The sequence below is a fragment of the Agrobacterium sp. ST15.16.055 genome (assembly GCF_027956555.1).
GTDB classification, from domain to species: Bacteria; Pseudomonadota; Alphaproteobacteria; order Rhizobiales; family Rhizobiaceae; genus Agrobacterium; species Agrobacterium salinitolerans.
On sequence record NZ_JAQKGN010000001.1, the window covers coordinates 1 to 112,809 of the forward strand.

115 protein-coding genes and 2 tRNA genes (1 of these 117 only partly in view) are annotated in these 112,809 nt (G+C 57.0%); 42 read left to right on the forward strand and 75 right to left on the reverse strand.

Annotated features, from left to right (window positions below; genetic code table 11):
- The first annotated feature begins 74 nt into the window (after positions 1-74).
- On the forward strand, positions 75-1,265 hold the full coding sequence (locus PL599_RS00005; RefSeq protein ID WP_269835442.1) for an IS481 family transposase: 1,191 nt from the start codon (positions 75-77) through the stop codon (positions 1,263-1,265).
- Positions 1,266-1,308: 43 nt separating this feature from the next.
- Here the strand turns inward: PL599_RS00005 and PL599_RS00010 are convergent.
- Positions 1,309-1,383: transfer RNA gene (locus tag PL599_RS00010), tRNA-Gly, on the reverse strand.
- Between the two features lie 253 nt (positions 1,384-1,636).
- Between PL599_RS00010 and PL599_RS00015 the strand changes: the two genes are divergently transcribed.
- The 6 genes from PL599_RS00015 (at position 1,637) to pbpC (ending at position 11,760) form a co-directional block, all read left to right on the forward strand.
- Positions 1,637-2,146, forward strand: coding sequence for a prolyl-tRNA synthetase associated domain-containing protein (locus PL599_RS00015; RefSeq protein ID WP_077985246.1), 510 nt, complete (start codon positions 1,637-1,639; stop codon positions 2,144-2,146).
- Positions 2,147-2,200: 54 nt separating this feature from the next.
- The gene (gene trxA, locus PL599_RS00020; protein WP_269823425.1) at positions 2,201-3,169 is read left to right on the forward strand and encodes a thioredoxin; all 969 of its coding nucleotides are present in this window, start codon (positions 2,201-2,203) and stop codon (positions 3,167-3,169) included.
- Between the two features lie 70 nt (positions 3,170-3,239).
- A complete protein-coding gene (locus PL599_RS00025; protein ID WP_162520637.1) occupies positions 3,240-3,911 on the forward strand; it encodes an LON peptidase substrate-binding domain-containing protein in 672 nt (223 codons plus the stop codon).
- Between the two features lie 10 nt (positions 3,912-3,921).
- Positions 3,922-4,110 (forward strand): Trm112 family protein, encoded by a 189-nt coding sequence (locus tag PL599_RS00030; protein ID WP_003497541.1) that lies wholly within the window; start codon positions 3,922-3,924, stop codon positions 4,108-4,110.
- A 118-nt stretch (positions 4,111-4,228) separates the two neighbouring features.
- On the forward strand, positions 4,229-9,685 hold the full coding sequence (locus tag PL599_RS00035; RefSeq protein ID WP_269823426.1) for an alpha-2-macroglobulin family protein: 5,457 nt from the start codon (positions 4,229-4,231) through the stop codon (positions 9,683-9,685).
- Positions 9,682-11,760: a penicillin-binding protein 1C gene (pbpC, locus tag PL599_RS00040; RefSeq protein ID WP_271358728.1), complete on the forward strand. Its 2,079-nt coding sequence runs from the start codon at positions 9,682-9,684 to the stop codon at positions 11,758-11,760. The genes PL599_RS00035 and pbpC overlap by 4 nt, the downstream gene beginning before the upstream one ends.
- Positions 11,761-11,945: 185 nt before the next feature.
- Here the strand turns inward: pbpC and PL599_RS00045 are convergent, their stop codons facing one another.
- Positions 11,946-12,788: a DUF2971 domain-containing protein gene (locus PL599_RS00045; RefSeq protein WP_271358729.1), complete on the reverse strand. Its 843-nt coding sequence runs from the start codon at positions 12,786-12,788 to the stop codon at positions 11,946-11,948.
- Between the two features lie 181 nt (positions 12,789-12,969).
- Between PL599_RS00045 and PL599_RS00050 the strand changes: the two genes are divergently transcribed.
- Both PL599_RS00050 and PL599_RS00055 read left to right on the forward strand, forming a co-directional pair.
- Positions 12,970-13,338: a hypothetical protein gene (locus tag PL599_RS00050; protein WP_271358730.1), complete on the forward strand. Its 369-nt coding sequence runs from the start codon at positions 12,970-12,972 to the stop codon at positions 13,336-13,338.
- A gap of 40 nt (positions 13,339-13,378) precedes the next feature.
- Positions 13,379-13,843, forward strand: a complete 465-nt coding sequence (locus PL599_RS00055; protein ID WP_271358731.1) for a lysozyme — start codon at positions 13,379-13,381, stop codon at positions 13,841-13,843.
- Here PL599_RS00055 and PL599_RS00060 read toward each other — a convergent pair.
- The 20 genes from PL599_RS00060 to PL599_RS00155 all read right to left on the reverse strand — a co-directional run bounded on the left by PL599_RS00060 (position 13,840) and on the right by PL599_RS00155 (position 31,865).
- Positions 13,840-14,289, reverse strand: coding sequence for a hypothetical protein (locus PL599_RS00060; protein ID WP_271358732.1), 450 nt, complete (start codon positions 14,287-14,289; stop codon positions 13,840-13,842). The two genes, PL599_RS00055 and PL599_RS00060, sit on opposite strands and share 4 nt — an antisense overlap.
- A 96-nt stretch (positions 14,290-14,385) precedes the next feature.
- Positions 14,386-15,435, reverse strand: coding sequence for a hypothetical protein (locus PL599_RS00065; protein WP_271358733.1), 1,050 nt, complete (start codon positions 15,433-15,435; stop codon positions 14,386-14,388).
- Complete coding sequence (locus tag PL599_RS00070) at positions 15,435-16,217, reverse strand: hypothetical protein (protein WP_271358734.1); 783 nt, start codon at positions 16,215-16,217, stop codon at positions 15,435-15,437. Before PL599_RS00070 ends, PL599_RS00065 begins: the two co-directional genes overlap by 1 nt.
- Positions 16,218-16,256: 39 nt before the next feature.
- The gene (locus tag PL599_RS00075) at positions 16,257-18,380 is read right to left on the reverse strand and encodes a hypothetical protein (protein WP_271358735.1); all 2,124 of its coding nucleotides are present in this window, start codon (positions 18,378-18,380) and stop codon (positions 16,257-16,259) included.
- A gap of 3 nt (positions 18,381-18,383) precedes the next feature.
- Positions 18,384-19,241, reverse strand: coding sequence for a hypothetical protein (locus tag PL599_RS00080; protein ID WP_271358736.1), 858 nt, complete (start codon positions 19,239-19,241; stop codon positions 18,384-18,386).
- On the reverse strand, positions 19,241-20,587 hold the full coding sequence (locus tag PL599_RS00085) for a hypothetical protein (RefSeq protein ID WP_271358737.1): 1,347 nt from the start codon (positions 20,585-20,587) through the stop codon (positions 19,241-19,243). The genes PL599_RS00080 and PL599_RS00085 overlap by 1 nt, the downstream gene beginning before the upstream one ends.
- A gap of 2 nt (positions 20,588-20,589) precedes the next feature.
- The gene (locus PL599_RS00090) at positions 20,590-21,984 is read right to left on the reverse strand and encodes a hypothetical protein (RefSeq protein ID WP_271358738.1); all 1,395 of its coding nucleotides are present in this window, start codon (positions 21,982-21,984) and stop codon (positions 20,590-20,592) included.
- A gap of 4 nt (positions 21,985-21,988) precedes the next feature.
- The gene (locus PL599_RS00095; RefSeq protein WP_271358739.1) at positions 21,989-22,378 is read right to left on the reverse strand and encodes a hypothetical protein; all 390 of its coding nucleotides are present in this window, start codon (positions 22,376-22,378) and stop codon (positions 21,989-21,991) included.
- Positions 22,375-22,671, reverse strand: a complete 297-nt coding sequence (locus PL599_RS00100; RefSeq protein ID WP_271358740.1) for a hypothetical protein — start codon at positions 22,669-22,671, stop codon at positions 22,375-22,377. Before PL599_RS00100 ends, PL599_RS00095 begins: the two co-directional genes overlap by 4 nt.
- 8 nt (positions 22,672-22,679) lie before the next feature.
- Complete coding sequence (locus tag PL599_RS00105; protein ID WP_271358741.1) at positions 22,680-24,194, reverse strand: hypothetical protein; 1,515 nt, start codon at positions 24,192-24,194, stop codon at positions 22,680-22,682.
- Positions 24,185-24,748, reverse strand: coding sequence for a phage adaptor protein (locus tag PL599_RS00110; RefSeq protein WP_271358742.1), 564 nt, complete (start codon positions 24,746-24,748; stop codon positions 24,185-24,187). Before PL599_RS00110 ends, PL599_RS00105 begins: the two co-directional genes overlap by 10 nt.
- 1 nt (position 24,749) lies before the next feature.
- The gene (locus PL599_RS00115; RefSeq protein ID WP_271358743.1) at positions 24,750-25,085 is read right to left on the reverse strand and encodes a hypothetical protein; all 336 of its coding nucleotides are present in this window, start codon (positions 25,083-25,085) and stop codon (positions 24,750-24,752) included.
- Between the two features lie 136 nt (positions 25,086-25,221).
- On the reverse strand, positions 25,222-26,148 hold the full coding sequence (locus PL599_RS00120; protein ID WP_271358744.1) for a DUF5309 domain-containing protein: 927 nt from the start codon (positions 26,146-26,148) through the stop codon (positions 25,222-25,224).
- A gap of 17 nt (positions 26,149-26,165) precedes the next feature.
- Complete coding sequence (locus PL599_RS00125) at positions 26,166-27,083, reverse strand: hypothetical protein (protein WP_271358745.1); 918 nt, start codon at positions 27,081-27,083, stop codon at positions 26,166-26,168.
- A 38-nt stretch (positions 27,084-27,121) separates the two neighbouring features.
- A complete protein-coding gene (locus PL599_RS00130; RefSeq protein ID WP_108082237.1) occupies positions 27,122-27,367 on the reverse strand; it encodes a hypothetical protein in 246 nt (81 codons plus the stop codon).
- Positions 27,354-29,396, reverse strand: a complete 2,043-nt coding sequence (locus PL599_RS00135) for a portal protein (protein ID WP_271358746.1) — start codon at positions 29,394-29,396, stop codon at positions 27,354-27,356. Before PL599_RS00135 ends, PL599_RS00130 begins: the two co-directional genes overlap by 14 nt.
- Before the next feature lie 31 nt (positions 29,397-29,427).
- Positions 29,428-30,849, reverse strand: a complete 1,422-nt coding sequence (locus tag PL599_RS00140) for a hypothetical protein (RefSeq protein WP_271358747.1) — start codon at positions 30,847-30,849, stop codon at positions 29,428-29,430.
- 24 nt (positions 30,850-30,873) lie between these two features.
- Complete coding sequence (locus PL599_RS00145) at positions 30,874-31,257, reverse strand: hypothetical protein (RefSeq protein ID WP_271358748.1); 384 nt, start codon at positions 31,255-31,257, stop codon at positions 30,874-30,876.
- Positions 31,250-31,684, reverse strand: a complete 435-nt coding sequence (locus PL599_RS00150; protein ID WP_271358749.1) for a hypothetical protein — start codon at positions 31,682-31,684, stop codon at positions 31,250-31,252. The genes PL599_RS00145 and PL599_RS00150 overlap by 8 nt, the downstream gene beginning before the upstream one ends.
- Positions 31,629-31,865: a hypothetical protein gene (locus tag PL599_RS00155; protein ID WP_271358750.1), complete on the reverse strand. Its 237-nt coding sequence runs from the start codon at positions 31,863-31,865 to the stop codon at positions 31,629-31,631. The genes PL599_RS00150 and PL599_RS00155 overlap by 56 nt, the downstream gene beginning before the upstream one ends.
- Before the next feature lie 62 nt (positions 31,866-31,927).
- Between PL599_RS00155 and PL599_RS00160 the strand changes: the two genes are divergently transcribed.
- Positions 31,928-32,281: a hypothetical protein gene (locus PL599_RS00160; RefSeq protein ID WP_271358751.1), complete on the forward strand. Its 354-nt coding sequence runs from the start codon at positions 31,928-31,930 to the stop codon at positions 32,279-32,281.
- Here PL599_RS00160 and PL599_RS00165 read toward each other — a convergent pair whose 3' ends face one another.
- Positions 32,282-32,641 carry a hypothetical protein gene (locus PL599_RS00165; protein WP_271358752.1) on the reverse strand — a complete coding sequence of 120 codons (360 nt, stop codon included), beginning with the start codon at positions 32,639-32,641 and terminating at the stop codon, positions 32,282-32,284.
- Positions 32,642-32,730: 89 nt separating this feature from the next.
- Between PL599_RS00165 and PL599_RS00170 the strand changes: the two genes are divergently transcribed.
- A complete protein-coding gene (locus PL599_RS00170; protein WP_271358753.1) occupies positions 32,731-33,471 on the forward strand; it encodes a hypothetical protein in 741 nt (246 codons plus the stop codon).
- Between the two features lie 89 nt (positions 33,472-33,560).
- Here the strand turns inward: PL599_RS00170 and PL599_RS00175 are convergent, their stop codons facing one another.
- Positions 33,561-34,997, reverse strand: a complete 1,437-nt coding sequence (locus PL599_RS00175; RefSeq protein WP_271358754.1) for a hypothetical protein — start codon at positions 34,995-34,997, stop codon at positions 33,561-33,563.
- Positions 34,998-36,257: 1,260 nt separating this feature from the next.
- On the opposite strand from PL599_RS00175, the gene PL599_RS00180 reads away from it, so the two are divergent.
- Positions 36,258-36,890: a recombinase family protein gene (locus PL599_RS00180; protein ID WP_271358755.1), complete on the forward strand. Its 633-nt coding sequence runs from the start codon at positions 36,258-36,260 to the stop codon at positions 36,888-36,890.
- A 184-nt stretch (positions 36,891-37,074) separates the two neighbouring features.
- On the opposite strand, the gene PL599_RS00185 is transcribed toward PL599_RS00180, so the two are convergent.
- The 14 genes from PL599_RS00185 to PL599_RS00250 form a co-directional block, all read right to left on the reverse strand.
- A complete protein-coding gene (locus tag PL599_RS00185; RefSeq protein WP_271358756.1) occupies positions 37,075-37,878 on the reverse strand; it encodes a hypothetical protein in 804 nt (267 codons plus the stop codon).
- 14 nt (positions 37,879-37,892) lie between these two features.
- Complete coding sequence (locus PL599_RS00190) at positions 37,893-38,615, reverse strand: hypothetical protein (RefSeq protein WP_271358757.1); 723 nt, start codon at positions 38,613-38,615, stop codon at positions 37,893-37,895.
- Positions 38,612-39,628: an SIR2 family protein gene (locus tag PL599_RS00195; protein ID WP_271358758.1), complete on the reverse strand. Its 1,017-nt coding sequence runs from the start codon at positions 39,626-39,628 to the stop codon at positions 38,612-38,614. Before PL599_RS00195 ends, PL599_RS00190 begins: the two co-directional genes overlap by 4 nt.
- Before the next feature lie 161 nt (positions 39,629-39,789).
- The gene (locus PL599_RS00200) at positions 39,790-40,890 is read right to left on the reverse strand and encodes an AbiJ-NTD4 domain-containing protein (protein ID WP_271358759.1); all 1,101 of its coding nucleotides are present in this window, start codon (positions 40,888-40,890) and stop codon (positions 39,790-39,792) included.
- A gap of 45 nt (positions 40,891-40,935) precedes the next feature.
- Positions 40,936-41,058 carry a hypothetical protein gene (locus PL599_RS00205; protein ID WP_271358760.1) on the reverse strand — a complete coding sequence of 41 codons (123 nt, stop codon included), beginning with the start codon at positions 41,056-41,058 and terminating at the stop codon, positions 40,936-40,938.
- A gap of 260 nt (positions 41,059-41,318) precedes the next feature.
- Positions 41,319-41,465, reverse strand: coding sequence for a hypothetical protein (locus tag PL599_RS00210; RefSeq protein WP_271358761.1), 147 nt, complete (start codon positions 41,463-41,465; stop codon positions 41,319-41,321).
- Positions 41,443-41,907 (reverse strand): hypothetical protein, encoded by a 465-nt coding sequence (locus tag PL599_RS00215; RefSeq protein WP_271358762.1) that lies wholly within the window; start codon positions 41,905-41,907, stop codon positions 41,443-41,445. Before PL599_RS00215 ends, PL599_RS00210 begins: the two co-directional genes overlap by 23 nt.
- Positions 41,908-42,026: 119 nt before the next feature.
- The gene (locus tag PL599_RS00220) at positions 42,027-42,263 is read right to left on the reverse strand and encodes a hypothetical protein (protein ID WP_271358763.1); all 237 of its coding nucleotides are present in this window, start codon (positions 42,261-42,263) and stop codon (positions 42,027-42,029) included.
- Positions 42,260-42,856, reverse strand: coding sequence for a hypothetical protein (locus tag PL599_RS00225; RefSeq protein WP_271358764.1), 597 nt, complete (start codon positions 42,854-42,856; stop codon positions 42,260-42,262). The genes PL599_RS00220 and PL599_RS00225 overlap by 4 nt, the downstream gene beginning before the upstream one ends.
- An 11-nt stretch (positions 42,857-42,867) precedes the next feature.
- Positions 42,868-43,047 carry a hypothetical protein gene (locus PL599_RS00230; protein WP_271358765.1) on the reverse strand — a complete coding sequence of 60 codons (180 nt, stop codon included), beginning with the start codon at positions 43,045-43,047 and terminating at the stop codon, positions 42,868-42,870.
- 11 nt (positions 43,048-43,058) lie between these two features.
- Entirely contained in the window at positions 43,059-43,232 is a 174-nt protein-coding gene (locus PL599_RS00235; protein WP_158273768.1) for a hypothetical protein, read from the reverse strand.
- 74 nt (positions 43,233-43,306) lie between these two features.
- Positions 43,307-44,641: a DUF6538 domain-containing protein gene (locus PL599_RS00240; RefSeq protein ID WP_271358766.1), complete on the reverse strand. Its 1,335-nt coding sequence runs from the start codon at positions 44,639-44,641 to the stop codon at positions 43,307-43,309.
- Between the two features lie 385 nt (positions 44,642-45,026).
- A tRNA-OTHER gene (locus PL599_RS00245) sits at positions 45,027-45,123 on the reverse strand.
- Positions 45,124-45,435: 312 nt separating this feature from the next.
- Positions 45,436-46,599: a M20 aminoacylase family protein gene (locus PL599_RS00250; RefSeq protein ID WP_077985243.1), complete on the reverse strand. Its 1,164-nt coding sequence runs from the start codon at positions 46,597-46,599 to the stop codon at positions 45,436-45,438.
- 164 nt (positions 46,600-46,763) lie between these two features.
- Between PL599_RS00250 and PL599_RS00255 the strand changes: the two genes are divergently transcribed.
- Together PL599_RS00255 and PL599_RS00260 are read left to right on the forward strand one after the other, a co-directional pair.
- Positions 46,764-47,879 (forward strand): D-alanyl-D-alanine carboxypeptidase family protein, encoded by a 1,116-nt coding sequence (locus PL599_RS00255; protein ID WP_162520353.1) that lies wholly within the window; start codon positions 46,764-46,766, stop codon positions 47,877-47,879.
- Positions 47,880-48,071: 192 nt separating this feature from the next.
- Positions 48,072-49,211: a CobW family GTP-binding protein gene (locus tag PL599_RS00260; RefSeq protein WP_137411430.1), complete on the forward strand. Its 1,140-nt coding sequence runs from the start codon at positions 48,072-48,074 to the stop codon at positions 49,209-49,211.
- Between the two features lie 241 nt (positions 49,212-49,452).
- Here PL599_RS00260 and PL599_RS00265 read toward each other — a convergent pair whose 3' ends face one another.
- The 5 genes from PL599_RS00265 to PL599_RS00285 all read right to left on the reverse strand — a co-directional run bounded on the left by PL599_RS00265 (position 49,453) and on the right by PL599_RS00285 (position 53,340).
- The gene (locus tag PL599_RS00265) at positions 49,453-49,689 is read right to left on the reverse strand and encodes a sulfurtransferase TusA family protein (RefSeq protein WP_077985240.1); all 237 of its coding nucleotides are present in this window, start codon (positions 49,687-49,689) and stop codon (positions 49,453-49,455) included.
- The gene (locus tag PL599_RS00270; protein ID WP_269823428.1) at positions 49,686-50,966 is read right to left on the reverse strand and encodes a L,D-transpeptidase family protein; all 1,281 of its coding nucleotides are present in this window, start codon (positions 50,964-50,966) and stop codon (positions 49,686-49,688) included. The genes PL599_RS00265 and PL599_RS00270 overlap by 4 nt, the downstream gene beginning before the upstream one ends.
- Before the next feature lie 191 nt (positions 50,967-51,157).
- Positions 51,158-52,111, reverse strand: coding sequence for an acetyl-CoA carboxylase carboxyltransferase subunit alpha (locus PL599_RS00275; RefSeq protein ID WP_077985239.1), 954 nt, complete (start codon positions 52,109-52,111; stop codon positions 51,158-51,160).
- A gap of 63 nt (positions 52,112-52,174) precedes the next feature.
- Positions 52,175-53,170 carry a site-specific tyrosine recombinase XerD gene (xerD, locus tag PL599_RS00280; protein WP_269823429.1) on the reverse strand — a complete coding sequence of 332 codons (996 nt, stop codon included), beginning with the start codon at positions 53,168-53,170 and terminating at the stop codon, positions 52,175-52,177.
- On the reverse strand, positions 53,167-53,340 hold the full coding sequence (locus PL599_RS00285; RefSeq protein ID WP_035239639.1) for a hypothetical protein: 174 nt from the start codon (positions 53,338-53,340) through the stop codon (positions 53,167-53,169). The genes xerD and PL599_RS00285 overlap by 4 nt, the downstream gene beginning before the upstream one ends.
- 189 nt (positions 53,341-53,529) lie before the next feature.
- On the opposite strand from PL599_RS00285, the gene PL599_RS00290 reads away from it, so the two are divergent.
- On the forward strand, positions 53,530-54,111 hold the full coding sequence (locus tag PL599_RS00290; protein WP_080795106.1) for a shikimate kinase: 582 nt from the start codon (positions 53,530-53,532) through the stop codon (positions 54,109-54,111).
- A 4-nt stretch (positions 54,112-54,115) separates the two neighbouring features.
- Positions 54,116-55,249 carry a 3-dehydroquinate synthase gene (gene aroB, locus PL599_RS00295; protein WP_142912092.1) on the forward strand — a complete coding sequence of 378 codons (1,134 nt, stop codon included), beginning with the start codon at positions 54,116-54,118 and terminating at the stop codon, positions 55,247-55,249.
- Positions 55,250-55,468: 219 nt separating this feature from the next.
- Here the strand turns inward: aroB and PL599_RS00300 are convergent, their stop codons facing one another.
- Positions 55,469-55,750 carry a BolA family protein gene (locus tag PL599_RS00300; protein WP_077985233.1) on the reverse strand — a complete coding sequence of 94 codons (282 nt, stop codon included), beginning with the start codon at positions 55,748-55,750 and terminating at the stop codon, positions 55,469-55,471.
- A 115-nt stretch (positions 55,751-55,865) separates the two neighbouring features.
- Here PL599_RS00300 and PL599_RS00305 point away from each other — a divergent pair, with 115 nt between their 5' ends.
- The 4 genes from PL599_RS00305 to PL599_RS00320 all read left to right on the forward strand — a co-directional run bounded on the left by PL599_RS00305 (position 55,866) and on the right by PL599_RS00320 (position 60,585).
- Entirely contained in the window at positions 55,866-56,501 is a 636-nt protein-coding gene (locus PL599_RS00305) for a J domain-containing protein (RefSeq protein ID WP_077985232.1), read from the forward strand.
- Between the two features lie 68 nt (positions 56,502-56,569).
- Positions 56,570-57,559 (forward strand): cobaltochelatase subunit CobS, encoded by a 990-nt coding sequence (cobS, locus tag PL599_RS00310; RefSeq protein ID WP_003523293.1) that lies wholly within the window; start codon positions 56,570-56,572, stop codon positions 57,557-57,559.
- Positions 57,560-57,665: 106 nt separating this feature from the next.
- Complete coding sequence (gene cobT / locus PL599_RS00315; protein WP_077985340.1) at positions 57,666-59,570, forward strand: cobaltochelatase subunit CobT; 1,905 nt, start codon at positions 57,666-57,668, stop codon at positions 59,568-59,570.
- 37 nt (positions 59,571-59,607) lie between these two features.
- Complete coding sequence (locus tag PL599_RS00320) at positions 59,608-60,585, forward strand: esterase-like activity of phytase family protein (RefSeq protein WP_271358768.1); 978 nt, start codon at positions 59,608-59,610, stop codon at positions 60,583-60,585.
- 2 nt (positions 60,586-60,587) lie between these two features.
- Here the strand turns inward: PL599_RS00320 and PL599_RS00325 are convergent, their stop codons facing one another.
- The 3 genes from PL599_RS00325 to rpmB all read right to left on the reverse strand — a co-directional run bounded on the left by PL599_RS00325 (position 60,588) and on the right by rpmB (position 62,113).
- Entirely contained in the window at positions 60,588-60,923 is a 336-nt protein-coding gene (locus tag PL599_RS00325; protein ID WP_077985339.1) for a pentapeptide repeat-containing protein, read from the reverse strand.
- A 90-nt stretch (positions 60,924-61,013) separates the two neighbouring features.
- Positions 61,014-61,658 carry a queuosine precursor transporter gene (locus PL599_RS00330; protein WP_077985230.1) on the reverse strand — a complete coding sequence of 215 codons (645 nt, stop codon included), beginning with the start codon at positions 61,656-61,658 and terminating at the stop codon, positions 61,014-61,016.
- A 164-nt stretch (positions 61,659-61,822) separates the two neighbouring features.
- A complete protein-coding gene (rpmB, locus tag PL599_RS00335) occupies positions 61,823-62,113 on the reverse strand; it encodes a 50S ribosomal protein L28 (protein WP_003509888.1) in 291 nt (96 codons plus the stop codon).
- A 252-nt stretch (positions 62,114-62,365) separates the two neighbouring features.
- On the opposite strand from rpmB, the gene PL599_RS00340 reads away from it, so the two are divergent.
- Positions 62,366-63,139 carry a DUF3108 domain-containing protein gene (locus PL599_RS00340; RefSeq protein ID WP_077985228.1) on the forward strand — a complete coding sequence of 258 codons (774 nt, stop codon included), beginning with the start codon at positions 62,366-62,368 and terminating at the stop codon, positions 63,137-63,139.
- A gap of 109 nt (positions 63,140-63,248) precedes the next feature.
- Here PL599_RS00340 and PL599_RS00345 read toward each other — a convergent pair whose 3' ends face one another.
- Complete coding sequence (locus tag PL599_RS00345; RefSeq protein ID WP_269823431.1) at positions 63,249-63,689, reverse strand: cupin domain-containing protein; 441 nt, start codon at positions 63,687-63,689, stop codon at positions 63,249-63,251.
- Positions 63,689-64,459 (reverse strand): hydroxyacylglutathione hydrolase, encoded by a 771-nt coding sequence (gloB, locus tag PL599_RS00350; protein ID WP_269823432.1) that lies wholly within the window; start codon positions 64,457-64,459, stop codon positions 63,689-63,691. Before gloB ends, PL599_RS00345 begins: the two co-directional genes overlap by 1 nt.
- A gap of 106 nt (positions 64,460-64,565) precedes the next feature.
- Between gloB and PL599_RS00355 the strand changes: the two genes are divergently transcribed.
- From PL599_RS00355 to PL599_RS00365, 3 genes are all read left to right on the forward strand, one after another.
- A complete protein-coding gene (locus PL599_RS00355; protein WP_269823433.1) occupies positions 64,566-65,327 on the forward strand; it encodes a class I SAM-dependent methyltransferase in 762 nt (253 codons plus the stop codon).
- An 84-nt stretch (positions 65,328-65,411) separates the two neighbouring features.
- Positions 65,412-66,518, forward strand: coding sequence for a histidinol-phosphate transaminase (gene hisC, locus PL599_RS00360; RefSeq protein ID WP_269823434.1), 1,107 nt, complete (start codon positions 65,412-65,414; stop codon positions 66,516-66,518).
- Entirely contained in the window at positions 66,518-67,447 is a 930-nt protein-coding gene (locus PL599_RS00365) for a prephenate/arogenate dehydrogenase family protein (protein ID WP_269823435.1), read from the forward strand. The genes hisC and PL599_RS00365 overlap by 1 nt, the downstream gene beginning before the upstream one ends.
- Positions 67,448-67,516: 69 nt before the next feature.
- Here the strand turns inward: PL599_RS00365 and PL599_RS00370 are convergent, their stop codons facing one another.
- Positions 67,517-68,518, reverse strand: coding sequence for a DUF2125 domain-containing protein (locus PL599_RS00370; RefSeq protein WP_269823436.1), 1,002 nt, complete (start codon positions 68,516-68,518; stop codon positions 67,517-67,519).
- Between the two features lie 49 nt (positions 68,519-68,567).
- On the opposite strand from PL599_RS00370, the gene PL599_RS00375 reads away from it, so the two are divergent.
- On the forward strand, positions 68,568-69,119 hold the full coding sequence (locus tag PL599_RS00375; protein WP_269823437.1) for a gamma-glutamylcyclotransferase: 552 nt from the start codon (positions 68,568-68,570) through the stop codon (positions 69,117-69,119).
- Here PL599_RS00375 and PL599_RS00380 read toward each other — a convergent pair.
- From PL599_RS00380 to ftsE, 4 genes are all read right to left on the reverse strand, one after another.
- On the reverse strand, positions 69,092-69,889 hold the full coding sequence (locus tag PL599_RS00380) for a lysophospholipid acyltransferase family protein (RefSeq protein WP_077985222.1): 798 nt from the start codon (positions 69,887-69,889) through the stop codon (positions 69,092-69,094). The two genes, PL599_RS00375 and PL599_RS00380, sit on opposite strands and share 28 nt — an antisense overlap.
- Before the next feature lie 115 nt (positions 69,890-70,004).
- On the reverse strand, positions 70,005-70,721 hold the full coding sequence (locus PL599_RS00385; protein WP_269823577.1) for a YdcF family protein: 717 nt from the start codon (positions 70,719-70,721) through the stop codon (positions 70,005-70,007).
- Between the two features lie 129 nt (positions 70,722-70,850).
- A complete protein-coding gene (locus tag PL599_RS00390; protein ID WP_269823438.1) occupies positions 70,851-71,858 on the reverse strand; it encodes a cell division protein FtsX in 1,008 nt (335 codons plus the stop codon).
- Complete coding sequence (gene ftsE / locus PL599_RS00395) at positions 71,851-72,510, reverse strand: cell division ATP-binding protein FtsE (protein WP_077985219.1); 660 nt, start codon at positions 72,508-72,510, stop codon at positions 71,851-71,853. Before ftsE ends, PL599_RS00390 begins: the two co-directional genes overlap by 8 nt.
- A 201-nt stretch (positions 72,511-72,711) precedes the next feature.
- Here ftsE and PL599_RS00400 point away from each other — a divergent pair, with 201 nt between their 5' ends.
- The 3 genes from PL599_RS00400 to PL599_RS00410 all read left to right on the forward strand — a co-directional run bounded on the left by PL599_RS00400 (position 72,712) and on the right by PL599_RS00410 (position 74,495).
- Positions 72,712-73,383: a DUF3426 domain-containing protein gene (locus PL599_RS00400; RefSeq protein WP_077985218.1), complete on the forward strand. Its 672-nt coding sequence runs from the start codon at positions 72,712-72,714 to the stop codon at positions 73,381-73,383.
- Between the two features lie 68 nt (positions 73,384-73,451).
- A complete protein-coding gene (gene hpt / locus PL599_RS00405) occupies positions 73,452-73,994 on the forward strand; it encodes a hypoxanthine phosphoribosyltransferase (protein WP_077985217.1) in 543 nt (180 codons plus the stop codon).
- A 141-nt stretch (positions 73,995-74,135) separates the two neighbouring features.
- A complete protein-coding gene (locus tag PL599_RS00410) occupies positions 74,136-74,495 on the forward strand; it encodes a response regulator (protein WP_077985216.1) in 360 nt (119 codons plus the stop codon).
- Between the two features lie 269 nt (positions 74,496-74,764).
- On the opposite strand, the gene PL599_RS00415 is transcribed toward PL599_RS00410, so the two are convergent.
- The 4 genes from PL599_RS00415 to argH form a co-directional block, all read right to left on the reverse strand.
- Positions 74,765-77,455 (reverse strand): TIGR02302 family protein, encoded by a 2,691-nt coding sequence (locus PL599_RS00415; RefSeq protein ID WP_269823439.1) that lies wholly within the window; start codon positions 77,453-77,455, stop codon positions 74,765-74,767.
- Positions 77,456-77,633: 178 nt separating this feature from the next.
- Entirely contained in the window at positions 77,634-78,902 is a 1,269-nt protein-coding gene (gene lysA / locus PL599_RS00420) for a diaminopimelate decarboxylase (protein ID WP_269823440.1), read from the reverse strand.
- A gap of 13 nt (positions 78,903-78,915) precedes the next feature.
- Positions 78,916-79,119, reverse strand: coding sequence for an LPS translocon maturation chaperone LptM (gene lptM / locus PL599_RS00425; protein ID WP_003509930.1), 204 nt, complete (start codon positions 79,117-79,119; stop codon positions 78,916-78,918).
- 94 nt (positions 79,120-79,213) lie between these two features.
- The gene (argH, locus tag PL599_RS00430; protein WP_142912078.1) at positions 79,214-80,614 is read right to left on the reverse strand and encodes an argininosuccinate lyase; all 1,401 of its coding nucleotides are present in this window, start codon (positions 80,612-80,614) and stop codon (positions 79,214-79,216) included.
- Between the two features lie 22 nt (positions 80,615-80,636).
- On the opposite strand from argH, the gene tlpA reads away from it, so the two are divergent.
- Together tlpA and PL599_RS00440 are read left to right on the forward strand one after the other, a co-directional pair.
- Positions 80,637-81,305 carry a thiol:disulfide interchange protein TlpA gene (gene tlpA / locus PL599_RS00435; protein WP_269823441.1) on the forward strand — a complete coding sequence of 223 codons (669 nt, stop codon included), beginning with the start codon at positions 80,637-80,639 and terminating at the stop codon, positions 81,303-81,305.
- A gap of 136 nt (positions 81,306-81,441) precedes the next feature.
- Positions 81,442-82,689 (forward strand): MgtC/SapB family protein, encoded by a 1,248-nt coding sequence (locus tag PL599_RS00440; protein WP_269823442.1) that lies wholly within the window; start codon positions 81,442-81,444, stop codon positions 82,687-82,689.
- Between the two features lie 37 nt (positions 82,690-82,726).
- Here the strand turns inward: PL599_RS00440 and PL599_RS00445 are convergent, their stop codons facing one another.
- The 7 genes from PL599_RS00445 to PL599_RS00475 all read right to left on the reverse strand — a co-directional run bounded on the left by PL599_RS00445 (position 82,727) and on the right by PL599_RS00475 (position 88,042).
- Positions 82,727-83,608, reverse strand: a complete 882-nt coding sequence (locus tag PL599_RS00445; RefSeq protein WP_077985335.1) for a 3-hydroxybutyryl-CoA dehydrogenase — start codon at positions 83,606-83,608, stop codon at positions 82,727-82,729.
- 114 nt (positions 83,609-83,722) lie between these two features.
- Positions 83,723-84,652 carry an electron transfer flavoprotein subunit alpha/FixB family protein gene (locus PL599_RS00450; RefSeq protein ID WP_269823443.1) on the reverse strand — a complete coding sequence of 310 codons (930 nt, stop codon included), beginning with the start codon at positions 84,650-84,652 and terminating at the stop codon, positions 83,723-83,725.
- A gap of 25 nt (positions 84,653-84,677) precedes the next feature.
- Entirely contained in the window at positions 84,678-85,424 is a 747-nt protein-coding gene (locus PL599_RS00455; protein ID WP_020012152.1) for an electron transfer flavoprotein subunit beta/FixA family protein, read from the reverse strand.
- Positions 85,425-85,608: 184 nt separating this feature from the next.
- Positions 85,609-86,382: a rhomboid family intramembrane serine protease gene (locus tag PL599_RS00460; protein WP_191216731.1), complete on the reverse strand. Its 774-nt coding sequence runs from the start codon at positions 86,380-86,382 to the stop codon at positions 85,609-85,611.
- A gap of 32 nt (positions 86,383-86,414) precedes the next feature.
- A complete protein-coding gene (locus PL599_RS00465) occupies positions 86,415-86,993 on the reverse strand; it encodes a cob(I)yrinic acid a,c-diamide adenosyltransferase (protein WP_191216730.1) in 579 nt (192 codons plus the stop codon).
- 1 nt (position 86,994) lies between these two features.
- The gene (locus PL599_RS00470) at positions 86,995-87,192 is read right to left on the reverse strand and encodes a twin transmembrane helix small protein (RefSeq protein WP_003520830.1); all 198 of its coding nucleotides are present in this window, start codon (positions 87,190-87,192) and stop codon (positions 86,995-86,997) included.
- 16 nt (positions 87,193-87,208) lie between these two features.
- Complete coding sequence (locus PL599_RS00475) at positions 87,209-88,042, reverse strand: SDR family oxidoreductase (RefSeq protein ID WP_137411450.1); 834 nt, start codon at positions 88,040-88,042, stop codon at positions 87,209-87,211.
- A gap of 176 nt (positions 88,043-88,218) precedes the next feature.
- Between PL599_RS00475 and PL599_RS00480 the strand changes: the two genes are divergently transcribed.
- Positions 88,219-89,136: a YihY/virulence factor BrkB family protein gene (locus PL599_RS00480; RefSeq protein ID WP_077985332.1), complete on the forward strand. Its 918-nt coding sequence runs from the start codon at positions 88,219-88,221 to the stop codon at positions 89,134-89,136.
- Here the strand turns inward: PL599_RS00480 and gluQRS are convergent.
- Complete coding sequence (gene gluQRS, locus PL599_RS00485) at positions 89,104-90,003, reverse strand: tRNA glutamyl-Q(34) synthetase GluQRS (protein ID WP_269823444.1); 900 nt, start codon at positions 90,001-90,003, stop codon at positions 89,104-89,106. The two genes, PL599_RS00480 and gluQRS, sit on opposite strands and share 33 nt — an antisense overlap.
- Before the next feature lie 39 nt (positions 90,004-90,042).
- Between gluQRS and PL599_RS00490 the strand changes: the two genes are divergently transcribed.
- A complete protein-coding gene (locus PL599_RS00490) occupies positions 90,043-90,699 on the forward strand; it encodes a DNA-3-methyladenine glycosylase family protein (RefSeq protein WP_269823445.1) in 657 nt (218 codons plus the stop codon).
- Positions 90,700-90,705: 6 nt separating this feature from the next.
- Here PL599_RS00490 and PL599_RS00495 read toward each other — a convergent pair whose 3' ends face one another.
- Positions 90,706-92,124 carry a helix-turn-helix domain-containing protein gene (locus tag PL599_RS00495; RefSeq protein ID WP_142912071.1) on the reverse strand — a complete coding sequence of 473 codons (1,419 nt, stop codon included), beginning with the start codon at positions 92,122-92,124 and terminating at the stop codon, positions 90,706-90,708.
- Positions 92,125-92,242: 118 nt separating this feature from the next.
- Here PL599_RS00495 and PL599_RS00500 point away from each other — a divergent pair, with 118 nt between their 5' ends.
- The 7 genes from PL599_RS00500 to PL599_RS00530 all read left to right on the forward strand — a co-directional run bounded on the left by PL599_RS00500 (position 92,243) and on the right by PL599_RS00530 (position 101,727).
- Positions 92,243-93,775 (forward strand): acyl-CoA carboxylase subunit beta, encoded by a 1,533-nt coding sequence (locus PL599_RS00500; protein ID WP_077985204.1) that lies wholly within the window; start codon positions 92,243-92,245, stop codon positions 93,773-93,775.
- Between the two features lie 102 nt (positions 93,776-93,877).
- Complete coding sequence (gene yghU / locus PL599_RS00505) at positions 93,878-94,774, forward strand: glutathione-dependent disulfide-bond oxidoreductase (RefSeq protein ID WP_077985203.1); 897 nt, start codon at positions 93,878-93,880, stop codon at positions 94,772-94,774.
- A gap of 103 nt (positions 94,775-94,877) precedes the next feature.
- The gene (locus tag PL599_RS00510; RefSeq protein WP_077985202.1) at positions 94,878-95,255 is read left to right on the forward strand and encodes a hypothetical protein; all 378 of its coding nucleotides are present in this window, start codon (positions 94,878-94,880) and stop codon (positions 95,253-95,255) included.
- 45 nt (positions 95,256-95,300) lie between these two features.
- On the forward strand, positions 95,301-97,304 hold the full coding sequence (locus PL599_RS00515; protein WP_269823447.1) for an acetyl-CoA carboxylase biotin carboxylase subunit: 2,004 nt from the start codon (positions 95,301-95,303) through the stop codon (positions 97,302-97,304).
- Positions 97,305-97,437: 133 nt separating this feature from the next.
- Positions 97,438-99,579 (forward strand): methylmalonyl-CoA mutase, encoded by a 2,142-nt coding sequence (scpA, locus tag PL599_RS00520; protein WP_137411456.1) that lies wholly within the window; start codon positions 97,438-97,440, stop codon positions 99,577-99,579.
- 13 nt (positions 99,580-99,592) lie between these two features.
- Positions 99,593-100,009 carry a methylmalonyl-CoA epimerase gene (gene mce, locus PL599_RS00525; RefSeq protein ID WP_077985199.1) on the forward strand — a complete coding sequence of 139 codons (417 nt, stop codon included), beginning with the start codon at positions 99,593-99,595 and terminating at the stop codon, positions 100,007-100,009.
- Positions 100,010-100,182: 173 nt separating this feature from the next.
- Positions 100,183-101,727 (forward strand): glycerol-3-phosphate dehydrogenase, encoded by a 1,545-nt coding sequence (locus tag PL599_RS00530; RefSeq protein WP_269823448.1) that lies wholly within the window; start codon positions 100,183-100,185, stop codon positions 101,725-101,727.
- 19 nt (positions 101,728-101,746) lie between these two features.
- Here PL599_RS00530 and PL599_RS00535 read toward each other — a convergent pair whose 3' ends face one another.
- Entirely contained in the window at positions 101,747-102,979 is a 1,233-nt protein-coding gene (locus tag PL599_RS00535; protein WP_269823449.1) for an ROK family transcriptional regulator, read from the reverse strand.
- 244 nt (positions 102,980-103,223) lie between these two features.
- Between PL599_RS00535 and xylF the strand changes: the two genes are divergently transcribed.
- The 3 genes from xylF to PL599_RS00550 all read left to right on the forward strand — a co-directional run bounded on the left by xylF (position 103,224) and on the right by PL599_RS00550 (position 106,560).
- Complete coding sequence (xylF, locus tag PL599_RS00540) at positions 103,224-104,264, forward strand: D-xylose ABC transporter substrate-binding protein (RefSeq protein ID WP_077985196.1); 1,041 nt, start codon at positions 103,224-103,226, stop codon at positions 104,262-104,264.
- A 181-nt stretch (positions 104,265-104,445) separates the two neighbouring features.
- Entirely contained in the window at positions 104,446-105,759 is a 1,314-nt protein-coding gene (locus tag PL599_RS00545) for a sugar ABC transporter permease (protein WP_077985331.1), read from the forward strand.
- 18 nt (positions 105,760-105,777) lie between these two features.
- Positions 105,778-106,560, forward strand: a complete 783-nt coding sequence (locus PL599_RS00550; RefSeq protein ID WP_077985195.1) for an ATP-binding cassette domain-containing protein — start codon at positions 105,778-105,780, stop codon at positions 106,558-106,560.
- 187 nt (positions 106,561-106,747) lie between these two features.
- On the opposite strand, the gene PL599_RS00555 is transcribed toward PL599_RS00550, so the two are convergent.
- The 7 genes from PL599_RS00555 to PL599_RS00585 form a co-directional block, all read right to left on the reverse strand.
- Positions 106,748-106,981, reverse strand: a complete 234-nt coding sequence (locus tag PL599_RS00555) for a hypothetical protein (RefSeq protein ID WP_162520348.1) — start codon at positions 106,979-106,981, stop codon at positions 106,748-106,750.
- A 94-nt stretch (positions 106,982-107,075) separates the two neighbouring features.
- The gene (locus PL599_RS00560) at positions 107,076-107,513 is read right to left on the reverse strand and encodes a helix-turn-helix domain-containing protein (RefSeq protein ID WP_077985193.1); all 438 of its coding nucleotides are present in this window, start codon (positions 107,511-107,513) and stop codon (positions 107,076-107,078) included.
- Between the two features lie 126 nt (positions 107,514-107,639).
- The gene (locus PL599_RS00565) at positions 107,640-108,785 is read right to left on the reverse strand and encodes a hypothetical protein (protein WP_269823450.1); all 1,146 of its coding nucleotides are present in this window, start codon (positions 108,783-108,785) and stop codon (positions 107,640-107,642) included.
- Positions 108,782-109,495: a TfuA-like protein gene (locus tag PL599_RS00570; protein WP_269823451.1), complete on the reverse strand. Its 714-nt coding sequence runs from the start codon at positions 109,493-109,495 to the stop codon at positions 108,782-108,784. Before PL599_RS00570 ends, PL599_RS00565 begins: the two co-directional genes overlap by 4 nt.
- Positions 109,492-110,691 carry a YcaO-like family protein gene (locus PL599_RS00575; protein ID WP_269823578.1) on the reverse strand — a complete coding sequence of 400 codons (1,200 nt, stop codon included), beginning with the start codon at positions 110,689-110,691 and terminating at the stop codon, positions 109,492-109,494. Before PL599_RS00575 ends, PL599_RS00570 begins: the two co-directional genes overlap by 4 nt.
- Positions 110,692-110,728: 37 nt before the next feature.
- A complete protein-coding gene (locus PL599_RS00580; RefSeq protein ID WP_077985190.1) occupies positions 110,729-111,157 on the reverse strand; it encodes a hypothetical protein in 429 nt (142 codons plus the stop codon).
- A gap of 8 nt (positions 111,158-111,165) precedes the next feature.
- Positions 111,166-112,809, reverse strand: the 3' portion of a protein-coding gene (locus tag PL599_RS00585; RefSeq protein WP_269823452.1) for a BTAD domain-containing putative transcriptional regulator. It continues 309 nt past the right edge of the window; 1,644 of the gene's 1,953 nt are visible here — the last part of the coding sequence; its start codon lies off the right edge, out of view — the gene reads right to left on this strand; its stop codon occupies positions 111,166-111,168.

The following is a 112,809-nucleotide window of genomic DNA, read 5'->3' on the forward strand; positions in this document are numbered from 1 at the left end:
TGTCCGACTTGAGAGATAGGTGACGTTTTGTACCGGAGACATGGGTAACACTTTTCGCTTTGCGGGAGGTGTTGATGCCGTGGAGAGAGACTTCGGTTATGGAAGAACGTCTACGCTTTGTCGCCCGTTTGCTGGAGGGCGAAGGAATGAGCGAGGTGTGCCGGGACTTCGGCATATCGCGCAAGACCGGCTACAAGATATTCAATCGCTACAAGGACGACGGGCTTGAAGCTCTGACGGACCGCTCCCGGCGTCCGGTGCGCTACGCCAACCAACTCCCCGATCCCGTCGAGGCAATGATCGTGCGCCTCAAAAAGGAGAAGCCTCATTGGGGTGCGCGCAAGATCCGCGAACTGCTGGTGAAAAAGCTCGCTGGCGACGTCCGTATTCCGGCGAGCAGCACCGTACATGCGGTGCTCGACCGCCATGGCCTTGTGCGCCAGGCCCGCAAGAGGAACCGGGCAAACAAGGCCATGGGCACCACGCTGTCGCAAGCCGTCAATGCCAACGATCTGTGGTGCGCCGACTTCAAGGGCGAGTTCAAACTTGGGGATGGCCGTTATTGTTACCCTTTGACCGTAACCGATCAGGCATCCCGCTATCTATTGGCTTGCGAAGCCTTCGAATCGACACGAGAGCAAGCCGTGATCGAAGCCTTCCGCCGCCTGTTTGCCGAACATGGCCTGCCTCAGGCGATACGCTCGGACAACGGGCTACCTTTTGCCTCACCAAACGGGCTGTACAATCTGTCGAAGCTGTCGGTTTTCTGGTTGAGGCTTGGGATAGCGATCGAGCGCATCAAACCGGGCCATCCACAGCAGAACGGCCGGCATGAGCGTATGCATCTGACATTGAAGAAGGAGGCAACTCGCCCACCCGAACGTAGCCTTCTCCAGCAACAGGTACGCTTTGATGCATTCGTCAGCGAATTCAATGGCGAGAGGCCGCATGAGGCGATCAGCATGAAAGTGCCTGCTGATCTCTATACCGCCTCTTTGCGCCCCTACCTTGGCCTGCCGGAGATCGATTATCCCTTCCATGATCGAGACATCATCGTCACCAATTGCGGACGCGCCTGCCTCTTTCGCAAGAAGATCAATATATCGACCGTACTGGCCGGACAGAAACTGGGATTAAAGGAGGTGGAAGACGGCATTTGGCTCGTCAGCTTCATGCATTACGATCTAGGATATATCGACCTGGAACAGAGAACGCTGCAAACAATCGACAATCCGTTCGGCACGAGATTGTCACCTATGTCTTAGGTACAAACTGTTACCTATGTCTCCGGTCTGGACAAGAGAAATTTGGAGCGGGCGAAGGGATTTGAACCCTCGACCCCAACCTTGGCAAGGTTGTGCTCTACCCCTGAGCTACACCCGCTCAAATCCACCGGTCCGGGGTAGTTCGCTGAACCGTGGGCCGCCAAGCGGCGACGGGCGCTATATCGCTCAATCGATTTTGGAATGCAACAGGGAAATGACAAAAACGCGAAAATTTCTTTGAGAAATGCGACAAGCGGCGGAAATGATTGAGAATTTTTCATCTCGTTGTTTTTTCCTGCGTTGCCAAGCGTCGGTTGCCCGCTTAATCAGGAAACAAGGATTGTGGAATCGGCAGAGACAGGCGGCAGGATATGGCGGAAAATTCCCGGAAGACGGCAACGGAGCTGTTCGAGTTTCTCGACGGACTCGGCATTTCCCACAGTACGAAGCAGCACGAACCGGTGTTTACCGTCGCCGAATCCCAGTCGCTGCGCGACCTCATTCCCGGCGGCCATACAAAGAACCTCTTTGTAAAGGACAAGAAGGATCAGTATTTCGTTCTGACCGTTGAGGAAAACGCGGTCGTCGATCTGAAAAGCGTTCACAAGACCATCGGTGCGGCAAGCCGTGTGTCCTTTGGCAGACCGGAAAAGATGCTTGAATATCTGGGCGTCGTGCCGGGCTCGGTGACAGTGTTCGGCGCCATCAACGACACGGACAGGCAGGTCACCTTCGTGCTCGACAGCGATCTTCTGGAAAACGAGTTGGTGAACGGCCATCCGCTTTCCAACGACCAGACGACAACGATCGCGTCCAAAGATCTCATTCGCTTTCTCGAGGCAACCGGACATGCGCCGCTTGTCTTGAAAGTCAGCGAGTGAGATACGATCTTTGCTTCAAATAAGCCAGATGACAGAAGTTTACGGGAGACCGGCATGAGCGGCGACAATAATCCTTACGGCGGTTCCTATAGCGGGCAGATGACTGCAAGCGCCCATCATAATGGCGAGCTGAACGGTGCGGCCTCTGGCCACATCAAGGACACCACGACGGCGGCTTTCTCCATGGACGTTCTAGAGGAATCGCGTCGCCAGCCGGTACTGGTGGATTTCTGGGCGCCCTGGTGTGGCCCGTGCAAGCAACTGACGCCGGTGCTCGAGAAGGTCATCAACGAGGCGAATGGCCGCGTGAAGCTGGTGAAGCTGAACATTGACGATCACCCGTCGATTCCCGGCCAGCTCGGTATCCAGTCCATTCCGGCAATCGTCGCCTTTGCCGACGGCCGGCCCGTGGACGGCTTCATGGGCGCCGTGCCGGAAAGCCAGATCAAGCAGTTCATCGAGAAGATCGCCGGGCCTGACGCGGGCGACCCCAAGGCCGAGATCGAGGCTGTTCTGACAGAGGCCAAGCAGCTTCTGGCGGATGGCGATTTTAATGGGGCTGCGCAGCTTTTCGGCGCCGTCATGCAAGCCGATCCGGAAAATCCGGCAGCGATTGCCGGTATTGCCGAATGCATGATCGCTGCCGGTCAATATGAGCGGGCAAGCGAACTGCTCTCTTCGCTGCCTGCGGAACTCAACGAAGATGCGGGCATTCAGCTCGTTTCGAAAAAGATCGCGCAATATGAGGAAGCCCGCAAGATCGGCGACCCGGTGGCGCTGGAGCGCGAGCTCGCGCTCGATCCTGATCGTCACGAGGCGCGGGTGAAGCTTGCCAAGGTGCTGAATGCTCAAGGCCGGCGCGACGAGGCCGCGGACCATCTGCTATACGTCATGCGCAAGGACCGGACCTTCGACGATGACGGCGCGCGCCGCCAGCTTCTGGAGTTTTTCGAGGCCTGGGGCTTCAAGGATCCGGCAACCGTTGCCGGCCGCAGGAAGCTTTCGGCGATACTGTTTTCGTAGTGCGGGCATATCCCAGCTGTGGCGGTCGATCCGCCGGCCGGGCAGCAGTGAACAGGGGGGCGTGATTCCCATGCATGTCGGAAATGCGAGATATGTGAAGAACGACGATCTGCCGGAAACCGTGCCGGTGTTTCCATTGCCGGGCGCGCTTCTTCTACCGGAAGGCCATCTTCCGCTCAATATTTTCGAGCCCCGATATCTCGCGATGATCGACTGGGCATTGTCCGGCCATCGCATCATCGGCATGGTGCAGCCCGCCCTGCATGTCATCGAGGCGGGGCTTGAGGGCGGTCCGCTGAGCGCGGTCGGATGCCTCGGTCGCATCACGTCCTTTTCTGAAACCGGTGATGGCCGTTATATCATCTCGCTCACCGGCGTGTGCCGTTTCCGTCTGTTGGAAGAGGTGGAGGCGGGCAAACCCTATCGCAGCTTCCGGCATGCGCCCTTCATCGCCGATCTTTCCGGCGAATACGATGAGGATGCGGTGGACCGTGAAAACCTGCTGCGGGTATTCCGCTCGTTTCTGGAGGCCAATCAGCTGGAAGCGGATTGGGAAAGCGTGGAAAGGGCGGGCAATCGCGTTCTCGTCAATTCGCTTTCCATGATGTCTCCCTTCGGACCGGCTGAAAAACAGGCACTGCTGGAAGCGCCTGACCTGAAGACACGGGCCGAAACATTGATCGCCATCACCGAGATCGTCCTCGCCCAGGGATCGGGCGAGGGCGGCAACGTGCTGCAATAGGATCGCCGCCATGGACGACAGGATGAGCAATGTCGATCCCAAGCTCCTGGAGCTTCTGGTCTGCCCTTTGACGAAAGGGCGCCTTTCCTATGACCGCGCCCGCAATGAGCTTATCTCCGAAAGCGCCAGGCTTGCTTATCCGATCCGTGACGGTGTGCCGATCATGCTGATTTCGGAAGCGCGAAAAATAGAAGACTGACCTTCCCGCTTACCCGCCTTCGCACATTGCGCGTCGCGAATTGACGAAGATGCGTTGACAACCATGCGTGGATTTGACCAGAGTCCCGCCCGACATGTCTGTTGCGGGGAGAAAACTGATGTCGTTGCGCGCGCTCGTCCGGATTTCGCTGGTTGCGGTTTCCACCGCCCTGTTTTTCCCGCCAGCCATGGCGGCGGAGCCCTCCCGCAAGGTCGTTACGACCCAAAACGGCGATTATTTCGGCTTCGATCTGAGGACGGAGCAGAATGTCTCGCTGGAGCAATGCGGCGACATTTGCGTCGGCGATACCGCCTGCAAGGCCTTCACCTACAATCCCAAGGTGAAATGGTGCTTCCTCAAATCGGATTTCAATCAGCTGAACGCCTTCCCTGGCGCAGTTGCCGGCAAGATTGTGGAAGTGGCCGCGGAGGCCGACATCGGCGCGCCGCAGCGCCTGTCCCTCGTGACCGACAGCCTGCAGCAGGAAGCGCGCCGGCTGAAATCCGGCCTTGCGGCGAATGAGGGCGAGGGCGAACAGGGCCTGGAAGCCCTTGTGCAGATCGCGCGGCAGCAGGCAGCAGCAGGCAATATTCCCGATGCCGTCACGACCTACAAACAGGCCCTTGCTATCACGCCTGACGATGGCGCGCTCTGGGCGGAATTGTCGGAAAAGGCGGCGCAGGTTACTGATAATTATTCCATTGCCGGGCAGGCGGCGTCTGCCGCCATCAATGCCTATCAGCTGAGCCGCACGGTCAGCGCCCGCACCGAGGCCCTGAACCGGCTGGCGAAGGCTTTTGAGCGAACCCAGAATTATCGCGCGGCGCTCAGTGCTTATAAGGAGAGCCTTGCACTTACCGACAATGCGCAGACAAAGGCGGCCTATGCCGATCTGCGCACGCGTCAGGGTTTCCGCGTCATCAACAATACCGTGGATACGGACAGTATCAGCCCGCGCGCCTGCGTGCAATTTTCCGAGCCGCTGGTGAAGAACGGTGTCGATTATTCCTCGTTCGTCACGCTGGACGGGGCCGCTCCCAAGGCCATCGAGGCGAAGGGAAGCGAGATTTGCGTGGAAGGCCTGACCCATGGTCAGCGTTACAAGATCGCGCTTCGCGCCGGCCTGCCGTCTTCAGTGGAAGAGCCACTGGAAAAGCAGGTCGATCTCGATATTTATGTGCGTGACCGCGCCGCCAGCGTTCGCTTTACCGGCGAGAATTTCGTGCTGCCGGGCACGGCCCGCCGCGGCATTCCAATCGTCTCTGTCAATGCCGACAAGGCGGACCTGAAGCTTTATCGTGTCGGCGACCGCAATATCACCTCGCTTCTTTCAAACTCGCAGTTTCTGACGCAAATGGACGGCTATAATGCCGACCGCATTGAAAACGAGATCGGCGAGCTTGTCTGGCAGGGGTCGATCGATATCCAGCCTGATCTCAACAAGGATGTGGTAACGAGCTTCCCGGTGGATGAGGCCTTGCCCGAGCGCAAGCCCGGAATCTATGTGCTGACCGCCGTGCCGCCGGGCGTAGCACCGGAAACCTGGGATTCGCGCGCCACGCAATGGTTCCTCGTATCCGATACCGGCATCACCACCTATGCCGGAACCGATGGTCTGAATGTTTTTGTTCGCGCCCTTGGCAGCGCAAAGCCGCTGGCAGATGTGGATTTGCAACTGCTCGCCAAGAATAACGAGGTGCTGGGCACGGCAAAGACCGACGCGGAGGGCCGCGCGGTATTCTCGGCCGGCCTGATGCGCGGTACCGCGGCACAGGCGCCTGCAATCCTGACGGCGCGCAACGGCGACAAGGATTACGTCTTCCTCGACATGACCCGCGCCGGCTTCGATCTTTCGGATCGTGGCGTGACGGGCCGTGCAGCCCCCGGCGCCATCGACGTGTTCAGCTGGACCGAGCGCGGCATTTACCGCGCCGGCGAGACCGTGCACGCCGCAGCGCTTGCCCGCGACGTCGACGGCAAGGCAATCGAGGATCTTCCGCTCACCTTCATCTTCTCGCGCCCTGATGGCGTCGAGGACCGACGTTTCGTCAGCGATGGTAAGGCACTGGGCGGCCATACGGTCGATCTGCCATTGCAGGCAAATGCGATGCGCGGCACCTGGACTTTGCGCATCCACACCGACCCGAAAACGGCTGCGATCAGCGAAAAGAGTTTCCTCGTCGATGATTTCGTGCCTGACCGGGCGGAATTCGACCTCTCCAGCAAGGCGAAACAGATCGATCCGAGCGCGGAAACGGCAATCGACGTCGATGGCCGTTATCTCTATGGCGCGCCCGCCGCCGGCCTGACGCTGGAAGGCGAGATCGCCATCAAGCCGACGCGCACCAGCGCCGATTTCGAAGGTTATTTCTTCGGTCTGGCCGATGAGGAGAGCGAAGAGGAAAACCGCACCGCGCTTGCCGATCTGCCTGATCTGGATGAAGAGGGCAAGGCGAGCTTTAACGTCGATCTGACCGATCTGCCTTCCAATACCCAGCTTCTTTCGGCCAACATCACCGTGCGCATGCAAGAGGCCGGGGGCCGTGCCGTCGAGCGCTCGCTGACGCTGCCTATCAAGGCGGATGCGCCTGTCATCGGCATCAAACCGCAATTTTCCGGCGATCTCGCTCAGAATTCCGTTGGTCGTTTCCACATCATTGGCGTCAGTGCCGACGGCGCCAGACAGGCGATGAATGGCCTGACCTGGAAACTCATCAAGGTCGAGCGGAACTATCAATGGTATCGTCAGGGTAACTCCTGGCGTTACGAGCCGGTGGAATATACCAAGCAGCAGGAAGCCGGTACGCTTTCGGTCGATGCCAATGGTGGCGAGATTTCCGTGCCTGTCACCTGGGGCCGCTACCGGCTGGAAGTGGAGGGCGCCGGCAATGGCGCGCCGGTTTCCAGCGTTGAATTCGATGCCGGTTTTTATGTCGAGGCAAGCTCGACGGAAACGCCGGATGCGCTGGAAATCGCGCTCGACAAACAGAGCTACAAGATCGGCGATACGGCTAAACTCAAGATTTCGTCGCGTTTTGCCGGCGAGTTGATGGTAACTTCTGGTTCAGAAAAGCTGATTTCCGTTCAGAATGCCGAGATCGGCGCGGATGGCGGCGAGATCGATATTCCGGTCACCGAGGAATGGGGCGCGGGCGCTTATGTCACAGCCACGCTGTTCCGCCCGGGCGATGCGCAGGAAAGCCGTATGCCGATGCGCGCCATCGGCATCAAATGGCTCGCCGTCGATCCGGCCGAGCGCAAACTTGCCGTCACGCTTGGCGCGCCGCAGAAAACGCTGCCGCGCCAGCCGCTTGAAATTCCGATCACGGTCGCCGGCGCTGACGTGGGCGAAAAGGCTTATGCCATCGTTGCGGCAGTCGATGTCGGCATATTGAACCTTACCCGCTACGAGCCGCCGAAGCCGGATGAATGGTACTTTGGCCAGCGTCGGCTGGGACTGGAAATCCGCGACCTTTACGGCCGCCTGATCGACGGTTCACTTGGCGCCACCGGCCGGCTGCGCACCGGCGGTGACGGCGGACAGGTTGCTCTTCAGGGCAGCCCGCCCACCGAAAAGCTGGTGGCTTTCTTTGCCGGTCCGGTCGAACTTGACGCTGACGGCAAGGCGACAGTCAGCTTCGATATTCCGCAGTTCAACGGCACGGCCCGCATCATGGCGGTGGCCTGGACGAAGACGGGTGTCGGCCATGCGGTTTCCGATGCCGTCATTCGCGATCCTGTCGTTGTCACGGCCAGCGCGCCGAAATTCCTCGCACCCGGCGATGTGTCGCAATTGCGGCTCGATATCGCCAATACGGATGGCGAGGCCGGTGATTACCGGCTGGATGTGACCAGTAATACGGCGCTGACGGTCGATCAGGGCGAGATGTCGCAAACTCTCGCGCTTCAGAAAGGCGGCAAGTCGTCGCTGACAGTGCCGCTGACGGGCGAACAGCCCGGCAATGGTGCGATCACCATCAAGGTCTCCAATGCATCGGGTGTCTCGCTGGAGCAGGTGCTGAATGTTCCGGTGCGCCCGGCCGTTCTGCCCGTTACGATGCGGCGCGAAATCAGGATCGCGCCCAATAGCAGCCTGACGATCAACGGCGATCTTCTGGCCGATAGCATGCTTCTCGGCTCTTCCGTCGCGGTTAACGTGACGCGCTCGCCCGCTTTCGATATTCCGGCGCTGGTGATGATGCTGGACAAATATCCCTACGGCTGCGCCGAACAGACGACGAGCCGCGCTTTGCCGCTGCTTTACGTTTCGGAACTGACGAAGGATAGCGGCATGGTCGAGGACCCGGATACCCGCAAGCGGGTGCAGGAGGCGATCTACCGCGTGCTGTCCTTCCAGTCGAGTTCTGGCAGCTTCGGCCTCTGGTCGCCGGGCTACGGCGATCTGTGGCTCGATGCCTATATTACCGACTTCCTGACCCGCGCCCGCGAGCAGAATTACGATGTGCCCGAAGCCGCCATGGTACAGGCGCTGAACAACCTGCAGAACGGTCTTTCCTATGACAGCAATGTCAAGGATCGCGGCAACGAGATCGCCTATTCGCTTTATGTCCTGGCGCGCAACCGCAAGGCGGCGATCAACGATCTCAGATATTACGCGGATACGGCGCTGGCCGATTTCGCCACACCGCTCGCCAAGGCGCAGGTTGCTGCCGCCCTTTCGCTTTATGGCGATCAGGCCCGTTCGAAGAGCGTGTTTGGTGCTTCGCTCGATATGGCAAGCCGTACCACCAATGTCAGCTTCGCCCGCGCCGATTATGGCTCGGCCCTGCGTGACGGGGCGGCGACGCTGGCGCTTGCGGCGGAAAGCCGTCCGGTTCCGGCCGTCGTGCCGCAGCTTGCCGGTGCCGTGGCCAAGGAATGGGAAAAGAAGCCTTATACCAGCACCCAGGAACAGGCATGGATGCTGCTGGCCGCCCGCGCGGTCAAAGGTGAGGACAAGGATATTCGCCTGGATGTGAACGGTGACTTGCAGACCGGCGGCTTCGGCAAGCGGATGAGCGGCGACGAGTTGCTGGCCGCCCCCTTGAAGATCGCCAATGCCTCGGCCGATCCGGTGACGGCTGTCGTCACCACGGTGGCACCACCGGCGCAGCCGCTTGCTGCCGGTGGTGAGGGCTTCACCATCACCCGCACCTATTATTCCATGGATGGCGAGGAGGTGAACCCGAGCGAGGTGACGCAGAACGAGCGTTACGTCGTGGTGCTGAATGTGGTACCGCAGAATAACTGGCAGTCGCGCATTCTGGTGACTGACCTGTTGCCTTCCGGTTTCGAAATCGACAATCCGAGCCTCGTCAATTCGGCAGCGCTTTCGAATTTCGACTGGTTGCCGGAAACGGAAGCGGCACATACCGAATTCCGCTACGACCGTTTCGTGGCGGCCTTCGACCGCTCGGCCGGCGACAGTTCGGAAATTGCGCTGGCCTATGTGGTCCGCGCCGTCACCCCGGGCACCTATGACCACCCGGCAGCTTCGGTTGAGGATATGTACCGGCCGCAATTTGCCGCCCGCACGGCAACCGGCCGCATGGAGGTGCGCTCGGCAAACCCATGAGGCGACGCAAGGCGATCATTGTCGGCATCATGACGGCCGCTCTGCTTATGGGCGGCGCGGCCTTCGGTCTCGATGCGCTGGACAAGGCCTATCCGCCGCCGCTGGACGCTGCGCAGCAACGCTCCTTCGAGGTTCTGGACCGCGACGGCAAGCTTTTGCGCGCCTTTGCGACACCCGATGGCCGCTGGCGACTGAAAACCACGGCGGCCGAAGTCGACCCACTGTTCCTACGCATGCTGGTGGCCTATGAAGACCAGCGTTTCTATGAGCATCACGGCGTCGATCCCTTCGCGCTTTTGCGCTCCGCCTGGCAATTGGTCAGCAACGGCCGGATCGTTTCCGGCGCATCGACGCTTTCCATGCAGGTGGCGCGGCTGATCGAGCCGCGCGCCGATCGGTCGTTTTCGGCGAAATTCCTGCAGGCCGCGCGCGCGCTCCAGATTGAGAGGCGACTCACCAAGGCGGAAATCCTCGATCTCTATCTGAATATCGCGCCCTATGGCGGCAATCTCGAAGGCGTTCGCGCCGCAAGCCTCGCCTGGTTCGGCAAGGAGCCTGGCCGGCTCGATACGGCGGAGGCGGCCCTATTGGTGGCGCTGCCGCAACTGCCGGAAAAGCGACGCCCGGATCGTTTTCCAGAGGCGGCGAAACAGGCGCGCGAGCGCGTATTGCAACGGCTTGCCGTCGAGCGCGTCGTGGGTGAGGGGGAGGCGGAACGTGCGGCTCTTGCGAATACGCCTTCCAGCCGGCGCGATCTTCCGGCCTATGCGCCGCATATGGCCGTCGCCGCGCGGGTGAAATTCCCAAATACTGCCGCGGTGCGCTCCACGCTGAAGCTGCCGATCCAGCGGGAGCTGGAGGGTGTCGCCCGCCATGCTGCGGAAAAGCTCGGCGACAGGGTCTCCGTCGCCATCGTCATGGCGGATGCGCAGAACGGCGATATTCTGGCGGAAGTGGGGTCGGCGGACTATCTCGATACGGCAAGACGCGGTTTCGTGGAGATGAGCCGGGCCATTCGCTCGCCGGGCTCCACCCTCAAGCCATTCATCTACGGCCTTGCCTTCGAAGACGGTCTTGTCGGACAGGAAACCATCATCGAAGACCGCCCGGCCGACTTTTCCGGCTACAGGCCGCGCAATTTCGACATGCATTATCAAGGCGATGTCAGCATCCGGCAGGCGCTGCAACTGTCGCTTAATGTTCCTGCCGTCAAGCTGCTCGATGCGGTCAGCCCCTCGGCGCTGATGGTGCGGTTCCGGCGGGTGGGCGTCAAACTCGCACTTCCCGCCAATGAAGCGCCCGGGCTTGCCATCGCCCTTGGCGGCGCGGGTATTTCGCTGGTCGATCTGGTGCAGCTTTATGCGGGGCTTGCCGGCGGCGGCGATCCCGTGCGGCTTGGAGACGGTGTCCGCTCCGCCCCGGAACGGCTGGAGAGCGACCGTTTATTCTCCGATGCGGCGATCTGGAACATCTCCGACATCCTGTCCGGCGTGCTGCCGCCGCTCGGCATGAAACAGCGCGGCATCGCCTACAAGACCGGCACCAGCTATGGCTATCGCGATGCCTGGTCGGTGGGTTATGACGGGCGGCATGTAGTTGGTGTCTGGGTCGGCCGGGCCGACAATGGCGCGGTGCCGGGCATTGCCGGTTATGCGACGGCCGCCCCGATCCTGTTCGAGGCCTTCGAGAAATCCGGCGTGGCGATCACGCCGATGCCGGCCGCACCTTCCGGTGTCGCGCGGGTGGCGGTCAATGACCTCCCCGCCAATCAGCGGCGTTTCACCACGACGGCCAGCGGCCTGCTTTCCGCTTCAAGACGTGAAAGCGCCCCGCGCATCGTTTACCCGCCCGAGGGCGCGCGTGTGGAGCTTTCCGGTCAGTCAGGCATCTCGCCGCTGGTGCTGAAGCTGCAGGGCGGGCGGGCACCTTTTCGCTGGCTCGCCAACGGTTTGCCTTTGCCGAATGCGTCCCATCGCCGCAACAGCGAATGGCGGCCCGAAGGTCAGGGATTTTCCACACTCACGGTGATCGACGCCGACGGACGTGCCTCGAACGTGCGGGTTTTCGTCGAGTAATTCGCAGGAAAATTTGGTGTCCACGAGAAACGCCAATCCTGTTTTGAGGTGTCGAATTACTCAATAAAATCAATTATTTCTGCCGGGATGTCAATCGCGGTAATGTAGCAGCCCGTCATTTTTCTTGTAGCATTTGCAACTGCTCTGGCAGGCTTCGTGATCGCTTACCGGGGCGATGGGATGTCCTAAATTACTCCACGATAAGAAGCGCTCGAACGGGAAACGTCTGTGGTCGTGAAACCGTATTTGCTCAAGAATGCCTTCGCCACGTCCAAGGGTGTTGGATTTCTTGGTCCTAGGACAATGCGATCTATCGACATTGAGGGCGTAGTGCTTGAGAAATGGATCGCGTAGTGCGGCACCAGCTTTTTGCCAGAAGTATGAAACTCGCACTCTGCGTAGTTCTGTGGAACTGCCCTCGTCAGCCGCGTTTCGTTCTCTTCTCGAAACGCTGGATTTTTCATCCGGTAGGATAAATCGATTAGTGCCAACATGAATGCGCCGACTACAGCGGCAGGGCTTGATATCACTGCACGGAACTGATCTTGGGCACCTTGCCAACCGGTTGAAGTAGCTACTGGTATTTTGGAAATTACATCGCGTATTGCTTCCTTTTCAGGAAAAAAACGAGTACGGAAAATTTCAAGCTGTTCGGCTTCGCTGTACGCTACCTGTTGTAGTTTTAAAGTATTAGCAGCCGCACAACTCGCTAGCGAATCGTCATTGAAACCTATCGCAAAACCAAAGCCATCGTCTGCATAGCCTCGCCATTGACTGAGCATATCATCATCAGGTGTTAGACAGAGACCTAGGACATCCCAAAAATCGAGCGAAGTTTTAAAAAGCTCTGATAGTCGCTCGATTTCGAAGCTTGTGTAGCCGTATTCGAGACAGACTTTTCGCAACAAACTGTCCGTCCAACGCCCTTCTTGGGTGTCATTCGATGATGAAAGTGATGACAGCCAAATACTTTTGGTGCGAATGATGCTCTCAAAAGTCGAAAGACTACAATAATGATACAAAGTCAAAGGCTTACCCCAAAAAATTCGTGACTTGGTTGGATGCAAGTAAAGCAAGGAATGCCTTGATTTCCTATGCCGAAGCTAGGTTCCCACAACTATTTCGAAGCTTTGTCGATAACCCGTTCCAAAAATCCAGAAATCCGTAATTTTCTAAATACTCCTGAATTCAAAAACAGGAGATTTACTAATGGATTTAAACAATTACTTTGATGGTCTTAACAGCAAGAAGCACGGTTTCAGCAAGTCTGAAGATTTTGAGAAATATTCCCTCTATCGTTGCTATATCAATATCCTTGCTCGTTGCCGTAATGAAAACCACCCGCGTTATGCCGATTATGGCGGTAGAGACATTCTTTGCCATTTCGAGAGCTTTGAAGCCTTCGCCCGTGAAGTTGGTCTTCGTCCATCTGCCGATTTTTCCATTGATCGTATCGACAACAATAAGGGCTATGAACCCGGCAATGTTCGTTGGGCGACAGATGCTGAACAGTCTCGCAATCGCCGTCCTTACAAGAAGCGGACGAAGCCAACCGTAAGAAAGCCTACCCTTCACTAAGCGGAAAAAGCCGGGGGTGTCGTGTTCGTCTACATAATGGATGAACAACAGAACATCCCCAAAAGCTCTTCAGATCATCAAGGCGTCTGAAGGCTGCAAACTCAAAGCCTATCTCTGCCCCGCAAACATTCCGACCATCGGATATGGACACACCAAGACAGTCACTTTGGCTGATGTGAAGCGCGGTAAGACAATCACCCAAACCGAAGCTGACAGGCTGCTCGCCCTTGATCTGGCTGAATTCGAGAAAGGCGTGGTAAGGCTGGTCAAAGTCCCATTGAGCGACGACCAGTTCGGCGCGCTTGTATCATTTGCCTTCAATCTCGGGCTTGGAGCATTTTCAGGCTCAACCCTTCTCAAGAAGATCAACGGTAAAGCGCCGATTGCAGAAATCGGGAAGTCTTGGCTTCAATGGGACAAGGCAAGGGTGAAAGGCGTTCTCACACCCTTGCGTGGGTTGACCATCCGAAGGCAGGCAGAATTCGACCTGTTCAGAGCGGGCTAAATCTTACCGTTCTTTTTGATCACTTCCGCAGCGTTGAACGCGCCCTTTGCTCCAGCTTCATTTGCGTGGAACATGACGACTGTTACGCCGATTTGTGCTGTCGGCGCGTACATCGGCGTGCTGAAGGTGTTTGCACTGTACGTGCCGTAAGCGGTGTTGCCGTAGACGTTCGCAGAAGCATTGCCATAGGTGTTTGTATTCATTCCGACGAAACGAGAACCCTGCGCGGTGGCGACCTGATCAAGCCTGAAGTGGGTGTATCCACGTTTCACTGTGGCTTCAGCCGCTTTTTTCATGGTGATGGCACCGGCTGCGCTCGTGAAAATCAAACCACTCGCATTGGTGTCCAGTCGCACCGCGTTAGGTGCAAGTGGCATTTCGCTGGTGGTGGCACAGCTTGAGAGCATCGCGCAAAGCACGACGCCAGCAATAAACATGTTCTTCATAGTTCCCCCGAGAAATAGACAACAGCATTTGTATGCATTTTCAAGGGGAAGGCAATTGAATCGAATATCCGACCACAACTTTAATTGGATTTTTAGTTAAGTGACGAGTCCGGCAACAGTGCCCTTGTTGTTCATTTGAACGATAGCGGTGCGATACGCGGTTCCGGGTGCACCACCGGCTTGACCGCCTGCACCACCGCCATTGTTACCGCCGCCGCCAGCTTGACCGTTTTCACCATAACCACCCCATCCAGCACCAGAGCCACCGTAGCCGCCCCATCCAGCGTTTGTGCCGGGTGCACCACCGCCGTTTCTGCCGGTTGCTCCACCATCGGAGCCTTGACCGCGACCACCTGTTCCGCCAGCACCACCATTTGTCCATCTACCTTCCCAACGCCGACGCGAAAGTTCGTATCTTGAGATGTTGAAAATTGGCGAGTCACGATAGTTGCCACGGTAATACCTCCAACCGTCATTGCCGTCGAACTCGGTGGCACCACCATTACCAACCCCGCCCTTGTCCGCACCGCCCCAAATCGCACCTGCGACATTTGACGTGTAGTTTGCTCGCCAGACGTAGTTAGCGCCGTCATATGCCGGACCCTCGAAGTATTCTTGTGTCCAGTACCCGCCGCCACCGTCACCTCCGCGACCACCGCCCCCGCCGCCAGCAAGGATTGAGCCAAAATTATCGACCAGCATCTTCTTAGACCAAGCGACACCGCTATCGGGATAGATGGCATGTCCACCACGCCCACCATTGTACCAACCGCCGCGCCCTTGGATCGAGCCATAATTTTCAAGCGTAAGTGTTCCGCCCCAAGTCGCAGTTGCTTGCCCACCATTCTGGGCAGCCAATGCCCACTCGGCAGTCGATCCAGTAACGACGACACCGGAACTGATAATCACTCTCTTACGTGCGCTGGACTGCCATTGGGCAGTCGTGAACAAGTTACCCAAGATTAGGTCAGTTCGGTTGCTTGTGATTGTGACGACAATTTCACTTGAGAATACGTGTTTTAAAATACCGGAACCCGGCAGCTTCGCGTACAACTCTGTGGAGGGTTGCCAAACGCCATTAATTTTCCTGTACGCATCCACGACTTTACGGGGAGCGCTTGCCACCTGAACGTAAGTTTCGCCCATTATTCGTACCTGAAATAGATGTCGCCTTCCGATCCAAAATTGGATGCAGGTACAGCGGTCCCATAATAGAAATTTTTGCTGGCGGAATTACCTAGAGCACACGGCTGAACTGCAGTATCCGCTTTTGCTCCTTGGGCAGTAGTTGCTTTGCCATCGAGAGCAGCTTGGGTTGCCGTGGAAATTGGAAGAGCAGAAGGCGCATATCCGGCGAGCGTAGTCGCGTTACCGTTGATGTTGATCGGCAACGTGTCACCGAAGTCAGTGTTGTCTGCCTGCATAAGAAGGCGATTACTGGCACTCATACCGAGCGAAATTTTCGCGCTTCCTTGATTGGGACCAGTGCCTTGCTGAACAGGGGTAAAGGCGACACTGAGCAGTTCAAATGCGTTACCGTTGTAGACGACCTCAACCATCCGACCGGTGACGATAGCCCCGGCAATTAATGGCGAACCGTCAACTCTCGATACGATAGCCCGTGCACCAAGGGAATTGATGTTCAGAGTTGTCGCACCGGTATTTGTCGCGTGTGCCCAAAATCGGTAGATGATACCTTTCGAATAGGCGGCTAGTGGAGCCTCAAACGTCAGAACGTAAGCGTTAACTGCGCCAGTCGAAGTGTAAACGGGATTGGTCTGATTATAGAAGCGCTTCAGCGAACCGCGAATTGATCGAATGATTGGCGCTAATTGGGAAGGACTGTATCCGCCTTGGACGCCGTTCGGAGAAGGCTGACTGTTGTCCGCGTCAAGCTCTTTCCAATCGGAAGAAATTAGGTCTGTCATGAGCTTTTCGCCCTCTTATTATTATTGATTTTATTTAGGTTATTGGTCGTCTTCGTAGCCAAGATCACGGAAGTAGTCGGCAATGGCAGTTGCCACCGCCTGATCAGAAGTACGTTTGCGGATTTCCACGAGCTTCTTCATGTGCCCCTGCATTCCGCCCTTTTGCATCTCTGCCTTGGGAATATCGGCAAGCCACGCGACTGTTTCCGGGTTCTTGAAAAGTGCCATGCGACTATTGGTGAAGAGCTTGTTTGCTCCTGCTTTTGCAGCACCTTTTGCCGCTCCAATGGCAAGTGCGGACATCGGTTCAACACCCGCCGCCATACCGAGCGCGGAAGTCAGCACGTTGTTCTTGTCCAACGGATTGATGTTGTCGAGCATCTGTTTGTGCGTCTGACTATTTGAATGGTTCGCACCCCGGGCATATTGCTTCATGTTGTTGGAGATACGTGCAAGCCTGTCCAAATCCTGTCGGTATTGCTGGTTCTTCGTTCCCTTGAAAATGGCATCTTTGGCTTCTGGAGACATTCTCGACCACTTGTTCAGGAACATGGTGGAATTGAATTGCTCAACGCCTTCAACGTCCGTCGATTTGCCAAGCTGCTCGATGCTGCTGGAAACAACATCAGCCCACGCGTCCTTGCCACCTTCAGATTTTTCAACAGTCCTTCGAATTTGCGCGATACGGTTTCCGCCCTTATTGGTGGTCTCGGTCGCAAATTGCCAAATCTTGTCTGTATCGGGAGCTTGAATAATCTTGTCGGCAACCCCGCCTTTTCCGAAACCTTTCGCCGGGTCCATGTGGCGGCGATACTGATTATTGGCTTTGCGCCATGCTTGCGCGGCATCTTCACCAGACGCGAGAGCCGTCTTTTCCATGTCGGCAGTCAATGCGCCATACAAGCCATTGAGATGGTTTGAAAGAACCTTGTCGTCTGTGTCTTTCGCCCGTTGACCAATGATCGTTCGAGTTTTCTGAAGCTGATCGAAAGTCATGCCGTTCTGTGCATCTTCCAGAATAGCCGTCGCATCATCAATCACGCTGTCAGTCTGAGAACCGATTGCACGCTTGTCGAAACTGCCCATAGCTTCACGATCCGCCTTCAGCTTCTTCAAAAAGGAAGACGTGTTGTCGATGACGGCGGGAGAGGTCACTTTCTCGCCAACGCGGTCATAGAGTTGATTGGAGCGTTGGAAGCCAGCCTGTTTTGCAGCCTTTGCCTGTTCCTTGAGAAGTTCCCCAAGTTCAGCCTGCGTTCTGGCAGTTCCTGTTCCCGATACAATCCGGTCGAATTCGCCGTCCATCGCCTGATGAGCATCATCAATGCGTTTCTGAATCTCGTCTCCGTTTCGAAGCGAAGAAAGAGCATGTTCAAATTTTGACGTGCGGGGATTACCGTTCACCATGCCGGGAAGTGGATTGTCAGCGCCAATGGCGTTTAGGTCTGCCAATCTCGCCTGAGCTTTGGCAACATCGTCAACTTCACCGACCAGCATCTTCTTGTAGGCGTTTTTACCTGCTTTCCAGCCAGCGCCAACCGCACGACCGGCACCTTCGCCAGCCGCACCGAGTGCAAATGTTTTTGCAGCATCGGCAGCTTGTTCAGAACCGGTTCGAGTGTCTTCGTTTCCGAACAACCAGTTCAAGCCGCGCTGGACACCTTCACGACCGGCAACAGAACCGCCACCAGCACCAGTTACCGCGCCACCAAAGGCACCAACGCCTGTTCCAATAACAGGAACGGCGGAACCAACTGCACCGCCGCCGAGACCGCCGAGAACACCACCAACAGCGCCGCCAACGGTTTCACCGATTTCCGGCGCGATAGACGCGAAGTCGCCAAGAGACGGAAACCAGCTTTCGCGATTGTAAAGACGCGTCCTGCCGTTCTCATCCGTAAAAATGAAGTTGTCGTCGCCATAAGGTTTTGCGTCGGGATATGTCTTCTGAAGCGCCTTCAGACGGTCTTCGGGCTTATCCAAAGCACCAACCGCCATACGGACATTCCAAGGTGCATCGCCCGCATCGTTAGAAAGGTCGCGAGGATCGGGACCAGCATATTCGAAAACGTTGGTGCCGCTGTCTTTCTCGATGATCTTGCGCTTCCAATCCGGAATGGCACCGCCATCGCGCTCAATAATTTTCTTCTTCCAATCGTCCATATGTTAAAGCGTGAAGCCTCCAAGCCCGGAGAGACCGCCCCGGCGTTTGCGCTGTTGTTCTGGCAACGAAGAAAGAACGGCTATTTCCACGGGACTGCCGCCCCCAATACGACCGCCTTGCGCCCTTGCTGTTGCCTGTATTTGGCTATTTAGCGCGGCGTCCTGTTCCGCGAGGGTCTTGGCGAAATCACCGATCTGGCTGAAACCTTTGGTCACTTTATCTGTTTCCATGCCGAGAATGGTGTCACCAACCTGAACGTCAGAACCAGTCAGCTTATTGTAAGCATCGATCAGAACACCATTCCGGCTTTTCGGCTCTTCCGTCTTTTGAGCGGAAGCGACAACTTGTGTGCCGGGGATTTGTTTTGGCACTGATGCAGGATCGGCAGCAGCAATCACTTCCGAGACAATATCGGGCTTGGTTTGGGACGGAGCGCCATTGTAGGCAGCTTTCAGCCATTCCGGCGCATTACCGGCTTTGCCGCCAGCACCCCAAACCCCGGGCGAACCCATGCCGATATGCATGGAACCTGCCTGCATATAGCCGGGACCGGCACCAAAGCCGGTAATGCCGTTTGCTTTGCCTTCACTGACAATCTGCTGAAAGATCGGGCGATCCTGATCGTTCGCCCAATCCAGCTTCTTGCCGTCTTTATAGAAAAAGACATCTGCTGCGCCGCCATGATCATGCCGGGTGGAACCAACGCGACTTCCGCCTTCCTCGATTCCTGGCTGTCCTCCTGAGAAGACTTCGGCTGTGACACCCATGTTTTCCAGATAGCCAAGCCGCTTCAGAAGTTCGTCAGAAAGCTCACGATTACGCGTGGCTCCCTGATTGGCATAACGGATGTAATTGACCATCAGCGCTTTCTCCGAACCATCTCGGGCGGATCATCACTGAAGCGATAGGCACTACCAGCCGGAACAGCTTCATAACCTGCTTCACTATCAACCACGATTGCCTCAACAGCAGACCGCTTTTCAGGAACGGCAATGCCGCCCTTGAGGAATGCGCGTTGCTTCTCGTTTTCGGGCGTATCAGGATAAATGGCATCGACCCGAGAACTGTAGGTGGCGATCTTGTCTTTCGCGACCTTTTCCTGAATTTCGAGTAGGCGCAAAATGGAGCCTTCATCAAGGCTGATATTGCCGCCTGCCGCTTTCTCTGCAAATGCGCGGTCGCTATCGGAGATGTTGGCAGAACCAACGATGTCCTTGATCATCGCGCCGACCATTGGAGCTACGGCACTCTGGAAAGTTTCAGTATTCTGAATTTCCTTCGTGTCAGCCACGCCGAGCAATGCGCCGACCTTCTGGAGATAAAGCCGCTTATCAGCCATGGCACCGGTAATTGCACCCGACCGAATTGCATTCTGCGCCTCGAAGTTTGATTTCAGACCAGCGACGGCAGAAGTTGCGCCTTTACGTTCGTCAATGAATTCTTCGAAGATTTTGCCGTCTTTGGGAGCCGTATTGACGTTGATGTTGGTGTCGTTCTTTTTCGTAAATTCGTATTTTCGGAAATCAGGATTTTCGACGCCAAACTGATAATCCTTCTGATCGGCAGTAATTTCCGCATTCTGCCCAACCGCCGAACCAAGGCTTTCCGCCTTTTTCGTATCGAAGATGCTCTTTCCATAACCATCCGCAAGCCGATAAGAACCATCTTCCCCAAGGACCATTCCATTGTCTGCGGCATGCTGCTGCAATTTCTGGATTTGCCCTTGCGTCTCCCGAGCGCCAGCATCATCACCATTGGCAAGCTGCATTTGATGAAGGGCGAAAAGCGCCTCAATCGAATAGCCGTTCTCGGAAGGCGAGCCGTATTTTTCAACGAAGGTCGCAGCCCGATTCTGTGCATCCTGCACGCTCTGGAGCTTCACCTGATTGGCTCGATTGGTAATGCCTTTCGTCTGGCGATCAGCAATGCCATCCATGTTCGCGTTGTATGCGCCCACGCCATTGCCGAGACCCTGCCCAACAATAGACAGAAGGTTTGTCGGTTTCTCAGAAGGACCACCAGCCGCCATCATTGCAGCGCCACCCAACAAAAGGCTTTGGGCAAGCGACTGACGCTTATCGGCGTCTTCCGGCAGGAACTGCGAAAGGAAGTTTTCCTTCTTAGCCTCTTCAGGGCTGAGAACGGCTTTTAGATCGTTCTCGCCGTTGGTTTTCTTTTTGAAAAGGAAATCAAATACACCAGCCATTGTTACGCTGCCTCCATGAGTTTGTTCACATCAACATGGAGCTTTCCGTCGATTTCGATTGCGGCGTCCGTCTTTCGATCAACTTCTTCCGCGATTGGTCCATACCAAAGCTGTTGATCAGGGTCGTTCTTGTAGGTGAATTCGTAGATTGCGAGGCGATCACCATTGGTCAGCGGCATGAAACCAACATGCTTATGCAGGACTTTTTCAGACGCTTGGCAAAGGGCAAACAAGCCAGCAAGCGACGACAAGCCGCCAAGGATTTGACCACCCGTATTCGAATAAACCGGCGTCTGCGAGGTCGTGCTGTTGTAGCCGCCGCCATTGAGCAGGTTGATGAAATTCGCTGCATTCATAATTGGCTGCTGTTGCTGCTGATCCCAAGAACCGATTTCAGCCGCCTTGAGAGCATCCAGACGAGAATCCTGACTTGCCCCGACATTCGCCAATTGTTGAGAAGGCAGGTACTGGTTCTGATACGTCTGACCAGCCATGTTGGCAGCATTGAGCTTTTGAGAAGCCAAACTGGAATCTGCCGCAACAGAAGCATTCGCCGCATTCAGCTTCTGATCGTTCAAGCCGAGCATGTTGGAAATGTTGTTCTGGTAGTTGTTGCTGAGCGTGTTCATACCGGAAAGCTGGTAGGAACGGTCATTCGCTTGCTGGTTTTGATTGTTGGCGATGTCCTGATTATAGAGCGAGCCATAGGCATTCGCTGCATTCATCTGGTTCGAGACATCCTGATTGTACTGGTTTCCGTACATGTCAGTCGCAACCTTCGCCATTTCATTGGCAGCAGCCGTTTCCGCATTATTACGCTGAGTGGCGTAAGCGCCGGAACCCATACGACCGATTGCAGCCGCCTGACTATCAATGCCGGGATTGGTGATGTTCTTCAGCTTATTGGCGATCTGGTCTTGCTGGTTCGAAACCATCTGAGAAAGATACGGATTGTTCCCGATATTAGCGCCCGAAGCAGTCTGTTGAAGGTACTGCATTGCAGGGTTGTTCGAAGTCTGACCGCTTGCAAACTGCCCATTGGCAATCCTGCTCGCCATGTCGTTCGTCGGATTGGGAGAAAAGCCAGTAGTATTCTGAAGCTGAGAATAAGTGTTCTGTGCCTGCTGATTGCCAGTGCTATTCATCACCGAATTAACGGCGTTCGTTGCATTGGTCAGCGTGGATGTATTGCCGTTTCGAGCGATATTTTCCGCCTGAGCCAGAGCGTCTTTCGTAGCCTGAGACTGATCAGCGATAAGCGAACCCTGATACGCTTGCGGTGCACCAGACTTATAGAGATTGTCAAGCGTCGAATACTGGTCAAGCAGATATCCTTTTGCGCCAGACCAAGGTTCAGTAGTCGAAGTGGTAGTGGTTGTCTTGGGAGTTGATGCCATTGGTTTAAAGCCTCTTTATGAATTCTTCTTCTTGTTTTTCGAAGCCATTTTTCAGGATTAGTTTATGCCATTCGGGACGGGGTGTTCCGACAAGTTTTGTGAATCCTTGATCTTTCAGGAACCGACAAAGCACGACTTGGCAATGCATTATTTCTTTCAGCGATTTGTTTTTTTCCCCGCCTAAAAGCAGAACGTTGGCAATCCATTCTCCCTCATATTTACACAGTTCCAAAACACATGCAGAGCGATCAACCGTGACAAGATGCCATTCGTTCTTGCGCAGCTTTTCGAGCATTTCAGCTTCATTAAATACTGCTGGTGTCCGCTCAAATGCAGATAAAAGCCAACCACGAACCCTAGTATATTCTTCTTCCGTGAAACCCATCTGCATCATACGTTGAACACCACATAATCAAATGTTCTAATGGTCGTTGCAGCGGCATGCGTGATCACAAAAGAGCCGTTATTGATCGCTGAAATGAACGTTGAATTCAAAGCAGTTGCAGCATCAATCGACCTTGCCTGAAGGAAGATTTTGCTTTGGCTATTAATCTTCGGGTTCGTAATCGTTGTTGATGTGGTTGAACTCGTCAGAGTCACAGAACCGGTATTATCAAACTGACTGGCAATTTGATTCAAAACACTCGTGATCTGTCGTGTATTCGTATGATCGTAAACTCTTTCCATTACGCTATTTAGCGTTTTCCCGCCGTCTGCCCGTCAATCTGAACAGCAAAGGCAGTCTTCCAATCACCAGAAATATTGATGCGGAAACGCTGGAATCGTGACTTTTCCCGGAAATAAGCAAACCCGGTTTCGTTGCTTGTATCCCGGAGATTCGACCATTCAACAGGATCAGAAAGAAGCTTTCGAGTGCCTACTTGAACCCGCGCCATTCCATTGCCTTCAAACAATGGTCTTGCTCTTGAAATAGAAGCAATGTCAGCACCAGTCTGATTGGGTAGGATTTTCGAAAGCTGATATTCAGGGGTCTCAATGGACAATTCGAGGGTCTGACCCGAGAACGAATAAACAGCGCCCTCATTGCTCATCGCCCAAAGCATGGACTTGCCGCCCGACCAAATAGGGTCATCAAAAGAAGCTGGAACATTATCCAGCGTTCCATAGGCGTCCAACTGATCAATCGTCCACGGCAGGGAAATGGCATTGAAAATCATGTCCGCTGTCGCATCAGCGGTAGTCCATTCGCCCGTGACGTAATTGAATATCAGCATCATGTCTGGATGACCGTTCGGGGAGTTAACCGAGCAGAATGACCAGTAAATCAGGGTTTCGCGGGGATCGGCAGCTACTGAGATAAGATGCAGTTTGTCGGGATCGGCATTTTGCAGAAACCACTTATCAATCCGACCGGCACCGATAGGTGTGAGACTACCGCCATTGAGCATGTAGAACCCATCATCAGACAGGAAGAAGTGCCGCCCTTCGACGGAAATCACGGATTCAGAAACAGAACAGCCTTTTCCAACAACACGGTCTGTGAAGCTGAAGACGTAAGGGGCACCAATGTACTGCATCTGAACAATGCCGCGTTGAAGCAATATCCAGCACTGATCATCGGTGACGATACCCATAATCGAACCAGAGCCATGAATGTCTTGGAAATCTGCCTGAGTGGAGGGATTGAAAGCCCAATCGGAAGGTGACTCGATTCCGCTCCAACGAACGCGGTAAGGAACAGCACCGTCCAGAGCGTCATAGGTATTCCCGAGAATGGTGAAACCTTTGGTCGTCGCAATATGCCTGCCTTTCACAAGGGTCGTCAGATTGGCGAACTGAATGTCCTGATTCATATCGATGAATTGGGGTTCATCGCTGAAGTTGGTGAAGATTTGCAGGCTCCCAAATTCCACCGACTTCCAACGTTCTTTGCCTGTAGTCGTGTAGCCGCCTGATCTGGAAATGTTCGTCCATTGACGGGTAGACGGCGAGAGCTTGTAAAGCGCCGGTGCACAAGCACCATAAACTTTGGCATCGCCTGAAGCGTTCTGACCGATGGCTGTGCCGAGGGGGCGAGATGCCATCGCTGTGGACGAATATAAGCTGGCTGCTTTCATCGGAAAGAAGGTGACGCCACCGGCAAAAGAGCCGCGCCCCGGCGTTCCATTATGCGCCTTCACCAGCCCCGCATTTCCGAGTGCTGGAAGATCAGGCGTCCAAGACGCGAAGGGCTGGTCGATTACTGCCATGTAGGACCACCAAGCGTGATGGAGCCAGTCATGCGACCGCGCCTGTCATCTTCCGCAAGAACGCTAAGAGCTTCGTTCAAAGCAGCCTGTTCGGAAGCAATGCCTTCGGCATCCTTTTCCCAACGGTAGAATTCCCTGAGAACGGCTGAAATGTACACGTTCTGGAAATTGTCGAAGAGCCAGTTCGAATTCGTCTCGGTCAACGGTGTGAAGGCTGAATAATAGGTAAGCTTGACCGTTTCTTCGACCTGACCGGCAAAGATCAGTTTTCCGGCAATACGATAATAGCCGACCTCATCAGAAGTCAGCGTGGCACTGTTGATGGAAACCGGTTTGTATCGCTTCGCAATTCCGGTAATGGCGCGAATTTCGATGAAGTCAGCAGGCAAATCGGCAATGTCGTCGCTGATCGAAAGGGCAATGGTTTTTTCAGAACGGTAATGGCGAACAATCGGGCGAAGATGACTTTCAGCACGAAGGATGAAGCTGAGAATAGGAGCGTCGTCGCGGATGGTGTAGCTTTTAATCAGGTCCACGAACTCATTGTAGGTCATATCAGAGCCTCCAATTGTTCACGCGGAACTTTGCATAATCAGCGTCATTGAGACGACGCTTCATCGCTTCGGGATCGTCTGTGATGCCTTCGCGTTTCCAATCGAAGTAAAGCCCAATTGGAATGCCAGCGACTTTCACAACGTCGGAATGCGAACCTGTCTGATTGAAATCAGCAGCCTCTTGCGCATTTGCATCGAGCATTGCCTGAAGATTTTTGTAATCGGTTTTGATAATGATTTTGTCGCCGTCGCGGATCAAAGTGACCGTGTAATCGGGAGTGTCTTCCCATACGACAGAGCCGGATCGGATAAGATCACCAGCTTGAAAATTTTCCATCAAGTATGCCTCTAAAATGTCTATTGACGTATTTAGCGGCGACTTGAATTTGGGAGATTTCGCATAAAAAAAGAGCCTCCGAAGAGGCTCTAAGTCGTTCCTTGAATTTATGATTATTTTGGCTGAAGTTCAGCCGTTAGCCGTTCAAGTCAGCGATCTTGGCATTGCCCTTTTCATTGAGGCATTCCAGCGTCGTTTCGGTGACGAGCATATAGCGTTCACTATCACCAGTCTTGCCGAGTTCTTTCTTTTCGACGCCACGAAGAACAGCCGAATTCCAAAGAGCGGGATCGTAGGCGATGACAGTAGTCGTGGACATGAAACGATGCGGAAGGATCGTAACAGTACCAAAATCCGAAACGTAAAGGTCTACAGCCTGATTGACGGTCTTCTTGTCTGCGTTCTGCTGCTTGGTCGAACCACCGTTGAAGGTCGAAATCTTCGACTTCAGAACACCCGGCGCAATAACCGTGTTCGGATCACCGCCAGCTTCCCAAATCTTCTGGAGAGCGGAAATGAATAGTGCTTCAGTGAGCGGGCGAGCCGTACCAGCCGTAGGAGCGTTGACCACACCACCGGAAAAACCGGTCGATACGCCGTTCGCACCATGCAGAGCGTTAGTAGCGATAAATGCTTCAGCACCACCGAGCTTGCGAACGCCAACTGCAACAGAGCCGTTGCCCGAGACATAAGCAGCTTCTTGGTCTCGCTTCAGTTCTTTGCCTTTCTTGGCGATCTGGCGAGCAAGTTCATCCTTCGCGCCAGCAGTGTTGACGGCGTTCAGAGTGGAACTCAGGCGAATGTCCTTCTGGAAAATCTGCGTGACGTTCGAAATGCGAACAGGACCATTGAGGGTCGTATCGGTTGCATCGGCACCTTCAGCAATGGCGTTGTCCTTATTGGCAGCAGCAAGTTCGTCCTGAAGCCATTCATGCTTGACAGCGGTAGCCTTGGTCTTGCCGATAGAGGAAATAAATGGTGTCTCTTCCGGCGAAATCATTGAAATGACGTTGCTCAAATCTTCGCGTACATGGGAAACATTAGTCGTGGTTAAAGTGGGCATTTCTTACCTTCTTGTTCTTAGAGTAGATTTTTGATGAGGGCTGCGGCGTCCGCAACACTGCGAGATTGGTTGAATTTTTCATAAGTCTGACGATCATAATCACCAGCAGTCTTTCGCGAATTTTCCTTCGCGGAAATAACCGGTTTTTTCGCGATTTTTTCGACTACCTGAGGAATTGCCTTCTGTGCTTTTTCAGCTTGAACAACTCGATAGAGTAGGTCGATGATACGGAAGTCAGCGATGCTTTTGATTTCTTGCTCGTTAAAGCCAGTGTCCAAAAGCATTCCAGTGATGTCACTGAAAACTTCATCAGCCTTATTTTTGTCCTTCAGGTCGGGATACTTTTCGAAGAAGCGATTGCTCGATTCCTGAATTGCGATCTGACGCTGTTCTTCCTCATAGGCGGCTGCTTTCTGCTTCAGTGCAGTTTCAGCTTCATAGATTTGGCGAACGGCGTATTCACGCTTTTCCCATTGGGCTTTCTGTCGGACATATTCCGCCGGATCATTTTCTGCGAGCCAATCGAAATCGGGATATTCCATCTGGCGAAACTCGATTGAAACTTGCTGTTTCAGGGCTTCAATCCCTGCCAGTGCTTCAGATCGAAGGGAATTCACGTCCCTTTGGTTTTCCTGATAGAACTTCCTTTGTTCGGCAATTTCCTGCGTCTTTTTCGTGTAGTCAGCTTGTCTGAGATAAGAGGACCGAATTTCACTAAGGCTTATCTGCTTGCCGTCGATATCGAAAAATTGCTCTTCCGGCGTCTCTTCAGTTTCAGGAGCTTCGAGAGCTTCATCCACTTCCGGTAATTCAACGTTATCGGCTGGTTGCTCATCAAAAGAGTCCTCAGATACGTCGAGAGTTTGACTGATAAGATCAGCCGCTTCATTAATGTTTAATGCAGTTCCTTCCGGATTGTTGCTTTCAATTTCCATCTATTTAGTAATTCCTAGAATTATTTTGGTTCGAATATTTAGTATTCTTCATCTTTCTGCGATTGCGCTTCGTACTTGGCGACTTCAACATATTTATCGAGCCGTTGATTGATCAATTTGAAGCCCTGACTGAGTTGGTGAACGCTATCGAGTTCTTCCGCTTGCCCTAATTTCGTGTTCATGAACGCCTCAAAAATTTCGGCTTCAATGCATTTCATTAGGTCGCGAAAATCTTCGTTTTCCTTCAAGCGAAGTGCCGCATTTGCTTTCTCAATATTGTTCATTCGGAACCTCAATCATGATCTGCGGAATGTCGCTTATCGGAGTGTCTGGTTGTGAATATTTCTTGTCGAGTTCGATCAGCTTCAGGAGGTAACTTTGCTCCTGCTGTTTGCTCTTCAATTCCATTTCTTCGCGGAATTCGGATTGCTGCTGCTGAAGTTGAGCAACCAGTTTCTGCATTTCGAAATTGCGATCAGCTTCATCGGAATTCGCCTTCAACTGCGCTTTGACCTTTTCCATCTCAATCAGACCGGCATTCGGATCGACTGGAGGCTGCGGAGGCGGTGGCGGCGGCAATGTGCTTGGATCGACAAAGAACAGGCTGCTGTTCTTGAAGCCTGCGGTCTCGGAAAGCTTGGCAAGGGTGTTATAGATCGTCTGAGCGTTGACGATGGGAAGACCAGCCTGCATGGCGGACATCTGCTGAGCCAAGAGATTGGTCAAGGAAGCGGTAGACTGGTCACGGCTCATCACGCCGAACGCGACGGAGGTCGTCACGTCCAGTTCAGGCGTGAATTCGTCAATCGGCACGAAGTTGTTCGTCAGTCTGGCAATGAACGCCTGAGCCTCTTCTGGTTTCTGGAGAAGCTGGTCGATGACGATACGGATGAGGTATGCATATCCAGTGTCCGCGAAATATCGGCTGATCATCTCCACCAGAAGCTGGCTGGAGTTATTGCGCTGGTTCACTGCTGTCGCCGTCGCGTTCTGAAGATCGCTGGCATTTAGCGAGACCATTTGCGGACCGACACCAGTCGTGAAATCGAGACTGTTCGACAGATTGGCAATAACGGGCATTGCATCGCCCCCAGCGAAAGGCGGAATAGAATAGCTGATGCCTGCCTGTGGATCGTTTGAGCGAACGATGGAGCCGGGGTGAACGTTCAGAAGGTCGTCCAGATTGACGGCATCCGGGTTCACGATCTTCGTCGGATTTACGTGGCTGTGCAGATCGTCAATGATAGCGCGGTTCAGCCGAGTGATCAGGATATGATCATCGCCAATCTTGTCAGCGATACCCATGCTGAAAAGGGTGTCTGCTTGCGGGAATGGAACGAACGGAGCATATGGATAGAAACGCGTAGTCTCTTCATAATCGAGCAGGACAGGCTTTTCGATACCACCGGCAAGGGTGAAGCGATAGTGCCGCGCCTTCTTGTCGATCTTCATTTTGCAGTAGACGACAAAGACTTCGACATCATCGCCTGAAACGCCCTGATCGCCACCAAGGTCTTTCGAGCGTTCCAAGGCAATGCCATCATTCTTGCTCGATGCCAGCGCGATTTGCGACACCTTCTCGGCGTCATAACCCATTTCAAGAAGGGCAGCTTTCGACACGACCTTACGATGTCCCTGAAGCTTGCTGCAAATCCCGCCGGTTTCAGGATCGATCTTCGCGTCACGGGAAATGATGAAATCTTCGGGGGCGACAGACAGTACGTTGAAAACGGGATTACGGCGAACGGCTCTGATTTTCAGGTCGCGAACCGACATACCAGCTTCGTTCAGATATGGCTTGGACGCTTCCTCAATGACGATTTGACCGGATTCTTCTTGCTGGTCGAACGCGAGAAGCTGTGCATCTGGAACGCCCTTGATCGTGCGGGGAAGACCTTCAATAGTCTCGGTCGTGAATTCAGCCGTAACGATGCCCAAACCGCAAATGAAGCCGTTCTGAAGCCATGGCTGAAGGAAGGACAGATGGCTGTTTTTCGTCTTGAGAATCCAGTTCACCACAGATGTCTGTTGACGTGCAATCGTTTCGTCTTCTGGTCCAAATGGCAGGAATTCGCAGACGTTTTCAGGACTATCGAATATGCGGATCATGCTGGCAACAGACCAGTCAACGCGCTGCTGAACTTCAGGCGAAACCCATTTCGAGCGACCTTTGATTTTGTCGTCGCCGGGAAGATAGGCGCGCTTATAATATTTCAGCGCCGTTTCGTGCTTGGTCGCGATATTTGAATTGCTGAAATTTACAGCGTCTTTCAGTTTTACCGCGATGCTGTTTTGAATAGCCTGTTCGTCCATTAATCCTTTCTCTTTTTGAGGCTATTTAGCTTCACTGGTAACTCTGGAGATTCGTGTATTCTATCGGCTTCGACCAAGAGTATTTGCTTTGAAAACGAGAAGGATTAACGCTGAAAGTGATAGCCAAGGCGTCGGCATAGTCGGGCGAACGACCGAGACGCTTTTTCAGTGCCTTCTTCTCTTCAAGTTTGATCTTGCCGGAGCCGTCATCATAAGTCGGCGTGACAAGCTCTTCGATAAGCCGCTGATGATTGGGAATGGAGACGTTCTCTGTCTGAAACCATTCGCGCATCTCAAACCAGATTTGGTCACGGACGCGATGATAGCGATCTGGATTGCGTGTCGGCGTTCCGGCGAAAATGCAGGAATGAACAGGAAGACCGAAGTCCTTCAGGTTGCTGTAGACGCCGTGACCAAGACCGGTCGCATCAACGGCAATCATGGCTGGTCGAAGGTTCTTCGGCGTGGACTGATAGAGGTCTCTGACTTTGTACGCTAATTGCGTCGGATCAAGTCCTCGCCATTCCGCAAAGCCTAACAGCAAATTGTCATGGCGCATTGCCAGCACGGAACTGTCCTTACCAGCGCCAGCCGGATCAAGACCCCATATGACAGGAGCATTCGATGCAGGAACGACTTCTTTGTTGAGAACGGCGGTTTCGATCCATTCGCGGCTGATCAAACCGTCAATATCGGAAAGCGGGAACTCGCCAAGGACCATGACGCGATATTCGCGGCTGAGCGGCCCCCCGTAATTCTTTGCAAGCTGCTCGAATGTCTTGGGATCGAAATGCGGGCTATCCTTCATCTGCCCATGGACTTGGGTCCATTCATCGCGAATGTCTGGATCGCAGTGAGTACGCCAGAAGAAGCCGCTTGCCTTGGAAGGGTTCGAGACGAGACAGAGCTTCGCATTCGGATCGGTGAGGATGTTTAACAGCGCGCCAGTGAAAACGGCGTCGTCAATACCGGATGCCTCATCCACGATGACAAAGTTGTTGTGGGCATGGATACCACGGGCATTATCGGGCTTGTCGCCGCTTGCCAGACGATATTCGGCAAAACAGGAACTCGGATTAACCGTGCGGCTGATACGCGTTGCCTGAACGTCAAAGCTTTCTTTGAAGATCGGAGACATCTTGCCATGGAGTACCTGGAGTTCCTTCCAGATACCGCCGCGTAGCTGCGGTTCCGATGGTCCAAAGATGGAAACCTGAACCTGATCGTGGGTGATCAATGCCCACCAAGTCACGATGGCTTCCGCATGCGTCTTGCCGAAACCGACACCACCCCGAAAGGTAATGGTACGTTTGGTGCGGAAAGCTTCACAGAATTCGATCTGTTTCGGGGTAAGGGTAGAGCCAAAAACCTGAAGCGCGAAAACGGCAATGTCTTCGCGGTAAACGTCTATAAGTGCTGCTAATTCGTGTAAATTTTCGTCTTTATTCGCCATCCGATATTTAGCGGAATGGCAAACTCAATCAGATTTCCGGTTGAGGAAACGAAGCAGGAACTCCCTCAAGTCGTCTTTCATCTTGGCAGGATTTTTCGCGTAGTCCTTGGCAATGAGCAGCAAGGCTTCAGCGAAGTACATGCCAATCAAACCCACGCCGAATGCGATGGAATTTGATGTCTGTGGATCGGCAATGGAAAATAGATAGACAATCAGGGGAGTGACGTAAGCTGCAATGATGCTGCCGATGAATCCACCAAACAGATTCTGCCAAAGTGTTCCGCTCTTCGCCACGAAGCTACGAACGATGGAACCGAAGAAGCCTGCAATGATGTGGCTGGTCTGGAAGCCGTTGCTTGCCAAGAACAGCGAAAAGGCAGCAACCGCCGCAATTATCCAATCAATCATCGTCGTCGGTATCTTCTTCCGGCGTGATGTCGATCATCTTTTCCTTGGCACCCGGCAGCTTCAGCGAGTTGATCTCCGCCAGCATGCCCGCAATCGAATGGGAGTGGCTGACATTGACGTTCGTATCTGCTTTCGCTTTCGGGATTATCGCGCCGAGAAGCCATTCAGCAGCTTTGAAGCGAACGCCGTCGCTGGTGTTCGGGTTGTTCATGAGCGCGATCATGTTTTCCAGCGCTTCAGGCGTGGCGTCCATGATGCTGTTTTTAAGCTCTTCCGGAAATTTTTTGCGCCCACTGCCTTTTGGTGGTGGGTTGCCTTTTTGAAAGCCTACACGCTTCAGCCTTTCAAGGTTTTCCGGGGATTTTCTTCTATCAGTCATTGCTAACCGCTCTGCCTCCAAATGTTTTGAGAAAGGAAAGCGCGTCATCTTCGTAGGTGAAATCGACCGTGAAAAACCCTTCATCGACTGCTAAATTAAAGTCTTCTGAAATGAGTTCTCGAACCTTTGTGCCGAACTTTGAATCGATCCATTCGGAATAAATGTTGTCCGCTTTTGCCTGTGTGATTTCGGCTTCATATCCGCGTGGAAGATGAAAAATGACTTGCATGCTTTGCTGTTCTCTGAGATTCGTTTTTCAGATATTTAGCGAAACAATGAACGGAGCCTGAGATGACAACTTTCTTGGAGTATTCGAAAAGCTATGAAGTTAAAGAGAACGAAGCCGTGAACGCTTTTTTGGCGGCGCTTATCCGTCAAAAAAAGGCTTTCGAAACGGGCGAAACAAACCGTCGCAGTTGGGTAAAGGAAGAAAATGACGGCTTCCATATCAAGCTCGGAAAACTCGCAAAAACTTATCGCGTGACAAGTAGACCTGATGTCAGCGACTTCCTACATAGGGCGGCTCAGGGCGCGCAGAATGAAGCAGAAACCGATTTCAGAGCATTGATTGAAGAAGCCTATGGCTCGTCCGATGCAGCCACAGAAACGAAACCAAGGCGCGTACGCAAGCCAAAGAACGCCTGATCAATTAGCTGTTGCAGCCTTCAGCCTTTCGATAGACAGGGCGAATTCTTCGTTCGCCCGCTCTTCGCTCAATGCGTCCAATTGATCGATTGCCGACCATTCCTTGGCAAAGCTGTCTTCAATCACTCGGTTACTCTTATTCAGGGCAACGATGGAGTTCGACAGCTTTTCAGCATCCAGCTTCATTTGCGCAATGGTCTTTTCATTCAGGGAAACGGTAAGGCTGAGTGTCGAATTCTCAGCCGTCAATGACGCGATCTGACTGGAGGCAACTTTGTAATAGATGCCAAATGCTGCGATTACAGCGAAGAACAGGATGACAGCGCCGATAACGGCATAGGATTTCAATTGAGCAAGCATGCCGGTATTTAGGCGTAATTACCCTCTCTATTATTTCTTGCGAATCGGCTCGCAAAACGGGCTGCATCTCGAAATCACAGGGATTAGATATGAACCACAGCTTTGTGCCGGGTACGCCGGGTGTTTATGATGCTGCTGAACTCAAAGAGTTTGTTGCAACACTCCCGACCGAGGAAGAACAACACCATTCGATGATTTCGTTGCTCAATCTGCGAAATCTCAGTTCCTACGTAAACGACTACGCATCTGCTGTTGGGCTTCATCGACACGTCCAAGACCTGCGAGAGAGCGTCCTACGCACAGAAGAACCCAACACGCTCGTTTTCAACAACCATATGCATCTCTTGAAGAATTGGGACGAAATGGCAGGCAGAGAAGCCGCTATGACGCTCTTTCATGTCGGGAAAGCCTTAATGCAGATAAGGGCGAACATGCGCTTTACCGAGACGATCAAGGCGGACTCCGATGCAGACAGCCTGCGAAAAGCTGCGGGCGAACTGGAGCGGGCATTTCCAAACTACAATATTGCTCGCCATGCCGCTGGTCATAGGGCTGAAGCAGTGGGTTCGCTGGAACAGGTCAAATTGCACGCGGTCGATATCGAGGGCGGTCAACAGTTCATAATCGGAAACGTTCAAGGAGATGATTATCTCTCTACGTTCGAAAAGAAGCTGCTCAAAGTGCCGCTCACTGAAGAAGCCCGCCAGAAACTGAATGACGTAGTGGCACTGATATATTCAGCATTTCCGAAGCTCGTGCATATGTTTCCCCCGCTCAATTACGGGGTTCCGGCACCGGATAATGGTGAGGGTTCATCCGAAAGGCTGTGAGCATAAAAAATTTCTGGATGACCTGATAGAAATATGCAGGAAGTGCAGGGGGGTGGTGGGGGGCGAGTCACCCCCTTAATTGCACCAGATTATGGTTGCACGACCTGTTCAGCGGCAGCAGCTCGCTTCGCACGGCTTCTTTGTGTCCGTTCCCTTTGATCCTGCTTTCGCTCTTCCGGCGTCATGTCCTTGATTTTCTTCTTGTTGCGGATGATTGGGTCCAATGCTCTGACCTCCATTCTCGTAGATGGCTTGGTGACGCCGAACAGCTTGCGCAGATGATTGGCAGTGCGCAGATCAAGCACGATGAACACAAGCTCTTCCGGCTCGCTTCCATGGTCTCGTACCGAACTACGGGTCAGCATCTGAAAGACCATCTCACAGCTTTGGGCGATGTGTAGTTCCTGCGGAGAAACACCCGCAACAGCATTCCAGATACGTTCATCAAGCTTAGAAGGGTTGAGTGGAGCAAGGTGGAGACATACATGCCGATCCATGAAGGCATTCAAGCCCACTGGATTGGGAGGCACCATCTCTGAATTGTTGAGGGACCAAGTGAAACTGGACTTGGCTGATAGCGTCACGAGATGGTCAACAGCGCCATATTCGGAAAGAAACACACCAGCCGTCGCATCCACGAACTTCTGATACCCAACCTTCTCCAAGCCCGACATCGAAACGTCTTGGTCCAGTATATGGCGAAAGGTGATGTTCGCTGCCTTGTGGCTGAAGTCGTCGTAGCGTTCACCCTTGATCGATGGATGAGGCACGAAATTCACGAGGTCTTTCCATGCGTGATATAGCTTCGTTTGGAAGAAGTTGGCACCCGAGAATGAGACGGTCTTATTGTGGCGCAATGCAGACGGTTGGAGCCAAGCGTAAACATTTAGAATGCCGTCATCTTTTTCTTTTGTTGCCGTTACGTCTTCAATGTTGGCGACAAAATTCTGATATTCTGCCTCTGATACGAGAACCAGATAATCGTCGCTGACGATCCTTTCGCAGAGTTCCCGAATGTGCGGTAAGGCACTAAGCGATGAGACACTTGATGTGCCATTTGCAACGATATCCAGCACGGCTTCTGTGGCGACAAGCTCAACGAAACCTTTGTATTTGGTTTTGCGCGCCTTTTTGATGATCGATACGATAAATTCTCTGGTCGTTCTGACTTTTTCAGTGAGTTTGAACTTCTCCACTGGATCAAAATATTCATCAACAAACAGATGGCAACCGGCTGTTGCTTCCAGCGGCTTTTTAGCGACATTGTGATTGATGATGGCAACGGCGTTACGCTTTTCGTTGCAATGCTTGACGAGAGACTGAGTGCAACTTGCATGTCCACGTTGACGGGAAATGACGATTGATTTTACGCCGATTGCAGCAAGGTCTTTATGCTGCTGTTCCGATAGTGGATTTGTCGGAGTGGCGATAATGGCTGGTTCGTTCAGCGTCTTCAGATATCGATGTAGACTGTAAGTTTTTCCGGCACCGGGTAGAGCATCAACATAGTAAATTGTGGGCTTCATTTTCCTTTCCTGAGTGATTTTTTTGACAATAAAAAAGGGACTTAGCACCCGGTCCAAGCGCGCTAAATCCCTTCAAAATCATTCATACAGGAAATGGAAATGCTTAAACCGTTCAATATGACCCTTGGAATAGAAGCCATTGGACCGGTTTCGTTTTCCATCTGTATTTAGACAGCGACGACGCTTGAAAGGAGATTTTTTGTTGCTTTTTTTCGCCCTAAACGTAATTTTATTGCGTTGTAAAAGGAAGGATGAAAACGGACACCACTCAAGTACCAGCTGGATTGAAACATCCACCACTCAAGTACCGGAAAGGTAAAAGGAGGGCGTCAATATTAAACGAACGGAAATCAATTATCTTGGAAAGGAAAGATCATATCCAATGATTTCAACCACCTGTTTACCGCGAAGCGGCGAGCCGTAGGCGAGCATCAATGCATGGTAAGAAAACTTCTTATTCCAAGCTATTTCATTTGAAAGAAATATTATTTCCAATCCATATGCTATGGACGCCGTAGGCGGACATGATCGCGTAGCGATCAATCTAAGTTTGGTAGGAAATGATTGGATTTGTTGAAGTAATAATCTTTCCTCATGAAATTCAATGAAACCTAGCCAATAATAATATTCGATCTAGTAAGCCGCTGCGCGGCATGTCCGCCTACGGCGTCCATCACATATGTCTTTTGAAATGGTTGAATATGATGAGGTAATAATCTTTCCTTCCATTTACATGAAATCTAATGTTTCCTTATGGAATAAGAAGTTTTCCTACCAAACTTAGGTGGATCGCTACGCGATCATGTCCGCCTACGGCGTCCATCGAATATGGTTTTTAATAAGCTGGATATAATCTATTCCCACCAATAACCATCAGTTAAATGTCACAAATCCTCTTAGATATATAAGAAGAAATGTTACAATTCATTGCGAAGCAATGACGTACTTGAGTGGTGTACGGTTACAACCATCCATCATCTGAAATTCAGTACCTTCTCAAATTTCCTTAAATCTAGCATTTCAAAACCCCTGCAAAATAAGGCTTTCCGGCTGCTATATTTTCGCTATTTCGTGCGAAACGCATAATCTTACCCCCACCGGAAAATAAAAACGCTCTCAGTCTCAGGGCTTGTAGCGTCCGATAGGGTATAGCTTTGCGGACATTCAGAAAGACTGCATAATCAGTGTCCGTTAGGGTTGACTTCGGTCAATGTACGTGCGTTTGATCGGTCACTACCTTTTCGGACACTTGGAACCGCTATGACCACCATCCTTTACGCCCGTGTATCAACCCTCGAACAAGACCTTTCACATCAGGAAACCCATGCGCGGGAAGCCGGTTTCGAAATCGATGAGGTAATTACAGATCATGGCGTTTCAGGTGTCAGCACAAAGCTGTCCGAAAGACCTGAAGGAAGGCGGCTGTTCGATAAGCTGCGTAAAGGTGATGTCCTTGTTGTTCGATGGGTAGATCGTCTTGGCAGGAACTATGAAGACGTGACCGAGACCATCAGGCACTTCATGAAAATGGGTGTGATCGTCCGCACTGTCATCAACAACATGACTTTCGACGGATCAACTGACGAGCCAATTGAAAAGGCAGTCAGAGACGCCTTGATTGGTTTCATGGCAGCAACCGCCCAAGCACAGGCAGAAGCGACGAAAGCCGCTCAGAGAGCCGGTATTGAAGCGAAGAAGGGTGATCGCGAACTGTATCGGGGGAAGAAGCCAAGCTTCGATAGGAAAGGCTTCAGCGATGTCATTGACATGCTGGCGAACAAGGCAGGCGCATCAGCCATTTCCAAAGTGACAGGACTTACACGACAGACCATTCTCCGCATTAAAGCAGACCCGGCAGCGGCTGAAACTGCATTGCAGAGATGGGGTATGTGATTGTTCTATAATAGTGGAATATCGTGGAAAAATGGAGGCTCGACGGGCGCGGGCGCGATTTGTGGTGCCACTCAAGCGCTCCAACCATGCGAGTTCTAAATCCGAACCCTTCATTCAGCTTTTCAACGTAACAAGCAATTGGACATCTTTCGCTGGGGATTTGAATTGACGTTTGGAAGCATTATCAGTCGGGTTTATTAGAATAGAGACTGGAGAGAGGTGCATACTTATGGAACTTTGTGCCAGAATGTCCTTCTCCGAGACGATAGCTATCAAGCGTTTTCTCAATTTGCTCCATTGTTTCATCATCGATCAAATGGGTCCATTTCAGATATCGCTCCGAATCTCCTGAAGAATTAGCATCAGCTATATCACTGATTTTCTTGGATAGGCGCGCCAACTCTTTTTGAATGCCCTGCATCTGGTTCAAGATGAATTGCTGCGAGCCAACTTCCTCTGTTTGCAATTCAGTTATTTTGACACGATGGAAATGTTTCAGGAACGGAGAGTAGTCTGGATCAGACTTCTTCTTTTCAACGGTTGCAGCTACCGCCTTTGCGACAGCCTCTTGAAATTCGCGTACATTATCAAACCGCAAATCTGCTCGGTATGGGATGTGCTTGATAGGTGACGTGTCGAAGGAATAGTCCGTCTTGTCATCTTTGACGATTATAGTTGGCTTGTCGAAAGCTAGCCGTAACCCAAGTTCAAACATGACGTTCGCGTTTTTGCCGCTGACATCGCAAACGACAATTGAATCGTCGTAAAGGTTTTGAACGATGTTGGCATGAATGATACCCGTATCCTCACTTTCACTCACCAGCCGGGGAACGTAATTTGCTGCTTGAATGGCTTGGTCGAGGACTTCTCTTACCCGAAGCCAGTGACCCTTCTCATACCCCGCCATGTCGGCAATTGGCATGATGATTCCGCAAAAGGCGCTTTGCTCTCTGTGATCGTTCAACTGAGTTTTTTGCTTCGTATCCAACGCGACTGTTCCCTCTAGTCACTGACTGCCATTGCAGTCGCGAACTTTTCATTTCGAATTTCCGGGTTGAAAAATTGCTCCATAAGCTTCTGCCGAAGTAGTAGAAACTTCATTTTCATCTCTTCATCTGTCCATCGTTCAAACGCAACGGCATCGTCCGTAACTTCGATTTTCGAAAAGCCTTGGTGTAGCTGAACCACTTCTATTAGCATTAGCTCGATCTCTCCAAACCATTCCACAACGTCTGAGGGAAATAGAAATCGTGCCTTTTGTGTAAGCTCGACCATTTCAAGATGGGCGGGATCTAGAAAGTCGCGTTTGACCCATGTGTCGCCAAACGAAATAAATTCCTCATAGAGTTTAAATCGCCGTTCAAACAAGCTCAATCGATACGTTTTCTTAGCCGTCTCTTCCGCCAGTGTGTGCTGCTTAAGCAGAAAAGCACTCTGTTCCTTTATTTCTGCCATCTGCCCATTAATAGCTTCTTGATTTTTTTTGAATTGATCTCGCGTATCAACAAGTTCTTGTCTCTGGGTGAATACGGCACAGATCAACCAAATGACCGCCAACGGAGCGAAAAAGCCAGCAATAAAGTCACCAACTTCATTGAGCGAGTTGTTCGTTGGGTAGATCGAAATTCGATCTAATCCTATCCAATGTAGGACGATGAGTGCGTAAGCAAGCGTTGCTAAGCCGGCGACAAGTAGCCAGTTTATATTGTGCCATTTGCCCATCATACGACCAACGCCATGCTGTGAGCTCTTAGAAATTCAGCGCATTTTTTATCATATTGGATATGAATTGGACCTGCATTATAAGAAAAATCGCCATCTGAATATAAGTCCCGAATTTTGCTTTTCAGTCGGGTATCTATTACCGAATCATATCCATACGCTGTCGCAAACGTTTCCATGTTTAGTCTCTGTCGTTCAAATGGATCGTTGGCAGCAAGGAGCCTCATATTCTGTGGGGCAAACGCGAAACCAAGAAACACAAGTGTTGACGCGCTAGATATCGATTTTTGGATTTGCTCTTCGATACTACTGTTGCGCGCTTCGGACCAAGTGAAAATGTTTTCACTTAAAGAGCGAATATTTTGGGAATTAACATTATCCCCAAACTCAAATTCACCAAGTGCGCCAAGGCTCCCGTAGGGATGAATTATGTTTATTTCTGAGACGATTCTGCGAGCTTGATCTCTTGTAACGTCACGGAATGTCTTAACAATCGCTTCTGCCAAAAAATGCTCAATACATCTATCATAGTTGAAGCATATGATCGTAATGTTGCTCCCTACGCTTTCGACTTCGAAGTTTTTCACTCCATCGAATAATAATTGCGCAAACGTATGTATCCACGTCTTATCCACCGCGTCCAGAGTTGATTGGAATGGTTCAGAGGGAGGCTGCCAGAGGGAACTTTTCCTTTCTGCTACAGATATTTCATAAGCAATCAGGAGCTTGCCGACTTCAGGAATGTACTGGTCATTTTGGTGGCGGTTGATGAACTCATCAATCGATCCAGCTAGATCAATTGAACGATTAATTTCTGTCAACGCACTTTTGCGAAAACCAATCTCACTTGTCGTACGATAGCTATCGATCAAGCAGTGATTAATTTCTGAAGGAAAATTTTCGGTATCTGGTTGGCTGTGCTCTTTGATCCTTTTCATCAATTCCGTTCCAACAGGCATGCGGAACTCGGCGCTAGCCCCGGCACCAACCACAAAAACCGTATTATCTCGAAACATCCTAGTCACCTGATTTGCATATCACTCACCGCGAACTAAATCATGCGTTGAGTTTGACTTGCAATACTATTTTGGGGGAGGTTGCGCTTTTCGAGATACGCTCAGAATACCTTCAATGCCGTCAGCGCAATTAGTGGTGCAAGCAAAACGGACAGAACCCTTCAAAGACGTCTTATAAGCGACTTAATCCATGACATGCAGGTTTCAATTGCCCAATCGTCTTGTTCTTTGGACAGGACTGTTGCTTCATTTGGACCCGCGCCGTGCCCAAGCTTGTTTCGAACCTCACCGAAGAAGTTTCTCAAAACATTCGCTTCCCACGTCGCGATCAGGTTTCCGCCTCTGTTCGATGCCAAAGCTTCGATGAAGTTCACCGCCCCCTTTTCTTTTCCGGTTGTCGCATTGCGCTCATGTGCAATAATCTTGATTGCGCTCTCTAAAGCCTTAGCAGCAGATAAGGCAGCTTCTGGACGCCGGTTGTCACGCCGATCAATGGCTTCGTGAATATCGATTTCAACGTTCAACCATTTTGGATCGGCTATTGCTTGCCAAAATGGCTTCTTTACCTGCCCCTCTAATAATTCGTCGTCAGATATCTGGATGTATCCGCTGCTGTACGTCAAAGCTAAGCCTGCCCTCTTGAAGCGCTCGCTCAGTTCGTGAATGTTTTGCTGTAATCTTTCGTTATTGATTTTTGACTGCTCTACGGCATAACCTTCTTGGAGCATTGGAATGCCAAATGCGTTAGCGAATTTCGTCAATTTTTCGTCTTCAGCCAGTTTTAGATGAGTTGCCATCAAGACAGAGTTCCGCTTGCTCGTGATCTTCTCGAATTCGCGGAACGCTAACTCTACGAAGCTTAGCCGCTCAAGAAGGAAATTATTGAAGTTCTCATCATCTTCGAAACCTGGTTTGAAGAAGTTTGTTGTCTGCTGTCTTATGGTGAATAGTCCGGCATATCCTGACCGTGGAGTGAGTTGATCAGAGCCTAGTTCCATTGACAGGGATGAGTGGATTGACTTTAGAACGGTCGAGTTTTCGGAGGTGTCCGTTTCGCCTTCGTACAGCGGAAAAATCTGATCTGTGATCATCCGCGAAACCTGCGTCATAAAACGAGTTGCAGACTGGTAACTTGAACAAGTAATTTCCATGTCGGCATATCGGTCAGCAAAAATATCGGTCAGCATATGAACATTCTCTATAGGCGCATTGTTGAATCGTGCATTGTTGTCGTAGATCGCTACTTCATTGAGTTCAGGCAATGGATACGCGGAATCCCTTGCACTTTACATCGCAATGAACAAGCATCACTTTCGATAGGCGGCAAGCCCCATAGCAATTATTGCAAGAACGAAGATGAGGATCACCGAAACGAGACCAGATGCACTCGCCTCGAAGAATAGGAATTTTACCGATAGTTGCTGATCCATTGACGGCGCACCTTTCCATTTAAAATCAAAATGAAGGTGCTGCTTGCTGCTTCGCAGTGTGGCGAGGAATGGTTGTTAGGTCAACCAGTAGATTGAAATCGAATTTTAACCAAAAGAAATTGTGCGTAGTGGCTTCGGACCACGGTTTGACCGGTTTACTTTCTTGATTTCGTTTCACACGCTCTACCTCCAAATGTTGATGGATGCCCTATTGTCTTCAGGGCGATTCAGAAGTAAAGCCTACTATATATAGTATTAACTCATTCTTGCCGCTGGTCCCCGCCAAGCCGCTTCTCCATCTCAGCCAACTTTTCCAGATCGCGTTTGGTCAGCTTCAGCATCTCTTGCGTGAGGCTCTTAGCGTCTTGCAGCGTAGCTTCAAATTCAGCAAATCGTTGATGGTCCATGGTCGTCGTTCTCCTGTCGGTTAATGGCAGGAGTATTTAGATTTTTGATGTGTTTGCGCGACACGCGGCACATAATCCAGTCGTTGAAATAGGCAGGGTCCAATAGAACATCATGATCGAACTGTGCCTTCGCTTCTAAGTAACCGCATTCAGATGATGAGCGGCTGAGATGGAGGATTTCGCGCCTGAAGCCTTCGGGACCGTTTACGGCAACCAGTTCTTTCAGCGTCGTGTTGCTGCCGTAATAATCCTGCCAGTCGCTCTCTGTGATCTTCGTGCGCTTGCGGGATTTCCCTTTGAGCGGGGGAAGGGTGCGTTTTGACCTGAAGGCTTTGCGACCGATGTATTTGCGACCGGTGGCAGTCTGGGTGATGAGATAGACGAAGCCGTAGAAGGTTGAGATGTCAGCGGAAGTGAATTCCTTTCCTTGATAGAGCCACATGAAAAATACCCTGAATAAAGGGGTATTTATTCGGGCAACAAAAAAGGCTTCGGGAAGGAGAGAACCCGAAGCCTTTTAAGCGGAGAATAATCCATGCTGACTGAATTGCAGGATCGTCTCTATTTAGCTGTTTCTTGCGCTTGAGATTTGAGCGCCCGAATATAGGCGTCACCTTCATCGAGATAACGCCGAACCAACGCCGCTTCTTCTTCATCAGTCAAAACCCGATTTCGGTTTGCCAATTTCGCACATTTCTTCCCGATGGTGACAAATGCGCGAGCCGTGAAAATGAGTATGGAAATGCCGTGGCGAACAGCCAGCCAGATAGCTAAAGCGAGGGCGATTTGTGTCATCATGATCCCTTCCTGTACGTATATGCATCGTTCAAAGACGCCGCACACATTTCGAGGTCAAGAAGCACCTCAACACTAAGAAAGGGGTTGATTTCGGTCGATTGTTTTTCAAGCTTCGCAATCGCTTTATAGGAGTAATCGAGAGCTTCCTTTGCTAACTTTTGTAGTGGTTCATTGTCAGCCTCAATGGGATCGTTGATAAGCCCGTAAACCGTATCCCTGTAGCGATGGGCGGCTTCGAGGTCGGAAGTTCTATTTTTCACCACGGGCGAGGCAAAGTGATCCCATGAAAATCCCGATTTTTTCAGATACTCACTCAGACTGTCTATAAGTGAGTGTGCTTCTTGGCAGATTTCAACTGCGCGAACTGGATCATCAAAAACAATATCCAACGCTTCATCAAATTGTTCTCCTACCTTTAGAAAGGTCGTTTTTATTTGATCTTGGATATGCTTAGCCTGCGGATCGTCTGGTTCCGCGCCCTTCACGAACTTTTCTAATCCGATCAAAATATTCTTCATTTCTTCTCGGTCAACGTCGATTGCCTCTTCCATGAAGCTTTTCAAAGCATCCGGATCGATTGCGATTTGCGTCATTATTTTCTCCCTTAGATGTCGATTAGTAGATTGAGTTCGTCTTGAACCCGTTTTTTCGCCTTGGCATGTGCAATTGCCGCGTCGATGAAGCCTTTTTCTTTCGCGATACGGATCAGCCAATCATAGTGATCGAAGAATTCGTTTCGAAGTTTCTCGCTCGTTAAGAGCTTCTCAAATGTGAATTTAGCCACAAATATATCTTTCAAATAAGTAATCCAATTTCGTTTTGGATTCGGTTTTTATTGCGGGCATGAATGATGGCAGCATCGTAATAGCCCTTCTTTTTCAGTTCGGAGATCAGGCGGTCGTAGAGAAGAAAAAATTCCTGCCGAACGTTGTCGTGTTTGATTATATTTTCGAATGTAAATTCCTTCATTTTGCATATCCGTGTTGGGATATGACTCTGTTTCATATTGTATTTTTGGCTTCTGCCTTCACGGTCAAGTCATACTAAGTTTCAGTTTGGGTTGCTTGTTGTGGGACTGCTTTTTGAAGAGCGTCCAGTTTGTTTTCGAGGTCGTATCCAGCGCCGTACCTCATCGTCATGCCAGCGCTCGAATGCCCCATAATGCTGTTTTTGAGAGTATCGTTGCAGCCAGAGTTTCGCAGGCGATCTGCCATCAGATGGCGGTAACTGTAAAAGCTCTTGTCCGGGGTGACTGTGCGAATGAGCTTGTTCACCATCGCAGAGAAAGCTTCTGGTCCCGTATCGTGATTGTAGCGAGGGAATCCGTTCTTAAATTTCTTCAAGGCATTCACCGCCTCTGGAAGTAGCGGTATGTCTCTCACTCGGCTTTGAGCCTTGGCTTTTGCACGCAAAGCGTTGGGCTGGATCGAAATGTAAGGGATCGGCTCATCAATGTGGATGTCATCCGCCGTTAGAAAGGCAAGCTCTTTGCAGGTTGCGCCGGTCAATTCGCCAAGCAGCGCAATGCATTTCAGTTCGTTGTTCGCCTTGCTGCCTTGAATCTTCTCTCGAAGCTGCACCACTTCAGTTTCTGTAAAGGTGTCGCGTTTGCCATCTTGAGTTTTGAATTTAAGACCGTCGAACGGGTTTAGATGCGCCCGTTCTGGTGCAACCTCCTGCAATGCTTCTTTTACTACGACCTTCAGCCACATGAATTTCTTGTTCGCCGTGGCAGGGGTAATCTTGCCTTCCTTCTTTGTTGCCGCCTTGAACCGCTTCGACAGTTTGAGCTTGTAGTCGCGAGCAACCGTTGCGGAGATGTCGAGAACGTCCAAGTCACCGATTTCTTCGATGAAATTGCTGACGGCTTCCCGGTACTTCATCCATTTTTTATCGGACTCTCTTTTATTGCCCGAATGCAACTCATCGCTATGGAGGTTGATGTACCGTTCCAGCGCCTGTGAGAGTGTCATTGCCGGTTTTGTGGCAACGCCGCCAAGTGCGGCAATTTCGGCATGGTCTGGAGACTGGATGATGTTCATCATCTTTAGCTGCCCCGCCATCATGGAAATTGAATCGCGTATGTTCGCCAACTCAACTTCGAACGCTGGCTGGTAGTTGACCCCCAACCTATTCGAGACTTTCGAAAGCTCATCGAATGAAGGTCGTTCAATATCTGCGATATCGGACTCACTGAACAGATTGCGATAGTAAGTCATGAACGCGGCTGCTTTTACCGCCGCCTCATTCTCGGATCGGGTTTTCAGTGAGTGCCAGAACTCCCGCCTCTTGAATTTTCGTCGTTGGGAGACGGGAACGGCGATCCGGAAATAATATACGCCCTTACGGTTGAATATGTGTTTTACGTCGAGCCGCATTACCATGACCTCCCAATATGAATAAAAAACACCTCCTTCGACAGAACATCGGTGAATTGATTTGTTTTCAAAATATATTTGATTTCCGCACGGGCGAATAGAAGCGAATATGTGACGCCTCCGCGAATGCGGTTGAATATATTAATGGCATATTCAATGAATGCTGTCAATAGAAACGTGGGAGTTATTCTTGTTCTTCTAAAATAGTAACTTTCTGTTTTGGAAACATATTGGATTTTGCGCTCAATGATACTTCGATAGCGCAAGAGGCTCCGTATAGGATCAAGCAAACATATGAACGCACGCGATTTTGTAGCAACGCCGTCTGAAAAATGTAGCAAAAAGGGGCTTCTACCCCTTAATTTATTGATTTTTATAGAAAAAATGGTGTCCACGAGAGGATTCGAACCTCCGACCCCAGGATTCATACCGCTTCGGCTTTCGCCGCCGTCCCGCCGTTTGCCGGCAAGACGTTCGTGGTCTGGACTGTCCCTTCACCATGGGCCGTCAGGCCTTTAGGTGCTGCCCATCCAGTCTCTACACCTTCACCGGATTTCTCCGGAGCTTGGCTCGGGATTGGCATGCTGGAAGACCAGCGAAGCTTTCCCCGACTTTGAGCAGATCGATTGCGTCGTTTCCGGGCGCAACCCCCAATTTGTCTTAGGAATCCTGTGCTCTATCCTGCTGAGCTACGTGGACACTGAATTGCTCTTTAACCCGAGGCAGCTATTGGATCAACCGCGTTCTTCATCGCGGTCGATCTCTTCCTCGGCTTTCTTCGCGTTGACCGGCAATCAGCTCGTCAGGCGCTGTTCGGCCAGTTTCACCCAGTAGGAAATGCCATAAGCGATGGCGTCATCATTGAAATCATAACCGGGATTGTGAAGCCCGGCCGAATCGCCGTTGCCGATGAAGATGAAGCAGCCCGGCCTTTCCTTCAGCATGAAGGAGAAATCCTCTCCCGCCATGGAGGGATCGACATCGGGGTCGACATTCGGTTCGCCCGCCACATCGCGGGCCACACGAATGGCGTGGTCGGTCTCGGCGGCGTGGTTGAAGGTGACCGGACAATAACGCTCATAAACGACTTCCGCTTCCGCGCCGTTGGCAAGGGCGACACCTTCAGCCATCTGCTTGATGCGATCCTGCGCCAGATCGCGCACTGTTTCATCCAGGCTGCGCACCGTGCCGGCGATCAGCGCCTCGTTGGGAATGATGTTGTGGCTTGAGCCGGCCTGAAAGCGGGTGACGGAGACGACAACCGAACGGATTGGGTCGGCGTTGCGCGAGGCGATCATCTGCAGGTTGCCGACGATCTGCGCGCCGATGGTAATGGGGTCGATGGTGCGGTGCGGCTGCGCCGCATGGCCGCCACGGCCCTTGACGGTGATCGAGAATTTGTCGGGTGCCGCCATGATGCCGCCCTTGCGGATGGCGAAGGCGCCGAGCGGAATGCCCGGCATGTTGTGCATGCCATAGACCTCGTTGATGCCGAAACGCTCCATCAGGCCGTCCTCGACCATGGCAAGCGCGCCGGCGCCGCCTTCTTCCGCCGGCTGGAAGATGACGGCGATGGAGCCGGCGAAGTTACGGGTCTCGGTGAGATATTTGGCCGCGCCGAGCAGCATCGCCGTGTGGCCGTCATGGCCGCAAGCATGCATGGCGCCCGCGGTTTTGGAGGCCCAGGGCTTGCCGGTTTCCTCGAGGATGGGCAGCGCGTCCATATCCGCGCGAAAGCCGATGGTGCGATTGCCCGGAAGATTGCCCCTGATGATGCCGACGACACCCGTGCGTCCGAGACCGGTCACGATTTCGTCAACGCCGAAAGATTTCAGCTTCTGCGCAACGAAGGCTGCGGTGTTGTCGACATCATACAAAATCTCGGGATTTTCATGCAGGTGACGCCGCCATTCGCTGACTTCCTGCTGGAGTTCGGCGGCTCTGTTCAAAATTGGCATTCGTTCATTCCTGGGTTCATCGGTACGGCGTGCGGTAAAATCCTATCCTCCGTGCCGGATAGTGCGCCGCATAATTGACGTAATCAATGTACTTTGCCATTGCTAGGACATATATGGTGAATATTGCCATTCCCCGACCGAAGACGGGAATTCGAGGACAAGCCTTGCCACAGATTTTTAAATCGTCAAACGCCGCCCGACGGCTCTCCGCAGCTATTGCCATCGCGACCGCAGGCCTCGTCGCCGCGGCGCCCGTGGCCAATGCCAATCCGAAAATGGTTGTCGATGTTAAAACCGGCAAGGTGATTTCCCATCAGGAAGCCTTCCGCAAATGGTATCCCGCTTCGCTCACCAAGCTGATGACCGCCTATATCGCCTTTTCGCAGATGAAGGCCGGCAAGATCAGCCCGCAGACGGAAGTGGTGATGAGCAAGAAGGCCGCGGACCAGCCGGCCTCGAAAATGTATTTCAAGCCCGGCCAGAAGCTGACGATGGATAGCGCTTTGAAACTGCTGCTCATCAAATCCGCCAATGACATCGCCGTGGCGATTGCAGAGACCATCGGCGGCACCAGCGATAATTTCGTGGCGCAGATGAATGCGCAGGCCCAGCGGCTGGGCATGAGTTCCACCCGTTACATCAATGCCAATGGCCTGCCCGGCAAGGGACAATATACGACAGCCCGGGATCTGGCGCTGCTGGCGCTGATCATCAAGCGCGAGTTTCCGGAATATGCCCATTATTTCTCGCTGGAAGGCGTCAGCACCGGCAAGAAGAACTATGCCAATTTCAACATGCTGGTCGGCCGTTTCGATGGCGCGGACGGTATGAAGACCGGCTTTATCTGTGCCTCCGGCTTCAATCAGGTGTCGTCGGCCGTGCGCAATGGCCGCTCTGTCATCACGGTCGTGTTGGGCGCGGACAGCCTCGCCGGGCGCACCGACCAGTCGGCCGATCTGTTGCAGATGGGTCTGACGGCCCCTTCTGGCCAAGGCGTTTCGCTCGCCGCGCTGGCGCCCTATGGCGATACCGGTGATGTGAACGATATCAGCGCCGAGATCTGCAACCCGAAGGCCGCCAAGGTGCGCAGCGAAAGCCGCGACGAGGCCGGCCGCATGGTCATCCATTCCCCCTATGTTCAGGAAATGACCCGCCCGCCCGAATATTCCTTCGCCGGCCTCATTCCCGGCAGCGAGACGGTGGCGGTGAATGCCACCAAGGGAGCCGGTAAGGGCGAACTCGCGAACGTGCCGATTCCGATCCCGCGCCCGACATTCTGACGATCGGTGATTTCCTTAAGGGAGAGCCTCGCGGTTGCAATGCGGTTTGTGTATTCGCAGGTCGATGATGTTATGATATTACAGTGTCGCTCGCGGCTTGCAGGCGCGGGCGATTTCTTTTAGCTCCAAGCGGCTCCGGGTTTCGTGTCGTCCAGTGACCTGCCGGAGCGGCCATCAACACACAGGCAGGTCATGTCTCGCGATCGCATCCCGGTTTCCATCATCACCGGATTTCTCGGCGCCGGAAAATCGACGCTGCTCAACCGGCTCCTCAAGGACCCGGCGATGAGCGATGCGGCGATCATCATCAATGAATTCGGCGATGTCAGTATCGATCATATGCTGGTCGAAAGCGCTGGTGAGGGCATTATCGAACTGGCGGAAGGCTGCCTGTGCTGCACGGTGCGCGGCGAGCTGGTGGATACGCTGGCGGAACTGATGGACGGCATCCAGACAGGCAAGCTGAAGCCGGTAAAACGGGTGGTGATCGAGACGACGGGCCTTGCCGATCCTGCCCCCGTCATGCAGTCTGTGATGGGAAACCCGGTCATAGCGCAGAATTTCGTTCTGAACGGTGTGATTACGGTGGTGGACGCCGTGAACGGCCTTTCCACGCTCGACAATCACCAGGAGGCGGTGAAACAGGCCGCTGTGGCCGACCGTCTGGTAATGACCAAGCGCGCGCTTGCCGATGCCGCGACGATTTCCACGCTGACAGCCCGTCTACAAGCGCTCAATCCGCGTGCGATCATCGAGGATGGCGACAAAACCGATTGGAGCGCTGCGGGGCTTCTGGACAACGGCCTTTACGACGCCGGCAGCAAGAATGCCGATGTCGGTCGCTGGCTGGGCGAGGAGGCGGAGCACGATCACCATGAACATGATCACGAACATGGTCATCACCACCACTATCATGGCGAACACGACCACCATCACCACGACGTGAACCGGCACGATGCGTCTATCCGTTCTTTCTCGATCGTTCATGAAGAGCCGGTCAGCCCGATGGCGATCGACATGTTCGTGGATCTGCTGCGCTCGGCGCATGGGGAAAAGCTTCTGCGCATGAAGGCCATTGTCAAGCTGTCGGATAATCCGGGCCGGCCGCTGGTGCTGCATGGGGTGCAGAATATTTTCCACACGCCCGAGCGCCTAGCGGCCTGGCCGGATCCGGTCGATCAGCGTACGCGTATGGTGCTGATTACGAAGGATTTGCCTGAGGCTTTCGTCCAGGACCTGTTCGCGGCCTTCACAAGCACACCGGGTGTCGACCGGCCGGACAGGCAGGCGATGACGGATAATCCGCTGGCGGTCTCCGGGTTGCGGTTTTAGGGCGTGTCGTGATGGTCTAGGTCGGTGGGAGTGGTTCACCCCCCTCTGTCCTACCGGACATCTCCCTCTCAAGGGGGGATCGACAAGCGGCTTGCTCCGAACATCTTTATGGGGACAGCAACCCGAAGTGCAGAGCTGGTGAGAAAACGAACAGTCGCCGCAACTGATCTCCCCACCTTGAGGGGGAGATGCCGGGCAGGGCAGAGGGGGGTAAGCCCGGAGCGTCAGCATTGAACGCCGGTTACCCGCCCTTCACAATCCGAAACCGGTGTCCCTTATCCAGCGCAGTGGTTTCCACCAGGCTATGCCCATCCTCATTGCACATATGCGCAATATCGATCACCGCCAGGGGATCGGTCGTCTCGACGGTCAGAACATCTCCCGCCTTCAGGGTTGCGAGTTTCTTGCGGCTTCTCAAAACCGGAAGGGGGCATTTAAGCCCCCTCAAATCATAGACGATCTCGGCCGTGTCGCTCATTCCTTGGCCCAGAACTTCCAGAACGGCTTCTTTTCCGGCGCTTCCGGAGCAGCAGGTGCTGCGGAATAGGCAAGCGGGTTCATGGTCGGAACCGGGACGCTTTGCCCGGCTGCTGCGGGGGTAGCCGAGGCAACCATCGTCGGTGCCGCGGGGGCCGGGTTCGATTGCGGTGCTGAGGGCTGTACTGCCGAAGGACGCGGGCCGCGAAGGGAAGAGGCGGTTGCGGTCGTCGCCGGTGAGGACGACGTCACCTGCTGCGTCTTTTTCTCCATCAACGCGGCATATTCGGTTTCCTTCATCAGCTTGCCGGCCTTCAGCGCCGAGCCGGTCGGGGCATAGGCGGGCTCGCGGCCCTTGCGCTTTTCGGCCACCAGCGCCTTGCGCTCGGCTTCGCTCGGGTCGTACCAGGCCATGCCGTCATATTTCTTCATCGCCTTTTCATAGGCGAGATCGTAGGTCTTCTCGTAGCTGGAGAGTGCGCTGACGAGCGCCGGCGGTGTGCTCATGGCCGGGCATTGGGCAGACGCATTGAAGCTGCCGCCTTCCGTCTGCTGGTTGAAGACATATTTCTTCTCGCAGACATTCACTTCCGGCGGGCGCTTGGTCACTTCGAAATTGTCGTAACCGACCTTCAGCATCTTCCAGAATTCGAGATGTTCGCTCTTGCGATGACGGGCCATGTTTTCCGCCGTCATGCGGAAGGGGAAGGCCTGCAGCTGCACTGTCTTCTGGCCGCCCTTGAAGGCGTCGCGCGCAAAACCGTAGATTTCAAGAATCTGCGCATCCGTCATCGAATAACAGCCGGAGGAGGAGCAGGCACCGTGGATCATCAGATTGGTGCCGTTGCGGCCATTGGCGGCATCATAGCGGTTCGGAAAGCCGGTATTGATGGCGAGGTAATATTTCGAGTTCGGATTGAGATGCGCAGGCGTCAGGTTATAGAAACCTTCAGGCGCCTGCCGGTCACCCTCTTTCACCTTGGGGCCGAGCTTTCCGGACCAGGCGCATATCTGGTATTCGGCGATTTTGTCGAAGCGGTTGTCGCGCTTGGCCTTCCAGATTTCCAGCGCGCCTTCTTCCTTGAAGATGCGGATCATGATCGGCGAGGTGCGATCCATGCCCTTTTTGTCGATCTCGGCCAGGATGGACGGAGACAGCGGGTAATCGACCTTGTTCTTTATGTGGGACACATCGCGTTCGACGGTTTCGAGCGTGTCGTTGCAACCGGCAAGAATGAGCGCAGTGCAGGCAAGAAGTGCAAAATGTGTCAAACGCATGATCTGATCCGAAAGACGATGGCACGAAACGGCGGCATTTCTACACCGTCCCGTGTGAATTTTAAATACGGTATTAACCGTTTACATCTTCTTAACTCAAATCGGATTCGCCCCGCGGCCGCCGATACATCTTTTGATGTGACCGGACTATGGCCGAGTTGGGGCGATATCAAAGGAAAATAAGGCCGGACTTAGAGGTTCCGCCCAATATCCAGGAATTTCTGGCGGCGTTCGGCGCGCAGCTGCGTGCCCGAGCGCTGGGAAAGATCGGCCAGAGCCGTGGCGATAACGTCACCCGTCGCATTGATGACGGTTTCGGGAGCGCGATGCGCGCCGCCGATCGGCTCGGGAATGATTCCGTCGATAACGCCGAGCGCCTTCAGATCCTCCGAGGTGATCTTCATGTTGGTCGCGGCTTCCTTGGCGCGGGTCGAATCGCGCCAGAGAATGGAGGCGGCGCCTTCTGGCGAGATCACCGAATAAATCGCATGTTCGAGCATATAGACGCGGTTGCCGGTGGCGATGGCGATTGCGCCGCCCGAGCCGCCTTCGCCGATGACGACGGAGACGATCGGCACCTTCACGTTGAGGCACATTTCCGTCGAGCGGGCGATGGCTTCGGCCTGGCCGCGCTCTTCCGCGCCGACGCCGGGATAGGCGCCTGCCGTATCGATGAGGGTGATCACCGGTAGCGAGAAACGGTCGGCCAGTTCGAGCACCCGGATCGCCTTGCGGTAACCTTCCGGGCGCGGGCTGCCGAAATTATGCTTCAGGCGGCTTTTGGTGTCGTTGCCCTTTTCCTGGCCGATGATGGCGACGGGCTGACCGTTAAAACGGGCAAGGCCGGCCTGAATGGCGGCGTCTTCGGAAAATTTGCGGTCGCCGGCGAGCGGCGTGAAATCGGTGAACAGCGTCTTGGCATAATCGACGAAATGCGGACGCTGCGGGTGACGCGCGACCTGCGTTTTTTGCCAGGCGTTCAGTTTGGAATAGATGTCCTGCATCGCGTCGTTGACGCGCGATTCCAGGCGGTTGATCTCCTCCGAGGTGTCTATGCTCTCGTCTTCATCGGCAAGCTTCTTCAGCTCGATAATCTTGCCCTCAAGGTCCGAGATAGGTTTTTCGAAGTCGAGATAATTGTGCATGAGATCCGTTTCCGATCGTTTTGCGCAAGGTTTGAGCCGGATTATCCGGCGGTTCCGGTCGCTCTAATCAAGGTTTTTGCCCTGTTTGGCAAGGGGGTGATGCGTTTGTACCAGCTCTTGCAAGCGTTCTTCCAGCACATGTGTATAGATTTGTGTCGTGGAAATGTCGGAATGGCCGAGCAGTTCCTGCACCGCGCGCAGATCCGCACCGTTCTGCAGCAGGTGGCTGGCAAAGGCGTGACGCAGGACGTGCGGCGATATGGCGGACGGGGTTAAGCCCGCACGGACGGCGATGTCCTTCAGGTCGCGGGCGAAGACCTGGCGGGGCAAGTGGCCTTCCTTGCTGCTGGAAGGAAATAGCCACGGGCTTTCCGGTGTCTCCGGTTTTTTCTGCGAAGCGGCCACCTTGCTTTTCTCGGATGCGAGCGCCTTTCTGGCAGCCTCGTATTTTTCCATCGCCTCGATGGCGGCGCGGGAAAGAAGGACCATGCGGTCCTTGTTACCCTTGCCGCGTATCATCAGGAAGCGGCCCTCCTGACGCAGCACCTTGACCGGCAGCGAGACGAGTTCGCTGACACGCATGCCGGTGGCGTAAAGCAGTTCGAGCAGAAGATGCATGCGGATGCGGGCAAGCTGGCCCGGGCCTTCGGTTGCCGCTTCCTGCGCCGCGAGACCAAGAAGCCGGTTCACATCGGCGACGCTCATCGTTTTCGGTAAAGCGAGACCTTTCCTCGGCGCGTCGATGATGCCGGTCGGGTCGTCGCCGCGCAGCCCTTCCGAATAGAGAAAGCGATAAAACTGCCGCATGGATGAGAGGCGCCGCGCCTGCGAGGTGGCGGCAAAACCCTGCGCGGAAAGATGGCTCAGATAGGCGGAAAGGTCAGGCGTCTGCGCCTGCGTCAGGGACTGGCCGCGCTGACCGAGAAATTCGCGCAGATCGGAAAGATCGCGCTCATAGGAAGAGAGCGTGTTGGCGGCAGCCCCGCGTTCGGCGCTCATCATTTCCAGAAAACTTTCCAGCCGCGTACCGTCGCGCCCTGCCATCGGTTGTCCGCTCATGGGGTGCGCCTTGCCGGTTCGGTCGACGGCGGGTTCAGCCGCTCGGAAGGGATGCGTACCGTCACTTCGCGGTCGCGCGGTTTGACGACCATGACGAGCAGAACCATGCCGCCATAGATCAGCCCCGCGATGGTCGCCAGTATCATCGTGAAGCGGAAGAGGGTGGGCATGGCGGCTCCGTGAAAGTGGCGGTCGAAATTTATATGCGGTGCGGTGAAAGCGGCGACAAGATCAAAATGCCCGCTCCGCCCCCATGCCGCATGCGGCGATGATTGTGATTCACCGCAATTCAGTCAGCAATTTGGCTTGACGCTTCGTAAACATTTGCAGATATCCATGCCAAACGGGCTTTCAAATCTATGAATGAAACGAATTTATCCGTCCCGGCCACACTCGGGGAGCAAGCGCGGGCAAAGCTCGGACGGCGCAACATCGTCTTCGTCGGGCTGATGGGGGCTGGAAAGTCGGCGGTGGGCCGCATGGTCGCCCAGCAGCTCAGGGTTCCTTTCATTGATACGGATGTCGAGATCGAGCGCGTGTCGCGCATGACGATATCGGAACTTTTCGCCACCTATGGCGAGGAAGAATTCCGGGCGCTGGAAACGCGGGTCATCAAGCGGCTGCTGCGCGGCGGCCCCAAGGTCATTTCCACCGGTGGCGGTGCATTCATCAACGACAATACCCGTCGGCACATCGCGCGCGGCGGCATTTCATTGTGGCTGAAGGCCGATCTCGAGGTGTTGTGGGAGAGGGTCAACAAGCGCGATCATCGCCCGCTTCTCAAGACCGAAAACCCCAAGGCCACGCTGGCGGCCCTGATGGAGAAACGCTATCCGATCTATGCAGAAGCGAATCTGACCATCGAATCCCGTGATGTCCGCAAGGAAATCATCGTGACCGAAGTGCTGGCCGCCATAGCCGGCATCGAACAGAAAGACTGATCCCATGACGCCTTCCGAAATTCACGCCGATGAACGTCTCGTCCATGTGCCGCTTGGCGAGCGCGCCTATGACATTCTGATCGGGCCGGGCGTCATCGGCCGGGCGGGCGGCGAGATTTCGGCGCGGCTGAAGGGCAAACGCGCGGCGATCATTACCGACGAACATGTTGCGCCGCTTTATCTCGAAGGCCTGATGGATGGCCTGCAGACAGATGGCATTGAGGCCGTCTCGCTGACGTTGCCGGCTGGCGAAAAGACCAAGAGCTTCGAGCATTTGGTCACCGTCTGCGATGCGGTTCTCTCCGCAAGGGTGGAGCGTAACGATGCGGTGATCGCGCTCGGCGGCGGCGTGATCGGCGATCTCGCCGGTTTTGCCGCCGGCATCGTGCGCCGTGGTGTGCGCTTCGTGCAGATACCGACCTCGCTTCTGGCGCAGGTCGATTCCTCTGTCGGCGGGAAGACGGGCATCAACAGCCGCCATGGCAAGAACCTCGTGGGCGTGTTCCACCAGCCCGATCTGGTGCTGGCGGATACGGCGGTGCTGGATACGCTAAGCCCGCGGGAATTCCGCGCCGGTTATGCCGAAGTTGTTAAATACGGCCTGATCGACAAACCGGATTTCTTCTTCTGGCTGGAAAAAAACTGGGATGACATCCGCACCGGCGGCCCGGCCCGCATTCAGGCGATTGCGACCAGCTGCCAGGCCAAGGCAGACGTGGTGGTGGCCGATGAAAAAGAAAACGGCGTGCGCGCCCTTCTCAACCTCGGTCACACTTTCGGTCACGCACTGGAAGCGGCAACCAATTACGACAGCAAGCGGCTGGTGCACGGCGAAGGCGTCGCCATCGGCATGGTGCTGGCCCACCAGTTCTCCGCCCGCCTCAATCTGGCAAGCCCCGACGATGCCGCCCGCGTCGAGGCACATCTGAAGGCCGTCGGTCTGCCGACCACGATGAAGGATATTCCCGGCGAATTGCCGCCGGTCGAGACGCTGATGGCGGCAATCGCGCAGGACAAGAAGGTCAAGGGCGGCAAGCTCACCTTCATCCTTACCCACGGCATCGGCCAGTCCTTCGTGGCTGACGATGTGGCGGCGTCCGAGGTGCAGTCGTTCCTCACGGAGAAGCATCCGGGATGAGATGTTGAGCGATACGGTGAGGGCGCCCCCTCATCGCCTCGCTCCGCTCCGGCACTTCTCCCCGGCGGGGAGAAGAACAAGCCGCTTTGGCAATGCTATACGGGGGAACGGCGCTGGCGCTTTGAGCAAGGCGTTGCCGCCCGGTTTCTTCTCCCCGGCCGGGGAGAAGGTGGCCCGAAGGGCCGGATGAGGGGGCTTGCTCTCGGCTCAAATGACCACCTAGAACCGCACCGCTTCCCCCGGTGCCGCCGCCTCTATCGCCAGCGCATGCAGCCCGGCGTCGAGTTCCGGCTTCAAAACAGCGTTGATCGCCCGATGGCGTTCGACGCGAGACTTGCCGGAAAAGCTTTCCGACACTATCTGAACACGCATATGTGTCTCGCCCGTACCGGTTATATCCGGCTGGTGGCCGGCATGCATCTGGCTTTCATCGACAACCCTCAGGCGTTCCGGCGAAAAGCTCTGCCGAAGCTTCGTTTCTATGCGTTCTCGCAGGGACATGCAGAGGGCTCCAATTCTGTTTGCAGGTCTTTGAAGGGGGCTCCCTAAAAGCCTGTAACATTCCGCTTTGTCAATTCTTGTTGTGCGGCTTTTCGCACCCCATAATCAGGGCATCATGAAACTGGATTCGAAATATTTCGACCGCATCCGCACGCGCCGGAAAAGGGAGCGGGAACCTGAGGTTCAGGCCCCAACCTGCCAGTGGGACGGATGCGACAAGCCGGGCGTTCACCGGGCACCCGTCGGCCGCAATGCCGAGGGGCAATTCTTCCTGTTCTGTTTTGAGCATGTGAAGGAATACAACAAGGGCTATAATTACTTTTCCGGCCTCTCCGACAGCGAAATCGCCCGTTACCAGAAGGAAGCGATCACCGGCCATCGCCCCACCTGGACGGTGGGCGTGAACAAGACTGCGCGCGACAGCCCGCTGCATTCCACTTTGCGCTCCGGCTCGGCCAGCGGCAACGCGCGTATTCGCGATCCTTTCGGCTTTACCGGCGGTTTTGCCGGCGGGGGAAGGGCCGGCGGCACGCGCATGCAACAGGACCGCAAGCTGAAGACGCTGGAGGCAAAAGCCTTCGATACGCTCGGTCTTCCGTCCAGCGCAAAGCAGGAAGACATAAAAAGGCGTTATAAGGAGCTTGTCAAAAAGCACCATCCTGATGCTAATGGTGGCGATCGTGGTTCGGAAGAACGTTTTCGGGCTGTTGTTCAAGCATATCAATTGTTAAAGCAGTCAGGTTTCTGCTAAGCCAACTTACGTGTTTACCGCCTGATTGATGATGTGGCCGGGTGGCTGCCGCCCGCCTTGGAGACGTGATGAGCAAAATCGACCTTGATATTTCCAACCTGCCCGACACGACGGTGTCCGTGCGGGAGGTTTTCGGCATTGATACGGATCTGCGGGTTCCCGCCTATTCCCAGGGCGACGCCTATGTGCCGGACCTCGATCCCGACTATCTTTTCGACCGCGATACGACGCTCGCGATCCTTGCCGGTTTTGCTCACAACCGACGTGTCATGGTCTCCGGTTTCCACGGCACGGGTAAATCCACCCATATCGAGCAGGTCGCCGCCCGCCTCAACTGGCCCTGCGTGCGCGTCAACCTCGACAGCCATGTCAGCCGTATCGACCTCGTCGGCAAGGACGCTATCGTCCTCAAAGACGGCAAGCAGGTTACCGAATTCAAGGACGGCATCCTGCCCTGGGCTTACCAGCATAATGTCGCGCTGGTCTTCGACGAATACGACGCCGGTCGTCCGGACGTGATGTTCGTCATCCAGCGCGTGCTGGAATCTTCCGGCCGCCTGACGCTGCTCGACCAGAGTCGCGTCATCCGTCCTCACCCGGCGTTCCGCATTTTTGCGACCGCCAACACCGTCGGCCTTGGCGATACGACCGGGCTCTACCACGGCACGCAGCAGATCAACCAGGCGCAGATGGACCGCTGGTCCATCGTCACCACGCTGAACTACCTGCCGCACGAGCAGGAAGTGAACATCATCGCCGCCAAGGTGAAGAGCTTCGACAATCCGAAGGGCCGTGAAACCGTCTCCAAGATGGTGCGCGTGGCCGATCTCACCCGTTCGGCTTTCATCAATGGCGATCTTTCCACGGTCATGAGCCCGCGTACCGTCATCACCTGGGCGGAAAATGCGGAAATCTTCGGCGATCTCGCGTTTGCCTTCCGCGTAACCTTCCTCAACAAGTGCGACGAGCTGGAGCGCACGCTGGTTGCCGAACAGTATCAGCGGGCCTTTGGCGTCGAGCTGAAGGAAAGCGCTGCGAACATCGTTCTCAGCGCCTGATCGTCCCCGGCTTGTCCGGAGACGATTTCGATGACTTGAAGACGCTGGCAGACTGCGCGCATATCGATGGGCGGTCTCCACGCGTCGGCAAATGACAGGAAAGACAATGGCAGGGCGCGGCGACAATTCCAGAGCAAAACCGGGTACGGCGGTCGATACGGAGCCGTTGCGTCAGGCGATTGCCGGATGCGTGCGATCCGTCGCTGGCGATGCCGAAGTCGAAGTCGTCTTCGCCAATGAACGGCCGGGCCTTGCCGGCGAGCGCATGCGCCTGCCGGAAATCTCCAAGAAACCGACAGCGCAGGAAATCGCCATCACCCGCGGTCTCGGCGATTCCATGGCGTTGCGCCTTGCCTGCCATGATGCCGATACCCACGCGGTCATGTCGCCGCAGGGCGCCGAAGCGCGGCTGATTTTCGATGCTGTCGAACAGGCGCGCGTGGAATCGATCGGCGCGCTGCGCATGCCCGGCATGGCCTCCAACATCCAGGCCATGAACACCGAAAAATACGCCAAAGCCAACTTCGCCGGCATCAACAACAAGGACGATGCGCCGCTTGCCGAAGCTGTGGCGCTTCTGGTGCGCGAGAAGCTGACGGGTGAGAAGCCGCCGGAAAGCGCCGGCAAGGTTGTCGATCTGTGGCGCGATTTCATCGAGGACAAGGCCGCCGGCGACCTCAAGGATCTCTCCAGCGTCATCACCGACCAGAAGGCCTTTTCGCGGCTGGTGCGCAAGATGCTGACCTCCATGCAGATGGCGGAGGATTTCGGCGACGAGGATAACGAGCCCGAGAGCCAGGAAGCGGAATCCAACGAGGACCAGCCGCGCACCAACGAGACCGAAGAGGAACAGGTCGAGGAAGAGGCCGGCTCCGACGCGACGCCCGCCGATGAAAACGAGGCCTCGCAGGAGGAAATGGAAGAAGGCGAGATGGACGGCGCCGAGATGTCGGACGAGGAAATGTCCGACGATCTCGACGAGGATTCCGAAACGCCCGGCGAGACCCGCCGCCCCAACAGTCCCTTCGACGACTTTAATGAAAAGGTCGATTACCGCATCTTCACCCAGGAATTCGACGAGGAAATTCACGCCGAGGAACTGTGCGACGAGGCGGAACTCGACCGTCTGCGCGCCTTCCTCGACAAGCAACTCGCTCATCTTCAGGGCGCCGTCGGACGGCTGGCGAACCGGCTGCAGCGCCGTCTGATGGCACAGCAGAACCGCTCATGGGATTTCGATCTGGAAGAGGGTTATCTCGATCCGGCCCGTCTCGTCAGGCTCATCATCGATCCCATGCAGCCGCTCTCCTTCAAGAAGGAGCGCGACACCAAGTTCCGCGATACCGTCGTCTCGCTCGTCATCGACAATTCCGGTTCGATGCGCGGCCGTCCGATCACCGTTGCAGCCACCTGCGCCGATATTCTGGCGCGCACGCTGGAGCGGTCCGGCGTGAAGGTGGAGATTCTCGGCTTCACCACCAAGGCGTGGAAGGGCGGACAGTCGCGCGAACAGTGGCTCGCCAATGGCAAGCCCGCTTCGCCGGGCCGCCTCAATGATCTGCGCCATATCATCTACAAATCGGCGGATGCGCCGTGGCGGCGCGCGCGGCGCAATCTTGGCCTGATGATGCGTGAGGGACTGCTCAAAGAAAACATCGACGGTGAAGCGCTGATGTGGGCGCATAACCGCCTGATCGGCCGCCCCGAGCAGCGCAAGATCATGATGATGATCTCGGACGGAGCGCCGGTGGACGATTCGACCCTGTCGGTCAATCCCGGCAACTATCTGGAACGGCACCTGCGCGCGGTCATCGAGCAGATCGAGACACGGTCGCCGGTGGAACTGCTGGCAATCGGTATCGGCCACGATGTGACGCGCTATTATCGCCGCGCCGTGACCATCGTGGATGCGGACGAACTGGCCGGCGCGATGACCGAGCAGCTTGCGGCGCTCTTTGAGGATACGAGCGGCGCTTCCGGTTCGTCCCGCAGGGTTCGCCGTGCGGGATAAGCGGGGTAAGGCTTCTTCCCTCTGCAAGACGCTTGCGATGGCCGCCATTCTCGCGGCCGCATGGCTGTTCCCGGTTTCCATCGGCGCTTCCACCATCGATGTGCCGGTGAGCGCGCGTCTGCTCTCCTCTTTCGAGGTCGGCACCAGCGAAAAACGTTTCGGCAAGCTGGAATTTGTCGGCGGCATGGTGATGAGCGCGCCGGAAAAGCTGTTCGGGGCGATATCGTCCATCCGTTTCCGCCCCAATGGGGAGGACTTTGTTGCGGTGCTGGATACCGGCCATTGGCTGACGGGCAGGGTCTTGCGTGACGCTCGCGGTGCTTTGTCCGGAATTGCCGATGCGCGCATCACCCCCATGCTGGACATGAGCGGGCGCGAACCGCCGCGCAAGATGGAGATGGATGCGGAAGGGCTGGCGCTGCGCGACGGCAAGGTGTTCGTCAGTTACGAGCAGCGACACAGGATCGATATCTATCCCGATCCGGGCTTCGCCACCGCAAAGCCGCTCGAACGTCTGCCATATCTCATCCCCAGCAACGAGTTGCGTCATAACGGCGGCCTGGAGGCTCTCGCGGTATCGTCGGCCGATTCGCCGCTCGCCGGCGCTCTGGTCGTCGTGGCTGAAAAAAGTATCGATACGGACGGCAATCTTCTCGCCGCCATATTGGAAGGCCCGCTGAAGGGCACATTCGCCGTCACGCATCATCCGTCATTCGACGTGACGGACGGTGCGTTCCTTCCCAATGGCGACCTGCTGCTTCTCGAGCGCCGCTTCAATTTCGCTGAAGGCGTGGGTATGCGCATCCGTCGCATCCGTGGTGCTGATATCCGGCCGGGTGCTGTGGTGGATGGCGAAATCCTCATGGAAGCCGGCATGGCCTACCAGATCGACAATATGGAAGGCATGGATGTGGTGAAGGGGCCGGACGGCTCGACGCGCCTCATCATCGTTTCCGATGACAATCACTCGTTCCTCCAGCGCAACTTGATGCTGGAATTCAAGCTGGTGGAGTAAAATCAGGCCTGCTGCTGTGCCGCCTTGTAGGCTGCCATCAGGTCCTCGACGGGAATGCCGTCGATCTTCATGCCGGTCATTCGGCATGACGTTATCTGCGCACCCGACAGGTTTGAGTTGCTCAGTTTCAGACCGGAAAAATTGACGTCATCGATCGACCAGCCGGACATGTTGTTATCCGTGAACGACGCACCCGACAAATTGATATTGTTGAAGCTCGCCCCGGAAAGATTGACGTTGTCGAAGACCGTGCCGGATAGATTGACGTCGTTGAAGGTTGAGCCTGAAAGCGTGGCGCTGGCGGCCTCCACGATGTCTATAACGTCCTTGATCTGCATGTCGACCTGCCTCCGCGCTGTGCCACGGACGACAGACTGCAATGCTGACGGCTGGCTTGCAAGCGCGATTTGATCCGCGCTTGCCCGGCCTCAAACGCGGCCCGTTTTGACGGTGTCCGGCATCGGCTTCAGCGTGTTCATCAGCGCGCCGTAGGGCAGGAGCATGACGAGGCCGACGAGAACCTTGACCGACAGATCGCCCAGCGCCCAGGAAATCCACCGAGGGGCTTCCAGAGCGAAAACGCCGAGCAGCGGCGCGCTTTCGGTGGCGAAGGCGTCGTTGGGGCCGACAAAGGAGAAGCTCGCGGCAAAGGCGATGGAGAAGAACAGGGCCGTGTCCAGCACCGATCCCAGCATCGAGCCCGCGAGTGGCGCATGCCACCAGCGCTGGCGGCGCAGGCGGTTGAACACGGAAATATCCAGCAACTGGCCGATCAGATAGGCGGTGCCGGACGCAACAGCGATGCGCGGAATGGATGTCCAGAAGGACAGCGTGACACCAACGACGAAGCCGGCAAGCACGACGCGACGCGCTATGGACGGGCCGAACTGGCGGTTGGTGAGGTCCGTGACGAGGAAGGCGATCGGATAGGTGAAGGCACCCCAGGTCAAAAGGTCGCCGAGATTGACGCCGAACAACGAGCCGGAAAGCGGGTATTGCACCAGAATATTGGACGCGACGACCACCAAAGTCATCAGCAGAACATAGATAAGCGTAAAACGCAGATAGGGCATTTTTTTATCCTGGGTGATGCCACCAGTTGGAGCCAAACATCGGAAGAAAACGTCTCAAACGGTTTTCGCAAAACCCGATGCAACGAAAATCTGGAACAAACAAAAGGCTTGAGCGGCAAAAGCCATCCAAGCCTTCTGAATATCAAATGATGTCGAAGCCGCTATTAAGCAGCTTCAGCCGTCTTCTTGGCGATCTGGCGGCGCAGGAGACGAGCGCGCATGCTCAGTTCGTTTTCGCCGGACTTCAGAAGGAAGGCATCGAGGCCACCACGGTGTTCAACGGAGCGCAGAGCGGCTGCGGAAACACGCAGGCGGAAACGCTGGCCGAGAGCATCGGAGATCAACGTGACCTGGCAGAGATTCGGAAGGAACCGGCGCTTGGTCTTGTTGTTGGCGTGGCTGACGTTGTTGCCCGTCTGGACGCCCTTGCCGGTCAATTCGCATACACGGGACATGGGTACACCTATTTCGTTTCGTCTGTTTCACCACTGGCTCGCCACCGGCAAAACCGGGGTGGCAATCCAACTGGCCATGATTGGAAAGTTGCGGTTCTATAGTCAGACGGGACCTAACAGTCAAGCCGCTCGCGATCAAATGAAAGGAAATTCCGGCGTTTTCAACCGGCATCCGCTTTTTTATTGCCACAAGTCAGCGTATATGATCGCCCGATAAGGCCGCTTCCGCGCCTCTTTTAAGGTGATATCGAAATGATTGCCAGAGGAAAAAGCATTTTCGTGGCCGCGACAATAGCGTTAACGGGCGTCTCCCCCTCGCTCGCCGCCGAAGCGCGCCACACAAGCGAATACAGCATTAATCTCGGCATTTTGCCGATTGCCAGGGCGAGTTTCTCGACTCGCATGGATGGGCCGAATTATTCGATCTCCGGTTCCTTCAGCGCCGCCGGCCTCGCCAGCATCCTCAAGGATATTTCCGGCAAGACGACCGTTTCCGGCGCCAAGCGCGGCCACCGGCTGCAGGCCAACGAATATTCGCTGGTCTACAAGGACGGCAAGCGGGTACGCACCTATGACGTTGTCTATCGCAACGGCAACGTCACATCGACGACGGTGAAACCCGAGCCGAAAGCCCGGCCGGACAACTGGGTTGACGTGAAAGACCGCGACCTGCGCTCGGTTCTCGATCCGATTTCCGGCCTCATCATTCCAGCCGGCGGCCGCATCTGCCCGACTCGCCTGCCGATCTATGACGGCGAATCGCGGCTCGATCTGGTTTTGAGCTCCAGCGGCACCAGGCCGTTCAAGACCAACGGTTTTAACGGCGACGCCATCGTTTGCAAGGCGCGGTATGTGCCGAAGTCGGGTTACAGGCAGGGGCGCAAGGATATCGAATATCTGAAATCCATCTCCATGGAGATCTGGTTCGCCAAGTCGAACAACATGGATGTCTATGCGCCTGTCTACGCCATCATTCCGACCCGGGTGGGGCAGGTCTATATCACCGCTACGAAATACGGCGGCTGACCAAGATTGGTGGCAGGGCAATTGAAAGTAGGCGTCGCCGCGTATTTCCTCTCCCCGGCGGGGAGAAGAAACAAGCGGAGCACGACCGGGCCTCTAATTGCTCTCAGGGTTATGCCGCATCACCTGGCGACCAGCCCGGCTCGGCCATAACGAAGCTCGAAAAGGCAAAGCCCGGCGAGACGGTGCAGCCGACGAGCGTGAAGTCACCGCGGCTTTCGGCCGATTGCCAGCAATTGGCGGGAACGATGACCTGCGGGCGCTCGCCTTCAAGAACGGCGGGGCCGAGCGTGAAGGTCCGCACTTCCCGACCGCCCTGCGAAAGATGCAGCGCAATCGGCGCGCCGGCATAATAGTGCCAGACCTCAACCGCATCGGTGACCCGGTGCCAGTGCGAGCGGTCGCCCTTTTCCAGGAGATAATAGATTGCCGTCGAATGACCGCGCTCACCGCCTGCCTTGTCGCGGAACGTCTGGTGGTAAAAGCCGCCCTCGGGATGCGGCTCCAGCCCCAGTTCGCGAATGATCGCCTGCGCCGATATCTCCGTTCCCATCAGAAATTGTCCTTGCGTGTGCGGATTTCTGCGAAAACATCGGCATCGGTGGCGCTTTCAAGGCCGAGATATTTGCGAATGCCGGCATCGGCCACCCGCATATAGGGGTTGGTCTGTTTTTCGAGCCCGATGGTGGTGGGAATGGTGAATTCATTCGCCTGCCGCACCTTTTCGATGTGGGCCGCGCGCTCGGTCAGTACAGCATTTTCCGGGTCGACGGTGAGGGCGAAACGGGCGTTCGTCAGTGTATATTCATGGCCGAAATAAACCTTGGTCTCATCCGGCAGTGCCATGAGCTTCTGGAAGGAATGCCACATATCCGCCGCCGGACGTTCGAACAGGCGGCCGCAACCCATGGCAAACAGCGTATCGGCGGCAAACAGCAGCCCGTCATCGGGCAGATAATAACAGATATGGCCTGCCGTATGTCCGGGCGTGGCGATAACCTGAACGCGGCGGCCGGCGAATTCGAATTCGTCGCCATCGGCCTGCGAACGGTCGAGGCCCGGAATCGCAACCGCTTCGTCATAGGGGCCGTGAATTTCGCAGTGGAACCTGTCTTTCAGAGCCAGATTGGCTTCCACATGGTCCTGATGGTGATGAGTGGTCAAGATATGGGTGAGTTTCCAACCGTGGCCGTCGAGCGCCCGCAGGATAGGCCCTTCTTCCGGGGCGTCTATGGTGGCCGTCGCGCCGCTTTCAGGATCGTGCAGGAGCACCCCGAAATTGTCGCTGCGGCAAAGAAAGACGTCTATTTCCAAAGGTTTCATCTTATCCTCTCCATTTGCCGGCCAAAACCGGCGCATTCGCCCACCTGCTTTCCTATGTAAGGGCAGACGCCTTGAAGTCCAACCGCCTGATGCTACATTCTCGCCCATGAATACCGATATCGTCGATCTGCGCGAATTCTATCATTCTCCGCTTGGCCGCGCGGCCGAGCAGGCGATCACCATGGCGCTTTCGACGCTGTGGCCGCCTTTGCCGGAAGAGCGGCTGGTCGGCCTTGGTTACGCCGTGCCGTTTCTGGAGCGGTTCCGTCGCGATACGGAGCGCACCTTCGCCTTCATGCCGGCGGGGCAGGGGGCTGTGAACTGGCCGGCGGGCGAGCTGTCTTCCACGGCGCTGGTCTTCGACGAGGAACTGCCGCTGCCTGATTCGTCGATAGACCGGGTCTTGATGGTGCATGCGCTGGAATTTGCCGAAAATCCGCGCGAAAGCCTCAAGGAACTGTGGCGGGTGCTGGCGCCCGGCGGCCGCCTCGTCATCGTGGTGCCGAACCGGCGCGGCGTCTGGGCGCGCATGGAACATACGCCTTTCGGTTCCGGAAGACCCTATTCACGCGGACAGCTGACGGCGCTTTTGCGCGAAACCAATTTCACACCGGGCGCCTCCGCCGAGGCGCTGTTCTTTCCGCCCACCACAAGCCGGCCAATACTGAAATTCCGCCGTTATCTCGAACATACCGGCCGCAGGCTGTGGCCACTGTTTTCCGGCGTCATCGTGGTGGAAGCGCAAAAGCGTCTCTATCAAGGGCTGCCAGTCACCCAGCGCGCCTCGCGCCGGGTTTTCGTGCCCGTGCTGGCCCCACAGGGCGTGCCCACCACCCGCGCCGCGGCAAGCCAGAGAAAGCCGCGCTGACCCTCGACAAAGTGCCCATTCCGGTCTAATGCCTCCGGCATTGCTTTTGCCGGGTTCTCCGGCGTTTTTCCAAAGGTCGATCAAATGAGTGCAGAGCTTAGCCAACCTGTTCCGCGTCCGGGTATTCTGGATATCGCCGCTTATGTTCCGGGTAAGGAACATGTGGACGGCGTTGCGAAGGTTTATAAGCTCTCCTCCAATGAAACGCCGCTTGGGCCGAGCCCGAAGGCGATCGAGGCTTTCAGCGCTGCCGCCAGCCATCTGGAAATCTATCCGGACGGTCAGGCGATTGCGTTGCGCCAGGCGATTGCCGACGTGCACGGTCTCAATATCGCGAACATCCTGTGCGGCAATGGTTCAGACGAGCTTCTCGGCCTGCTTTGCCACGTTTATCTGGGTGCGGGCGATGAAGCGATCATCACCGAACACGGTTTCCTCGTCTACAAGATCCAGATCATGGGTGCGGGTGCTACCCCGGTGACGGTGAAGGAAAAGGATTGCGCTGTTGATGTGGATGCGATCCTCGCCGCCGTGACGCCGAAGACCAAGATGGTTTTTCTCGCCAATCCGGGCAATCCCACCGGCACCTATGTTCCCGTTGCGGAAATCCGCCGCCTGCAGGCAGGCCTGCCGAAACATGTCGTGCTGGTGCTGGATGCGGCTTATGCCGAATATGTCCGCAAGAATGATTACGAGGCCGGTCTCGAACTGGTCTCCGGCAACCGCAACGTGGTGATGACCCGCACCTTCTCGAAGGTCTATGGTCTCGCCGCGCTGCGCGTCGGCTGGATGTATGGCCCGGTCGAGATCATCGATGCGCTGAACCGCGTGCGCGGGCCGTTCAATATGAGCGCGCCGGCTATCGCGGCGGGCGCTGCGGCCATCCGCGATCAGGCCTTCGTTCAAAAGGCGGTGGCGCATAACGCCCTGTGGATGGAAAAGCTGGTGAATGCCTTTGTCGGACTCGGCCTTACCGTCACGCCTTCGGTCACCAACTTCATCCTCATCCATTTCCCGGATCAGGACGGCAAGCGCGCGGCGGATGCGGACGAGTTGCTGAGCCGCCGCGGTTATATTCTGCGTGCGGTCCGTGGTTACGGTTTCCCGAATGCGCTGAGAATGACCATCGGTTCTGAAGAGGCCAATCTCGGCGTCATCGCGGCCCTCACCGAGTTCATGGGGCAGGCGTGATGGCTGAGATCATGTTCGAACGCATCGCGCTGATCGGCATCGGCCTGATCGGCTCGTCGATTGCCCGCGATGTCAGGGAATTGGGGCTTGCCCGCCATGTGACCATTTCCACCCGCAGTGAAGAGACGCTGACACGGGCGGAGGAACTGGCGCTTGGCGCGGATTACACCGTTTCGGCGGCTGAAGCGGTCAAGGATGCCGATCTCGTCATCGTCTCGGTGCCGGTCGGTGCTTCGGAAAGTGTGGCGCAGCAGATCGCGCCGCATCTGAAGCCGGGCGCCATCGTCACCGATGTCGGCTCCACCAAGGCTTCTGTTATCGCGCAGATGGCACCGCATATTCCTGACAACGTGCATTTCATTCCCGGCCATCCGCTGGCGGGTACGGAAAAATCCGGCCCGGATGCCGGTTTTGCCGGTCTCTTCCGCGAGCGCTGGTGCATCTTCACGCCGCTGCCGGGCACGGATGCCGCGGCGCTGGAGAGGCTGAAGGATTTCTGGCGGGCGCTGGGTTCCCGCGTGGATGAGATGGATGCCGAACATCACGATAAGGTCTTGGCGATCGTGTCGCATCTGCCGCACATCATCGCTTACAATATCGTCGGCACGGCGGACGATCTGGAGACGGTGACCGAATCGGAAGTCATCAAATATTCCGCCTCCGGTTTCCGCGATTTCACCCGTCTTGCCGCCTCCGATCCCACCATGTGGCGGGATGTCTGCCTGCATAACAAGGATGCAATCCTTGAGATGCTGGCGCGGTTTTCCGAAGACCTCGCTTCGCTGCAAAGGGCGATCCGCTGGGGAGAAGGCGACAAGCTGTTCGAACTGTTTTCCCGCACCCGCGCTATCCGACGCTCGATCGTCCAGGCCGGTCAGGATGTTGACGCGCCGGACTTTGGGCGTCACGCGCTGGATCAGAAGAAGTAGGGCGCATTTAGTCTCCCTCTGTCATCCTCGGGTCAAGCCCGAGGATGACAGAGGGTATAAATCAACTGCTCAAATCGGCGGGATTTTCCCAAGCGGAATAAAGCCGCTGACCGTGGCGCGGCCACGATCTACCACGAGATCGACGGATGCCCGGTCACCGCCGCCGGCGAGCGCGCCGAGCAGTTTGCGGGCCGTATCGATGGTGGATTGCAACTGCGGGAAAACCTGCTTGGCATTGTCCGACCATGCGCCGAGCTTTTCGATCTCCAGCTTGAACTTGCCCGAAAGATAACCCTCATTGTCAAATGAGAAGGGGCCGCTGATGCGCATGGTGCGGCCCTCGCCAATATCGGCCACCAGCCGGCGAAGCTCGCCGCTGGTGCCATAAAGGCCGGATTTGTCGCTGCCATCCACCATGCCTGCCTTGCCCGCCAGCGTCACGTCCAAGATGGCGTCGAGGCGGGGAAGAACCTGCGGCCAATCCTTGATGACGGTTGCCGAATCGGTGAGCGTGATGGCCCCGTCGAGATCCGCGCCGTTCTGGCGCAGATGCATTTCCGTTTTGACCGCGTCGAAATCGATGGTCTGGCCGGTGACGGAAGAAATCGCCTGCGCCTTCAGCCCGTCGATGACGAGCGAGCTGCGGTCGATGCCCTTCAGCTTGGTGACGATGCTGGACTGCATGTTCTGCCAGGCGGCTGAGATCGTCAGGCCATGGGCGGAACGGATTTCCGCCGGCGAATCGAGTTCCCAGACGATGTGGCCGGGATTATAGACCTGCGCCGCCGAGCGAAGTTCACCGAAGGAAGCGGAAACGCCGTTCTCCTTGTCATCCACCGTCACCCTGGAGCAGAAGAGGCCGATGCGGAAGGGATAACCCTTGAAGGCGATATCGCCGCATTCACCGCTGACGTTGCGGGCCTGCGAGGGGGCAATGACGTTCAGAACCGTCTGTTTCAGCCTATCGGCGGCATAAAACCACCCGGCGGTATAAAGTCCGATGACCACGAGGATGGCGATGGCGAGCCAGAGGAATTTTTTGGCGGTGCCGGATTGGCTTGACGCTGCCATATTGATCTCCGATGAACAGACTTCAGACAATTTCGATTTGGCTTGCGATATGGACGATTTTTGGGTCTTTGGCTACGGTTCGTTGATGTGGAACCCCGGCTTCGCCTTTGAAGAGCGGCAGCAGGCGCGGCTTCACGGGTATCGGCGCTCACTCTGCATCAGTTCCAATTTTTATAGGGGCACCGAAGAAAAGCCCGGTCTCGTTCTCGGTCTGGAGCGCGGCGGTTCCTGCCTTGGCGTCGCTTTCCGCGTGCGTGGAGAGGACCGGGAGCCGGTCATGGTCTATTTGCGCGAGCGCGAACTGGTGACGAATGTCTATAAGGAGCGGCTGGTTTCCATCGCGCTTTCCGATGGCAGGCGCAGCAGCGCCGTAACCTATGTGGCCGATCCCGCGCATAAGCAATATATCGGCGGTCTCGGCGTTGCCGAGTCGGCGACCATCGTTGCAGCCGCATCGGGCCGGTCCGGGCCGAATACGGATTATGTCTTCAACACCGTGCAGCATCTGCAGGAGATGGGCATTCGCGATTCCCTGCTGGAGAGCATCGCCAAAAATGTCGGCACGCTCGTTGCTCAGCCGGCGGCGGTTTCCTTGCCCTGAAGTTCGGCGATCCGCTTCACGGCGGTCGGCGGCAGCGGCAAATGCGGGTTGTTGCGCACCGTTTCCAGCAGCAGCTCGTCGCTCGCCTTTTCCGTCACATCGATCAGGCGCTTGAAGAACACGTCCGGGTCCAGCCCCGGCTCGATGGCCGGCAGGATACGCACCTTGAAATGGCCGGGATAACGCATGGTGGACCGGCGCGGCCAGAACAGGCCGGGATGCATGGCGACGGGAATGACCGGCACCTGAAGGTCCCGGTAAAGCCTTGCGATGCCATAACGATATTCAGGCTCCGCACCCGGCGGGCGGCGTGTGCCTTCGGGATAGATGATGAGTTCGCGGCCGGCGGCCATTTCCTCTTTCGCCCGCTCCATCACCTTCAGCATCACTTTGCCGCGGGCGGCGCGGTTGACCGGGATCATGCGCTGTTTCATGGCGTACCAGCCGAACAGCGGAATCCACAAAAGCTCGCGCTTCAGAATATAGACCGGATCGGGAAGATTGGGCAGCAGCGCGTAGGTATCCCAGAAGGACTGGTGCTTGGGCGCGAAGATGCAGCCGGTTTCGGGAATGTTTTCCAGCCCTTCGATCTCGAAGGTGGTGCCGACGATGGTTTTCATCAGCCAGTGGTTGGATCGCGCCCAATTCTTGGGAATTTCGTAGGCGATCTTGCGCGGCAGGATGAAATAGATCGGCGTCAGCACGATCATGCGGACAATCAGGTTGAGATAAAACAGCGTATTGAAAAGAAAAGAGCGCAGCTTGAGCATCAACAGCCTTCCCGGAGCGCAGCCGTTCCGAAGCCGTGCATATGCCTCGATACCGGATGCCGATGCCAGACGCCTACACGAAAACAAGGGGCCGCAGCAAGCACGTTCTCGCCGGTCAGGACGAAGCGCTTGTCGTCGTTATCCGGGAATAATCGGCGGCGGCCTTGCGCAGACCGTCGCCCTTGCCGAAACCGGTGAGGTCGCGTCCCGCCGCCGCCACGAACTTCAGATATTCGTAAAGCATGGTTCTCACCACATCCGGCTCCACGAACCAGTTGGTGCGGACAAGATCGGCGCTGATGACGGGATAGGCGATGAATTGCGTCTGCGGGCTGGCGCTGCGCAATTCATGCAGGCTGCGATGCATGTGGTAATTATTCGTGACGACGACGATGGAGGAATAATTGTGGTCGCGTATCCAGCTTGCGGCCTCACTGGCGTTACCGATCGTATCGATCGCCTTGTAGCCCATGTCCACGCAGCAGGAAAACATGTCGGATGACCCTTGCGTCATCTTGCGGATTTGCGAGCGAGTGGTGGCCGGGTTGACGCCGGAAATCAGAAGCCGCTTGCCCACGCCGTCTCTGAGCAGGCCAACGGCCTGTTCGATGCGCTGATAACCGCCGGTAAGAACGATGATGGCATCGCCTCTCGCCCCCTCCGGCGGACGCATGGAGGCGACGGAATCGGCAAACCACAGGAAACCGCCGGAAAATGCGCCGAGCGCAATGACGCAAAGCAGGATGAGGACGCGAATAAAACGGCGCAAAGGACCGCGCCGCGACAACAGGCCTTTTCTGGCCGGCCGCGCCGTCGTCTGATCCTGGTCCATCCGACTCACAAACATTCCTCCTGAATACTCGCCGATTAAGGCAAGGAACAGGCATTTTTGTCCACCGTCTGCAGGTTACATCCGGCTTGTGACGGTTTCAGTTTTCCCGCGGAGTTATCGGGGATAACCTCACGATGCAAGCCCATCGCTTTTCGAGGGATCGGAGCGGACGCGGTCGATATCGTCGATGGTGCGGATGACGGTTATACGAGCCGTGAGGGTGGTCAAAAGCGCGATGACGATCATCGTCATGGCGATGCCGAGATACCCGCCGAGACCCACCGAAAACGAGCCGAAAAGCGCGCTTGCCTGATCGCTCTGCGGCGTGGCGACAGTGCTCGATTGCCAGAAACCGGCGACAAGGAATACGCCGGCGGCCAGTGCGCTGCCGACCGCCGCCCCCTTGAGGCTGATCTTCAGGAAGTGCTTCTGGAATTCACGCGCCACAAAGCTGCTTTCGGCGCCGACAAAATGCAGAACCTCGACGATATGCCGGTTGCCGGAAAGCGCGCCGCGCGTCGCAAACACCACCGTCAGCACCATGGCGGTGAACACGAGGATAAGAACACCGACGCCGATCATGACAGTGGTTCTGGCCATGGAGACCAGCCTGTCGACCCACGTGCGGTGGTCGTCCAGAAATGCCTGCGGAATTTCGGCCTTCAGCATATCCCGCATCGCCTGGAAATCGGGTGGATTGTTTTCGTCGATGGTGATGACGACGAGACGCGGCACCGGCAGTTCCGAAAGATCGAGACCGCTGCCGAGCCACGGCTCCAAAAGGCGCGACGTTGCCGCATCGTCGAGGATGGTGCCATCCCGCGTGCCCACGAAGGTAAGCGCCAGATTGCGCGCCTTGTTTAGCGCCGCATTCATGTCCAGCCCGTCCTCGGGCTTGATCTGGATGGTGATCTCGCGGGAAATCTGGCTCTGCCAGGTGGCGGCGGTGGCGCGCACCATGGAGACGGCACCAAGGGTGAGGCAGGCGAGAAAGGCCATGATGGCGATCACCACCATCAGCGCATTGCCCTGAATGTTGGAAGGCGGCAGGATCGGCGCCATCGGGCGGATGCGCATGGGCGGGCGCTTCGGCTGCGCCGCTTCCGGCTTCAACGGCTTGCGGTTGATCTCATTCATAGATATCGAGCCGCCCTTCAGTGAGGATCATCCGGCGCGCATCGATCTGGTCCATCAGGCCAAAATCATGGGTGGCGATGACAACGGCCGTGCCCAGCCGGTTGAGTTCCAGGAAAAGGTTGAGAAGGCGCTTGGCCATCGGTGGATCGACGTTGCCGGTCGGCTCGTCGGCCAGCAATATTTCCGGCTGGTCCATGAGTGCGCGGGCGATGGCGGCACGCTGCTTTTCCCCGCCGGAAAGAATGGCCGGCAGCACGTTGATGCGCTCGCCAAGGCCGACCCATTTCAGAAGCTCTATCACGTCGTTGCGATAGGCGCTTTCTTCCTTACCGCGCACGCGCAGCGGCAGTGCGACGTTTTCATAGGTCGTCAGATGGTCGAGCAGCCGAAAGTCCTGAAACACTATACCGACGCGACGGCGCAGCATCGGCAACTCGCTACGTGGAATGCGCGAAACGTCACGGTTGAACATGCGGATATGCCCGCGCGTAGGCTGCAGCGACATCAAAAGCAGGCGGAGCAGCGTGGTCTTGCCGGCACCCGAAGGGCCGGTCAGAAACTGGAACGAACCCTTGGGGATATCGAAGGTCATGTCCCTCAGGATCTCGGGTCCCATGCCGTAACGCAACCCGACATTTTCGAAATGGATCAACGGACTTCCAGTCTCTTCGTTTCGTGGTGCTTCGCAAGCCGCTGGCGCATGAGGCCCGGACGGCGCGGTCTAACCCGGTTCCGGTGGCCTGTGCGAGCCGTTTTTGCGAAGCATTAACCAATTAAATTTAAAACTTGGCAGGATTCGTTGCAATGCCCAGTTTTGCGGGCCGGAAAACCTCACCCAAGGAATTCTATGGCTATGTTCCGTTCATCTCGCCGGCAAGCGGCATTCGATTTCGACCTCCTGATGCCGGAAACGCCGGTACGCCGCACGGCGCGGGCGGCAAATCCCGACCGCGATGTGGTAGACGCGGAATTTGTCACCATCAAGGAAAACCGTTCGCGGCAACCCGGAAACGACAATCGCGGTGCAGCGCGCCGGCAGGTGAAAAAAACGCCCGTTACCCTCGCCATTCTTTGCCTCGCTTTCATCGGCTGGGTGGATCGCAGATTGTCTCGCCTGTCGGCGGATGCCTATTCGGCGCTGGTGGCCGGCCTCGCCATTTTTGTCTTCGTATGTTCGGGCGGCCTCTCGGTCGTGGTGCCGGAAAAGACGGCTGTCGCGGCCTCGGTCAATCCTCTCGCCATTTCCCATGTCACCGTAACCCCGCAGGAAGCAGGTGGCATGGATATCCTGCTCATCAACGGCATCGTGGAAAACAATGGCGGCAATCTGGAAGAGGTGCCTGCCCTGCGCGCCGATCTCTTCGCCGCCAAGGGGCAGCTGGTAGCCAGCATGGTCATCGAGCCGCCGGTCAAGGAAATGCAGCCCGGTTTCAGCCACGGTTTTTCGGCAAAGTTGCGCCATCCCGGTGGAAAAACGCCTGAGATCAAGCTTTCCTTCGTCGAGGCGGGTGCGTCTGAACGCTGACTGTGCTAACGCGTGTCTTCTATTTTTACTGAAAGGTAAAATCGGCAAGGCGCAGCACAGGAGTAAGAATGCCCGTCGTCCGTGGAAAAAACATCGAGCCGCTTTATAGCGCCGAGCAGATCGCCGAGCGCAATCGCGACATGGCCAAGCACATCGCCAGCGGCCCGACCAAGGATTTACTGGTCATTGCCGTGCTCAAGGGATCGTTCATTTTCGCGGCCGATCTTATCCGCGCACTGCATGACAGCGGCCTTGCTCCTGAGGTCGAGTTCATCACGCTGTCGAGCTATGGCGCCGGCACGGTGTCGCAAGGGGTCAGGATCGTCAAGGATATCGACAGCGACGTGAAGGACCGTGATGTGCTCCTGATCGACGATATTCTCGAATCCGGCCGCACGCTGCGTTTCGCCAAGGAACTGCTTTACGAGCGCGGTGCGCGCAATGTCACCATCGCGGTGCTTCTCGACAAGAAAGTGAAACGCAAGGAAGATCTGGAGGCCGATTATGTCGGTTTCGAATGTCCTGATTATTTCGTCGTGGGTTACGGCATGGACGTGGCTTATGCCTTCCGCGAATTGCCCTTCGTCGGCGTCGTGACCGGCGACGCCTGAGTACTTCGTCGTGCCGGAACGGCACAGCACGGAGACGCCTCATTAACCATTCACCCAGCCAAGGGCTGGGTGTTTACCTCTTGAAAAGAGGAGCCTGCGATGTTGCTCACGGCTGGAAATGATGCCCAGGAGCAATGAATAATGGCGAAGATTCTGATTACCGAAGACGAGGATGCACTGCGGGCTTTCGTCGCTCGCGCGCTGCGTCTCGACGGTCACGAGACCTATGAGGCGGCGGATGGCGAGCAGGGGCTGGAGAAGCTCCAGGAAACCAGTTTCGATCTTCTTCTTTCGGATATCCGCATGCCGGTCATGGATGGCATCGAGCTGGCGCACCGCGCCGCCGAAAGCTTCCCGGCCATGCGCATTTTGCTGATGACGGGTTATGCCGAGCAGCGTGAACGGGCTGATGATCTGGCGACGAAGATTGTGGATGTGGTTTCCAAACCCTTCGCGCTTCCGGATATTCGCAAGGCCGTGGCGCGGGCGCTTGCGGCGTGAGTGATAAGATCACACAGATTTGAGGAAGGCGGCCCCATGGGTCGCCTTTTTGTTGCGGAGTTGTCAACTCTCTCCTCGTCATGCTCGGGCCTGTCCCGAGCATCTGCGACGTATCGGTTTCATGGGAGGTTGACAGATCCTCGGCACAAGGCCGAGGATGACGTCAAAGTGTTTCGCGACGCGCCTAGTAGCTTTCGCCGCGGCCTGCTCTTCCGGAAAGTCACGAAATTAAAGTGGCGGGCCGGATCGCCGTGAATGGCTTCTGATCCTCACCGTATATCCAGCAACCGCTCCAGATACCGCCGCTCGATTTCACCGGGCGGGTTGTTGCCGAGTTTTTCGCGGATAGCCTCGAGGATTTCGCGGGCGCGCTGCACGTCGATTTCATCCGGCACTTTCACCTGGTCGCCGAAATCCGGGCCGGTGGTGCTGCGCGGGCGGCCGAGCGGGTCGCGGCCGTTCTGACCGCCCTGGCCCGCCATGCCCTCCTGACCCTGTCCGGGCTGCTGGCCCTGCTGGCGCATGGCCTGCATGATCTGGCCCATCATGTCCTGCGCACCCTGGCGCAGCGCATTCAGCGCATTGCCCTGACCTTCGACCGCCTGCTCGCCCTGGCCCTTGCCCAGTGCCTCGCCGGCTCCTTCCATTTCCTGCTGTGCCTTGCCGAAGTTCTCGCCCGGTTCCATGCCGAGATCACGAAGGCCCTGCTGCAATTCGCCGAGCTGCTTGCCGAGCGCATCCTGCTGGGCCCGCAGGTTTTTCAGCGCGTCGCGCAATTGTTCGGCCGTCATCCGGTCGCTTGGCTGTCCGCCCTGCTGGTCATTCTCACCCTGTTGGTCCTGCTGTCCCTCTTGCGGCTGCTGGCCGTTTTCACCCATCTGCTGTTCGTCTTCGCCGCCCTGTTGCGGGTCGCCGCGCTGCATCCGGTCGCGCAGCGCCTGATCGAGCTTGAAGGTCTCGTCCATCAATTTCTGCTGCTGCTGCAGTATTTCGCCCAGCTTGTCGATCTGCTGGCGCATCTTGCTGCTCTGCTGCTGCCCCTGCTGGCCCTGACGCTGCGGGCGGCCCGCCTGCAGATTGTTCATCATGCGCTGCAGCTGCGAGAGCATTTCCTGCGCGGCGTCGCGATTACCGGAGCGGGCAAGGTTCTCGATCTGGTTCATCATGTTTTCCAGATCGCGCTGACGTAGAACGTTCTGCGCCTGCTGGTTCATGTTGGCCTGCGGCGCATTCTGCATGCGCTGCGCAAGCTCGCTCATGAACTGCTGCATCGCCTCGCGCAGTTCCTGCATCAACCTGGCGATTTCCTCGTCGGAGGCATTGCGCTGAAGCGCTTCGGAAAGCGCATTCTGCGCATCGCGCAGGCGCCTTTCGGCTTGCGAAAGATCGCCGTCCTCGATGCCGAGCGCGATTTCCCAGAGATAATCGGCCGTGTCCTTCAGCATCTCCTCATTATAGGCGAGCCGCATGCGGGTCTGGGCCGATTGCAGCAGGAGATAATGGGTGGTGTTGGGAATGGTCTCTTCCGGGCGCAGGCCCACCGCCTCGTTATAGGCGATAGCTTTCGGCATCTGGCGCGTATCGAGCGAGAATATCTGCCGCTGCTCGGCAATGGAAGCGGCCAGCGGTTCGGAGAAATTGCGGCCCGGCAGCACCATTTCATGCGCGGGGCTACGACCCGTCTGGCCGGCACCGTCCGTCGCCACCAGTGTGATGCGCACGCGCTTTCCCGCCATCGGATGTTCGGTCAGGTTGCGGCTGGTCAGGCCCTTGATCTCGCGATTGTTCTGCCGCGGCAGATCGAGCTTGAATTCCGGCGGCGGGTAAAGCGCGCTTGCACCTTCCGCAACGCCCACAGGTTCGATGATGGCGTGGGCTTCCTTCAGCCCATAATCGTCCTTGGCGGTAAAGCCCACTTCCAGCGCGCCGTTAACGGCCCGGCGCGGCATGTTGTCGAAGGCGATGCTGGGCGGCTGGTCGGCGATGACGTTGAACACCCATTGTTCGCCATTGGCGGTAATCATGCCGCTTTCGGTAACATCCATGGTGAAGTTGCGCGGCGCGACGGGCTGATCCGCCGAACGAACCGGCGTCTGAACGGCGATATCGCCGCTTGCGCTGTCGACACGCGCCGTTTCCGGCGCAAGCTTTTGCAGCGCGCCTGCCATTTCAGGCTCGAAAGTCACTTCCTCGCCGCCATCGCCGCCGGTCATGCGGATCGTCAGCTTGGAGGATTGCGGCACGGAAACCGCGTCACGGTTGGTTGCGTCACGTCCGGTCAGGAAAATCGGCGCGCGACCGGTATAGGATGGCGGCGTGACCCACGCGTCGAGACGAATATCGGGATTGAGCGGACCGACGGCCGGTCGGCTACGGAAGGCATCCGCAATCGTGCCCGCGCCGTTGGAATAGGAAAAACCGAAGGCGGCGGCCAGAAGAAGGGCGGGAATGGCGCGCAGCGCCAGACGGTCATAACGGGCGATATCGGGTTTCGGCAGGCCGGCATTCAGAGCGGCAATGCGCTCCGCCATGCGAATCTGGTGTTCTTTCCACAGCGTTCGGGAAAAGGGCGTATCGAAGGCGGGCTCGTCCTCCTGCACGCCAACCGGCTGGTGCGCGAGACCGTTGCGGTCTTCAAGCAGGCGCGAGGCTTCATGATCCGTCGGCCATTTCAGCCTAAGGATCGGTAAAAGCGTGGCGATGAAACTGAAAACCAGCACGAAAACGACGCCGAGCCGCAGGAAATCCGGCATATGCCGGTAGAGGCCGAACCAGGCAAGGGCTAGAAACACGGCGGCGATGGAAAGAGGCCACAGCGTTTTCGGCGCAATTTTCTCCGAGAGCAGCACGATTTTTGCGAAGAAGCGTTTGGCGACGACCCGGCGGGCAAGGTCCGGCCGCTGCGCAAACGCACCAGTCGCGCGCTTTCCGCCAGTCTTGTCCTCTCCGCCTGTGGTCATCAATCCGTTCTCCCGGTTCTGGCCACGTCGAACGCCATTCCCGGAACGGCGAGCTGTTTGTATCACGGGGGCAAGGATAACATTCTTTGTGGCGAAGACGAGGGCGCCCAAGCCCTCGCCCCCATTTTTTAGGCAGCTTCGCTTGATTGTGATCGGCAAACCGGTGATACGGGCGAGCTCAATCGAGCCAGGCGGGTACGGAATCGAGCGCGATCAACTCTTCATAGGTGCCGCGCGGACGGATCACGTGGAATTTGTCGTCCTTCACCAGCACTTCCGGCACCAGCAGGCGGGAATTATAGGTGCCGGCCTGCACCGCGCCATAGGCGCCGGCGGAGCTGACGGCAATCAGATCACCCGGCTGCGGTGCAGCCATCTCGCGGTCGAGCGCCAGATAATCGCCGGTCTCGCAGACCGGGCCGACAATATCGGCCTTAATGCGCGGCGTGTTTTCGGCCGGCTGCACCACCGGGCGGATGCCGTGATAGGCCTCGTAAAGTGTGGGGCGGATAAGGTCGTTCATGGCGCCATCAACGATGACGAAGGTCTTGTCGCCGCCATCCTTCACATAGATCACTTCGGTCACCAGAATACCGGCATTGCCGACAATCAGTCGACCAGGTTCGGTGACGATCTTGCAGTTGAGGCTCTTCAGTTCGTTCTTGACGATATGCGCATAGGCATCCGGCAGTGGCGGCGGGTTGTTGTCATCGCGATAGGGGATGCCGAGACCGCCGCCAATATCGACGTGGCTGATCGCATGGCCATCGCCGCGCAGCGCCTCGACGAGTTCGCGCAGCAGCCGGAAAGCGTCCTCGAAAGGCTGCAATTCGGTGATCTGGCTGCCGATATGCATGTCGATGCCGGTCACTTCGATGCCGGGCAGGGTGGCGGCATGGGCATAAACCGCGCGGGCGCGTTCATAGGAAATGCCGAACTTGTTTTCCTTCTTGCCGGTGGAAATCTTGGCGTGGGTGCGGGCATCCACATCCGGATTGATACGGAAGGAGACATGCGCCCGTTTGCCGGCCTTGACGGCGCGCAGGTTGAGGACTTCCAGTTCCGGCTCGGATTCGATGTTGAAGCAATAGATGCCGGCATCTAGGGCATAGTCCATTTCCGCAACCGTCTTGCCGACGCCGGAGAACATGATGCGGCTTGCCGGCACGCCGGCTGCAAGTGCGCGGCGCAATTCGCCGCCGGAGACGACGTCGATGCCGGCGCCGAGCTTTGCAAGCGTTTTCAGCACCGCCTGATTGGAATTGGCCTTCATGGCGTAACAAACCATGGCGTCCACATCCGCGAAAGCGCCTGCGAACACCTTGTAGTGGCGTTCCAGCGTTGCCGTGGAATAGACGTAGAAGGGCGTGCCGACCGCCTTGGCGATCTCGGACACGGGCACGTTTTCGGCGTGCAGCACGCCGTCGATATAGCCAAAATGGTTCACGGCTTTTTACCCGTCAGAGAAGCTTGTCGAGAATGAACGGACGCTCAGCCGTCGCCGGCTTCGGTTCGCTTCCATCGGCGGCGCGTTTGTTGCGCATTTCGACCGGCGTGCTCGGCGGATCGATGTCGCCCTTACGCCCGCAGGCGGAAAGAGCAAGGCTGACGGCGAGCGTCATGCCGATGGGAACGATGAGTTTGCGCGCGGTTTTTGAAAGCATGGGCCTGTCCAAAGGAAATATGTGCCTCTCTGATAACGAAAAACAGGGCGCTTGTGCACCCTGTTTCTTGTGATCGCATTGTAACGCGAATTTATCAGTTGCGTTCACGCCACCAGGCGATCTGCTTGCGCACCTCCGAAGGGGCCGTGCCGCCGAAACTCGTGCGGCTGGCGACCGATGCTTCTACGGACAGAACGTCAAAAACACCCTTGGTGATGCCGGGGTGGATGGCCTGCAATTCTTCCAGCGAAAGATCGGCGAGATCGCAGCCTTTTTTTTCCGCCAGTGCCACGGCATTGCCGGTCACATGGTGGGCATCGCGGAAGGGCAGGCCCGCTTCGCGCACCAGCCAGTCGGCAAGATCGGTGGCGGTGGAATAACCCGAACCGGCGGCGGCACGCATACGGTCCTTGCGCACTTCAAGGTCGCGGATCATGCCGGTCATGGCGGCAATCGCCAGTTCCAGGCTTTCGGCGGCATCGAAAACCTGTTCCTTGTCTTCCTGCATGTCCTTGGAATAGGCGAGCGGCAGGCCCTTCATCACTGTCAGAAGGGCGATCAGCGAGCCGTTGATGCGGCCGGTCTTGGCGCGCACCAGTTCGGCGGCGTCGGGGTTTTTCTTCTGCGGCATGATCGACGAGCCGGTGGAAAAGGCGTCCGACAGGCGGATGAAGCCGAATTGCGGCGTCGACCAGATGACGATCTCTTCGGCGAGACGCGACAGATGCGTGGCACAGATAGAAGCGATGGACAGGAATTCCAGCGCGAAATCGCGATCGGAGACGGTGTCGATTGAGTTGCGGGTCGGTTCGCGGAAACCGAGTGCCTTGGCCGTCATGTGGCGGTCGATGGGATAGCCGGTGCCGGCAAGGGCGGCTGCGCCGATCGGGCTTTCGTCCAGATGCTCTATGGCGTGGCGCACGCGGGCGCGGTCACGGCCGAACATTTCCACATAGGCCATGCAATGATGGCCGAAGGTCACCGGCTGCGCCGTCTGCAGATGGGTGAAGCCCGGCATCACGGTATCGGCATTTTCTTCGGCGCGGTCGAGGAAGGCGGCGATGAGGGCGGTCAGCATCCCCTCCGTCTTCTGCAGTTCTTCCTTGACCCACAGGCGGAAATCGAGCGCCACCTGGTCGTTGCGCGAGCGGGCGGTGTGCAGGCGACCAGCCGCTGTGCCGATGAGGGTCGCAAGGCGCGCTTCGATATTCATGTGAATATCTTCGAGTTTGCGCGAAAATTCGAAGGTGCCGGCTTCGATCTCTGACAGGATCGTGTTCAGACCCTCGATGATCTTGTCTTTATCTTCAGGCGAAATAATGCCTTTAGATGCCAGCATGGTGGCATGCGCCATAGAGCCGCGGATATCCTGGGCGTAAAGCTTCTTGTCGAAGCCGATGGAGGCATTTATCTCTTCCATGATGGCAGATGGCCCGGAAGCGAAACGCCCGCCCCACATCTGGTTGGAGGATTTCTGATCTGTGCCGTCAGCCATGTTAAGTGCCCTGGAGTATTCGATGACAGAAAAAACGCCGTTCAGGCTTCCTTCCGCCAAATTGGTTGCAATTGCTGCCGTGGCCGGTGTGCTCGCCGGTGCTGGCGCGGTCTGGTTCAGGCATATTGGGTCTGAGAGCCCGGTTCAAGGGGCAGCGGTGGCAGACGGCGGTTTATGTGAAGGTGCGGCAAACCGTATCGCCTCGCTGAAACCGTTTCTGAAAGGGCAGGTCGCGGCCATGTCGGCGGCGGACAAGCCGCGCATCATTCCGCTGTCCTTCAAGGGGCCGCAGTCGCAAGACATGACGCTTGCCGATCTCAAGGGCAAGGCGGTTCTTCTCAATCTCTGGGCCACATGGTGTGTGCCCTGCCGCGAAGAGATGCCGGCGCTGAACGCGCTGGAGAAGGAAAAGGGCGGCGAGAATTTCGAGGTCGTTGCCGTCAACATCGATACTGGCGCGGATGAAAAACCGAAAGCTTTTATGGATGAATACAAGATCGATGCTCTGAAGCACTACCGCGACAGCTCCATGGGCGTCTTCAACGTTCTGAAAAAGGAAGGTCTTGCTTTCGGCCTGCCGGCAACCCTGCTGCTGGATGAAAACGGCTGTCTGCTCGCGGCCATGAACGGCCCGGCGGCGTGGGACAGTGAAGACGCCGAGGCGCTGGTGACCGCGGCTACTGGAAAATGATGCGGTGGCCGGAATATTGGGCACTATGAGCCGTAACCGTCGTCAACGCCCGGCTTTCCAGCGGATGGGCCGGTGCAGACAAGCCCGTTCCCGCCTCGTATAATGATACTGGCTTCCGCCATGAATGGGTGCCGATATGGAGTTGCTAATTCCCGGGCTTGGTCTTGCTCTCGCCATCGGCCTGCTCGTCGGCCTTGAGCGCGGCTGGCGGGAGCGCGATGCGCCGGCGGGCAGCCGTACCGCCGGGATCCGGACCTATGGCATTACCGGTCTGCTGGGTGGCGTCTTCGGCGTGTTGGCCGCAGAGCAGAATAGCGTTTTCGCTTTTGCGGCGGGTTTTCTGGGGTTCGCATTCAGTTTTTCATGGTTCAAGCTGCGCGAAGCGCGTCATGACAATGATTTCAGTGTCACCGGCGTGGTTGCGGCTCTCTGCGTCTTTGCCCTCGGCGGGCTTGCGGTAACGGCGCAATATCAGGCGGCGGCGGCTGGTGCTGCTGCCCTTGCGGCATTGCTTGCCGGCAGGGAAGTTCTCCACCGCCTGCTGAAACGGCTGACTTGGGTCGAGCTCCGCTCCGCGCTGGTGCTTGCCGTGATGACCGCCGTTGGCCTGTCGATCCTTCCGAACCGGGCGATCGATCCGTGGGGCGGCTTCAACCCGTGGGAAATATGGCTGTTCACCGTGCTCAGCGCCGCGATCTCCTATTGCGGCTATATTGCCGTGCGCCTCCTCGGCTCAACTCGCGGCCTGCTGGTGACCGGGCTGGCGGGCGCCCTTGTTTCATCGACCGCTGTAACTGCCAGCTTCGGGCAGAAGGCGAAAAGCGGTGAAAACGCGTGGCCTCTGGCCGGTGTGGCGGTGCTGGCCGCGGCTGTATCGTTGCTCCGGATTCTCGTTATCGTTCTCGCCCTCTCGCTGACAACGTTTTCGCTTATCGCACCGGCGACGCTGACTGCGGCACTGGTTCTCGGATTGAGCGGCGCCGGCCTGATAAGGCTGCAGGACACGCAGACCGGGCAAGAACTCAATGCAAAAAACCCGTTCGACTTGGCGCCCCTTGCCATCTTCGCCGCGCTTTTTGCCGCAACGCGAACGCTGAATGCCGTTCTTCTTGTCTGGATCGGCGCCGGCGGCTTCATCGCGCTCACGGCTCTGTCCGCCATATTCGATGCCGATGTCGCGGTTCTCAGTGCGTTGCGAACCAGCGCGCAGAGCATTTCGCCGGACATTTTGGCCAGCGCAATCCTCGCCGCTCTCGCCGCCAACGCGGCAGGACGCGTATTCGTCGCCGCCGTTTCCGGAACGCTCGTTTATTGCGGATTGCTTACGGCCGCATCCATCTTTGCCGCGGGTGTCGGAGCAGTTACCTATTTGCTGATTGCCTGAGGGTTCAGCCGAAGGCAGAGACGATATTGGTCCGGGCTCAGCGCGTCGGAACCGGCGTCTCACCCCGATAATCGTAGAAGCCGCGGCCGGATTTGCGGCCGAGCCAGCCGGCCTCGACATACTTGACCAGCAGCGGGCAGGGGCGGTATTTGCTGTCGGAGAGGCCGTCATGCAGCACCTGCATGATCGACAAACAGGTATCGAGGCCGATGAAATCGGCAAGCTGCAGCGGTCCCATCGGGTGGTTGGCGCCAAGTCGCATGGCTGTGTCGATGGCTTCCACCGAACCGACGCCCTCATAAAGCGTATAGATCGCCTCGTTGATCATCGGCAGCAGGATGCGGTTGACGATGAAGGCCGGGAAGTCTTCGGCAACGGTGATCGCCTTTTCGAGCGTCCGCACATAATCCTTGGCCGCGTCGAAGGTCTTTTCATTGGTGGCGATGCCGCGCACCAGTTCCACCAGCTTCATGACGGGGACCGGGTTCATGAAGTGGATGCCCATGAACTGTTCGGGACGGTCGGTGGCCGATGCAAGCCTAGTGATGGAAAGTGACGAGGTGTTGGTGGCGAGAAGCGCTTCCGGCTTCAGAACCGGGCAGACCTGCGTGTAGATCTTGCGCTTGATCTCTTCGTTTTCCGTAGCAGCCTCGATGACAAGATCCATCGGCGCCAGATCATTGACGTCGGTCGATCCGCTGATGAGCGTCAGCGCCTGCTTGCGGGCCTCGTCGGAAAGCTTGCCATTGGTGACCTGGCGGGCGAGATTGCCGTTGATCGTGGCAAGGCCGGCCTCAATGCCTTCCTTCGAAAGATCGTAGATGTGGACCCTGTATCCGGCAATGGCGGAAACATGCGCTATGCCACACCCCATCTGACCGGCTCCGATGACACCGATATTCTTAAAGGGGGCGGTCATATGCTGTTCTCCCATGTGCTGCATATAGTAATTCGCTGGCGATGTTACGCATATCGCCGAAAAAGAGAAGGCGGCGCGTTCAAAAAACGCGCCGCCTTCATCATGTATTTAAAATCAAAGGGCTTTTTGCAGTTCCGGCAAGGCCTCGAACAAGTCTGCGACGAGACCGTAATCGGCAACCTGGAAAATCGGCGCTTCTTCATCCTTGTTGATGGCGACGATGACCTTCGAATCCTTCATGCCGGCCAGATGCTGGATGGCACCGGAAATACCGGCCGCGATGTAAAGCTGCGGCGCGACCACCTTGCCGGTCTGGCCCACCTGCCAGTCATTCGGCGCGTAACCGGCATCGACGGCAGCGCGCGACGCACCAACGGCGGCGCCCAGCTTGTCAGCGACGGGAAGGATGACTTCCTTGAATTTTTCCGAAGAGCCAAGCGCACGGCCGCCGGAGATGATGATCTTGGCGGAGGTCAGTTCCGGACGATCTGAAGAGGCCAGCGCGTCGGAAACGAAGCTGGAGACACCGGGGTTTTCAGCGGCTGCAATGGTTTCGACTGCCGCCGAACCACCTTCTGCCGCTGCCGCAAAGGCGGTCGGGCGCACGGTGATGACCTTCTTGGCGTCGCTTGCCTGAACCGTCTGGATGGCGTTGCCGGCATAGATCGGGCGCTTGAAGGTGTCAGGCGATACGACCTCGATGATTTCGGAGACCTGCGCCACGTCGAGAAGGGCTGCAACGCGCGGCGTTACGTTCTTGGCCGAAGCCGTGGCCGGGGCGATGATGACGTCATACGAGGGTGCAAGCGAAACGATCAGCGCCGCCAGCGGCTCGGCGAGCGCGTTGGCATAGGATGCGTCGTCGGCAAGCAGTACCTTGGCAACGCCGGAGAGTTTTGCCGCCGCGTCTGCTGCGCCCTTGGCACCAGAACCGGCGACCAGCACATGGACATCGCCGCCGATCTGCGTTGCCGCCGTCAGCGTCTTGCCCGTCAGGTCGGAAAGGGTTGCGTTGTCGTGTTCTGCCAGAAGAAGAATGGCCATAAGAATATCTCCCTTTTCCGAAACCTTAGAGGACGCCGTCGGCTTTGAGCTTTTCGACCAGTTCGGCAACCGAGCCAACCTTGATGCCAGCCTTGCGGCCCGCGGGCTCCTCGGTCTTCAGCACCTTCAGGCGCGGCGAAACGTCGACGCCGAAATCGGCCGGCGACTTTTTGTCGAGCGGCTTCTTCTTCGCCTTCATGATGTTCGGCAACGATGCATAGCGCGGTTCGTTGAGGCGAAGATCGGTGGTGACGACGGCGGGAAGCTTCAGTTCAACCGTCTGCAAACCGCCATCGACTTCACGGGTAACCGCGACCTTGCCGTCGGACGGTACGACCTTGGAGGCAAAGGTGCCCTGGCCCCAGCCGAGAAGGGCTGCCAGCATCTGGCCGGTCTGGTTCGAATCGTCATCGATCGCCTGCTTGCCGACGATGACGAGACCGGGCTGCTCGGCCTCGGCCACACCCTTCAAAAGCTTGGCGACGGCGAGCGGCTCGACCGTCTCGTCGGTTTCGATCAGGATGGCGCGGTCAGCGCCCATCGCAAGCGCGGTGCGCAGCGTTTCTTCCGCCTTGGCCGGGCCGATGGAGACGACCACGACCTCTTCGGCCTTGCCGGCTTCCTTCAGACGAAGGGCCTCTTCCACCGAGATTTCGTCGAACGGATTCATCGACATCTTCACATTGGCAAGCTCAACACCTGAACCATCCGATTTTACGCGGATCTTCACGTTGTAATCGACGACTCGTTTGACGGGGACAAGGATCTTCATCGGCGGCTTTCCTCAAACTCCTGTCCGCTTTGGCCAGTTGACCGCGCGGACCTCCAAAAACAGGTTGGCGACATGGATAAGCATTTTTCCCGCAATTACAACGGAGCAATCTTCATTATCGCATGCGCGTAAGGCATATCTTACGTTGACGTTCACGTAAATACTCTATCTCTTTTGCAAGAGCTCATCTGCTCCCGTCATAGCCCCGTTCGATTTGCGACAACCCCGCCGTTTGCGACGGATTCTTGAACTGCGCCGCCCTTGGCGGAACAATCGTGCGGTCAAAAAGGGGAACGCCCCGCCTGCGCATGAAAATCACCATGATCGCGCCAGCCATGATGCCGCCGACATGCGCGCCCCAGGAGACGTTTTCCTCAAGCCCGAGTGCCAGCATCAGGAACTGCTGGCCGATCCACAGCGCCAGCGGAACGAAGGCGGGCAAGGGAAGCGGAATGCGCATGAGAACCAGCACCCAGACGCGAACCCTGGGATGCAGAAGGAAATAGGCCGCGACGACGCCCGAAACCGCACCCGAAGCGCCGATCAGCGGCCCTTCCGAGGTGGGGGCGACGAAACCGTGAAACAGGGCGCCGGCAATCGCGCAGATGATATAGAAGATCAGGAAACGGAAATGGCCGAGCGCATCCTCGACATTGTCGCCGAAGACCCAGAGAAACAGCATGTTGCCGGCCAGATGCCAGAAATCGAGATGCAGGAAAGCATAGGTGACCACGGTCAGGTCATCGGGAACGACCTGCAGGGCGGGTTCCAGATAGGCGTAGTCGAACACCACTGCCGGAATGAAACCGAGGCCGAGCGCTGCTGCATTGGCCTGCACGTCGCTGGCAAGGACGCCGGTGAACAGCCAGACCAGCACATTGACCACGATCAGACCGATCGTCACATATTGCAGACGGATATGCTTGAGGGAATTCGCATCGTGCAGCGGTATGAACATCGAACGCCCTTTGGTTGCGTCGTTGAAACGCTTTAGCGGTTCTTGCCGGGAACCCACAATATGTCGGCCTTGCCGGCCTCATTGGCGAAGCGGGCGGCGACGAACAGGAAATCGGACAGGCGGTTGGCGTATCTCAGCGCCGCCGGGCTGACGATCTCGTTCTCAGCGACGGACAGTTCCACCATCAGTCTCTCCGCCCGCCGGCAGACGGTGCGCGCCATGTGCAGATTGGCCGCTGCCGCGCTGCCGCCCGGCAGCACGAAAGAGGTCAGCGGTTCAAGCGCGACATTGAGATCGTCGATTTCGTTTTCCAGCCGCGTGACCTGGCTTTCGACGATGCGCAGCGGCTCGTAAGAAAGCGGCTCGCCATTATCAGGCGTGGCGAGATCGGCGCCGAGGTCGAAAAGATCGTTCTGGATCCGGAACAGCATGGCATCCAGCTTTTCAATCCCGCCCGTATAAAGCCGCGCGACACCGATCGCCGAATTGGTCTCGTCGACCGTGCCGTATGCCTCGACGCGAAGGTCGTGCTTGAGGCGACGCGGGCCGGAAACCAGAGCCGTCGTGCCCTTGTCGCCGGTGCGGGTGTAGATCTTGTTCAGCTTCACCATGTCAGCGGCCACCGCCGGTGAGCCAGAGGGTGAACATGATCAGCACAATCGCCACGGCCTGCAAAAGCAGACGAAGCTGCATCAGCTTGTTGGAACGGTTGGCGTCCTGTCCCTTCAGCATGTTGAAGAGGCCGCGTATCAGCACGATGACGACGAGGCCCATAACGATAAGGGCCAGAACGGTGGTGAAGCCGGACATGCGGTATTACTCCTCCTCAATCGAATCTGCGCAGCAGACGATAGAATAGTCCGGCAGGCAAGAGCCGTTTCAGGATAAGCCCCTGTTTGGCCGGCACGGTAACGGGATAATGCGGCTTCGGTTTTGCCGCCGTCAGGGCGTGTTTCAACACGGTATAAACGGCGTCCGGACCAAGCTTGTGGCGGTTGACGGGGCCGGAACCATCCATGCGCGCCAACTGGCGTTTATATTCCGCCGCATGGGCTGAATTTTCGAGATCGATGTGCTCGTTGATATGGGCAAGCGCGGTGGCGGTGAATTTGGAGGTGATCGGACCCGGTTCGATCAGGCTCACATGGATGCCGCTGCCCTGAAGCTCCATGCGCAGCGTGACGCCCAGCCCCTCAAGCGCAAATTTCGAAGCGGTGTAAGCGCCGCGATAGCGATAGGGAACGAGACCGAGAATGGAGGAGCAATGCACGATGCGGCCCGAACCACGCTTGCGCATGAAGGGAATGACCCGCCGCGTCAGATCGTGCCAGCCGAAGACATTGGTTTCGAACTGGGCTCTCAGCGCTTCGACAGGCAGGTCTTCCACCGCGCCCGGCTGGCCATAAGCGCCGTTGTTGAAAAGCGCGTCGATGCGCCCGCCGGTGCGGGCGGCAACCGTATCCACCAGTGCTGCGATGGTTTCGGGCTTGGTGTAGTCCATGATCAGGGTTTCGATGCCCTGATTTTCGAGAGCGGCCATATCGGCGATGCGGCGCACGGTGGCAAAAACCCGCCAGCCATCCCTGTGCAGCGCGCCGGCGCAATGAGCCCCGATGCCAGAGGAACAGCCGGTGATGATGATGACCGGTTTTTCAGACATGTTCTGCCCCGCCAATGGACTTTGCGCCAAGGGGCGCTCAGATTCACAAAATTAAATTGCGCAAAATCCTTTTCGGAAATGGAACCGAAAGCCGGGTTTGCGCGCTGTACAAAGCGAAGCTGATTTCCCATATTCGGGGCGAAGTTACAAATGAAATGCCGATGAATGGAGGTGACATGGTTGCCGCAGTGCGCCTGGCAGGCAAGGTTGCCTTCGATGCCTATTCCCATTTCGCCGAGGATGACGGCTGGGCGATGGCGAGCCATATGGCGCTGTCCATCCTTCTGGCGCTGTTCCCCTTCCTGATCTTCGGCACGGCGCTGGCCGGTTTTCTCGGGGCCGACCAGTTTTCCGAAACGGCGGTGCATCTGATTTTCGATACATGGCCGGAAGCGATTGCCGGGCCGCTGGCGGCGCAGGTGCAGCAGGTGCTGACCATTCCGCGCGGCGGGCTGCTGACGATTTCGGTGCTGGCAGCTGCCTATTTTGCCTCCAACGGCGTTGAGGCGCTGAGAATTTCGCTCAACCGCGCCTATCGTGTCACGGAGACGCGCTGGTGGTATATCACCCGTCTGCTCAGCCTGCTTTACGTGCTGATTGCGGTTGTGGTCTTTGCCGGCATCAGCATCGTCCTCGTCGCCGTGCCGGTCGCCACCTCTTTTGCCGAGCAACGGTTCCCCTGGTTGACAGACGTGCTGAATACGGTCTCCAGTCTTGGTCTTTACGGTACCATCGTTGTGCTGACGGCGGGGCTGGTGGCGGCGCATCTGTGGCTTCCGGCCGGCAAACGCCGCATCTGGGATGTCTGGCCGGGAATCCTGCTGACGATGATCTTCTGGGTCATCGGTGCGGCGATCTTCGCCTATTACCTCTCCACCTTCGCCAATTATGCGGCCACCTATGCGGGTCTCGCCTCGGTTATGGTGGTTCTGGTGTTTCTTTATATGGTCGGCGTCATCTTCATGCTGGGCGCGGAGGTCAATGCGGCGCTGATGAAGTACAAGGTGCGGCAGATCATCCGCCGCAATATCGGCGGCAGCGGCGCGCGCCGGGAGCGGGCGCTAGAGGAGACCGACAAGCCGGCGGATATCTGAGGGCGTCGCTCCTTCTGCCCGCAGGGCGGAAATGCCGGTACTGCCTTCGCTTTTCGAAAGCTTGCGCCCGTCTGCGCCCAAGATCAGCCGGTGATGGTGATAGGCCGGTTGCGACAGGTCCAGCAGGTGTTGCAAAAGCCGGTGGATGGCGGTTGCGTGATAGAGATCCATGCCGCGCACCACATGGGTGATACCCTGCAGCGCATCATCCACCACGACGGAAAGATGATAGCTCGAAGGCGCGTCTGAGCGCGACAGCACCACATCGCCCCAAAGGGCGGGCTGGGCCTCGATTTTTCCCGTCTCGCCATCGCCGCTTTCCTGCCAGAACAGGGGGATGCCGGCGGCGCGGATCGCCTTTTCCATGTCGAGCCGCCAGGCGTGCGGCCGGCCGGAAGCGAGCAGCGCTGTCCGTTCCGCCTTTGGCCTCTCCCGGTCTATGGTCGGGTAAAGCGGCGCGCCATCGGGATCGCGCGGCCACAACCCTCCCTCCGTTTCGAAGGCCCTGACGATCGCCTTGGTTTCTCTGCGGCTCAGAAAGGCAGGGTAAGCAAGCCCTGCCTCGATCAGCCTGTCCAGCGCCATGCGGTACTCATCGAAATGCTCCGATTGCCGCCGCGCAGGTTTCTCCCAGTCGAGACCCAGCCAGCCAAGATCGTCATAGATTGCCTGTTCCAGCTCCGGGGTGCAGCGCGTCTGGTCTATATCCTCGATGCGCAACAGGAAGCGGCCGTCATTGTCTCGCGCCATATCTTGGTTCAGGAAGGCGGAAAGCGCATGGCCGAGATGCAGCGGGCCATTGGGGCTTGGTGCAAAACGGTAAACCGGTTTTTGACGGAACTGCGAAGGCATGGTTTCTTCTGCCATGTTTTAAAGAGCCAAACCAGCCGGCTGGCGGCATATGGAATGACGGATATGAAAATCATTACCGGGATGGATGATATCAGCGAAGGGCTGGAACATCTCACTCTTCTCGATCCTGCGCTTGGCCCCGTCATTGAAATAGCCGGTCCGCTGGAACTGCGCATCCACGAGCCCGGCTTTGCCGGCCTTGCCCATATCGTCGTCTCGCAGATGGTGTCGCGCGCCAGCGCCAATGCCATATGGGCGCGTATCCTTGCCGGCACCGGCGGCGCGGTCACGGCGGAGAATTATCTGGGTGTGCCGGAGGAATTGCGCGCCACCTTCGGCCTTTCCCGGGCCAAGGCGACGACACTGGAGGGACTGGCGCGCGCCGTCACGCAAGGGCAGATCGACCTTGACGGCGTGGTGCGCAAGGAGGGACTTGCGGCCCTTTCCGAACTGGTGGCGCTTCGCGGTATAGGCCCGTGGACGGCGGAGGTTTATCTGATGTTCTGCGGCGGGCATCCGGATATTTTTCCGGTCGGTGATGTGGCGCTGAGATCGGCGGTGGCGCATGCGCTCGATATGGAAGTGAGGCCGGAAGCGAATTGGCTGGCGGAGCGGGCGGCGCTCTGGTCGCCGTGGCGCTCCGTGGCCGCCCGGCTTTTCTGGGGTTATTATGCCAACATCATGCGGCGCGCCATGGCGCCGCTGCCCTGAGTGTGGTCAAAAATCGGCGATACTGTAGGGCAGGGCCCCGCGCGACAGATGATCGAAATGCAGCTTGCGTTTCAGCGGCGGCACCGCGCGCTGTACGCAATCCACCCTCTCGCAGACCCGGCAGGATATGCCGATCGGTTTGAAGGAGGCGGCATTGCCGAGATCGAGCGTATCGGCATAAACGAAATTCTGCGCGTGGGAAATTTCGCAGCCGAGCGCGATGGCATAGCGTGGTCTATCCGTGTTGAAACCCGCGCCGGCTTTCTCGATCTGCGTGGCAATGGAAAGATAGCGTACGCCGTCAGGCGTTTCCGCCAGCTGCCGCACGATCCTGTCGGAGCTTTCGAAAGCCTGATGGATATTCCACAGCGGACAGGCCGCGCCGAAACGGGCAAATTGCAGCCGCGTGGCGCTGTGGCGTTTGGTGATGTTGCCGGCGCGGTCGATCTTGGCGAAAAAGATCGGCACGCCTTTTATACCTGGCCGTTGCAAGGTGCTCAGCCGGTGGGCCACCTGCTCAAGGCTTGCGCCGAAACGAACGGCCAGAAGCTCAAGATCGTGGCGTAGCTCCTGTGCCGCCTGATGAAAGCGGCCATAGGGCAGGATGAGCGCTGCGGCGAAATAATTGTGCAGTCCGATACGACAGATTTCGGCCGCTTCCGTGTTGCGGAAACCGGCGCCGGCCAGCACCCTGTCCACCGTCGCGCCGGCGTGAAGCTGGGCAATCTGCAATGCAAGCTGAAAACAGCGGGTCGGCGCGGCCATGTAGGAGCTCAGGGCGAGCGTCTTGCTCGCAGGATCGAAATGCCGGATCAGGCCGCCCGCCGCATCGGTGCGGGTGATATGGATGCCGTAACGGTTGTGCAGATGCGTCGCCAGAATGCCGTAGGTCTCGCCACCCTCGATGTCCAAGTCCTCTGCCAGCTCCTCGGCCAGAAGATCGATCTCGGCGACGTAGTTGTCGACGAAGTGGAAGAAGTCGCGCACCTCCTCGTAAGGGGTTCTTTCCACCTGCGCGGTGCCGCGACCCAGCCGGTCATCCAGCTGCACCAGCTGCTCGCTGTTCTGACGATAGGCCTGGTGGGCGCGCAGCAGCGCATGGGCAAAACCCGGCGCGTTCTGGGCGATCAACTTCAATTCCTGGAGCCCAGGCTCGTAATTCAGGAATAGCGGGTCTTTCAGCGCCTCGCGCACGGCGGAAACCAGCCGGTCGCTTTCACCGGTCGCCAGCTCCGCCATGTCGAGCTGGAATTTTTCCACCAGCGTCACCAGAACGCTGGCCGAAACCGGGCGCTGGTTGTTTTCGATCTGGTTCAGGTAACTCGCGGAGATACCAAGCCGCTCGGCAAATTGCGCCTGCGTGGCGCGGGCGTTTTCGCGAAGGCCGCGAACCTTGCGGCCAATGAAGAGTTTTTCCGTCGCCATGTTGCAACTTTGCAAAATTTAATATTGCAAATATTTATGGCACGCATACGCGCACGATCAAGGCTTCTAGGCGAATGTTTTCTAAGCTATTGATTTTGAGGAAACGCATGGAGGAAACATGCCCGGCATTCTGGAGCAATTGGAAACGCGGCGCGCCGAGGCGCGGCTCGGCGGCGGCGTCAAGCGCATCGAGGCGCAGCACGCCAAGGGCAAGCTGACGGCGCGCGAGCGCATCGATGTGCTGCTGGATGAAGGCTCCTTCGAAGAATACGACATGTACGTGACCCACCGGGCGGTGGATTTCGGTATGGCGGAACAGAAGGTGGCCGGCGACGGCGTCGTCACCGGCTGGGGCACCATCAATGGCCGACAGGTCTATGTGTTTTCGCAGGATTTCACCGTGCTCGGCGGTTCGCTGTCGGAAACCCATGCGCAGAAAATCTGCAAGATCATGGATATGGCGGTGCGCAACGGCGCGCCGGTGATCGGCCTCAACGATTCCGGCGGGGCCAGAATTCAGGAAGGCGTGGCCTCGCTCGGCGGTTATGCCGATGTGTTCAAGCGCAATGTCGTCGCCTCTGGCGTCGTGCCGCAGATATCGGTCATCATGGGCCCCTGTGCGGGCGGCGCCGTCTATTCGCCGGCCATGACCGATTTCATCTTCATGGTGCGCGATACCTCCTACATGTTCGTGACCGGGCCGGATGTGGTCAAAACCGTGACCAACGAGATCGTTACGGCGGAAGAATTGGGCGGAGCCTCCACCCACACGAAAAAATCCTCCGTCGCCGACGGCGCTTATGAAAACGACATCGAGACGCTGGAGCATGTGCGGCTGCTGTTCGATTTTCTGCCGCTCAACAACCGCGAAAAGCCGCCGGCGCGCCCGTTTCACGACGATCCGGCGCGGCTGGAAGCACGTCTCGATACGCTGATCCCTGATAGTTCCAGCAAGCCCTATGACATGAAGGAACTGATCCACGCGCTGGCCGACGAAGGCGATTTCTTCGAGTTGCAGGAAGCTTTCGCCCGCAACATCATCACCGGCTTTATCCGTCTCGAAGGCCAGACGGTGGGCGTCGTCGCCAACCAGCCGATGGTGCTGGCCGGCTGCCTCGATATTGACGCCTCGCGCAAGGCGGCGCGTTTCGTGCGCTTCTGCGACGCCTTCAACATTCCGCTTCTGACGCTGGTGGATGTGCCGGGTTTCCTGCCCGGAACGGCGCAGGAATATGGCGGCGTCATCAAGCACGGCGCGAAACTTCTGTTCGCCTATTCCGAGGCGACGGTGCCGATGGTGACGCTGATCACCCGCAAGGCCTACGGCGGCGCTTATGACGTGATGGCCTCGAAACATATCGGCGCTGACGTGAACTATGCCTGGCCGACGGCGGAAATCGCCGTGATGGGCGCAAAGGGGGCGGCGGAAATTCTCTATCGTTCCGAGCTCTCCGATCCGGAAAAGATCGCTGCGCGCACGAAGGAATATGAGGAGCGTTTCGCCAATCCCTTCGTCGCTGCGGAGCGCGGTTTCATCGATGAGGTCATCATGCCGCATTCCTCACGCCGCCGCATCGCTCGCGCGTTTGCGTCGCTGCGCAACAAGAGCGTGGAAACCCGCTGGAAGAAACACGACACTATTCCGCTCTGATCCGCCGCAGGGCTGGAAAAATGCTTCGGCCACCTTACTATATGGATGTTCAGGCGCCCGGATGTCCGGATGTCCTCCCGAAAAGCAAAAGGACACATTTTCATGGCCGAAAATTCCTCCGCAGATAATTTACCCGCAGGATATGAAGTGCCCAAGGTCTGGACCTGGGAAAAGGGCAATGGCGGTCAGTTCGCCAATATCAACCGCCCTATCGCCGGTCCCACCCATGAAAAGGAACTGCCTGTCGGCAAGCACCCGCTGCAGCTTTATTCGCTGGCGACGCCGAACGGCCAGAAGGTCACCATCATGCTGGAAGAATTGCTGGCCGCCGGCCACAAGGACGCAGACTATGATGCCTGGCTGATCAAGATCGGCGAGGGCGACCAGTTCGGCTCCGGTTTCGTCGGCGTCAATCCGAATTCCAAGATCCCGGCGCTGATGGATCACTCGACGGCTGAGCCGACGCGCGTTTTCGAAAGCGGCTCGATCCTCGTTTATCTCGCAGAAAAATTCGGCGCTTTCCTGCCGAAAGAGGGCAATGCCCGCACGCAGGCACTGAACTGGCTGTTCTGGCAGATGGGCTCCGCACCCTTCCTCGGCGGCGGTTTCGGCCATTTCTACGCCTATGCGCCGATCAAGATCAAATACGCCATCGACCGTTACGCGATGGAGGTCAAACGCCAGCTCGACGTGCTGGACCGGCACCTGGCTGAAAACCGCTATCTGGCGGGTTCGGAATATACCATCGCCGACATGGCCGTCTGGCCGTGGTATGGCAAGATCGCGCTCGGTCAGGCCTATGGCGATGCCGGTGCGTTCCTTGAGGCGGACGGTTACAAGAACGTCATGCGCTGGACGCTCGAAATCGGCGAACGCCCGGCGGTCAAACGCGGCGTGATCGTCAACAAGACTTCGGGCGATCCGTCCGAACAGTTGCATGAACGCCACGACGCCTCCGACTTCGAGACGAAGACGCAGGACAAGATCGGCAAGGCGTAAGGAAGGATTAGAGCGCCAAAAGCGCTCTAACTATTTGAATTGACGCATTTCCGGACGTAAAAGCAAGGCAGCTTTTACTGGAAATGTTCTGGAAGGACAAAAGATGGCGAACCTGCCCGAAATGACCAAACACAAGGGATTTCCCTCCGGCATGCCGAGCACGGGCGTCCAGTTCACCATCCGCCGCGCCAACCCCAAAGGGGTAACACCTATCAAGATGATACCCCGAAGGGCGCGCAACGACACCAAGGAGCATCGCATCGATGCCGCCTTCCTGCACTCGCTCTGGCACCATTTCGGGCCTGAGCCCTTCGAGCGTGGCAATCTCGACGCCGCCCGCCTCAACCTCCTCTTCGGCCGCGAGGTGGTGCCGGCGGAAAAGAACTTCGATCCGCTTTCCTATCAGGCGATGCTTGTTATCGATGAGCGTGTCGCCCGGCAGAATTTCCCGGAATCCTTCGAGAATTTCTTCGAAATTTGACGACTACTCACGGGTTTGCGCTGAGGGAAGAGGGGCAACAACCGCATGATCAAGAAAATCCTCATCGCCAATCGCGGCGAGATCGCCTGCCGGGTGATCAAGACGGCCAGGAAGATGGGCATCGCCACTGTCGCGGTCTATTCGGATGCGGATGCCAATGCGCTGCATGTGAGACAAGCGGATGAGGCCGTTCATATCGGCCCGGCCCCCTCGTCGCAGTCCTATATCGTCATCGACAAAATTCTGGAGGCCATCAATAAGACCGGGGCGGATGCGGTCCATCCCGGCTACGGCTTCCTGTCGGAAAATGCTGTCTTCGCAGAAGCGCTGAAACAGGCGGGCGTCGTCTTCATCGGCCCGCCTGTTGGCGCCATCGAGGCCATGGGTGACAAGATCACCTCCAAGAAACTGGCCGCGAAAGCGGGCGTTTCCACCGTCCCCGGCCATATGGGGCTGATCGAGGATGCGGATGAGGCGGTCAGGATCGCTTCGCAGATCGGTTATCCAGTCATGATCAAGGCGTCGGCCGGCGGTGGCGGCAAAGGCATGCGCATCGCCTTCAACGATGCCGAAGCGCGCGAGGGTTTTCAGTCCTCCAAAAACGAGGCGAAGTCGTCTTTCGGCGATGACCGCATCTTCATCGAAAAATTCGTCACCCAGCCGCGCCATATCGAAATTCAGGTGCTGGGCGACAAGCACGGCAATATCCTTTATCTCGGCGAACGCGAATGCTCGATCCAGCGGCGGAACCAGAAGGTCATCGAGGAAGCGCCGTCACCCTTTCTGGACGAAGCGACCCGCAAGGCCATGGGCGAGCAGGCCGTGGCGCTGGCGAGAGCGGTCGGTTACCATTCGGCCGGCACGGTGGAATTCATCGTCGATGGCGACCGCAACTTCTATTTCCTTGAAATGAATACCCGCCTGCAGGTGGAGCATCCGGTGACGGAACTCATCACCGGCATCGATCTGGTCGAACAGATGATTCGTGTGGCGTCAGGTGAAAAGCTCTCCTTCGGGCAGGCGGATGTGAAGCTGAACGGCTGGGCGATTGAAAGCCGGCTTTATGCTGAAGACCCCTACCGCAACTTCCTGCCCTCTATTGGCCGGCTGACGCGTTATCGCCCGCCGCAGGAAGGCGAACAGGAAAACGGAACGGTCATCCGTAACGATACCGGCGTTTTCGAAGGCGGCGAAATCTCGATGTATTACGATCCGATGATCGCCAAGCTGTGCAGCTGGGGCAAGGATCGGACGACTGCCATCGATGCCATGGGAGAGGCATTGGATCGTTTCGAGGTTGAAGGCATCGGCCACAATCTACCGTTCCTGTCGGCCGTCATGCAGCATGAGCGTTTCCGCGCCGGCCACCTGACGACGGGCTTTATTGCGGAAGAGTTTCCGGAAGGCTTTTCCGGCGTCGAGCCGGATGAGGCCGCCGCGCGCAAGCTTTCCGCCATTGCGGCCATCATCAATCAGCGCCTGCAGAACCGCGCGGTTGAAATTTCCGGCACCATTGGCAATCACCGCCGCATTGTCGGTAGTGACTGGGTGGTTTCGTTTGGCGCGCTCCGCCACGGGGTCAGCGTCGAAACCGGTGCGGATGGTACGGCGGTCCGTTTTGAGGATGGGATGGCGCTGACCATCGATACCGGCTGGCGTCCCGGCCAAAGCCTTGGGCTGTTCACAGTGGCGGGCGAGGTCATCGCCGCCAAGGTCGATCTTGCAGGTGCAGCGGTTCGCTTGCGCTGGTGCGGCATGGATGTTCTCGCCCGCGTGCGCAGCCCGCGCGTGGCGGAACTGGCGCTGCTGATGCCGGAAAAACTGCCGCCGGATACATCGAAACTGCTGCTCTGCCCCATGCCGGGCGTCATCACCGGTATTTCCGTGGGTGAGGGCGACGAGGTGGAGGCCGGGCAGGCGCTGGCGACGGTGGAGGCCATGAAAATGGAAAACATCCTGCGTGCGGAAAAACGCGGCCGCGTTGCCAGGGTGGCGGCTAAACCGGGCGACAGCCTTGCGGTGGATGAAGTCATCCTCGAATTCGAGTGACGACCTTTGGCCGTTTTTGCGGAACGGATGCGGATCGGAGTGGTTTAAGGGGGCGGGCCTGCGCGCGGCCGTTCGATTTTCGTCACGATCAGCCGCCACAGTGCTAAAATGAAATGCAGAAGGGGAGAGATGCATGTCGGGTGAAAAAACGGTGCGGGATTGGCTGCAGCTTGCCGAAAAGGAGCTGAAGCGCTCACCGGACACACTCGTCTGGCACACGCCGGAGGGCATCGAGGTCAAGCCGCTCTATACGGCTGACGATCTGCAGAAGATTTCCCATCTCGACAGCCTGCCCGGCTTTGCACCCTTCACGCGCGGCCCGCGCGCCACCATGTATGCCGGGCGGCCCTGGACCATCCGCCAATATGCCGGTTTCTCCACGGCGGAAGCCTCGAACGCCTTTTACCGCAAGGCGCTGGCCGCCGGTCAGCAGGGCGTTTCCGTCGCCTTCGATCTCGCCACCCATCGCGGTTATGACAGCGATCATCCGCGCGTGGAGGGCGATGTCGGCAAGGCCGGCGTGGCGATCGACAGCGTCGAGGACATGAAAATCCTGTTCGACGGCATCCCGCTCGAAAAAGTCTCGGTGTCGATGACCATGAATGGCGCGGTTATTCCGGTGCTCGCCAGTTTCATCGTTGCGGGGGAAGAGCAGGGGGTGCCTCGTGCCGCCCTCTCGGGCACCATCCAGAACGACATTCTCAAGGAGTTCATGGTTCGCAACACCTATATCTATCCGCCGGAACCCTCGATGCGGATCATTGCCGATATCATCGAATATACGGCGAAGGAGATGCCGAAATTCAACTCCATCTCCATTTCCGGCTATCACATGCAGGAAGCCGGCGCGACGCTGGTGCAGGAGCTTGCCTTCACGCTGGCGGATGGCCGCGAATATGTGCGCGCGGCCCTTGCCAAGGGGCTGAATGTCGATGATTTTGCCGGGCGCCTGTCGTTCTTTTTCGCCATCGGCATGAATTTCTTCATGGAGGCGGCGAAGCTGCGCGCCGCGCGCCTGCTCTGGTCGCGCATCATGCAGGAATTCAAGCCGCAAAAAGCGTCATCGCTGATGCTGCGCACCCATTGCCAGACGTCAGGTGTCTCGCTTCAGGAGCAGGACCCCTATAACAACATCGTCCGCACCGCGTTTGAGGCCATGTCCGCCGTGCTTGGCGGTACGCAGTCGCTGCACACCAATTCCTTCGATGAGGCGATTGCCCTGCCGACGGAGTTTTCCGCCCGCATCGCCCGCAATACGCAGCTTATCCTCCAGCATGAAACCGGTGTCACCAAGGTCGTCGATCCGCTGGCCGGCTCCTATTATGTCGAGAGCCTGACCGATGAACTGGCAGAGAAGGCCTGGGCGCTGATCGAGGAGGTGGAGGCGCTTGGCGGCATGACCAGAGCGGTGGCGGAAGGCCTGCCGAAACGGCTGATCGAAGAGGCGGCAACACGCCGCCAGGCGGCGGTGGACAAGGGCGAGGAGGTCATCGTCGGCGTCAACCGTTATCGTCTCGAAAACGAGGAAGATATCGATGTTCTCGATATCGACAATGCCGCCGTTCGCGCCGCGCAGATCCGCCGCATTGAGGAGACGCGCCGCCGCCGCGATGGCAAGGATGTGACCTCCGCCTTGGCGGCACTTTCCGAGATCGCCCGCAGCGGCAAGGGCAATATTCTCGAAGCCGCCGTTGTCGCCGCCCGCGCCCGCGCCACGGTGGGAGAGATTTCCGATGCACTGCGTGCGGTCTTCGGTGACCATGCCGCCGTGCCGGAGGTGGTGAGCGATATTTATGGCGAGGCCTATAGGGATGAGCCTGAACTTGCCACGCTCTCCGCCCGGCTTTCCGGTGTTGCTGAGAGGATCGGCACCAAGCCGCGCATCATGGTCGCCAAACTCGGGCAGGACGGACATGATCGCGGCGCGAAAGTCATAGCCTCCGCCTTCGGCGATATCGGTTTCGATGTGCTGGCCGGCCCTTTGTTCCAGACGCCCGTTGAAGCGGCGGATATCGCCGTTCAGAACAGGGTGCATGTGGTGGGCATGTCGTCGCTCGCCGCCGGTCATAAGACGCTGGCGCCGCAGCTGGTTGAGGCGCTGAAACAGAAGGGCGCGGAAGACATCATCGTCGTGGTCGGCGGCGTCATTCCACGGCAGGATTATCAGTTTCTGCTCGATCACGGCGTTTCGGCAATTTTCGGACCCGGCACCAATGTCATGGATGCGGCCAACAAGGTTCTCGACCTGCTCGAAGGCGTCAGGCGGAACGTGTGAGGGGAATACGGCCATGTTCGGAAGATTGAATCACGTCGCCATCGCGGTGCCCGATCTCGATGCCGCTATTGCCCGCTACAGCGCACTTGGCGCAGAGGTCTCGGAGCCGCAATCGCTACCTCAACACGGGGTGACGGTGGTTTTTATTCAGGCTGAAAATACCAAGATCGAGCTTCTTTATCCGCTCGGCGAAAATTCGCCGATTGCCGCTTTTCTCGAGAGAAATCCGGGCGGCGGCACGCACCATCTTTGCTTCGAAGTGCCTGACATTGTCGCGGCGCGCGACGATCTCGTCAAAAAAGGCGTTCGAATTCTGGGTGACGGCGAGCCGAAGATCGGCGCGCATGGCAATCCCGTTCTTTTCCTGCACCCAAAGGATATGGGCGGCGTGCTCTATGAGCTTGAACAGGTTTCTCGGACACATGGCTGAAACACAGACCCCGTAAGAGGCTGGCCATACGGTGGATGGCGCGCAGCGGCCGTTCGCCTTTGCCGGAACGTGTTTCGTTTGTTTTCTTTTGACATTCGTTTTGTTTTCGTTTTTATGGCAATTGTCTTTCAACGATGGGGACGAGGTCCCCCCGACGCTGTCGTGGAGGCTCTATGTCCGGCGAGAATATTTTCGATCTTTTTGTCATCGGTGGCGGCATCAATGGCTGCGGCATTGCCCGCGATGCCGTGGGCAGGGGCTATTCCGTGGCGCTTGCGGAAAAGGGCGATTTCGCTTCCGGCACGTCTTCCGCGGCCACCAAGCTCATCCATGGCGGTTTGCGTTATCTCGAACATTACGAGTTTCGCCTCGTCCGCGAAGCGCTGATGGAGCGGGAAATCCTCTGGGCCATGGCCCCACATGTCATCTGGCCCATGCGTTTCGTCCTGCCAATCCAGAAAGGCGGCGTGCGCCCGGCCTGGATGGTCCGGCTCGGCCTGTTTCTTTATGACAATCTCGGCGGCCGCAAACTTTTGCCGGCGACCGGCACGCTCGATCTTCGCAAGGACCCGGCGGGCAAGCCTCTGAAACCGGCTTTCGCCAGGGCTTTCGAATATTCCGACGGCTGGGTGGATGATGCCCGCTTCGTGGTTCTCAACGCACGCGATGCGGCGGATCGCGGCGCGACCATCATGAACCGCACGCGCGTCGTTTCCGCACGGCGCGAAGGCGGGCTGTGGCTCATCGAGACGCTGGACGAAAAAACCGGTCGTTCGGCCACGCATAAAGCGCGCATGCTGGTCAATGCTGCCGGTCCCTGGGTGGATACTGTGCTTTCCGGCGTCTTCGGGCGCAACGACGTGCACAATGTCCGGCTCGTGCAGGGCAGCCACATCGTTGTGCGCAAGAAGTTTTCCGATCCGCGCGCCTATTTCTTCCAGAACCCTGATAACCGCATCATCTTCGCCATTCCCTATGAGCGCGATTTCACGCTGATTGGCACCACGGATCGCGACTACAAGGGCGATCCGGCCAGGGTTCGCATTTCCGAAGACGAAATTTCCTATCTCTGCAACGCGGCCAGCGACTATTTCAGCGAACCCGTTCGGCCGGAAGACATTGTCTGGACTTATTCCGGCGTACGGCCGCTCTTTGATGACGGCGCTTCGAAAGCGCAGGAAGCCACACGCGATTACGTGCTGAAGGTTGAAGAGGCCGAGGGTGAAGCTCCACTCCTCAATATTTTCGGCGGCAAGCTCACCACCTATCGGCGGCTGGCGGAACATGCGCTGGAAAAGATCGGCGCGGCAATTGGCGAAAAGGGCAAGCCGTGGACGGCGGGCTCCCACCTGCCGGGTGGCGATTTCGGCGCTGAGAGATATGAGGCGCAGGTTCGGGCGCTCGTCTCCCGATACCCTTTCCTTGATGGACGCCATGCCGAGCGGCTTGTCAGAAACTACGGTACGAAGGCTGCAGAACTGTTGGGAGGCGCCACCGATGTCTCCGGCCTCGGCCGGCATTTTGGCGGCACGCTTTATGAATGCGAGGTGCGCTGGCTGGTTGAACACGAATGGGCCTGCGCGGCCGAGGACATTCTCTGGCGACGCACGAAACAGGGCCTGCGCCTGAGCAAGGAAGAGGCTGCCGGTCTCGATGAATTCGTGGCCATGCTGACGGGCGGCGAGCAAAAGGCCGAAGCCGTGGCGGAGCGCGCCTGAAAATCCGCCAGCCGCCCTGTCAGCTCCCTGAACTCTTCACCGGTCTCTCCGGGCCGTCGGCGCTCAGGATGTAGTCGTCTGCGGCTGAAAGCGCGTGTTCCATATGCCCTTCAAACACCAGTTCCGGTTCGTTGGGCGCTATGGCAATTTTCGGCATGCCGCCGAAACGCACCGCCTGCGATTGCGCCAGACCGTCGCGCAGGCCGCTTTCCAGAAGATCGAAATAGCGGGTGCCCGGGCCGGTGATGAAAACCGGCATATGGCCATGCAGACTGAAGAGGCGTGAAAGACCGTTGCCGAGCGCAAGTCCGGCGGTGCGAAAGGCGAACCGCGCCATGCGGGCGCCGGTGCGGGCCGAGGCGGCGATCTTGTCCACCTCCGCAATCGGCACGAATTTCGCCGGTTCCGCCTGCGGCGGGGCTTCGAAAGCAGAACGCAGTATGGCGTAAAACCCGGAATAGGCCTCAATGCAGCCTTTGGTGCCGCAACGGCACAGCGCGCCGTCGGCCAGATGCAGCATATGGCCGAAATTGGGGGCGCTGACCTCGATTGCGCCGCGCGCCGCGCGGGCGATGCCAAGGCCGATGCTGTGGCCGAGGGAGAGGGTGACGAGGGCCTCCGGCGCCGGGTTTTCTTTTGCCTGCTCCCGCATCCAGATGGCTTTTGCGGCCAGCAGCGTTTCGTTGTTCAGCGTCACGCGAATGCGGCTGTCCCCGGATACCAGCCGCTGGAAATCAATCCTTTCGTCACCGAGAACCGGCGACCAGACGAGTGTTGCCGTGGCCGTATCCACCAGCCCCTTGCTGCTGATCGAGACCTGGAGGATATCGTGCCGGTCAATGCGTGAGCGATCGGCAAGTCTTGCGAGACCGGCGAGGATCGCGCCGCCGAATGTACCTTTTTCAGCGGCAATCCTTTGTTCGGTGAAACGGTCCACCAGCTTGCCGGCATAATCGACCAGCGAATATTGCACGCTGTCGGAAGAGATGATGATGATGGCGACATGGCAGAAAGCGCCGCGCGGGCCGAAGAGAATGCGCGGCCGGCCGCGGCCGGCGGCGGCGAGTTGCTCTTTTCGCAGGATGAGACCGGCCCGCTCAAGCTCGGTGGTGATGGCGGACACGGTTGCGGAGGCAAGCCCGGTGGAAGACGACATGTCGGTATGGGAAAGGCTGCCGTGCAGGCGCAGCGCCGCCATCACCGACAGGCTGTTTTTCTGGCGCACCAGTTCCGTACTTGCAATGGCGGACATGGGCTGGGGCATGCTCCCTGAACGGCCTTTTTCCTGTCGTGCTGATCCCACTCTGATGGCGTATGCCACGAGCAAGATCAAGGCACCCGGATGCTGCCCGCAGCCGTTGTTGACAGCATGGGGAATCTCTGACATTAATTTTCTCGACTGTCGAGAAAATTGTGAAACCACAGAGATCGGCAGCTTTTTCCGGGCGATTTTCCTGCATGGAGGTGTGGGGTGTCGCCCTTACCGGGAGGACATCATGAATTCTTTTGCCAAGCTTTTGGCGGGTACAGCCGTACTCGTTTCCCTGCATACCGCGGCTATCGCGGCCGATCTCGTCGTCGGCGTTTCCTGGTCGAATTTCCAGGAAGAACGCTGGAAAACGGATGAGGCGGCCATCAAGGCGGCGCTTGACAAGGCCGGCGCGAAATACATCTCCGCCGACGCGCAATCATCCGCCGCAAAGCAGCTGACCGACGTGGAATCGCTGATCGCGCAGGGCGCCAACGCGCTGATCATCCTGGCGCAGGACAGCGACGCGATTGGCCCGGCTGTTGAAAAGGCCGTTGCCGAAGGCATTCCGGTCGTGGGTTACGACCGCTTGATCGAAAACCAGAACGCCTTCTACATTACCTTCGATAACAAGGAAGTCGGGCGTCTTCAGGCTGCCGAAGTCTTCAAGGTGAAGCCCGAAGGCAATTACGTCTTCATCAAGGGCTCTTCTTCCGATCCGAATGCGGACTTCCTGTTCGCCGGTCAGCAGGAAGTGCTGAAGGCTGCCATTGACGGCGGCAAGATCAAGAATGTCGGCGAAGCCTATACCGATGGCTGGAAGCCGGAAAATGCCCAGAAGAACATGGAACAGTTCCTGACCAAGAATAACAACAAGGTCGATGCGGTCGTCGCCTCGAACGATGGCACAGCCGGCGGTGCAATCGCCGCTCTCGCCGCGCAGGGCATGGCCGGTTCGGTTCCCGTTTCCGGTCAGGATGCCGATTTCGCCGCACTGAACCGCGTCGCGCTCGGCACGCAGACGGTCTCGGTCTGGAAGGACAGCCGTGAACTCGGCAAGGAAGCGGCAGGCATCGCGCTGGAATTGGCCGGCGGCAAGAAGATGACGGAGATCAAGGGCGTCACGGCCTTTGACGGCGGCCCGAAGAAGGTCACGATGCAGTCGGTCTTCCTGAAGCCGATCGCCATCACCAAGGACAATCTGAACGTCGTCATCGATGCCGGCTGGATCAAAAAGGAAACGGCCTGCCAGGGTGTGAAGGCCGGAACCGTCAAAGCCTGCGATTGATCGAATACGTCCCGGTTCGGGCGCTGCGCCATGGCTCATGGCGCAGCGCCTCTTAGAGCATTTCCAGGAAAAGTGGGCCCCGGTTTTCCGTCCGGAGATGCGCCAGAAAAAAGCGTTGGAGCGTTTTCGCGATTCAGGGAAAAACGAAAACGGTCTAAGATGTAAGGAGCACCGGCAGTTCATGGCCGATACGACCCAATCCAATTCCACAACGTCGCAAAAGACGGAAAAAGCAGGCTCGATAACGCGCTTCATCAACGCCACCGAGCTGGATACCAGGCTGCTCGGCATGGTGGGTGCACTTCTTCTGATCTGGATCGGATTTCATATCCTGTCGGGCGGATTGTTTCTGACGCCGCGAAACCTCTGGAACCTTTCCGTGCAGACCGCGTCCGTGGCTGTCATGGCGACCGGCATGGTGCTCGTTATCGTCACCCGCAATATCGACCTGTCGGTCGGGTCGATCCTCGGTTTCTCCGGCATGATCATGGGCGTCACACAGGCGGAAATCCTGCCGCAAATCCTCGGGTTCGAACATTGGGCAACCTGGATCGTCACGCTTCTGGTCGGGATTCTCGTCGGCGGCGCCATCGGCATGCTACAGGGCTCCATCATCGCCTTCCTGAACGTGCCGTCCTTCATCGTTACGCTTGGCGGTCTGCTGGTCTGGCGCGGCGGCACATGGTTCATCACCAGCGGCCGCACCGTGGCGCCGATGGATTCCACCTTCCGCCTGATGGGCGGCGGCACCAGCGGCTCGATTGGCGCGACATGGAGCTGGATCGCTGCCATCATAGCCTGCGTCGCCATCATCGCGGCAATCCTCAATTCCCGCCACCAACGCCGCCGCTTCGGTTTTCCGCTGCGGCCCGTCTGGGCGGAATATTTTCTGGCAGCTCTCGGCTGCGTCGTCGTCATCGGTTTCGTGGCGGTGGTCAACAGCTATCCATGGCCAATCAACATCGCCCGCAACTATGCCGATGCCAATGGCATCGCCTGGCCTGAAGGCGGCCTGTTCATTTCGCACGGTATCGCCATTCCGGTACTGATGGCGCTTGCCGTTGGTGCGGTCATGACCTTCATCGCCACAAGGTTGCGTTTCGGACGTTATGTCTTCGCCATCGGCGGCAATCCGGAAGCAGCCGAACTCGCCGGTATCAAGACCCGCTGGGTGACGGTGAAAATCTTCACGCTGATGGGCGTTCTGTGCGCCATCGCCGCGGCCATCTCGACCGCCCGCCTCAACGCGGCCACCAATGCCCAGGGCGAGCTGGACGAGCTCTACACCATCGCGGCGGCCGTCATCGGCGGCACCTCGCTTGCCGGCGGTGTCGGAACCGTAGCGGGCGCGATGCTCGGCGCGCTCGTCATGCAGTCGCTGCAATCCGGCATGGTGCTGGTGGGCATCGATACGCCCTTCCAGCGCATCGTTGTCGGTGTGGTCCTGGTCGTCGCCGTCTGGCTCGACACCATCTACCGCGCCCGCGCCAAGTAAGAACCGAGGAGAACTCCTATGACGGACCAAGTCACGCCCCTCGTGGAAATGCGCAATATTTCCATTTCCTTCGGCGGTATCCATGCGGTGGAAAACGCCTCTGTCGATCTTTTCCCCGGTGAGGTGGTCGCCCTTCTCGGCCACAACGGCGCGGGCAAATCGACCCTTATCAAGATACTCTCCGGCGCATACCGGCGCGATGGCGGCGATATTCTCATCAATGGCGAGGATGCCGATATCCGCAATCCCCGCGATGCCAAGAAATACGGTATCGAGACCATCTACCAGACGCTGGCGGTGGCGGATAATGTCGATGCGGCGGCCAATCTTTATCTCGGCCGCGAGCTGAAGACGAAATGGGGCACGCTCGATGATGTCGCCATGGAAGCCTCGGCCCGTGAGGTGATGGGGCGGCTCAACCCCAATTTCCGGCGGTTCAAGGAGCCGGTGAAGGCGTTGTCGGGCGGCCAGCGGCAATCCGTCGCCATCGCCCGCGCCATTCTGTTCGATGCCCGAATCCTCATCATGGACGAGCCGACGGCCGCACTCGGGCCGCAGGAAACGGCGCAGGTGGGCGATCTCGTCAAGGAGCTGAAACGACAGGGCATCGGCATCTTCCTCATCAGCCACGATATTCACGATGTTTTCGATCTGGCCGACAGGGTCTTCGTGATGAAGAACGGCAGAGTGGTCGGCCACGCGCGGACCGAGGATGTCACCAAGGATGAGGTTCTCGGCATGATCATTCTGGGCAAGGTGCCGCCGGGCGCAGTGGCGGGTCCGGGCGCCGTCGTCGTCTGACAACAGGATTTGCCAGTCTTTACCTTTGATATAAATCGAGGCCCGGTAAAAACCGGGCCTCGACAAACGCTAGGAACAAATTTTATAAAATAGGTGCGTCCGGTGTGTTTCAGCCCAGCCGGAACCGCAGACGAAAAATGTCTGCAGCTCTGCGCAAGTGCAGACGCGGTCTTTTAAATGCGGTTGTTCAATGTAGTTCGGCGTGTGCCAAACCGCTGCCGTTCATCTCTGCAGCTGCGTTCGGCAAGCCATGCTGATTTATGTCCTGCGCCAGCGACAACAGCGCCATTTCCAGGAAATAGGTCGACATGCCCAGTTCCAGAGATTTCGAGCGCTGGCAGAGATAGGAAACCATCCGCCCGAGCGCCAGAATCTCGTCCGCATTGTCCTGTTCAAGTATAGCCGTGGTAGACGCCGCCATGATTCCCTCTCGACAGTCGACACTATGAAAACGCGATGATGTTGCGTTGTTCATTTTCGACCACATTGAGCGTCACGCGAGCGTCACACCTGTGTCAATCGCCGTTTTTGTCCGCCGGCGCGGCGGCGTTTTCCGCCGCTTCAGTGGCGGCAAGCGATGTCACGAGAGCGACGATGCTTCTGCGCACGGCGGCGCTCTTGATACGCGAAAAGGCCTGGTTGAGCGAAAAGCCTTCATTCGAGGCCACGAAGGTCTGCATGGCATTGATCGTACCAAGAGCCGGGTTGGCCGGATCGCCATCGGGCGTGGCGTTGGCGAACAGGGAACTGACCTCAACGCCGAGAATCGACGCGATGGCCTGCAGACGGGACGCACCGACACGATTGGCGCCCTTTTCATACTTCTGGACCTGCTGGAAGGTGATGCCCAATCGCCCGGCCAGCGCACTCTGGCTCATGCCGAGCGACTTGCGGCGCATTCTGATTTGTGCGCCGACATGGACGTCGATCGGGCTGGGTAGTTTGGCGTGCATTACAAATTCCTCCGCTTGAGGTTCTTAAATCCGATGATTATCAATTAATATTGTTGAAGGTATACATTCAACACAATTTCCACGGGTATTATGAAGCTTTATTGACAAAATTGCACGGTTTTTTGTTCATAATCGCGTGTCCGGGCCGCGATTTATTATTTTTGTCGCACAACGCAACGCACCGTTGCGGCTGGAAAGGTGGCTCCATCCGCTCACGCCGATGGTTTGAAAGCCGAATCCATCCCAAATTCTTCGGTTCATTGCATCGAATTCCTCAAGCGGTTCGGTATCGCCGAAATGCGGAATCCAGACGAATGGCCGTTTCTGACCGGAACGTATGACATTTTCAAGAAATACATTGTTGTAAAGTCTGGGCAGGCATTTGTTGGTGTCGATGGCCGGCGAAATCGGGATGGGATTGCGCTCGATCGCAAAGCCCTGCCGCGCGAGCCAAAGCGCTGAGGCGTCCAGTTTTCGTTTAAGCTCCGTTGCGGCGCGGGCATCGCATCCGCCATGGGCGAGGGGGTCGGCGAGGAGCAATAGCGGCCGGCCGCCGCTTCTCAGACCGGTGACGGAAACGAACTGGTCAACGTGAAAGCCGCATTGGTGCATTTTTTTATCGGCAACCTCCGCTCCGCATGTTTCCATCGCGGAAAAATCGGAAGAAGCCGGAATTTGACCGAGATCGCCCGGCCGATATCCGAAACTGAAAACGCTGCTGCCGTCGAGAGCCTCAATCTTTCGCAACCGCTGCGAAGGGATGGGCGCATTCCTTCCGATTCCCCTGTCATCCCGTAGGCTGGAATGGCCCACCAGCCGAAAATCCGGGCCGACGAGCTGGTTGCCCCCCGCCAGGGCGACATCGGAATGGGTTGTCGCCGCTCCCATATATTCGGCGAGGCTGGCGCCGACGGCATTCTCTGCCAACAGCACGAATTCCGCCGTAATATCCGCCGCACGTACATGGAACATGTCCTGTATCCATGGATGGGAAATACTGTCGTTTCCGGCAAGGGGTATCAGATCCGTGCTGCAGCGTGTTGGCAGGCTGCCGAGCCAGGCTCGTGCCGACTGGAGACAGGCGTGATCAATCACGATAACGGCGGTGATATCTGCAGGCAGGGCCGAGAGCAGGTTTCCGATTGGAATGAGCGGTGAAACACAGTCAGCGGTCCTGTTTTTCGCCAATAAAGAGGCGGGCAGTGCGAGCGCAATCGTGCGGATCAGCCCGCCGCAATCGGGGATCAGAGACAAGGGCTGGATGGCGCTCAAGACGTTTTGTTCCCTGCCAGCCGCCTTGCCGCCAATTGCTGGAAAAACATCGTATTCTGGAGTTTCCATGATGGCGACGGTGGCGATGGCAATGTTTCTCCCGTGAGCATTGCCAGAAGCCTCGTCGCATCGTTTCTCTTGACGGAAACCGCATTGGCCGCGAGCAAATCTGCCGTCGCGGTGCCGAGACCGGCTTCGGCAGCGATGGAGCGCCATGTCCTGCCGGCAAAATGCAGGTTGCTGGCGGCAAGCGCGAGCGCGCCATATTGCTCCGGGGTGAGCGTCTCGCGGCAGGCCGCAAGCGTCGCCTCGGCGTCTACCAGCGCAACCGTCAGCGGGCGGTAATCGAGCGCACCCGGCGCGTGGCTCACCGCCACATCGGCATCGGAAACACGCCGCCCATCCCGATAAGCCTCGAAAATCTCGCCGATGCCGATCATGCCGAAGGGGGCGCATTCCGCCGCCCTGAGCGCACCCATGCTGGCAGCGCCGATAACGGTAACGCCGTTCGAAAGCGCATAGAGGATTTCCTTGTGCCAGACTGCGGCGCAATCGCCGTAAAGCCCGTCTATCAGCCCGATTGTGCCGACACCGTGCCGAACCGCATCGAAAATATCGCCGCAGGCGGCCGGACCGCAAAGATCGAGACCGGCAGTATATTCGCCTGCGATGCCGTGGATGGACGGGCCTGCAAAAACCACCGGCTTCATTCGAGGCCCCCGACAGTCAGCATGCGATCGAGAGTGCGCTGCGAGATGTGTTGCAGGCCGCCGCCGGCCGGGGCAAGGCCGCTTGCCAGAACCCGCACCACATGCAGGCCGGATACCTCCGTTTCCAGTGGAAAGACATAGATATCCTCAATGCCGCCGGCGAACAGGTGCGTCGCAAGTTGACGCCATGGCGGCGAAGACGCGGCGTCATGTATAAAATCGAGATTGGCCGACGCCCTTTCCATCGGCTGCACGCCGGCGGCCGAAGACCCGGCCGCAACCATATCCCGCTGGTAGCGGAGAGGAGAAAGATCGTCCCTCGCGCCACTGATATCGGTCAATCGCGACTGGATCGCCTCCAGCAGCGCTGCAATCGCAGCGCCATGAATATCAGGCCGGCAAGCGGCCCCCGCGGCGCTGCGGGTGGCAGGCCCATCCTGCGCCTGCAGCGACCGGGGCAGGCTCGCCATCGCCACCGGCACGCCAAGCCCATTCGTGAGGTCGAAGAAGGACGGCGGCAGGCCGATGTCCGACAGATGTTGGACAAGACGGTCAAACGAAGGATCGACGCCGGCCGGAATGAGGATCGGCTGCGGTGCGACGGCGCGCGTCTCGAAAGTGTCGACGAGAAAGCAGGCGTCGTTTTCAATGAGTTCGAGCAGGGCATGGAGAACCGCATGGTCATGGTTGAACCCGGCCGCGAGCCCTTGCGAACTCATGCGGAAGGCCCACCGGTCCCATGGGAAATCCACGCGGAAATCCATGCCGACAAGTTCGTAAGGCGCAAAAACCTCCTGTTGCCGGCGAATGGACGTTCCCTTCACCCAGGCGCGTTCTTTTCTCGGATCGAGCGCGTCGCAATCAACTCTGCCGACGGTTTCGAAGGGAATGATGGGAGTTCCCTTCTCCCGCATCTGCTGAACGGAGCTGAAGGCGGCGATATGTTTGCGGGTTTCTTCGGCAACTGCACCTTCGATCGCTTCCATGATCGCCGATAGCCGGGCCTGTTCCGCGACAAGCCCCTTGCCCTGCGAGACCGACAGCCCGCGCGAATTGGGCCGGGCCGCGAACCAGACGGGAATACCGATAATATCGAGATCGGTTACATCACCGACACGGGTAATCCCGAACCGCCGAAGCAGTCCGGGATCGAAGAACGAAGCGTCGGCATGCCTTGAAGCCGCTGTCGCTGATATGGGAGCATCGGCGCGGGCCAAGGCTGCGCGACCGCGATCAGGGCGCGGTGTTGCTGTCGTCGGCAAGAATCGCGTCGAACAGCTCGCCGGTGACGGCGCCGGCCGGGCCGACAGCCTTCAGGGCCGCTTCGATCGGCGCCTGCACCATGCGGTTGAAATCCCAGCCGGCGTCGACCACTTCGCCGATAAAGGCGAAATCGGCTTCGGAAACCACGGCGCCGCCGGCGACGAGGGCTTCGATGCCCTGGATCTGCACCTGATCCAGTTCCGCTTCCGGCTGGCCGTCCTGGCGAACGAGCATGGACTTTGCGGCCGCGGCCACACGGGCATAGCCATCCACGCCCGGATGGCTGGTTTCATACGCGGCAATCGTCTCATGCGAGACGGACGCAACCCGAAGCGGCGCCGTGCGAATGAAGAGAACGCCAAAACCCTTTTTTCCGACAATGAAGAAATGCGAGGACATAATATCTCCTATTTAATCCCAGCTAATCGAAGTGCGTGATAGAATTTTTCATTCGCTACCGGGTCCCGGTCCGGAGACAGACTGCTGATCTCCCTCGCCGTCATACCCGGATAGTTTTCCTGAAGCCTGTTGCCGGTTTCCAGAGCGGCGGTCAGATCGCCATGCAGGGCGTGGCTTGCGGTCAGGACGCGCAACGCAGGCTCGTCATTTTCCATCCGCCCGCACAGTTCCACCGCCGTGCCGTAATCCTCGCGCTTGAACGCGATGCTGGCGCCGGCCCACCAGTAGATGTCGGGCGCCAGAGGATTGAGATCGATGGCCTGCTGAAATTTCTCCCAGGCGATTTCCGCATCGCCGAAATGAGCAAGCGCGTCGGCATGCTGGAGCAGGAGGTCGGCCGAGTTGGGCGCCAACGCCTCCGCCTCGAAGAATTTTTCGGCTGAGACATCGAAATCCCGCTGGTAGAGCGCCACCACCGCGCACATCCAGTGGCCCACCCCAAGGGCGGGGTCGATTTCGACGGAGGAGTCTGCTTCCGCCTTGGCGCGATGCAGGAGATGGGGGTCGTTGCCGCCCAGCATCAGCCATTCCAGTTGCAGGCTCTGCGCCACGCGGGCGCGGGCAACCGCCATGCCGTGGTCGAGATCGACCGCCTTGCGGAACATCGAGCGGGCTCTTCTGAGAAGCGGCAGATCGCATTTGCCGCGCAGAAGCTGCTGGCCCTCCAGCAATTGCCGGTAGGCCTCGCCGCTGTGGTTGCGGTCGGGCTCCACCTGAAGCCGCTCGATTTCGCGGGCAAGCGCTGCGGCCACCTGTTTGGAGAGCAGGCGGAAAGCGGCGTGAATATGTCGTTCGGTCAGGACCGCCTCCAGCGACCAGACGATTTCACCGCTGGCGTCCTCGATCAGCGCAACCGACATGCGGGTTTCGTCGAACACGGTCGAAATGATGCGGTAATCCGCCCGCAGCATGGCGTAGCCGTCATCGGCCCGGTCATGCGCCAGTGCAAAGGTGCTGTGCGGCGAAAGCACGGTGAAGGTGCGGTATCGGACAAGGCTGTTGGCGACATCCTCGACAAAGGCCTGCATGACCGGCGAGACCGGCTGCCCGTCGACCCTTGCCGGACGAACGAATGCGATGCGCGGTTTCGTCTGGGATTTCCGGCGAATGCCCTCTTCCGCCTCGGCGGGGGCCGCTATCGTGGCGGCCAGGCTTTGTATTCGCCGTCGCAGCGCCACGGTTTCCGCTTCCGGGGAACGACCTTCCTGACGAAGCTGCTCCATCAGAAGCTGGTGCATGCCCTCACAGGCGCTGATATTTCCGATCCGCGCATAGGCCGCCATGGCGGCGCGGTAGGTTTCTTCGCGTTCCGGTTCGAGCTTGCAAGCGCATTCGGCAAGCCTGGAGATGTCGTTCGAACTGGCGCGGCCAAACCGCGTCAATTCCTCCAGAAGCTGGGTATAGCTCGAAAAGAACAGGTCCCTGAGGCGGCGGCGCTCAGAAAGCAGCCAGAGATAGAGATGGTCCTGCCCGGCCTCCAGCCCCTCCAGCAACTCGCCGCCGAATTCCAGCAGCGCATTGAGCCGCCGCATCGGGTCTTCGGCCCTTGCGCCGGCAAGGAAGAGGGCAAGGTCGGTGCGCTGCGCCAGCCT

Coding starts and splice junctions, on each gene's coding strand:
- PL599_RS00495 (WP_142912071.1), bottom strand. CDS start 92,124: ATGGCGACGGAAAAACTCTTCATTGGCCGCAAGGTTCGCGGCCTTCGC.
- tlpA (WP_269823441.1), top strand. CDS start 80,637: ATGACAGAAAAAACGCCGTTCAGGCTTCCTTCCGCCAAATTGGTTGCA.
- PL599_RS00545 (WP_077985331.1), top strand. CDS start 104,446: ATGGCCGATACGACCCAATCCAATTCCACAACGTCGCAAAAGACGGAA.
- PL599_RS00250 (WP_077985243.1), bottom strand. CDS start 46,599: ATGCCAATTTTGAACAGAGCCGCCGAACTCCAGCAGGAAGTCAGCGAA.
- PL599_RS00555 (WP_162520348.1), bottom strand. CDS start 106,981: ATGGCGGCGTCTACCACGGCTATACTTGAACAGGACAATGCGGACGAG.
- PL599_RS00110 (WP_271358742.1), bottom strand. CDS start 24,748: ATGACCTACAATGAGTTCGTGGACCTGATTAAAAGCTACACCATCCGC.
- xylF (WP_077985196.1), top strand. CDS start 103,224: ATGAATTCTTTTGCCAAGCTTTTGGCGGGTACAGCCGTACTCGTTTCC.
- PL599_RS00210 (WP_271358761.1), bottom strand. CDS start 41,465: ATGGACCATCAACGATTTGCTGAATTTGAAGCTACGCTGCAAGACGCT.
- PL599_RS00225 (WP_271358764.1), bottom strand. CDS start 42,856: ATGACGCAAATCGCAATCGATCCGGATGCTTTGAAAAGCTTCATGGAA.
- PL599_RS00375 (WP_269823437.1), top strand. CDS start 68,568: ATGGACGATTTTTGGGTCTTTGGCTACGGTTCGTTGATGTGGAACCCC.
- PL599_RS00205 (WP_271358760.1), bottom strand. CDS start 41,058: ATGGATCAGCAACTATCGGTAAAATTCCTATTCTTCGAGGCGAGTGCA.
- PL599_RS00265 (WP_077985240.1), bottom strand. CDS start 49,689: ATGAGCGACACGGCCGAGATCGTCTATGATTTGAGGGGGCTTAAATGC.
- PL599_RS00075 (WP_271358735.1), bottom strand. CDS start 18,380: ATGGACGATTGGAAGAAGAAAATTATTGAGCGCGATGGCGGTGCCATT.
- PL599_RS00220 (WP_271358763.1), bottom strand. CDS start 42,263: ATGATGACACAAATCGCCCTCGCTTTAGCTATCTGGCTGGCTGTTCGC.
- scpA (WP_137411456.1), top strand. CDS start 97,438: ATGTCGGGTGAAAAAACGGTGCGGGATTGGCTGCAGCTTGCCGAAAAG.
- PL599_RS00365 (WP_269823435.1), top strand. CDS start 66,518: ATGGCTGAGATCATGTTCGAACGCATCGCGCTGATCGGCATCGGCCTG.
- PL599_RS00305 (WP_077985232.1), top strand. CDS start 55,866: ATGAAACTGGATTCGAAATATTTCGACCGCATCCGCACGCGCCGGAAA.
- PL599_RS00490 (WP_269823445.1), top strand. CDS start 90,043: ATGACGGATATGAAAATCATTACCGGGATGGATGATATCAGCGAAGGG.
- hpt (WP_077985217.1), top strand. CDS start 73,452: ATGCCCGTCGTCCGTGGAAAAAACATCGAGCCGCTTTATAGCGCCGAG.
- cobT (WP_077985340.1), top strand. CDS start 57,666: ATGGCAGGGCGCGGCGACAATTCCAGAGCAAAACCGGGTACGGCGGTC.
- PL599_RS00450 (WP_269823443.1), bottom strand. CDS start 84,652: ATGGCCATTCTTCTTCTGGCAGAACACGACAACGCAACCCTTTCCGAC.
- mce (WP_077985199.1), top strand. CDS start 99,593: ATGTTCGGAAGATTGAATCACGTCGCCATCGCGGTGCCCGATCTCGAT.
- PL599_RS00130 (WP_108082237.1), bottom strand. CDS start 27,367: ATGAACAATATTGAGAAAGCAAATGCGGCACTTCGCTTGAAGGAAAAC.
- lptM (WP_003509930.1), bottom strand. CDS start 79,119: ATGCTTTCAAAAACCGCGCGCAAACTCATCGTTCCCATCGGCATGACG.
- PL599_RS00080 (WP_271358736.1), bottom strand. CDS start 19,241: ATGGTCAATTACATCCGTTATGCCAATCAGGGAGCCACGCGTAATCGT.
- PL599_RS00290 (WP_080795106.1), top strand. CDS start 53,530: ATGAATGAAACGAATTTATCCGTCCCGGCCACACTCGGGGAGCAAGCG.
- PL599_RS00275 (WP_077985239.1), bottom strand. CDS start 52,111: ATGCACAATTATCTCGACTTCGAAAAACCTATCTCGGACCTTGAGGGC.
- gluQRS (WP_269823444.1), bottom strand. CDS start 90,003: ATGGCAGAAGAAACCATGCCTTCGCAGTTCCGTCAAAAACCGGTTTAC.
- PL599_RS00465 (WP_191216730.1), bottom strand. CDS start 86,993: ATGGTGAAGCTGAACAAGATCTACACCCGCACCGGCGACAAGGGCACG.
- PL599_RS00160 (WP_271358751.1), top strand. CDS start 31,928: ATGACAACTTTCTTGGAGTATTCGAAAAGCTATGAAGTTAAAGAGAAC.
- PL599_RS00065 (WP_271358733.1), bottom strand. CDS start 15,435: ATGGGCGAAACTTACGTTCAGGTGGCAAGCGCTCCCCGTAAAGTCGTG.
- cobS (WP_003523293.1), top strand. CDS start 56,570: ATGAGCAAAATCGACCTTGATATTTCCAACCTGCCCGACACGACGGTG.
- PL599_RS00470 (WP_003520830.1), bottom strand. CDS start 87,192: ATGTCCGGCTTCACCACCGTTCTGGCCCTTATCGTTATGGGCCTCGTC.
- hisC (WP_269823434.1), top strand. CDS start 65,412: ATGAGTGCAGAGCTTAGCCAACCTGTTCCGCGTCCGGGTATTCTGGAT.
- PL599_RS00100 (WP_271358740.1), bottom strand. CDS start 22,671: ATGGAAAGAGTTTACGATCATACGAATACACGACAGATCACGAGTGTT.
- PL599_RS00070 (WP_271358734.1), bottom strand. CDS start 16,217: ATGACAGACCTAATTTCTTCCGATTGGAAAGAGCTTGACGCGGACAAC.
- PL599_RS00330 (WP_077985230.1), bottom strand. CDS start 61,658: ATGCCCTATCTGCGTTTTACGCTTATCTATGTTCTGCTGATGACTTTG.
- PL599_RS00155 (WP_271358750.1), bottom strand. CDS start 31,865: ATGCAAGTCATTTTTCATCTTCCACGCGGATATGAAGCCGAAATCACA.
- PL599_RS00120 (WP_271358744.1), bottom strand. CDS start 26,148: ATGCCCACTTTAACCACGACTAATGTTTCCCATGTACGCGAAGATTTG.
- PL599_RS00410 (WP_077985216.1), top strand. CDS start 74,136: ATGGCGAAGATTCTGATTACCGAAGACGAGGATGCACTGCGGGCTTTC.
- PL599_RS00235 (WP_158273768.1), bottom strand. CDS start 43,232: ATGAAGGAATTTACATTCGAAAATATAATCAAACACGACAACGTTCGG.
- PL599_RS00325 (WP_077985339.1), bottom strand. CDS start 60,923: ATGCAGATCAAGGACGTTATAGACATCGTGGAGGCCGCCAGCGCCACG.
- PL599_RS00180 (WP_271358755.1), top strand. CDS start 36,258: ATGACCACCATCCTTTACGCCCGTGTATCAACCCTCGAACAAGACCTT.
- PL599_RS00510 (WP_077985202.1), top strand. CDS start 94,878: ATGGCGAACCTGCCCGAAATGACCAAACACAAGGGATTTCCCTCCGGC.
- PL599_RS00345 (WP_269823431.1), bottom strand. CDS start 63,689: ATGGGAACGGAGATATCGGCGCAGGCGATCATTCGCGAACTGGGGCTG.
- aroB (WP_142912092.1), top strand. CDS start 54,116: ATGACGCCTTCCGAAATTCACGCCGATGAACGTCTCGTCCATGTGCCG.
- PL599_RS00400 (WP_077985218.1), top strand. CDS start 72,712: ATGTTCCGTTCATCTCGCCGGCAAGCGGCATTCGATTTCGACCTCCTG.
- PL599_RS00125 (WP_271358745.1), bottom strand. CDS start 27,083: ATGGAAATTGAAAGCAACAATCCGGAAGGAACTGCATTAAACATTAAT.
- yghU (WP_077985203.1), top strand. CDS start 93,878: ATGGCCGAAAATTCCTCCGCAGATAATTTACCCGCAGGATATGAAGTG.
- rpmB (WP_003509888.1), bottom strand. CDS start 62,113: ATGTCCCGTGTATGCGAATTGACCGGCAAGGGCGTCCAGACGGGCAAC.
- PL599_RS00030 (WP_003497541.1), top strand. CDS start 3,922: ATGGACGACAGGATGAGCAATGTCGATCCCAAGCTCCTGGAGCTTCTG.
- PL599_RS00560 (WP_077985193.1), bottom strand. CDS start 107,513: ATGCACGCCAAACTACCCAGCCCGATCGACGTCCATGTCGGCGCACAA.
- PL599_RS00015 (WP_077985246.1), top strand. CDS start 1,637: ATGGCGGAAAATTCCCGGAAGACGGCAACGGAGCTGTTCGAGTTTCTC.
- PL599_RS00085 (WP_271358737.1), bottom strand. CDS start 20,587: ATGGCTGGTGTATTTGATTTCCTTTTCAAAAAGAAAACCAACGGCGAG.
- gloB (WP_269823432.1), bottom strand. CDS start 64,459: ATGAAACCTTTGGAAATAGACGTCTTTCTTTGCCGCAGCGACAATTTC.
- PL599_RS00170 (WP_271358753.1), top strand. CDS start 32,731: ATGAACCACAGCTTTGTGCCGGGTACGCCGGGTGTTTATGATGCTGCT.
- PL599_RS00260 (WP_137411430.1), top strand. CDS start 48,072: ATGTCTCGCGATCGCATCCCGGTTTCCATCATCACCGGATTTCTCGGC.
- PL599_RS00060 (WP_271358732.1), bottom strand. CDS start 14,289: ATGAAGAACATGTTTATTGCTGGCGTCGTGCTTTGCGCGATGCTCTCA.
- PL599_RS00095 (WP_271358739.1), bottom strand. CDS start 22,378: ATGATGCAGATGGGTTTCACGGAAGAAGAATATACTAGGGTTCGTGGT.
- PL599_RS00440 (WP_269823442.1), top strand. CDS start 81,442: ATGGAGTTGCTAATTCCCGGGCTTGGTCTTGCTCTCGCCATCGGCCTG.
- PL599_RS00090 (WP_271358738.1), bottom strand. CDS start 21,984: ATGGCATCAACTCCCAAGACAACCACTACCACTTCGACTACTGAACCT.
- PL599_RS00135 (WP_271358746.1), bottom strand. CDS start 29,396: ATGGACGAACAGGCTATTCAAAACAGCATCGCGGTAAAACTGAAAGAC.
- PL599_RS00475 (WP_137411450.1), bottom strand. CDS start 88,042: ATGTCTGAAAAACCGGTCATCATCATCACCGGCTGTTCCTCTGGCATC.
- PL599_RS00005 (WP_269835442.1), top strand. CDS start 75: ATGCCGTGGAGAGAGACTTCGGTTATGGAAGAACGTCTACGCTTTGTC.
- PL599_RS00380 (WP_077985222.1), bottom strand. CDS start 69,889: ATGCTCAAGCTGCGCTCTTTTCTTTTCAATACGCTGTTTTATCTCAAC.
- PL599_RS00105 (WP_271358741.1), bottom strand. CDS start 24,194: ATGGCAGTAATCGACCAGCCCTTCGCGTCTTGGACGCCTGATCTTCCA.
- PL599_RS00190 (WP_271358757.1), bottom strand. CDS start 38,615: ATGATGGGCAAATGGCACAATATAAACTGGCTACTTGTCGCCGGCTTA.
- PL599_RS00300 (WP_077985233.1), bottom strand. CDS start 55,750: ATGTCCCTGCGAGAACGCATAGAAACGAAGCTTCGGCAGAGCTTTTCG.
- PL599_RS00455 (WP_020012152.1), bottom strand. CDS start 85,424: ATGAAGATCCTTGTCCCCGTCAAACGAGTCGTCGATTACAACGTGAAG.
- PL599_RS00355 (WP_269823433.1), top strand. CDS start 64,566: ATGAATACCGATATCGTCGATCTGCGCGAATTCTATCATTCTCCGCTT.
- PL599_RS00145 (WP_271358748.1), bottom strand. CDS start 31,257: ATGATTGATTGGATAATTGCGGCGGTTGCTGCCTTTTCGCTGTTCTTG.
- PL599_RS00580 (WP_077985190.1), bottom strand. CDS start 111,157: ATGTCCTCGCATTTCTTCATTGTCGGAAAAAAGGGTTTTGGCGTTCTC.
- PL599_RS00140 (WP_271358747.1), bottom strand. CDS start 30,849: ATGGCGAATAAAGACGAAAATTTACACGAATTAGCAGCACTTATAGAC.
- PL599_RS00150 (WP_271358749.1), bottom strand. CDS start 31,684: ATGACGCGCTTTCCTTTCTCAAAACATTTGGAGGCAGAGCGGTTAGCA.
- PL599_RS00035 (WP_269823426.1), top strand. CDS start 4,229: ATGTCGTTGCGCGCGCTCGTCCGGATTTCGCTGGTTGCGGTTTCCACC.
- trxA (WP_269823425.1), top strand. CDS start 2,201: ATGAGCGGCGACAATAATCCTTACGGCGGTTCCTATAGCGGGCAGATG.
- PL599_RS00460 (WP_191216731.1), bottom strand. CDS start 86,382: ATGTTCATACCGCTGCACGATGCGAATTCCCTCAAGCATATCCGTCTG.
- PL599_RS00165 (WP_271358752.1), bottom strand. CDS start 32,641: ATGCTTGCTCAATTGAAATCCTATGCCGTTATCGGCGCTGTCATCCTG.
- PL599_RS00390 (WP_269823438.1), bottom strand. CDS start 71,858: ATGAATGAGATCAACCGCAAGCCGTTGAAGCCGGAAGCGGCGCAGCCG.
- PL599_RS00515 (WP_269823447.1), top strand. CDS start 95,301: ATGATCAAGAAAATCCTCATCGCCAATCGCGGCGAGATCGCCTGCCGG.
- PL599_RS00115 (WP_271358743.1), bottom strand. CDS start 25,085: ATGGAAAATTTTCAAGCTGGTGATCTTATCCGATCCGGCTCTGTCGTA.
- PL599_RS00480 (WP_077985332.1), top strand. CDS start 88,219: ATGGTTGCCGCAGTGCGCCTGGCAGGCAAGGTTGCCTTCGATGCCTAT.
- PL599_RS00195 (WP_271358758.1), bottom strand. CDS start 39,628: ATGTTTCGAGATAATACGGTTTTTGTGGTTGGTGCCGGGGCTAGCGCC.
- xerD (WP_269823429.1), bottom strand. CDS start 53,170: ATGAGCGGACAACCGATGGCAGGGCGCGACGGTACGCGGCTGGAAAGT.
- PL599_RS00415 (WP_269823439.1), bottom strand. CDS start 77,455: ATGACCACAGGCGGAGAGGACAAGACTGGCGGAAAGCGCGCGACTGGT.
- PL599_RS00320 (WP_271358768.1), top strand. CDS start 59,608: ATGGCCGCCATTCTCGCGGCCGCATGGCTGTTCCCGGTTTCCATCGGC.
- PL599_RS00445 (WP_077985335.1), bottom strand. CDS start 83,608: ATGACCGCCCCCTTTAAGAATATCGGTGTCATCGGAGCCGGTCAGATG.
- PL599_RS00215 (WP_271358762.1), bottom strand. CDS start 41,907: ATGTGGCTCTATCAAGGAAAGGAATTCACTTCCGCTGACATCTCAACC.
- PL599_RS00550 (WP_077985195.1), top strand. CDS start 105,778: ATGACGGACCAAGTCACGCCCCTCGTGGAAATGCGCAATATTTCCATT.
- PL599_RS00285 (WP_035239639.1), bottom strand. CDS start 53,340: ATGCCCACCCTCTTCCGCTTCACGATGATACTGGCGACCATCGCGGGG.
- PL599_RS00535 (WP_269823449.1), bottom strand. CDS start 102,979: ATGTCCGCCATTGCAAGTACGGAACTGGTGCGCCAGAAAAACAGCCTG.
- pbpC (WP_271358728.1), top strand. CDS start 9,682: ATGAGGCGACGCAAGGCGATCATTGTCGGCATCATGACGGCCGCTCTG.
- PL599_RS00370 (WP_269823436.1), bottom strand. CDS start 68,518: ATGGCAGCGTCAAGCCAATCCGGCACCGCCAAAAAATTCCTCTGGCTC.
- PL599_RS00500 (WP_077985204.1), top strand. CDS start 92,243: ATGCCCGGCATTCTGGAGCAATTGGAAACGCGGCGCGCCGAGGCGCGG.
- PL599_RS00055 (WP_271358731.1), top strand. CDS start 13,379: ATGAACAACAGAACATCCCCAAAAGCTCTTCAGATCATCAAGGCGTCT.
- PL599_RS00340 (WP_077985228.1), top strand. CDS start 62,366: ATGATTGCCAGAGGAAAAAGCATTTTCGTGGCCGCGACAATAGCGTTA.
- PL599_RS00570 (WP_269823451.1), bottom strand. CDS start 109,495: ATGAAGCCGGTGGTTTTTGCAGGCCCGTCCATCCACGGCATCGCAGGC.
- PL599_RS00385 (WP_269823577.1), bottom strand. CDS start 70,721: ATGGACCAGGATCAGACGACGGCGCGGCCGGCCAGAAAAGGCCTGTTG.
- PL599_RS00530 (WP_269823448.1), top strand. CDS start 100,183: ATGTCCGGCGAGAATATTTTCGATCTTTTTGTCATCGGTGGCGGCATC.
- argH (WP_142912078.1), bottom strand. CDS start 80,614: ATGGCTGACGGCACAGATCAGAAATCCTCCAACCAGATGTGGGGCGGG.
- PL599_RS00240 (WP_271358766.1), bottom strand. CDS start 44,641: ATGCGGCTCGACGTAAAACACATATTCAACCGTAAGGGCGTATATTAT.
- PL599_RS00025 (WP_162520637.1), top strand. CDS start 3,240: ATGCATGTCGGAAATGCGAGATATGTGAAGAACGACGATCTGCCGGAA.
- PL599_RS00270 (WP_269823428.1), bottom strand. CDS start 50,966: ATGCGTTTGACACATTTTGCACTTCTTGCCTGCACTGCGCTCATTCTT.
- PL599_RS00050 (WP_271358730.1), top strand. CDS start 12,970: ATGGATTTAAACAATTACTTTGATGGTCTTAACAGCAAGAAGCACGGT.
- PL599_RS00175 (WP_271358754.1), bottom strand. CDS start 34,997: ATGAAGCCCACAATTTACTATGTTGATGCTCTACCCGGTGCCGGAAAA.